The organism is Myceligenerans indicum (genome assembly GCF_016742955.1).
Lineage (GTDB): Bacteria > Actinomycetota > Actinomycetes > Actinomycetales > Cellulomonadaceae > Myceligenerans > Myceligenerans indicum.
This window is the reverse complement of sequence record NZ_JABBYC010000001.1, coordinates 115,343-230,685: the sequence shown is the minus strand read 5'-3', so window position 1 is coordinate 230,685 and position 115,343 is coordinate 115,343. Positions and strand designations below refer to the sequence as shown.

The following is a 115,343-nucleotide window of genomic DNA, read 5'->3' as shown; positions in this document are numbered from 1 at the left end:
ACGGACACGCTCTCGTCGGCGGTCATCGCGTCGCGCAGCGCGCGGTTCAGGGCCTGGGCCATCGTGAGCTTCTCGTTCATCGGGCACCTCCCGGGTCGCTCGTCCCGGTCGTGGGCGCGGCGAGCCCGGCTGCCTCGGCCCGGGCGGGTGGTGCCGTGTCGCCGGCGGGCCGGTCGCGGATCGCCTCGTCGGTGAGCATCGCCAGCTGCTCGCGAAGCTGCGGCGTGGGGGTCGCGTACACGTGCTCGAACAGTTCGGACGGGTCGTGCCGGACGTCCGTGGCCAGTTCCTCGCGCAGCCGTGCCGCCATGCGCTCGGCGTCGTCGGCGAACGCGGCCAGGTCCGCCTCGTCGATGTCCCCGCGCTCGGTGAGGAACGTGCGCAGCCGGTCGACGGGGTCCCGGCGGGACCAGGCGGCGACCTCGTCGTCCTCCCGGTAGCGGGTGGCGTCGTCGGCGTTGGTGTGGGCCTGTATGCGGTAGGTGTGCGCCTCGACGAGCCGCGGGCCACCGCCGGCACGGGCCGCGTCGACGGCGGCACCCAGCACGGCGAGCAGCGCGGCGGCGTCGTTCCCGTCGACGCGCTCGCCGGGGATGCCGTACCCGGCCCCCTTGTGCGCGAGGGACGGCGCGGCGGTCTGCCGTGACAGCGGCACGGAGATGGCGAACGTGTTGTTCTGCACCAGGAACACGACGGGTGCGTGCAGCACGGCCGCGAAGTTGAGCGCCTCGTGGAAGTCGCCCTCGCTGGTGCCGCCGTCGCCGCAGAGCGCCAGCACGACGGTGTCCTCGCCGCGCAGCCGGGCGGCGTGCGCGACGCCGACGGCGTGCGGCAGCTGGGTGGCCAGCGGCGTCGTGAGCGGCGCGACGTGGTGGGCGTGCACGTCCCAGCCGTGGTGCCACTCGCCGGACAACAGGGTCAGCGTCTCGCCGGGGTCGACCCCGCGCGCCACGACGGCGGCGGTGTCGCGGTAGGTGGGGAACAGCCAGTCGCCGTCGGACAGCACCTGCGCGGCCGCGACCTGGCACGCCTCCTGCCCGTGGGAGGACGGGTAGACGGCGAGCCGGCCCTGGCGGACCAGGGCGTACGCCTGGTCGTTGAACCGGCGGGCGGCGATCATCCCGCGGAGGGCGGCGACCAGAGCGGGTCCCGGCGGGAGCTGCCAGTACCCGGCCCCCGCGCCGTACGGCGGCGCGGGGTGCGAGACCGGGCCTGCCTGGGCGCCGGTCGCGGTCCGGGAATGGTCTGCCGGGTCGAGCGCCTGGGTCTGCGGGCCGACGCCGGCGGGTGGAACTGCTGCTTCTGGGGGGACATCGGCGGCGCGCGCGGTGGTGACCGGAGCGCCGTCGCTGTCGATCAGGGTCACCGGCTCCGTCGCCGGCAGCAGACCCTCTGGATCAGGTCTCATGGTCCGATTGTCCGGCTGAGGGCCATCTGGTTGCCATGACCGCGCTCAGGTCGAGAAGATGTGTCGTGGTGCGGGCGGATCGGAAGCCGATCGTCCAGAGGCCGTACACGCGATGAGGCGGAGGCGAGACAGGTGGCACTCGACAGCACGGACGAACGGATCCTGGACGCCCTGCGGCACGACGGGCGCATGTCGATGCGCGCGCTGGCCGAGGCCCTGCACATCTCCCGGGCCAACGCGTACGCCCGCACGCGGCGCCTGCGGAGCGAGGGGGTGATCCGCGGGTTCCACGCCGACATCGACCCGGTCGCGGCCGGGCTGGCGACGTCGGCCTACGTGACGCTCAACCTGGTGCAGACGCAGTGGCGCAACATCCGGGCGCGGCTCGAGGCGATGCCCGGGGTGGCACACTTCGCGCTGGTGGGCGGGGAGTTCGACGTCGTGATGCTGGTACGGGCACGGGACAACGCGGACCTGCGGCGCATCGTGCTCGACGAGATCCAGGGCATGGAGGGCGTGCTCAGCACGCGGACCCTGCTGGTCTTCGAGGAGACGGAGCCGCAGTACGGGGAACCGGGGACGCTGGGGTGAGACCGGGCGGTGTCAGAGGGACTGCGCCATGAAGCGCTCGAAGTCCGTGCCGGGCTCCTTCAGCGACGCCAGGAGCTGCTCGGTCTCCGGCTGGAGGTTGCACTCGAGCCGCTCGGTGATGCTGAGCAGCCGCTCGATCGCCTCCGCCTCGCCCTCGGGGTCGCTGCTCTGGTGGGCGGCGAGGATCCGCAGCCGCCACAGGCTCTCCTGAGCCGGCTCGAGACGCAGCCCGACGGCGGCCGCGTCCTCCGCCTGGCGCCACCGGCCCTCGAGCAGGGAACGCCTGGCGAGCTCGAACGCCGCGTCAACCACCTCGGCGATCAGCCGCTCGCGCAGCGGCTGCGCCCATGCGAACCGCCGCCGGTGCACGTCCTGGAACGGCAGCCCGCGCACGAGTCGCAGCGCACCGGTCAGGTTCGGCGTCGTGGCACGCCGGGGATCACGTCCTACGAGCAGGTCCCAGCTCTCCACGTCCGTGGTGACCGCCGGGCCGAAGGCCATCGCCTCGTCCTGGTGGCGCGGCAGGAAGTCCTGCCCGGACTCGTCCTGACCGAACCAGCGGCGCAGCCGGGCCGTGGCGGAGGTGCGGACCGACACCGCGGACCCGCTGACCGATCCCGGCCACATCGCGGCGTCGATCTCGTCGGGCGACGAGCCGCGGTGCAGGCCCAGGAACGCCGCGTACTCCAGGAGGCGGTCCTTGTGCCGGTCGTCGACCGGTCCTCGCGCGCCGACGACGTCCACCGGCCCGAGCAGGAGGATCCGTGGTGCGACGTGGGTCGCCTCGAACGTGGCGGCCGGGACCTCGGCCGTGGGGGTTCGCTCGACGCCGGCGACGGGCACGATCCCGTCGACGGCGGGCTCGATGCGTGGCCCCGGGGCCGCGGCTGCCGCCTCGATCTCGGCGATTCCCGGCTCCGGCCAGGCCTCGCCTGCCGGCGCCCCGGGGGCCGAGAGCGTCGCGAGCTCCAGCATCGCCTCGTACTGCGGCGCGGGCAGCCGCTGCGGAACGAGGCGCAGCCCGATCGGCGCGAGCGTCGCTGCCCGACCTCCGTCCTCGAGGTGCAGCGACCACGGTCCGACGGCGTCACCGCCGGTGACGGTGGCCAGTGCGACGTGCGGGAGGTCTGCTACCAGGGCGGCGAGGTCGGCGCGTTCGTCGTCGGACACGGGGGCGCTGAGCAGGACGATCTCCGGCGCCCACGTGTCCGGCGCCGCCCCCGTCACACGTGCCGTGTACAGATCGGCGGTGTCGTGCGCCGCGATCGCGGCATGGTCGGTCTCGACCCGCCGGGCCAGCTCGTCGATGACCCGTCCGGCCGACGGCAGGTGCCGGACACGGCCGGTGCGCATCGCCGGTTCCAGGCCGGCCGGCGTTCCGACCACCGTCACCTGGAGCTCGTCCGCCCAGATCGAGGTGGCGAGCTCCAGGGCGACGGCAGCCAGGATCTCGTCCATCGTGGTGAGGTCGCCCGTGATCCCGAGGGCGCCCAGGTGCTCCAGGTTGAGCAGGACGTGACCCAGGTCGTCGTCGTACCCGATCGTGACCAGCGACGGGTACGGAGCTGGTGCAGCGGTGCGGTCGACCGGCGGGAGCGCGACGACGTCGGCGGTCGCGAGCGTCCAGACCGTCGAGTCCCCGGCGGACGTCCAGGGCTGCGGGAGCAGCGCCGGGTGCTCCAGATACAGCTCCAGGGCGCGCGACGTCAGGCGGGCGGCTCGCAGCACGGGCAGCGGACGCCGCGCGCCCACGCAGGAGGCGGCGAGGGAACGCAGGGCCCGGTCGATCGCCTCCACGGACGGCTGGTCCGCTCCGGCATGCGTGGCCTGCTCGAACCCGCCGAGGGCACCGGTGGCCGACGGGAGCGTCTGACCGGGCCGGCGCGTGCGCTGCTGGTCCCGGCGGCGTGCGGCGAGCAGCCCGACGACGCCCGCCGCGAGCAGCGCGCCGGCGCCCGTCGCCGTCGTGACCTGCCACGGGACCTCGACCGACAGGCCGTCGGCGGAGGACGACGAGTCGACGACGCTGTCGGCGTCCTCTCGGCCCGCGGCGACCTCGCCGCCTGCCCGATCGGATGGGGACGCCGGCGTCCTGTCCGCGACGCGGTGGGCCGCGTGTTCCTGCCCGGCGGCGTGCGCTCCCGCGACACTCGTTCCGGTTCCACCGCCGACGGCCTGGTTCGCCTCGACCGCCGCGGCGACCGATGTGTCCAGCACCCGTTCCGGCGTGGAGGCCGACCTCTCGCGCGGTCCCGGAGCACGTTCGTGCCGAACCACGTCACCCGCACCCGGCACCTGAATGGTCCAGCCGGGGTGGATGAGGTCGGGGTCGGTCAGGCGGGCGCCGCCGGGCTGGTGGACGTCCTGGCTCGCCTCGTACAGCTCGGGGTACTTCGAGCCGTCGCCGAGCTCCGCCTCCGCGATTCCCCAGAGGGTGTCGCCCGGCCGGACCACGACGTCCTTGTCGGCGCGCGCTGCCGGTTGCGTCCGCCCGGCGGGCGTGCCGTTGCCCGGCGCGGTCCGGTGCGAGGCCCGGCGTCCGCGGTTCGCGTCCGACGCCGGCTCAGGCGCAGTCGACGCCGGGCCGTGCATCCCGGCGGCCCCGTCCTGGCCGACGGTCCGCCGATCGGCTGCTGCGCCCGGAGTCGTGGCCGCGCCCTGCCCGGTGCCCGACTGGTCGAGCGTCGTCGCCACCGACGACGGCGGGACGGCTCCGGGCGACGGAACGCCGGACCCCAGGGCGGCCGCGTGGCCCGCCGGCATCACGGTGAACAGCAGCATGACCGCGCCGACCAGGCCGCGGGCCAGCCCCTGCGGCATGCCGAGCCCCGGCAGGTGCGGGGCCCGCACGCCCCGCACCTGGAAGAAGAGCTCGACCACGATGGACAGCGCCAGCACGACCCACGCGACCCAGCCCACGATCTGGAGCAGACTCATCAGGAGCGTTCCGTCGTCGGGGGACGTGAGGATCCGCAACAGGTTCGCCGGGTCGAGCACCCCGTTCGTGAGCGGGTTTCCGGCGACGAACAGCAGGACGTACGGCAGCCCGACCGTCAGGCCGAGGACGACCAGCAGCGCGAGAGCACCCTGAACGCGCCGCCCGGCAGAAGCGGGGCGCCCGGTTCCCACCGGCTGGTGGTCGTCCTGCTGGTAGCGGCTCATCGGCTCCCGTCTCCTGGCCCGTGGTGCGTCTCGTACCAGTATGTCGGTTCGGTCATGGATTCGACGTCCACGTCGACCGGCACACCGGTGCCGCGACCTGGGATCGCGGGGCTCCGAGCCGTCAACCGATGCCGTCGACCGCCGCCTTGGCCCTGCTCAGCGTGCGCTGCGCGGTCGCGTCGTTCTGCTCCAGCGACCGACGAACCAGCTGGATGATGCCGCGCACCTCGTTCGCCGCGGCGTTCCACCGCTGCTCCTTGGCGCGGTACTCGTCCGAGACGCCGTCCGCCTGGTAGTCAGCCATCGCGGCTCTGACATCCGCGTCGCGCTGGTCGATCAACGCCTCCAGGCGCTGTGCGACCCGGTTGAAGTTGTCCTGCGCCTGCGCCGACGCACCCGCGTCGTAGTCGCGGCGCTCCATGTCGTTCGCACCGGCCACGGGCGAACCCCCTTATCCGATCGAAGCTTCCCGTTCGAACGCGCTCAGCGCGCTCCGCCGAACCGCGCGGCGTCGAACGACGCCGAACCCTGCGCACCGCGGATCTCGTCCGAACCCTCGGCGTCTCCCTCGGCGAATGCCCGGTCCATCCCTGCCACACCGGACAGCACCGCCGACAACGCTCCGTCCAACTCACGAGCGATGTCATCCGTGCGCAGCTTGAACTGATCGAACGCCGCACGGGCCGAGCCGTTGAACTTCCCCTCCAGCGGGGCCGCCGACTCGGCCAGCTGCCGCACGAGCATCGTCAGCTCCTGGCCCGAGTTCTCGGTCTTCTTCGTCAGGCTCGACAACGCGTCGGAGCTCATCGAGAACTTCTGTCCCACGTTTGCCCCCTTTCTGTGCTTCTCGGCCTGCTCCTACGGCAAACCCACCACGGGACACCCAATCTCGACATCCAGTGCGAGGTCAAGGAAAGTCGGGCAGATCGGTCAGCGAACTGTCCTTGCGGCGTGATCACGACGCGGCCAGCAGATCGTCCTCAACGTCGCCTCGGTCGCGGAACGCCTTCTCCAGGAGGCGCCGAGCGAACGCACGGCGAACTCATCGCTCCCGGTAGGCATCGATCGGGCTCGACATCGTCCCCGTGATGGTCAGGCTTCCCGGCATCCCTGGGAGGGAGACATCGGACAGGTCGACGACGCACGTCACCGTCGCCTCCGTCTCGGCGGGCACGCCCAGCGGAGCGGCGAACCCCGTCGTGTCGACGACGACCGAGCGTGAGGTGCACGGCACCTCCTGGTTGTCCAGGCTCGCCAGCCCGCGCGACAGGGCCGCCGCCTGCGCCGCACCCGGATCGCGTGCGATCGACGCCTCGCGGGCCGCCTGGGCGGCCGCCGCCTCGATCGCCTGTTGCGTGATCGCGACGCGCCCGCCGGCGATGATCATCGACCCCAGCATCACGAACGCGGTGACCCCGATGACCGCCTCGATCGCCGCCGAGCCTCGCTCGCCGGACTCCACCACGCGCCACCGCACCCGGCGCATCACTGTTCCGTCCCGTCGACGGCCCGGATGCTGCGCGACTCCCCGTGACCGGTCGCGGTCATCGTGTTGAGTCCGATGAGCGACAGGAACTTGGTCTGGTATGTGTCGGTGGTCTCGACGACGACGACATCGCCGCGCACCATCACCGTCCCGGTCACACCTGCCGACGCCAGATACGCCCGTGCGGCCTGAGCCGCCTGGCTCGCGTCGATCTGCGGTGCGCCACCACGGATCGCCACGCTGCCGGCCAGCTGCTGCCCGCCGGCCCGGGCCGCCTGACTGGCGACATCGTTCGCCCGCGTCTGCGTGTGCACCTGCCCGGTCAGATCGACGGCGATCCCCACACCGAGAATCATCACGAACGCACCAGTGATCAACCACGACGAGATCGAACCCAGCTCGGTCGCGGGCGGAGAAATCCGGTCTCTCGCCATGGTTGCTCCTCTCGGATCAGCAGATCGACATCACATGTACCGTTCACGGCCCGTGGCAAGGCCCTATCTGGTCAGCACCTGGAGCTCACCCACCCGGATCTGCGTCTCGCGCTCGAAGGTCATCGGAATGCTGCCCGACTGGCCCACGCCCTCCCAGGCGACCGTCCAGTACGAGCGGGCCGTCACCGTGTAGTCGCCCTGCTCGGAGAACTCGTACCCGCAGTCCGGCGAGGCACGCACACCGAACCGGTCCTCGTAGGGCGTACCCGGACCCTCACAGGTCACGACCTCACCATCGCCCATGTCCCACTCGATCCGATCCACCGTCGCCCGCGCCGTCACCGTATACCCGCCGGCACTGGCAGAAGCCTCGTTCGGACCCGTCGTCGACGAGCCCGGATCACGAGCCCACATCCACACCGGCAACCCCACGTACCCGATCTTCCCCGGCTCATCTTCAGGCACGATCCCGATCTCGATCGCCGACAAGTTCATCTGATCAACCGCACGCTCAGCCAAGCGCGCCGCGTCCACACCCGGAGTCGGGTCGACGGGAGCCCAGTACTCCTGGCGGCCTTGGCAATCTTCTTCGGGGAGCCGGTCCTGACCAGGCTGCGGCACGCAGACATAGGGCGTGCAGACGAGAATCACTCCTTCGTCAAGCCCCTCCCACACCGGATCATCCTTCGACGGCTGAGGGTCCATCCTCTCGACGTAACAGGTTCCGTTCCAGATCCCATGGATCGAATCACAGGAGATCTCTCGCCCGTCAGAAGTACAAGTACGCTCACCGCGATCGCTGGTCGGGACGCCAGCTCCACCAGCCCTGTTGCCGTCTCCCGCGCCGGGCCCAGTGACTCCGACACCCACTTCGCCGCTCGTCCCGTCATCACTCGTCTCGTCGCAGACCCCCCTGTAACAGGAACCACCCAGAGGCGACGAGGATCCCTGAGCGAAGGTGGGAGCGCCCAGCAATCCCAGGGTGAACACCACGAGAAATGCCACGCCGGTCACCCTGTTGCGAACCTCAGCACGCGACACCGGTCGCACCATCCTCACGCACGGACCACAGACCGGTCGACTGACCTTGCATGACCACAGATGCCAAGCCCTTCGCCGGAGCATCATCTGTGACGATCGAACGCCCATCGGGCTCCAGGAGATCGAAGTCCGTGTTGTCGATACAGACCTTCATACGAATCCGGTGCCCCGCGATTTCGTCATCCAATGGGTCACCGTCGTACTCGACCTCGGAGAACGAGATGATCCTCCCGTCACCAACTTGCTTGACCTTGTCGTCCGTCAGCCTCTGCCAATAGGACTGTTGCCCCGACTGGAAGTCGGCGTCTCCGAGATAGCCCCCGTCCCGCAACTCCGGGAACGGGTTCTCGCTCTTCTTGCTGTAGCGAGCCATGATCTCGAAGTACTCCGTGTACCGTTCCTGCGCCGCCGCGATCCGTTCCTGCTTCGCGGCCTCCGCCGGGTCCACCGCCGACGCCGACGCCGAGACCGACGCCTCACCGGACGCCGTCTCGCCGGGTGCCGCCGCCGGATCGCCGGACATGCAACCGCTCAGCCCGGCAGCCACCGCCGCCGCCAGCAACGCGCTGCCAACCACCGTCGTCGTCGGTCGCCGTGCGTCGTTTCGAAACCTCAATCCGATCTCCCATCAAGCTTGTACCCGGAGCGCTCGGAACGAAGCCGGCGCATGTCCCCCTGCTCAGCCACAGCGCGTGTGCGGCGAGCGAACCCGCCTCACCCCGTGATCCTCTCCACCGGCAGGCTCGCCGACTGGACGACCGTCGGGCTCCAGGCCGGAACCAGCGACACCGTGTGCGTGGTGACCGTGATCGTGACCTGGTCGGCACTACCGGCGCCCGAGACCAGCGTCCCGCTGAGCCCGACCGTCGTGTTCGCGACGTACAGCCGGGCGGCGGCCTGTCCCTCGGCCAGCGTCCCGCCCTCGGAAGCGGCGATGCGCGCGCCCTCCTCCGCGGCCGCGATGGCGATGGTCTTGCCTTGGTAGTACATCGCCCCCTGCACGAACGCGAACATCAGCGTGAACAGCGCCGGGAGGATGAACACGTACTGGATCGAGGCCGACCCGCGCTCGCTCGGTCCGGAGACCGTCATCCCGGCGGCCGTGCACCGGGAACGCCGGCTCCCGGATCCTCCGGGGCCGGCGCCTCCAGAACGGGGCCCCGACGACATCAGAAGCTCGACGGCGAGATCTTGGCCGACTCCGACTGAACGTAGCTCTTGACCGCCGCCACCACGATCGCGACGATCACGGTCACCGCGACGGCCCACAGGACCTGCTCGATCGTGACGTTTCCTCGCTCGGAGTCACCGGCCACTCGGGCCCGCACGCGATCCGCGGCCCGGAGACCGAACACGTGGAGCGTGGCGAGGACTTGGTGCATCGAAGTGCCCTTTCTATCGCAGTGTCCTACCGGACACATTATGTCGGACGAAACATCAATAGCGCCCAAAACGTCACGTGCCAGCCATCACGCGCAGCAGCGCCGGGGTGATGAGGATGACCATGAACACCACACCGAGCAGCGACATCGGCATGTTGATGCGCTCGCTCGCGGCGTTGGCCAGAGCACGCTCGCCGTTGAGCATCGCCGAGCGCAGCGCCGTGGACCGGGCGCGCAGGTTGTCGTACACCTGCGAGCCCTCTCCGCTCATGCGCATCACGTCGGCCAGGTCGCCGAGTTCAGGAAGCCCGAGCTCGTCGGACAGTTCCTGCAGCGCGTCCCAGGGCGCGACACCGCTCCACCGCGACCGCTGCAGTTCTTCGGCGATCCGCGTGTACACCCAGCTGTCGCCCACCTCGGCGGCGCTCTCCATCGCCTGCCGCGCCCCGGCGCCGCTGAGGCGTTCCAGCGCGACGAGATCGATGTAGACGCCGAGCGCCCGGGCGAACTCCGCCCGCGCCGCGCGCGCGTCACTCCGTGCGTTGATATCGGGAAACGTGAAGAAGACGGCGGCCGCCACGAGCGAGCCCGCAGCGGGGACGACGAACGGGACGGGCAGGCCGATCACGGTGAAGAAGTAGCCGAGCAACGGCGGCAGCACGAGCCCGACCAGTGCGTACAGCACCTTGGTGCCGTAGTGCTGATGCACGGGGACGCGCAGGAGCAGCAGTTCCTTCGTCGGCGTCCGTCCCAGCGCGAAGGCCGGGAAGTGCCGCATCGCCCACAGCCCCATCCCCTCGACCATCCCACTCGCCGCCGGGTTGGCGCGTATCGCGGCCCGCTCCCGCGCCGCCTCGGGCGAGTACCGCCGCACCACGTCGGCCACGTCCGGCGCGTTCGGCACGAGCCGCACCACGAGGAGCGCGATCCCCAGGCCCACGATCGCGCCGCCCACGAGGGCGATCTGCAGTCCGGTGGTCATGAGAGCTTCCCCTCCCGCACCTCGGCACCGAGGAACCGGGGCATCGGCTTGCCCTTCGACATGTTGCGCATCATCACCAGCAGCCCCACGTAGGCAGCGAGATAGGCCGTGAGCAGAATCTGCCCGAGAAGCGAGGCATACGGCGCGATGTAGTCGCCCGTGAACGTCAGCACGCCGAGCACGACGGCGGTGATGATCGTGACCCATCGCGCGGTCGCTCGCGGGCCGGCGCGCTCGGCCTCGATCTCCCGGCGCGCCCGCACGTCGTCAGACACCGATCGCGCCGTCGACTCGAGCACCGAGACCAGGCCCGCCCCGCGGCGTCGTGCGCCGAGGATGAGGCTGGCGGCGACCACGTCACCGGTGGCGTCGTCGATGTCGTCGGCGAAGGCCCGCAAGGCGTCCTCCGTGCTCCACCGCGCTCGCAGGCGTGCCACCAGGGTGGTCACCTCCGGCCGGATCTCGTCGGGCACGGACCTCAGGGTGAGCCGGATCGCCTCTTCCAGCCCCGCACCCACCGTCAGCACGCCGGACAGGTTGCGGATCCACTCCTCGAGGGCCTCCAGGCGCTTGATGGTGCTGCCCGCGTCGCCGGGGTTCAGGAGCAGCGGTAGCCCGACGCCGGCGATCGGCCCGAGCACCAGGGCGATGATCCAGCCTGTGAAGAGATAGACGACGACGCCGCCCACGAGCCCCGCAGCCGCGAAGACCCGTGTCCGGCGGTCCAGTCTCATCAGCCGCGCCACCAGGCGCGACCGGCGCCGGCGCGCGGGCGCGCCGTCGTCCACGGCCACCTTCCGCAGACCGGCGACGACGCCGACGACCCCACCCACCACCAGGGCGCCGGCCAGTGCCGGGAACAACGCGATCACAGGGCACCCGCCTCCTGCCCCTCGGCGGTGAGGAAGCCGGTGAGGTCGAAGCCCCAGTGCTCCAGCTCGCGCAGCTCGTCGGGCAGCGTGCCCGGGACGGCCGGTCCGCCGTGCGGGGCGGAACGGTACACGTGCGTGGTCGCGTACCCCTTGGCGGCCTCACCGGGCGCCACATGGACGATCTCGGAGACGTTCCGGGTCTTGCGCCAGATGCGCGGGTCCTGCCGGTCCTGGCCGGTGCGGAGGGAGATCTGGACCACCAGGTCGATGGTCTCGGACAGCTTGGTGGTCGCGAGCTCCCGGGTGACGTGGGATCCGGCCTCCATCGCGCACGTGACGAGCTTGCGCACCGCAGCCTCGCCGTTCGCGGCGTGCGTGGTGGAGATCGAGCCCGCGCCCGACTCCATCGCCTTGATCATGGCCCACACCTCGGCGCCGCGGACCTCACCGACGATCTGGCGGGACAGGTTGAACCGGAACGAGTCGTAGAGCGCCTCGTCGAGGCCGAACTCGCCGGCCTGCCGTCCGTCCGGTCCGACCTCGCCGGAACCGGGCCGCGCCTCCCAGGCGTGCACGATCTCGTGCACGTCGGGCAGCTCGTGCAGGTGCAGCTCGAACTCGGTCTCGAACGTGCCGATCGCCTCGTGCCGCGGGATCTCCGCGCACAGGGCCCGCACGAGGGTGGTCTTGCCCGCGCCCTGGGGGCCCGCCACCACGATCGACTTGCGGGCCTTGACGGCCGCGCGCAGGAAGCCCGCCTGGTTCGCGCTCAGCATGTCGCGCGCGACCAGGTCGTCCAGTGAGACGCGGCGCAGCCGGTGGCGGCGGATGACCACCGACGGCCGTGCCGTCACCCACGCCGCGGCCGCGAGCCGCGAGCCGCCGTCGAGCCGCATGTGCAGGCGCGGATGGGCGGAGGTGAAGTTGCGCGCGTTGCTCTCCGACCGCTGCGCGACGAAGGCCAGTTCCTCGAGCAGCTCCTTGTCGGACGACGCGACGGGGTCCTTCCGGATCAGTTCCCCGTCGGTCGTCTCGACCCACACGTTCTCGGCGCCGCTGATGATGATGTTCTCGACGGTCTCGTCGTCGATCAGCGGTTGCAGGCGGCCGAGCCCGAACAAGGCGTTGTACGTGGCCGTCTCCAGAGCCTCCTGCTCGTCGTAGCTCCAGGCCTTCTCACCGTCGTGCAGCAGGTCGGCGGCCGCGTCGTCGATGATCGTGCGGATGATCTTCCGCCCGGTCTCCTTGTCCGCGGCGACGTCCTTGCCGCGGTCTTCTCCGAGGCGTTCCACGAGACGCTCGGACGCCTGCGCGCGGAACATCGCCACCTGCTGCCAGTCCACGGGAGCGCCCGACGCAGTGGTCGGCGCGGACGCGGCCCCGTCCGGTCCGGCCGCCCCCAGAGCCGGCTCCGCTTGCGTCGGCGGGGGCTCGGGAAAGGCCGGGGCCAGGAACGACTCGGGTATCGAGGCCAGAGCTCGGGTGTCCGGCCCGTGGGGCACGCCGGCAGGCGCTGCCGGGCCCTGGACGGCCGCCGCCGGGCCGTGCACAGCCCGGTCGGACGGATCCGGGGCCCATGAAGCCGTGTCGTGCGGGGCAAAGGCCGGTGATGCCGGTGCCGGCGACGCGTGCAGGTGCGGTGGTATTGCCGGAGCAGCCCCGGCGGGCTCGGCAGCGGGGCTCGGCAACGACGGAGCATGCGACGTGCCGGGCCGTGGCACGTCTGCCGGCCCAGGCGCCCGGGCCGGAGGCGGAACCGATCCCGGAGGCGGCACCGAGGGCGGCATCCGGCCGGCGTCGGCGACGTGGCCGCTCTCCCGCAGGTGGTCGACGAACCGCGATGTACCGCCCGCCGGAGCGTCCGCGGGTGACGGCCGCCGCGGCTCCGACGTCCGATTCCGTGCTTCGGGGTGCTGCACGTCGGGGCGCCGCGGGGGTGCCTGCTGCGGGCTCTGCCACGGATTGCGCGGGCGGTCCGGCGGGGACTGCGCCTGCGAGGACCGCTGTGACGGCCGCTGCGGTGAGCTGCGCTCCTCGTCGGGTATCCGCCCGGCCAGGGAGTGTGCGCCGGGCCGCTCCCGATGTGCGGGCTCGTCGGGGTGACGCGCCTCCGCACCGGAATGTTGATCCGTCATCGCGTGCTCCTTCCGGCGGCCTCGAGGGCTGCCTGCGAGCGGGCGATGCTGGCCTGGATGCTCTGGACTGCCGCGCGCAAGGACTTGTTCAGGGGCGCCGTGGTGAACTTCCGCGAGCGCCCCGCCCCCTCGGCGTACACCTCGGCCGTGGTGGGATCCCAGGCCAGCGATGCCGTGACCGGCCGGCCCAGAACCTTGGTGACCTCGCCGTTGGGGTACGGCCGTTTCTCACCGATCACCAGGACACCGAGGCTGTCGAGCCCGCCGGTCCTGGAGAAGGATTCGCGCAGTGTCGGCGCCCATGAGCTGGCCGCGACGAGTGCCGGCAGGTTCGTCCGCGTCGCGAGCAGCGCCTGGTCCGCCTGCGTGACGAGCTTCATCGCGAAGCTCTCCAGGCCCAGGCGTCCGGCGTCGACTATCACGTCCTGCCCCGTGCGCTCCAGCGACTTGAACACCGTGGCCAGCGACTCCCAGAGACCGTCGAGCGCTCGCGACTGGTAGTGGTTCAGCGGGCCGGCCAGCAACCGCGCGGGCGACTCGGGGATCGGCGTCAGCATCTTCGGCAGGTCTTCGGCAAGCGTGCCCTGGCGGTGCGAGACCGCGAGGTCGACGACGGTCTGGTCGGTGGGCAGCTGCGCCCCCTTGAGGTAGCCGGCGGGGATGGCGCGCGCCCCGGTCGGGTCGGCATCGACGAGGATCACCGGGCGCGGCCAGGACAGCGCCAGGCCGAGGGCGGACGTCGTGACGCCTGGCGAGCCTCCGGCCGACATCAGCGCGATCAGCGCCATCGGTCAGTCCTCCGTTCCGGCTTCACCCTGGCCTGCGGGCCCTGCGCCCGCCGGCGCCTGGTACTCCAGAACCAGTGCCACGTGTCCGGCTGCCGCGGCGGACGCGACGCGCACCGCCTGATCCGCGGAAACCTCCACGTTGACGAGGGTGTTGCCGGTGACCGTGTCGTCCAGCAGCCCGCGGACGACACCGTCGACCGCCGTCGCGGAGCCCTCGGGGGCGCTGGTCCCCGCAGCCGGATCGTTCGCCGTCGTCACCACCCGCACCTTGTCGCCCAGTGTGATCTGGTCCGCGGGCAGGAGTCCCGCGGCCAGGCTCACGCCGACCACGGACATTCCAGGTCCGGGCACGGCCGCGTCCGAGAGCTGTCCGGGGGTGACCACGCTTCCTGCCGCGATGTCGAGCTGCGCCGCTCTTCCCACCACCTCACCGATCCTTTCGGCCGGGTAGGCCTGGATGGCCGGATCCACGCCCAGCCGGACGGGCACCAGGTCGTCCTCGGCGATGACCTCACCGCGGTACACGGTCTCCCGGACCGTGAGCACCTGGTTCGTGTTCGACGTCGCCGTCCAGGCCCAGGCGCTCGCCAGCCCGCCCACGCAGATGCAGGCCACCGAGAGAGCGATCATCGCCGGACGGCGGCGCATCTTGGGTGCCGGGACGATCTGCGGCTCAGGCGCGACTCCAGGACCTCCTGAACCGCCGCGTTCGGTGCGCGCGCCGGGAGCCGGGGCTGTTGCTGTCATCGGGGGAGATGCCTCTTTCTGGGGTCGCTGGTCCGCGGAGTGGGCACTGGTCGTCGAACCCGGTGCGTTCAGGCGCCGCCTCGCTCATGAGGCAGGGAGTGCGCGGCATGGCCCTTCGTATGCTGTCGGCGCCGGCCGTCCCCCTGGCCTCCGGGCCCAGGGAGACGCTACGACAGTTCTCCCGCAACGTCCACGATAGTAGGACTAATAGTCATTGGGATTGGTTCGTGAATTTCGAACCAGTGAGCAATGCCAGGGAAGTATCTAAGATCCTGACAAAGCGTGGCAAGATACCAACCGCACTCCGACGTCGCGGGGGCTCCGGCCGCCGGATCGACGTCTCCCACCGATCGAAGGGGCCGCGTGCCAGGGGGACTCGACGCCGTGACCTGCGGCGCATGTGGCGCGCGCCTCGGCCAGGGCGGGCACTCGTGTCCGCGCTGCGCCGCTCCACTGACCGGCTTCCGCACGGGGTCCGGCACCCTGCTCACCGGCACCGAGTCCGCCTCGCTCGGATCGCGGTCGGCCGCTCTCGCCGTCGACGCCGCCATCGTCGTGACCGCTTTCCTGACGTCGTGGTCCGCCACCGACCTTGCGGGCGCGACGGGGCTCGGACCCGTTCTGGGCTTCACCACCGCCCTCGTCACGGGAGCCTTGCTGTTGCGGTCGTTCCGGGCCTCGGGGCGCACACCCGGCGCCGTCGTCGGCAGGCTGCGGTATGTCGACGCCTTCTCCGGTACGGCACCCGGTCCCGGCCGATGGCCCGGACAGCAGCTCGATGCCGTCGACCTCACGGTCCGCGACCCGCTCGTCCCGGACGACCCCCTCACTCCTCGACCGGACGCGCCGGAACGCCACCCGGCGTCTCCTCGACCGGGCCAGGACGCTCCGCCACGTCCCGCCCAGCCTCCCCGGCCGGCCCGGTCGCCGCGGCACGACATGCGGTCGACACACCACGAGGCGGTGCCCGCCCACCCCGCGTCCAGCGCCGTCCTCATCTCGGGCGCGGCTCGCATCCATGTCTCGGGCACGGTGCTCGTCGGCCGCGACCCCGAGCCGAATCCTGGCGAACAGGTGGATGTCCTGGTCCCGTTCGGCGACTTCGACCCGTCGATCTCGACCACTCATGCCCATCTGCAGTGGGACGGCGCCATCTGCTGGGTGACCGACCGCAGCTCGACGAACGGAACGAGCGTGACCACTCACGAGGGAACCTGGCAGGTCCCTCCGGGAGCGTCGGCACCGGCGCGACCCGGTGACACCGTCCACCTGGGCAGCCGCCCGTTCACCCTGGTGGTGTCCGGATGACGGACCGACCTCGTCGAACGGTCGAGGGCGACCACCTGTCAGGGGGCCTTGACGTCGGCTCGCACCTGGAGCATCACTGATGGCACGCGACCACGACAAGCAGCTGCTCGAGTCCGTGGCAACCCGCCGCGAACGCCTGCGCGCAGCCTTCCTGCACGGAGACCTGGGTTCGCGGCGCTCGACGCCGGACAACGTGATGCGGCTTGTCGCAAGTGTCGTGCTGGGCGCGGTCGCGTGCGCGGGATGCGCCGGCTTCGCGTTCGTGACGTCACACCTGGAAGTTCGGGTCGACAGCTTGACGGGCACCTCACCCGCACCTGCCTCGCCCGCCTCCGGCCCACTCACCGGTACCACCGACGGAGTCAGCACACCATGAGGTTCACCCGACTGACCGTCGTCGGCACCCGGCGCCGCGGCGACGTCGTCCTCCCCTCCGACGAGGAGCTCGCCGTCCTCCTGCCCGGGCTTCTCGACCTCGTCGAGGAGCCACCGGCGCCCGGCGCCGTCGCGCTGCTGCGGCCCACCGGCGAGCAGCTCGACCTCGCGGTCACGCTCGACGCGCACGACGTCCCGGACGGCGAGGTGCTGCGCGTGGTGCGGGCGGCGGACGCGCCGCCACCGGCGGAGGTCGCGGACGTCACCGAGGTCGCGACGGCGGTGCGTGAGGACGTGCCGGGCCGCTGGGGCAAGCGGTCGCGGCATGCAACGGGCGCAGCGGGCATCGGCGCGCTGGTGGCGGCGGCCGGCCTGGTGACCACGCTCGACTCGCCCGGCCCGGCCCTCGCTCTGGCGCTGATCGCGTCGGCGACGGTGCTGCTGGTCGCAGCGGCGACGGGGCGGGGCCTGGTGGCGCTGGTCACGGGCGCTGCCGCGGCGGGGCTGGGGCCTGCGGTCGGTCTGATGTGCCAGGAACTGACCGGAAGCGCGTCCGGGCTTGTCGTCACGGCAGTCGTGGGATGGCTCGCGCTGGCCGCGGTCGGCGGGCGGAGCCGGGGACCGCTCACAGGTGCCCTGGTCGGGCTGGTCTTGACCTTGCCAGCGGTAGTGCTCGGGTTCGCGGGTGTGCCCGCCGACGCGGTGGCGGGCATCGTCACGCTGGTCGCGATCCTGCTGCTGGGCCTGCTGCCGTCGCTCGCGCTGAGCGCGGCGGGCGTGCACCGGCTCGACGACGACACGCTGGAGGGCCGCACCCACGAAAGGTCCGACGTCGTGCCCGCGCTCGCGACCGCCTACCAGACGATGACCTGGGCGACCGTGGCCGTCGCCACCACGATCGCGGTCACCGTCCCGGTGCTGTTGATCACGCCGGACGCCACGACGCGCACGGTGGCCGGTCTCGCGCTGCTGATCGTCGCCCTCCGGGCACGTCCCATGCCGCTGACCGCGCAGGTGGCCGCCCTGTGGGGAGCGGTGGTACTGGCGGCCGCGGTCGGCGTCGTCCTCGCCGGGCAACGGGACCCGCTGGTCGCGGCGGCCGTGCTGCTGGCGCTGGCCGTGGCGGGCTTCGTCGCCACGGCTCTGCGGCCGAACGCGCAGCAGCGGGCCCGCTGGCGCAGCGTGGGGAACACGATCGAGTTCCTCGCGGTCCTGGCACTGTTCCCCCTGCTGCTCGGCGCCCTGGGCGTGTTCGACCTCATGCTCGGGACGTTCTGATGGCCGCCGCCCTGTCCCGGCTGCTCCGTGCTCTGGGGGACGCGGTGCACGGCACCGGCACCCTGGCGATGCGCGAGGCCGCCGCCGACGACGCCGTCCGTGCGCCGGTGGGCACGAGCCGGCGGCTCACGTTCGTCGCGGCCGACGGCGGCACCGGGACGACGACGACCGCCGCCGCGTGCGCCCGCATCCTGGCCTCGCGTCGCGGCGGCCCGGTCCTGGCGCTGGACGCGGCCGGAGGGGCGTCCGGTCTCGCGGTGCGCTGCGGGGCGGGCGAACTCGTGGAGCTCGGGACACTCACCGACGACGAGCCCGCACGCACCCTGGCGGAGGCATCCGGCCGCCTGCCCCGCGCCCCGCACGGGCTGCGCGTGGCGGGCACGTCCCCATGGCGCGAGCCCGTGTCGGCCTGGACCGGTGCGGTCGGCGCGGTCGGCCGGTTCTTCGAGATCGTGGTGACCGACGCCGGCCGTCGCACCCCGGGCGAGGCCGTGCCCTTCGCCGCGGCGTCGCACGCGGTCGCCGTCGTCGCCCGCACGGACGCGGGGTCCCTCGGGTCCGCCGCCGATCTGGTTCTGCACCTGCGTGAGCAGGCACCGCGAACGCCGGTGGTGCTCGTGGCGGTCGGTGTGGGCGGCCCGCTTCCAGGAGGGGTCGCCGCGGCACCGTGGCCCATCGGTCCGCCTCACGTGGTGCCGCACGACCACGTCGCCGCGGCGTCCCTCGCGACGCCTGTCCCCCAACTGGCGGCACCCACGGTGACAGCCCTGACAGATCTCGCCGCCACACTGCTCACCTGCGCTCGTGCTCATCCCGGGAGGGCAGCATGACCCAGAGGCTCATCCACCGCCCCGCACGCACCACCCTGGTGCCGCAGCCGGAGCCGCCGCGGCCCCTCGCGCCGCCGCCCGCCGTGGGGGGCGGGCCGCGCACCGGATTCCCGCTGCAGTCGCTCCTGCCGGTTCTCGGCGCCGTCTCGTCGATGACGATGATGCTGGTGCTGCGGAACAACCCGGTCATGGTCGTGGTCGCGCTCATGGTGCTCGCCGTGGCTCTGGTCAGCGGCCTCGGCATGGCGCTGTCCCAGCGCGGCAACGCCGCCCGCCAGCGGCGTGACCAGCGAGAGCGCTACCTGGACCACCTGGAGGAGTTACGCGGGGACCTGTACGCCGCCGAGCAGGACGACCGCCGCGAGGCCCACGAGCTCGACCCGGCGCCCAGCGCGCTGCTCGACGTCGTGCGCGATCCGGCCCGACGCTGGGAGCGCCGCCGCTGGGACCCCGACTTCCTGCGGGTCCGGCTCGGCCTCGGCGACGTGCCCCGCCCGCGTCTGTCGCTCCAGGTCACCGAACAGCCCACGGAACCGCCAGACCCGATGCTGCTCGCCGAGGCACGCGGCCTTGCCGACCGGCACGCGCTGCTGCGGCACGTCCCGGTCACGATCCCGCTGGACCACGCCGGAGAGATCTCCGTCGTCGGACCCCGCCGGGACGTGCTGGGCGTGGCGCGGGCCATGATCGCGCAGATAGCCACCTGGCACGCGCCGCAGGACGCCTACTGCGGGCTCGTCGTACCACCCGAGCGGCTGGACGACTGGCAAGGCATCGACCAGCTCCCGCACCTGGTCGACGACGAACGGTTCGACGGGCCCGCGCCGGTGCGCCGGCTCGCGCCCGACCTGCCCTCGATCGTGCGGCTGCTGCGCGGCGACGTGGAGCAGCGCGTCCGACGCGCCGGAGACCGTCGACGCGCTCTGGACCAGCGCCGCGAGTCCCCTGGTCCGCGCGCGGTGGTGTTCGTCGACGACTGGGGACAGATCGCTGCCCCCGTTCCCCTCGAGTCCGGGTTCTCGCTCGCCGAGCTGGACATCACCGTGGTGCACCTGCTGTCGGACCGCCTCCACGAGCCGTCCGAGATCGGCGCACGGGTCACGGTCACGCCGCCGTCGTCCCCCGACACCGACGCCGGAGGGGCCCGGCTGACGGTCGAGCTCTTCGGCCCCTCGGCCGGGCCCCACGGGCCGAAGACCGTGACGGCCGTCTCCGACGCCCCGGCACCCGCCCTGCTGCGCGGTATCGCGCACGCGCTCGCGCCGTTGCGACTGGTCGCGTCGGCGGAGGACGGCCGGGGCGAGGCAGCCACGCGCATCACGACGATGGACGAGTTGCTGGGGATCGGCGAGGCAACCTCCTTCGACCCGCGCACGACCTGGACGCCCCGCGGGCCGCGCGACTTCCTGCGCGTCCCGATCGGGCTCGACGACTCCGGCGCCCCGATCCTCCTCGACCTCAAGGAGGCCGCCCAGCACGGCATGGGTCCCCACGGCCTGTGCGTCGGGGCGACCGGGTCGGGCAAGTCCGAGGTGCTGCGCACGCTGGTCACGGCGCTCGCCGTGGCGCACCCACCGGAGGACCTCACGTTCATCCTGGTGGACTTCAAGGGTGGCGCGGCCTTCTCCCCGTTCGCGACGATCCCGCACACCGTCGGCATCCTCGACAACCTCGCCGACGACCCCGGCCTGATCCAGCGGGCACGGGCGTCGTTCGCGGGCGAGATCCAGCGGCGGCAGCAGGTGCTGAAGGCAGCCGGGTCCCCGTCCGTCACGCACTACCGCGAGCTGCGGCGCGCGAACCCGGACCTGGAACCGTTGCCGCACCTGATGATGGTGATCGACGAGTTCGGCGAGCTGCTCACGGCAGAGCCGGACTTCGTGGACCTGCTCCTGATGATCGGGCGCATCGGCCGGTCGATCGGCGTGCACCTGCTGCTGTCCAGCCAGCGCATCGAGGCGGGCAAGCTGAAGGGCCTGGAGACCTACCTGTCCTACCGGCTGGGCCTGCGCACCTTCTCCGAGTCGGAGTCGCAGGTGGTGCTCGACACGCCCGACGCGTTCCACCTGCCGTCCGTCCCGGGCCACGGCTACCTCAAGGTCGACACCAGCGTGTACCGCAAGTTCCGCGCGGGCTACGTGTCCGGGCCTGTCACCGAACAGCTGCCCGAGCCGGACGCACCCGACGACGAGCTGTACCGGCCCCTGCGGCTCGGGCCGTTCAACGACGTGCGCAAGGCGAACGACATCGCGGCGCCGGTCTCCGCGGCCGGCGAGGAGGAGCGGCTCGACCGCCCGTCCACCGAGACGCCCCTGGTGGAGGTCGTCGGGCGGCGTCTGGCCCGCGCCGCGACGGCGGGGCGCCCGGTGTGGCTGCCGCCGCTGCCCGGACGGATCAGCCTGGGGCAGGTCCTGGGCCGCGCGGAGGTGCCGACCGCGGACGAGCTGCGCGCCGGGGCCGGGCGACGGCGACAGCTGATGATCCCGCTCGGTGTCGTCGACGACCCCGCTGCACAGCGCCAGGACGTCTGGGAACTGGACCTGACCCGGTCCGGCGGGCACGCCGCGGTCATCGGTGCCCCGCAGTCCGGACGTACCACGCTGCTGTGGTCGCTCGCCGCGGGTGTCGCGATGACGCACACCCCCACCGAGGTGGCCGTGTACGGGATGGACCTGGCCGGCGGCGGGCTCGCCCGCGTCGAGGCGTTCGCGCACGTCGGCGGTGTCGCCACCCGTGCCGACCGGAGCCGCCTGGCGCGCCTGGTGGAGGAGCTGCACGGCATGCTCGCCGAGCGGGAGCAGGTGTTCGCGCGGCACCGGATCGACAGCCTGGCGATGCTGCGCGAGCTGCACGCCGCGGGCCGGGTGCCCGAACTGCCCGTGTGCGACGTCGTCCTCCTGATCGACGGCGCCGGCCTGCTGCGCAGCGACTTCGAGGAACTGCAGGACGGCGTGGGCGAGCTCCTGCAGCGCGGCGGCGGGTTCGGCCTGCACGTGGTGTTCGCCGTCGGACGATGGAACGACCTGCGCTCACCCTGGCAGAGCCTGATCGGCACCCGCCTCGAACTCCGGCTCAACGATCCGACGGAGTCCGTCGTCGCACGAAAGCTCGTGGAGACGGTCCGGCCGCACCAGACCGGCCGCGTTCTCACCGACGCGAGCCTGTTCGCACAGGTCGCGCTACCGAAGCTGGGCGCGGTGGAGGACGTTGCCGACGACAGACCCGCGCCGCCCGGGCTCGGGGGGCTCGGTCCGGACCCGGCCGAGGAGGAGGCGGCCCGGCGTCGGGCCGCCGCCGTCGGGAGCGGACTGGACGAGCTGGCCGCGGCGTCCGCGGCGGCGTGGGACGGACCTGCGGCGCCTCGGATCCGGCAGCTGCCGCTGGAGGTGGCCCGGGCCGTGCTCCCCGACCATCTGGAGGAACCGGACCTGGTGCCGTTCGGGGTCCGCGAGGACACGATGGGGCCTGCGCTGCTGGACCTGTCGGGGACGGAGCAGCACCTGCTGGTCTTCGGCGATTCGCGGGCAGGGCGCACGACGGTGCTGCGGACGATCGCCGCCGGGCTCATTGAACGGCACCAGGACTCGGACCGGCTGTCGATCATCGCGTTCGACATGCGTGGTGGCCTCGCAGAGTCCATCCCCGAGCCGTACCTGGGCGCCCACCTGGCGAACCCCGCCACCGCGGCCGGGATCACCCCGGCAATCGTCCAGGAGCTCGATCTGCGGATGGACGAACTGTCCAACGCGCCACGCGGGCAGAAGCCGAGCTTCGCAAGACTGGCCGTCATGGTCGATGACCACGACATGATGGCCGCCGGAGGCAACGACCCGATCACGCCCCTGGTCCCGTACCTGGCCACAGCGCGGGACCTGAACCTGAGCATCGTCCTGGCGCGTCCCGTCGCGGGAGCGGCCGGCGCGATGTTCAGCCAGGTGTTGCAGAGCGTGCAGAACACCGGCGGCAGCGCACTGATCATGTCCGGGGACCCGGCCGAGGGATCCATCGTCGGGGGGATCCGCGCCGCGCCGATGCCACCCGGGCGCGGACGCTGGGTGAGGCGCGGGATGCGACCGGTCCTGGTCCAGGTGGCACATAGTGGGAGGCTCGACGTCCCGGAGGTCGGAGAGGTCCTGTGACGACGGGTTCCCTCGGGCCGGAACTTTGCGTGACAGAGGGGAATGTGATGGGCCAGAAGTTCGATGTGCCGGCCGGCTACGAACTCGCGCCGCGGGACGCTGACGGTGTGCTGAGGCGGGCCGAGGACAGGATTGGGGACTTCACCGCGCTGGCCGATGGCCTCGCCCAGCGCGGCCGGCACGACCAGGGAATCCCGAACCCGGCTGCCGCCGAGGCGATCGGGGATCGAAGGAGTAGTCCATCAATGACCGCCACCACACGACACCGAGGACCCCGACAGCGGACCGCTCTGACAGCCGCCGCCGTAGGCACCATGATGGACAGGTCAGGCACGCCCGTGGAAGTCTCCTGTCGGCAGGATCGTCAGGGCCGTCTCGTGCCCACGTGCGCGGAACACGCGGTGCGGCCTGCTCCCTGTCCACCTGGCGGCGCAGCGCCGGCATCAAGTCTTCGTTCTGGGGGTCTGATTCCATGAGTCGCAGTGGTCACGGAATGCGACCCTCGCAGCACCCGTCCCCGGCCCCCACGCCGCTCCACCTGATCGTGGCCGGCGTCGCGGGCGGCGTCGGCACGACGACGGTCGCCGCCGCCCTGGCCCGTACCCTGGCGGCGGCCATGCCGGGCCGGGTCGGCCTGCTCGACCACGACGGCGGCACCCTGTTCGCCCGCGCCGGCGTCTGGTCCGACGACCTGCGATGGGCCCGGCCCGGCACCGCCTCCGTGCATGTGCAGTGCCTCGGCTCGGCGGCGGCCGCCCTGCAACGCGTCCCACCGAGCACCCCCGGGCTGGTGGCCCTCGTCGTCGCGCCGTGGCACAAGGACGGCCTGCGGCTCGCGGCGGGCGTCGTGGCCGGAGCGGCCGCCGTCGAGCCGCTGATCCTGCTCGACGACGTCACGCGGGCCCGCGATGGTCAGGAACCCGCCGTGCGCAGCCGCCTCGGGCTGCCGTACGACCGGGCACTGGCCGCGCCGGGGGCGCTGCAGGACGACCGAGCCTCGCACACCGTCCGGACCGCTGTCGGTCGCGCGGCAGACGAGGTGCTGCGCAGGGCCGGATCTCGCGAGCCAGCCGTGCCGCACCAGGGTTAAACGCTTGGAACGCCACCCGGGATTGACGCCGCCCCAGCCGGGGCCGAACACTGCTCGGCATCCTTCTCCGTTCAGCACGAGGGAGTGCCAACTCATGTCGAAAACGTTTCCCATCTCATTCACCCGGAAGCGGGGGCGTCTCGCCCGGACCACCCGAGCCGCCTGGACCGCCGGTGCCGCCCTCCTCGTCGGCCTGACCGGCGTCGCGGCCGCCCCGGCCGCCCAGGCGGCCGACTGCTCGGCCGGATACGTCGCGCTCACGTTCGACGACGGCCCGAACGGAGGCACGTCCAGCCAGCTCGTCAACATCCTCGGCCAGTACGGCGCCACCGCCACGATGTTCCCCACCGGGCAGAACGCGCAGTCGAACCCGAGCCTCATGCAGGCCTACGCGGCGGCGGGACTCCAGATCGGCAACCACTCGTGGGACCACCCGTACCTGACCCAGCTGAGCCAGAGCCAGATCCAGCAGCAGCTCGCGAACACGTCGAGCGCCATCCAGCAGACCGCGGGCGTGACGCCGGACCTGTTCCGGCCGCCGTACGGGGACACGAACTGGACGGTGCAGCAGGTCGCATCGTCACTCGGGATGACACAGATCATCTGGGACGTCGACTCCCAGGACTACAACGGCGTCAGCTCCTCGCAGATCCGCTCCGCGGCGGCAGGCCTGACCAACGGCCAGATCATCCTCATGCACGACTGGCCGCAGAACACCGTGCAGGCGCTGCCCGGCATCCTCCAGGACCTGGCCGGCCGCGACCTGTGCACCGGCCACATCTCGCCGGCCACGGGGCGGGCCGTCGCACCGGACGGCGGTCAGCAGCCGCCCGGCGGCGGTGACGGCACCTGCACGGTCACCGTCACCCGCGCCGAGGAGTGGGGCGACCGGTTCAACACGACCTTCTCCGTGAGCGGGACGAACGCCTGGCGCGTGACGATCACGACGGGCTCGGGCCAGACGCTCCAGAACTCGTGGAATGCCACGATCAGCGGCACGTCGGGCACCTTGACCGCCACCCCGAACGGGAACGGGAATGCGTTCGGCATCACCCTCTACTCGAACGGCAACCGGACCTCGCCGACCGCGACCTGTTCCACGAGCTGACCTGCCGTCCCGGGGACACCCCCGGGATCGGCCGCCGCCGGACGACACGGCGCCGCCCTCTCGCGAGTCGCAACGCCCCGCCAGACCTCGGGCACCTCGCGACGAGGGCGGCGCCGTGACGCGAGCCGGCCCCACCTCCGATCCCCGGCGCCCCCTCCGGCCACAGGCTCGGACCGCGCCCACGGCAGGCCTGGATCCCGACAATTCGCAACGTCCGGAAAAGTAGCCCACATCGGCACAGGATTATGGCGAACAGGATTCATGGACAACCGTCCAACTCCGGTACTCTCGCCCGCAGCAGTCTGCGGAGGAGTAAAACCTTGCCGAATCAACATCACGGGTCCCAGCGACCTGAGCCGTCTGGTAGGTCGCTCACCGAGCGGCTGGCGGGAGCGCTGGCAGAACTGTCCGACGACGAGTACTACGTGCTGCGCGGCCGTGCCCTCGCCCGGCGACCGACGTCGTACGCGAACCTGGCGGGCGAGCTCGGCGTGGACCAGAACGAGGTCGCCGACCTCGAACGGCGCGCCACCACGTGCATCGCGGGCGCGTCCCACGGACCGGACCGCGACGCCCTCGCGGACGCGATGAACCAGCAGAACAGCACCGTCGCACTCGCCACGCTCCTGCCGCAGCATCCCGTGCTCACCGAGACCGTGCCGCGCACCAACCTGCCCGTGTGGGCATTCCTGGTGCAGACCCTCGGTCTCGACGGAGCGGCGAAGCGCCCGGCGCCGAACGGCGCCGCGCCGAAGGCGGTACCCCCGCGAGCGACACCGGCCAGCACCCCCGCGAAGAACGGCGGCGGCACCGGCACCACCCGCACGACGGCCGCCACCCGCACCGCGACCACGCGCGCGACGCTCCCGGCCCTCCCCCGGACCTCGGCCGTCCGGCCCGCGTGGACCGCCTGGTTCCCCTGGCTGATCACGCTCGGCCTCGCCGGCGACGGCCGCAAGACATCCTCCTGGGACTTCGAACCACAGGCGCGCGGCCGGCTGCGGCACCAGGTCAGCGCGCTGACCACGATCATCACGGAGCAGCTTCCCGCGGCCCCGGTGGGCGTCATCTTCCCGGCCATCGCACCGTCGGACACCATGACCGACCTCGACGTCCCCGGCAGCCACGCGGACCGCTTCCGCGACAAGGGCATCAGCACCTTCGCGGACCTGACCGACCGCACCATCGCCGAACTGCGCTTCCTGCCGCACTACGGCGCCAAGACGCTGAGCGCACTCGTGCAGCGAATGGTCTACCGCTCGCTCCAGCACCCGGCCCCCGCCGGATCTCCCCAGCCTCCCAGCGCGAGCCGGCTGGAACGTCCGCTGGACGAGCGGGTCGACTCCACGCTCGGATACCTCGACGAGCGCGCCCGGACGATCCTGATCGCACGCCGCTTCGCGGATCCGCGGGTCAGGCTGCCGGAACTCGCCGAGCGTTTCGAGATCTCGAACATGCACGCGCAGCAGATCGACAGCCGCTCCGCGTCGCTCGTGCGCAGCACGCTCATGAGCCCGTCACTCCAGGCCGTCATCGACGAGCATCTCCCGGCACCGGACGGCACGATGCAGATCGACGACCTCGTCGCCCGCGTCCCCGGCCTCGGCGTGACGATCCCGGCGGCCGCGAACCAGCCGGCGTGGCGGGTGCTCGACGGCCTGGGCGGCCTCTTCGAGGTCACCGACGGCGAGGCACGCCGCGCGTCCTCGAACCGCAAGCGCTCGGCCAACCCTCCTGTGCCCGGCCGCCGGACCGCCTAGGCCCGGACCTCACCGGCCCCCGGCCACCAGGGGCGTCAGCTCGAGTTCCGGACGTTCGCGCTGCAGCCCACGCATCCGCCAGATGTCGCGGAACAGGGCGAGCAGCGTCCCGTCGGCGCGCCGCGCGATCTCCGTGCCGAGAGCCGCGGAGACGGTCGGCGCGTCGTTCTCGGCCACGATCCGCGCCACCGACAGATCCAGGTGCTCCAGCACCATCGGCGCCGAGAACTCGTGCTCCATCCGGAAGGTGGCGACCTCGAACTGCAGCGGCCCGACGGCGGCCAGGATCGGCGTCGCGTCCCCGCGCGCCTCGCTGACCAGGATCTGCACCACGCCCTCCTGCTGGAGCTGCGCGATGCCCTTGCGGAACTTCTTCGACTGCCCCGGGTCCTTCACGCGAGCCAGGGCGAAGTGCTCGGGTGCGAACGCCGGCATCGGCGGGAACCGGACGGCGGGGCCGTCGGGCGCGTAGAGCGAGTCGCCGACGGCGAGCGTGCTCGCGTTCACCAGCCCGACCACGTCGCCCGGGAACGCCTCCTCGACCGTCTCCCGCTCCCGTCCGAACACCTGCAGCGCGTACTTCGTCGCGAACGGCCGGCCGGTGCGCTCGTGCGTGACGGTCATGCCGCGTTCGAACCGGCCCGAGCACACCCGCAGGAAGGCGACGTGATCGCGGTGCTTCGGGTCCATCCCGGCCTGCATCTTGAAGACGAAGCCGCTGAACGGCGCATCGACGGGGCGGGTCGGCAGGCCGTCGCCGTCCTCCGGGCCGTCCGCCGGTGAGGTCTCGCCGCCGCGGCCCGCGGCCGCAGCGGCCCCGGCACGTCGCACGTCGGGCCGGGCGGAGGGAGCCGGCGCGAGGCCGACGATCGCGTCGAGCATCTGCCGCACGCCGATGTTCGACAGGGCCGCGCCGAACAGCAGCGGCGTCGTCCGGCCGGCCAGGAACGACTCCCGGTCGACCCCGTCGAGCAGGCCGGCGCCGTCGACGGCGTCCTCGTAGTCGGCGCCGAACCGCTCCCGGGCCTCGGCGGCCGGCAGCCGCTCCTCGCGGGCCAGACCGGCTCCGCCCGGGGCACGCTCATAGGTGTGCACGGCACCCGAACCGACGTCCACCAGGCCGAGCAGCCGCCCCGCCTCACCGACGGGCCAGGTCAGCGGCGTGGGTTGGAGGTCGATGCGCTCCGACAGCTCGTCGCAGAGCTCCAGCGCCTCCAGCCCGGGCCGGTCCCACTTGTTGATCAGGGTGATGACGGGCACGCCACGGCGGCGGCACACCTCGAACAGCTTCAGTGTCTGGGGCTCCAGGCCCTTCGCGGCGTCGAGCAGCATGACGGCGGCGTCCACCGCCGTCAGGACGCGGTAGGTGTCCTCGGAGAAGTCCGCGTGGCCCGGGGTGTCCAGCAGGTTGATGACCACGTCACCGTAGGCGAGCTGGAGCGCGGCGGACGTGATGGAGATGCCTCGCTTCTGCTCCATCTCCATCCAGTCGGAGACGACACCGGCCCGGTCGCCCTTGCCGTGCACCGCGCCCGCCGACGTGATCGCGCGGGTGTGCAGCGCGAGCGCCTCGGTGAGGGTGGACTTCCCGGCGTCGGGGTGGGAGATGACGGCGATGCTGCGCCGCCGGGCTGCCTCGTGCAGCGACATGGGTCCTCCTGATCGGTGGCCGGGCCGGGCTCACTCTACGTCAGCGAGGTTCCGCGGCCGGCGCCACCGTGGTCGCGAGCGCCGCGGGTGGAGCCGGGGTGGAGCCTGGGTGGCGCGGGGAAACAGTTCCCTGTTCCGGGCCCACCAGGAGCACACTGTGACCATGCCGACACTCACCCAGCTCGCCGCGTTCACGATCGCCTCGATCGTGCTGATCGAGATCCCTGGCCCGAGCCTGCTGTTCGCCCTCGGGCGGGCCCTGACCGTGGGGCGCCGTGACGCCGTGCTGTCCGTGGTCGGCAACGCGTCCGGCGTGCTGGTCCAGGGCGTGGCCGCCGCGGTCGGGCTGGGTGCGCTCGTGGCGGCCTCGACGACGGCGTTCACGGTGTTGAAGCTGGTCGGCGCGGCCTACGTCGTCTATCTGGGCGTCCAGGCGATCCGGCATCGCGGCGACGCGCGGGCCGCGCTGGAGCGGGACGGCGCGACGCGGCGGACCAGCGGGTTCGGTGCGGTCCGCGCGGGCTTCGTGGTGGGCGTGACCAACCCGAAGACGATCGTCTTCCTCATGGCGTTCCTGCCGCAGTTCATCTCCGCCGATGCCGCCGCCGCGCCGCAGCTGCTGCTGCTCGGCGCGCTGTTCGCCGTCCTTGCCTGTGCGTCCGACGTCGTCTGGGTGCTGGCCGCGAGCCGCGCGAGGACCTGGTTCGCGCGCCGCCCGGAACGGCTCGACGGCCTGGGTGCCACGGGCGGCGTGATGATGATCGGTCTGGGCGGCTTCCTGGCCACGAGCAACAGCGCCTGACGCCCGAGCTGTTGCGGCACGGCACGGCCGCCGGGCATTCTGGGCCCGCCGCAGACGCTGCCACCGGCGCATGACGAGGAGTCCCGTGACACCCGCACTCTCCTGGTTCACCGTCCCCGCGCCGGCTCGCCGGCCGCCCGGCACCGGCGGTACGCGCCGCCCGCGGGTTCGCGGCCGCCTGGTGCCGGTCGTCGTGGCCGTGTCCGTGGCCGTGTCGCTCGCGGCCTGTACGCCGGGACCTGCGGTCTCCTCGGCCGATGCGGGCGGCGCCACCACCGCGCCTTCGCCCCCGAACCCGATCCCCGAGCTGGTTCCCGTCGAGTACGACGCCCCGCGGGAGCTGACGGGCACGGAGCGGCTGATGCTCTACCGGCCCGGCCCGTTCGCCGGCGACGCGTTCGACGAGGACGCGGTGGTCGAGACCGTCCTCGCGATGACGCCCGAGACCCCGGCCGAGTGGGAACGCGCGATCCTCGGCCAGGTCCACGGGGACTATGTCGCGGCCCTGCGGGGAACCGTCGAGTTCGAGTACGCGATCGACGGGCCGGGTGCCGGTCCCGACCAGGAGCGGGGCCCCGCCGGGCCGGTCGGCACCAACCACTTCGCGCTCCTCCTCGACGCGAGCGGTTCGATGGCCCGGCCTTCCGGCGAGGGCACGCGCATGGACGAGGCCAAGGAGGCGTTGCGGCAGTTCGTGGCGCGGCTCCCGCGGGAGGCCACCGTGTCGCTGCGCGTGTACGGCGACGCGGGGGACGCCACCGCGGAGGGCAGGCACGCGTCGTGCCGTTCCAGCAGGGTGGTCTACGACGACGAGGCGGACGAGGCCCGGTTCGCGCGAGCGCTCGACGACGTCGAACCCGGTGGCTGGACCCCCCTGGCGCGCGCGGTGCGCACGGTGGCCCACGATGTGCCCGACGACGCCACCGACGCCATCGTCTACCTCGTCACCGACGGTCTGGAGACCTGTGGCGGCGATCCCGTCGCCGCGACGCGCGCTCTCGCGGACGGTGGGGTGGAACCCGTCGTCAACGTGATCGGCTTCCAGGCGGGCAACGCGGACCAGGAGGGCCTGCGGCGCATCGCCGACGCGGGCGGCGGCGCCTACACGGCCGCGGCCGACGCCGCGGCGCTGACGCGCTACCTCGACCGGGAGTACGCCCGGATGATGGACGCCTGGGACGCCTGGAGGCGGGCCGAGCTCGAGCGGATCGACGACGCCGGCCGCGCCCACCTGGCCGAGGCGGAGCGGTACGGCGCCACCCTCATGGAGGCGGCCGAGGACGAGGGCCGGGCGGGCATGGACGTCACCCGCGAGCTCGGGGACCGCGGAGCACTGGACGACGCCACCGAGAGTGCCGTCTGGGAGTACTTCCTGGACCGGAAGAACGAGTTGTGGCGCTACGGCTACGACACGAAGGCCGCCAACTGGGGTGACGCCTACCGCGAACGGGTGCGTGACTGGGGGCAGGTGTACCGCACCGCCACGTCGAGGTGGAGCGACTACTACCGCAGGGCGTACCAGAACTGAGCGACCGCGCAGGTCATCCGGCCCCCGGGCGGGCATCTCCGGAGGCGGGTTACAGGTGCGACATGCCCGCTATGGTTGGCTTACCTCCACCAAACCCCCTCGATGCGGGTAACGTTCCGGCCTGTGGAGAGGATCGCGATCATCGGCTGCGGAGGGTCCGGCAAGACCTATCTGGCCAACCAGCTCGCCCGCGTTCTCGACCTGCCGCTCACGCACCTGGACAGCGTCTACTACGACGCCGACTGGAACCCGCTGCCGCGGGAGGAGTTCGCCCAGATCCAGCGCACCCTGGTGGGGCGGCCCCAGTGGCTGGTCGAGGGGAACTACACGGACACGCTCCTGATCCGGCTGGCCGCCGCGGACACGGTGATCTTCCTCGATCTCGACGCGGTGACCTGCCTGGCCGGCGTCCTCCAGCGCAGGCTGCGCTACCACGGGGGCCAGCACGCCGAGGACGGCGTGTACGACCGCATCAGCTGGAGCTTCGTGCGCTACATCTGGGGTTACCGCAGGACGATGCGCCCCCGGGTCCGCCGCCTGCTGGCCGAGCACGGTTCGCACGCCGACGTGATCACCGTGACCAGCCGGCGCCAGGCCGCGGCGCTGGTGGCCCAGTTCCGTGCCGTGCGGAGCTGGTCCATCCGGTAGTCCGGCGGGACCGGTCCCGGGGTCCGTCGTCGGCCGACCACGCGGCGCCCTCCGACTTGCGGCCGGTGCCCGTGAAAGCGACCGTGAGAGTGACGGTCCTCACGGGGAGGCACCATGGCGGAATCTCGGTCGGAGCGCGGACTCGATGTCGGTGTCGGTGTCGGTGTCGATGTCGGTGTCGATGTCGGTGTCGACGTCGTTGACGTGTCACGCCTCTCCCGGGTCATCTCCCTGCGCGGACCCGCGCTGGTGCACCGCGTCTTCACGGCGGCCGAGCTGCGGGACTGCCGTGGCAGCGTGCCCCGGATGGCCGCGCGGTTCGCCGCCAAGGAGGCGGCGGCCAAGGCTCTGGGCACGGGCATCGGACCGGTCGGATGGCACGACGTCGAGGTGCGCTCGGACACCCGCGGCGCGCCGGTTCTCACCCTTCGCGGAACCGCACGCGCCGTGGCGAGGACCCGCGGCCTCGGTCGGTGGGCCGTGAGCCTCTCCCACGACGCCACGCATGCCGCGGCCGTGGTGGTGGCGACCGGCATCGCTCGGACGGGGCCGACGTGAGCTACAGGACGATCCACAAGGGTCCGCGCGACTGGCGTGTTCCTCCCAACCTGGCCGTCGATGCCCTGGAACACGACGCGTTCTCCTGGGACGTCGCCCGGGCCTGGCTTGACGGCCTGCCCGGTGGACGCGGCCTGAACATCGCGCACGAGGCGGTCGACCGGCACGCGGACGGCGCGTCGGGCACGCGGACGGCGATCCGCTGGCTGGGCAAGCACGGCGAACGGGAGAACCTCACCTACGAGGACCTCCGGCGCCGCACCAACCGGATGGCGCACGTGCTCGAGGATCTCGGCATCCGGCGCGGCGACGCCGTGTTCACCCTCACCGGGCGGGTGCCCGAGCTCTACGCCACGGCCTTCGGAACCCTGAAGGCAGGGGCCGTCCTCAGCCCGCTCTTCTCCGCGTTCGGGCCCGAGCCCGTGCGGCAGCGCCTGGAGATCGGGCGCGGCCGCGTGCTCGTCACCGGCCGCGCGGCCTACGAGCGCAAGATCGCCGGGATCCGCGACCGCCTCCCCCACCTCGAGCACGTGCTCCTCACGGACGTGCCCGCGGGAGCGCCCCCGCCCGCCGGCACGCTCTCCCTCGCCTCGCTCATGGCCGACGCCGACGACACCTACGTGATCGGGCCCACCGACCCGCAGGAGCCGGCCCTGCTGCACTTCACGAGCGGCACGACAGGAACGCCCAAAGGCGCCGTGCACGTGCACGAGGCGGTCGTGATGCACCACGCGACCGGACGGTTCGCGCTCGACCTCCATCCCGGCGACATCTTCTGGTGCACGGCCGACCCCGGCTGGGTCACCGGGACCTCGTACGGCATCATCACTCCGCTGACCCACGGGATCACCAGCATCGTCGACGAGGCCGAGTTCGACGCCGACCGGTGGTACCGCATCCTGAGCGGCGAACGCGTGAGCGTGTGGTACACGGCGCCGACGGCCGTCCGGCGGCTCATGCGGCTCGGCGAGGAACCCGCGCGGGACGCCGACCTGAGCGCGCTGCGCTTCGTGGCGAGCGTGGGCGAACCGCTGAACCCCGAGGCCGTCGTGTGGGGAAGCGACGCCCTGGGCCTGCCCGTGCACGACAACTGGTGGCAGACGGAGACCGGCGGGATCATGATCGCGAACACGATCGCGGCGGACGTCAAGCCCGGCTCGATGGGCCGCCCGCTGCCGGGTGTCGAGGCCGCGGTGCTGAGCCACGGACCGGACGGGGTCGTCACGCACGACGGCGAGGTCGAGGTGCTCCCCGCCGGCCACGAGGGCGAGCTCGCCCTGCGTCCCGGCTGGCCGTCGATGTTCCGGGGCTACCTGCACGACGACGAGCGCTACCGCCGGTGCTTCGCGGGGGGCTGGTACCTGACCGGAGATCTCGTGACACGCGACGCCGACGGCTACTACTGGTTCCTCGGCCGGTCCGACGACGTCATCAAGTCCTCGGGACACCTGATCGGGCCCTTCGAGGTCGAGAGCACCCTGCTCGAGCACCCGGCCGTCGCCGAAGCGGGCGTCATCGGCAAGCCCGACCCTCTCGCGGGCGAGATCGTCAAGGCGTTCGTCGTGGTCAAGCCCAGGGTCCGGGCCGACGACGCACTCTCGCGCGAACTCATCGGATTCGGGCGGTCTCGTCTCGGTGCCGCCGTGGCCCCACGGGAGCTCGGCTTCGTCGACGACCTGCCGCACACCCGCAGCGGCAAGATCATGCGCCGGCTCCTGCGGGCCCGCGAGCTCGGGCTGGCGGTCGGCGATCTGTCCACGCTGGAGGGAGAGGAGACGACATGACATCGACCTCCCCGGTTCCCGCCGCCCCGGACCTGGCCGAGGGGCGCCGGCTCCTGCACGAGATGCTGCGGCTTCGCCGGTTCGAGGAACGGTGCGTCGAGCTGTACAGCGCGGCGCGGATCCGCGGCTTCATGCACCTGTACATCGGCGAGGAGGCGGTCGCCGTGGGCGCGATGGCCTCCCTGCGGGCCGACGACGCCGCGGTCACGACCTACCGCGAGCACGGCCACGCGCTCGCGAAGGGACTGTCCGCGCGGTCGATCATGGCCGAGATGTTCGGCCGCGTGGAGGGTTGCAGCCGCGGCCACGGCGGCTCGATGCACCTCTTCGACGCCGAGCGGCGGTTCTACGGCGGCAACGCCATCGTCGCCGGGGGGCTTCCGCTGGCCGTCGGCCTCGCGCTCGGGGACAAGCTGCGCGGCCTGGACCGGGTGACCGCGTGCTACTTCGGCGAGGGCGCCATGGCCGAAGGGGCGTTCCACGAGTCGATGAACCTCGCGGCGCTGTGGTCGCTCCCCGTCGTCTTCCTCTGCGAGAACAACCTGTACGCGATGGGAACCGCCCTGACCCGGTCGGAGTCGCAGACCGACCTCGCGCTGAAGGCGGCGGCGTACGAGGTGACGTCCTGGGCCGTCGACGGCATGGACGTCCTGGCGTGCCGGGCGGCCTCGCGACGTGCCGTCGACATCGCCCGGGCCGGCGGCGGCCCCTGCTTCGTGGAGTACCGCACCTACCGGTTCCGCGCCCACTCGATGTACGACCCCGAGCTGTACCGCAGCAAGGAGGAGGTCGAGCGGTGGAAGCAGCGCGACCCGATCGACGCCCTGGACCGCCGGCTCACGGAGGCCGGCTACCTCGCCGACGGCGAGCGCGCGCAGATGGAGACCGAGATCGCCGGCGAGATCGACGACGCGGTCGCGTACGCGGAGGAGGGCACCCAGGAACCCGTCGAGGACCTCACCCGGTACGTCCTGCGGCGGGCGTCGTCATGACCGCACCGGCACCCGGCCCCACGACGACCACGTTCCGCCAGGCCTACCGCGAGGCGCTCCGGGACGCGCTGCGCCGCGACGAACTGGCGTTCCTCATGGGCGAGGACGTGGGCATGTACGGCGGGTGCTTCGGGGTGAGCACCGGCCTGCTGGAGGAGTTCGGGCCGGAGCGTGTCCGGGACACCCCCCTGTCGGAGGCCGGGTTCGTCGGTGCCGGAATCGGCGCGGCCCTGAACGGCATGCACCCCATCGTCGAGGTGATGACGGTCAACTTCAGTCTGCTGGCCCTCGACCAGATCATGAACAACGCGGCGTCGATGCTGCACATGTCGGGCGGCCAGTTCAACGTCCCCCTCGTCATCCGCATGACCACCGGCGCGGGCCGCCAGCTCGCGGCGCAGCACTCCCACAGTCTCGAGGGCTGGTTCGGTCACATCCCCGGCATCCGCGTCCTGGCACCCGGAACGCTCGAGGACGCCCGCGGCATGCTCTGGACCGCGCTGCAGGACCCCGACCCGGTACTCATCTTCGAGAACGGCAGGCTGTACGGTACCGAGGGCGAGCTGGCGCCCGACGCCGGGCCGGTGGAGATCGACCACGCGGCCGTGCGTCGCGCGGGCACCGACCTCACCCTCATCACGTACGGCGGGTCGCTCCCCCGGGCCCTGGAGGCCGCGGAGCTCCTCCTGGCGGACGGTATCTCGGCCGAGGTCGTCGACCTGCGCACACTGCGCCCGCTCGACACGACGACGATCCTGGCCTCGGTGTCCCGGACGCATCGTGCCGTCGTCGTCGACGAGGCATGGCGCACGGGGAGCCTGTCGGCGGAGGTCTCGGCGCGCATCATGGAGGGGGCGTTCTACGAGCTGGACGCCCCCGTGGCGCGGGTGTGCGGTGCCGAGGTACCGATCCCGTACGCCCAGCACCTGGAGCAGGCCGCCCTGCCCCAGCCCGAGGACATCGCCCTCGCCGCCCGGGAGCTGGTGCAGGACCATGGCTGAGTTCCGCATGCCGTCGCTCGGGGCGGACATGGAGTCCGGCACGCTCATCGCGTGGCACGTCACCGTCGGGGACCATGTCACCAAGGGGGACATCGTCGCCGAGGTCGACACCAGCAAGTCGGTCATCGAGGTCGAGACGTTCACGACCGGCACCGTCGAGGAGCTCCTCGTCGTGGAGGGAACGCAGGTCCCGGTCGGAACCCCGATGGCGGTCATCCGGGAGGACGCCGGCGCCGGGGTGCCGGAGGCCGCCCGGACCCCACCAGCCGCACAGCCGCAGGAGGCCGCCCAGCCACCTGTGCCGGCCGAAGCTCCCGAGACGCGGCCGGCACGCCGTCCGGCGGCCTCACCACTCGCACGGCGACACGCGGCCGCTCTCGGCATCGACCTGGCGTCCGTCCCCGGCACAGGGCCCGGTCAGGCGGTCACGACCAGCGACGTCGAGCGGTACGCCGCCGCCCGGCGCGAACGGGCGGCCGAACCCCCCGCGGCCGCGCCCACCACCACGGCGCCGGAGCCGCCCGCACGGAGCCCCGCACCGGCACCAGCACCCGCACCGGCACCGGCACCGGCACCGGCAGAGCCCTCCACCGAGGGCGCGGCACCGCCACCGGCCGAACCGTCCACCGAAGCCACGGCACCACCCGAGCACGGGGCGCCCGAGCCGCTCTCGCCCGCGGAGCGTCAGGCAGCCGTACGGCGCGCGGTCGGCGCGTCGATGGCCCGCTCGAAGCGCGAGATCCCGCACTACTACCTGGGCTGCGACATCGACATGTCACGGGCGATGCGATGGCTCGAGGTGCAGAACCTCTCCGCCCCCGTGACGGAACGGATCCTCCCGGCCGCCCTGCTCCTCAAGGCCACGGCCCTCGCCCTGCACGAGACGCCGGAGCTGAACGGGTTCTGGGAGTCCGACTCCTTTCGCGCGGCCGACGCCGTGCACGTCGGGATGGCGATCGCGCTGCGCGGCGGCGGGCTGGTGGCTCCCGCCCTGCACGACGCCGACCACCGGCCGCTCGCCGACCTCATGACCGCGCTCCGGGACCTCGTCGCCCGTGCGCGCGCCGGCCGGCTGCGCTCCTCGGAGGCCTCCGCACCCACCATCACGGTCACGAGCCTCGGCGACCAGGGCGTCGACGTCGTGCACCCCGTGATCTACCCGCCGCAGGTCGCGATCGTCGGGTTCGGGCGGATCCGTCCGCGGCCCTGGGCCGCGGACGGGATGCTCGGTGTCCGGCCCGTCGTGACCGCGACACTCGCGGCCGACCACCGGGTGAGCGACGGCCACCGGGGCGCCGTCTTCCTCACCGCGCTCGAACGCCTCCTCGCCGAACCGGAGAACCTGTGATGGATGAGCACACCCTGCGCGAGACCGTACTGCGGGTGCTGGGCGAGGTGGCGCCGGAGGTGGACGTCACGCGCGTGAACCCGGCGGAGGACCTGCGCGACCAGCTCGACCTGGACTCGATGGACCTCCTGAACCTCGCCATCGGACTCTTCCAGGCGACCGGGACCGAGGTGCCGGAGCGCGACTACGGGCGCATCGTGACCGTCGACGGCTGCGTCGGCTACCTCATGGAGCGCGGCGGCCCGCCGGCCTGACGCGGCCGGCGTCGTCCCGACGGGGCCCCGGAACGCGCGGACCGTCTACCGCCGCTTGAACTTCACGATCTTCTTGTCCGGGTCGTAGTCGTAGTTCCCGGTGAAGCCCCAGTTGATCCACCCGCCGTCGCCCTTGTTCTTCACCGTCCCCTCGTCGAGTGCGATGACGTCCATGCCGTCCACGGTCGCCAGGTGCTCCCAGCCTGTGGCGGCGCGGAACGAGAAGTTCCCGAAGTCCTTGACCACGAGGATGTTCTTGTCCGGGAACGCCTTCGAGTACTCGTCCAGCAGCGAGTGCACCCGCTCGGCCCGGTCGCCCGGGACGTCCCCGTCGTAGTCGGTGCCCGGGTAGGTGCCCTCGGTGTACTTCGGCGTCTCGTTGTCGTAGTACTCCGCGCCGAGGTCATGGTCGGAGTCCGCGTTGGCCGTGGGCGGGTCCGAGAAGTCGTCCGAGTAGTAGCCCTCGGGCTGCTCGAAGTCCTTGGCCTTGCACTGCGGCGCCGGGGACATGGTCTGCTTGTTGCCCTCGACGTCGGTCACCTCGAACGAGGACTCCTTGAGCGTCTTCTCCTCGTCCACCGAGGTCCACTCCACCTTGAACAGGTTCAGTCCCTCCCAGCCCAGGCCGAAGCCTCCTCCCTCGGTGGTCTTGCTGGCGTCGTAGGTGAGCTCCCGGACGTTGGCGTGTCCCTCGGCGGCCTCGTAGAGCTCACCGCCCTCGGAGTCGTTGCCGTCGATCTCGACGTCGTCCTTGATCAGCCTGCCCTCGTCGTCACGGGGGAAGACCTCGTCGATCGTCGGGCCGAGCTGCTCACGCAGCTCCGGGTACTGGTTGAAGTCGATGATGAGCTGCCGGCTCGAGACCGTCCCCTCCTCGCCCGAGGTGCTGTAGCTGCCGCCCACGGTGAACCCGTAGGGCAGCGCCACGTCGACGTTGACGCCCGCGCTGTACAGGGTCTTCATCACCTGGTCGTCCATGGTGATGATCAGCTTCGACAGCTCGCCGTCCTTGTCCCAGGCCACCGTGGTGCTCGTGGTGCCCTTCCACTCGACGCCGACCTTGTCGGATCCCGAGGCCCCACCACTGCTGGTGGGCTTGCCGGACTTGTCCTTGGTGAACGGCGCCTTGCCGCCGAGGCTGGCGCCGATGAGGAACCCGCCGATGTCGGAGGAGGTGTAGGTGGCCGTCTGGCTGCCGTCGGACCACAGCCTCTCCTCGATCTGGACCTCGCCCTGGTACCCGCCCTCGATGCTGCCGGTCAGCTCGGCCGGTCCGGCGCTGCCCTTCATGCTGAGGCCGCCCGTGAACGTGACCTTCCTGGTGTCGCTGTCGGCCTCGGCGAGCTCGTGGTGCTCCGGCTCCTCCTTGGCCAGCTCGTCGGCGCGCTGCTGGTCGCTGTGGTCGCAGTGGATGGCCGGGATGGTGCCGGACGTCCAGCAGTAGGGCTGGTTGCCGTTCACGCTGTTGTACTTCTTGTACCAGTCGATCCACTCCTGGGCCTTGCCCATGTCCGTGAACTCGTAGGTCTTGTCCTTCGAGTAGCCCGTGATCCCGGCGATGTCGAAGCTGACCGGCGAGCCGCCGACGCCGTCGCCGCTGACACCCGCGCCGAACTCCACGCCCCGCAGGACGTGGATGCGGATCCGGCCGTCGCCCAGCCTCTCGATCAGCGTCCCGTTGCTGCCGCCCCAACGGAAGAAGAGGAACGAGATCTTGGTCTCGTCCACATGCCCCGTGGCCTCCACCACGCAGGGAATCGTGATCGAGTCGTACGTGTCCTCGACGCAGTTGGCCAGCCAGCCCGACGCCCCGGCGCGGTCCTTCTCGGTCGGAGCGTTCTTGTACTTGTCCCACTGCTCCTCGCACCCCTTGGGCACGGGCAGCTCCCTACAGCCCACCTGCACCACGGGCGGCGCGTCCGGGTCGATCTCGCCGCTGGTGGGCACGGCGTTGGCGCAGTTCTCGTCGTTCGGGTCGTCGCTGGGGCCGCCGCGACCGTCGGTGACGCAGTCGACGAAGTCCTGGATCTCGTCGGCCCGGTACACCCGGTCGTCCGCGTCGCGGTCCAGCCATCCGCCGGGCAGGTTCAGGAACAGGCAGGTGAAGGGCACCGGCTGCCACTCGCAGCCGATCTGCACCACGGACGACGTCCACTCGTCGTTGACCGCGACCTGATCGAAGGTGACGTCCTCCTCGCAGTCACCCGTCGGCGGGGAGTACCCGTCGCCGGGGCCGTCCTCACCACCGGGTCCTCCCGGCTGCCCGTCCGTGCCGCCGGCGCAGTACTCGACGCCCTCCTCCTTGAGGATCGGTGACACCGCGCAGATCAGCTGCTCACCGACGTCGGCCCCGACCGGCGTGGCCGCGGCGAGCACGATCGCGACGATCAGCAGGATCAGCCCGATCACGCCCACGTACTCGGGCAGCGCCTGGCCGGCGTCGTCGTGGAGGTTGCCACGCAGGTGCCGGCGCCCGAGGGCCGGGCGACGGCGCAAGGCGGTGTCCGGATTCGTCACCCGCTCAACCTAGAGTCCGTTCGCCCAGGTCACGACGGCCCAGCGGCTCAAATCCAGCCCGAGGTCCCGGGCCCCGGGACCCACCGGACCCCGGGGGTTCCGGTAGGCCCACGGGCCTGCCGGCGGGCTCCGGTGATGCCCCGGCCGGCGATGTCCGCTACCCGACGCGGAGCGATTCCCGCAGACCGTCGAGCAGGTCGTCGCTGTCCGCCGGCACGTTGACGTGGATCACGTAGCGCGCATCGCTGCCGGCCGGGTGGACGATGATCCGCGCGACCCGAGGGCTGTCCGGGCCGGGCGTGCCGGCGTCGCGCCCGTCGGCGGTCCCCGCAGCCGCCTTCAGCTCCTCGGTCATGTCCTCGACGGTCGCGACGCCGGCGCCCGCGACCTCGAACTCCTCGGCGCCGTCCCCCGGTGTCGACCTCGTGCCGCCCGCGGTGGCGTCGTAGTACGCGTACTCCGGAGTGACGACCTCGACGTGAACCGACCGGTGCACGTCGGGATCGCGGTCGTCGCTCCAGGTCCAGGACTCCTCGCCTGGCTCGGGCGGGTTCGGACCGTCCCCCTCGAACTCCGGCGGCAGTGCGAACGACAGGTCACGCAGGTGCTCGACGTGCCAGCCCTCCGGCACGGTGCCGACGGCGGCGGCCTCGGTGGCGGACACCATGGCAGCGCCGGGGAGCGCCTCGGGTGGCTGCGCGGACCCGCCGAGCGCGAAGGCCGTCCCCGCGATCGCGGCGACGGCGCCCGTCACCGAAACGCCCGCGACGACGGCCCGACGGACCCGCGTCCTCCGGACCGCCACGGCGGCCATCACGTGCGGGTCGGCCGGCGTGGGCGGGACCACGCCCGCACCCACGCGCCGGAGGTGGGTAGCCCAGGTGTTGTGGTTCTCGGTCATGCTTCCGTCTCCTTCTCAATCCTTCTCGAGGTGTTCCCGGAGGCGCGCGAGACCTCGTGCGCCCTGAGACTTCACGGTGCCGACGCTGATCCCCAGCTCGGCAGCGGTCTCGGTCTCGGACAGGTCGAGCAGGTAGCGCAGCACCACCACCCGACGCTGACCGCTCCCCAGCCGGCGCAGCGCGTGGACCAGCCGCTCCCGCTCGACGACGTCCACGTCGGACGGGCTCGTGCTGCCGCCCGCCATGTCCTGGATCTCCAGGACACTGTCCGGGGAGCGCAGCACCTCACGCCGCGTACGGCGCCAACCGTCGACGCGCGCCGTGAACAGCACACGCCGGGCGTAGCCGAAGGGATTCCCGTCCTTGACGCGCGACCAGTGCCGAAAGGTCCGTTCGAGCGCGATCTGCGTCAGGTCGTGCGCGCGATGGTCGTCGCCGCACATCAGATATGCGATCCGGTGCAGGGTGGCGGTGTGTTCGACGGCGAACAGCCGGAACTGTTCGACGGCCGTCACCCCGGTGCGGACCACCGTGAAGTCCGGAGGCACGTGATCGGCCTGCCGGGGCGGCTCGATGTCCTCGATCGTCGTCATACCCACTGGACGCAGCCGACGGTCCGGAGGGTTGCACGGACCTTGCAGGAGGTATCGGCATGACGCTGCCGCGAGGCGGTCACATTCCGGCACATCGGACGGCGTTCTGCGGGCTCATGGGCACGAGTAGTCGTCGAGATCCGCAGACCGCCTCAGGCGGCAGCCTTCGCCGGCAGAAACGGCGCGGCCCTCAGCGGGTGCAACGGTCCTGACGGCGACGCAGGTCCGCGCCGGAACCCCGAGCGCTACGCCTCCGGCCTCGTCAGTGCCGACGGCGGCGAGCGTCAGCTCACTCGCCGTGACCGTGATGGTCGTGCGACAGCCGCCCGCCCCTGCACCGAGAAGCTGCGCTCATGACGAAGGGCCTGACCAGCATTTCTGCTAGCCAGGCCCTTCCTTTGGTAGCGGGGGGAGGATTTGAACCTCCGACCTCTGGGTTATGAGCCCAGCGAGCTACCGAACTGCTCCACCCCGCGTCGGTGATGTGAACACTACGCGACGGCAGCGGCGAGCGCAAACCCGATCGGCCGGTCGAGACGCAGGTCACACGTGTTCGAACCGTTCCGACGTGCCAGGCTCCTGCCCATGCCCTCCTGGGACGACACTCGCGACACGATGCACCTCGCCTCCACCGACACCGAGATCCAGGCCGACGAGGCGGCCGGACAGGTCACCGCCGGCCCTGCCGGCCCGGATCCCTACCCGGCCTCAGGTCCGGGCGAAGGCCCGGGCGCAGCCCCAGGCACAGGCCCGGGCGCCGGCTCAGCCGCCCACTCGGCCGCCCACTCGGCCGCCCACTCAGCCGCCCGCTCAGCCGCGGCCGTCGCCGACGAGCTGGTCGGCCTCACCGACCAGCTCTCCGCCCTGGAGTCCCTCGCCCCCGGGCCCGACGTGAACCGCCTGTTCTCCGCCGTCGTCAGGACCGTCACCACCACACCGCCACCGGTCGCCCGGGTGGTGCGGACCCACCCGGGCGTCTCCGCACGCACCGGACGGCTCCGCGAGCTGAGCGCGCGGGGCGAGTCCGCGCTCGAGGCACACTGGTCGCGGCGCATCGCGACCGCCTCCGATCCGGGCGCCGAGCTGAGGCGGTTCCCGTACGGCGACAACTACCGGGACCTCGTCGCCATGGAGCTGCGCCTGCTGCGCCGCCACCTGGGACCTCAGGTTCCCCGCTCCGTCGTCGTGCTCGGCTGCGGCCCGCTCCCGCTCACCGCGACCGGGTACGCCCGCGGTCTCGGCACGCGGTCGGTCGCCGTCGACCACGATCCGGCCGCCGTCGCGGCCGCTCGCCGGTTCCTCGACGCCACGCGCGAGGCGGCCGGCAGCACGCGCGAGGCGGGCACGGTCGTCGTGCACGACGACGCCCACCGGGTCCCCCTGCGGGAGCACGACGTCGTCGTCCTGGCCGCGCTCGTCGGTACGACCGCGACGGCCAAGACGGCGGTGCTGCGCTCCCTCGCGGCCCGCATGAGGCCGGAAACGCTCCTGCTCGCCCGCAGCGCCCACGGGCTGCGCGCGCTGCTCTACCCGGAGATCGACCCGAGCACGATGAGCGGGTTCGAGGTCCTGGACGTGAAACACCCGGCGGGCGACGTCATCAACTCGATGATCGTCGCCCGCCGGGTGTGAGGGTCGGCCCCGCCGGTGATCCGGTGCGGGTACACCACCCGCGCGCCGGATCACCGACCGTTCACGCCTCCTACTGTCCTGCCGCGGCCTCGGCCGCGATCGCGTCCTCGATGGCCTGCTGGAGCTCGTCCTGGGCCTCGCCGTACGCGGCCCAGTCGCCGTCCTGCTGCGCCTGCCGAGCTGCCTGCATGGCGTCGGACGCACGCTGCAGCGCCTCGTCGAGGTCGCTGCCCGGCTCCGCAGGCTGCTCCGTGGAGGGTTCCTGCGTGGTGGGCTCGTCCGTGGGCTGATCGGCCGGCGTCTCGCCGTCGACCGGAGCGTCCGGTGCCTCACCCTCGGTGGACCCGCCGGCGTCGCCCGCCACGGCCCCGGAGTCGCCCCCGAACACCTGGTCGAGCGCCTCGGTCAGCGTGTCGGCGTAACCGACCTCGTCACCGAACGCCACCATCACCTTGTGCAGCAGCGGGATGCTCGTGCCCTCGGCCGACTGGATGTAGACGGGCTGCACGTACACGAGACCACCGCCGACGGGCAGTGTGAGCTGGTTGCCGAGCAGAACCGTCGAACGCCCCTGCTCCAGGATGCGCAGCTGCTCGCCCGCCACCGGGTCCGAGTTGAAGATGTTCTGCACCTGACCGGGCCCGGGCACCGTGGTGTCGCGTGGCAGCTCGAGCAGCCGCAACGTGCCGTACCCGTCGGCCTTCTCGCCCGTGGTCGACCCGGCGTCGGCGTCCGCGGCCAGGAAGCCGGTCAGCACCTGGCGGGGCGTGTTACCACCCGGGATGAACGTCGACGTCAGGGAGAACGCCGGCTCGGACTGCTCGGGCATCTGCAGCGTGAGGTAGTACGGCGGCTGCAGCGGGGCGACCGTCGCGTCCGACGTGGGGTCCTGAGGGTTGTTCCAGAAGTCGTTCCCCGAGAAGAAGTCGCTCGCGTCGGTGACGTGGTACTCGGTGAGCAGCTTGCGCTGCACCTTGAACAGGTCCTCCGGGTAGCGCACGTGGCTCATCAGCTCACCGGAGATCTCGTCCAGCGGCCGCACCGAACCGGGGAACACGTTCTCCCACGTCTTGAGCACCGGGTCGTTCGGCTCCCAGGCGTACAGGTCCACCGAGCCGTCATAGGCGTCGACCGTGGCCTTGACGGAGTTGCGGATGTAGTTCACCTCGGCCGGCAGGTTCACGGGAGTGCCGTCCTGCTGCAGGGTGAGCGTGTCCGTGGTGGCCTCCTGCATCTGGGTGAAGGCCGAGTACGGGTACTGGTTGGTCGTCGTGTAGGCGTCCACCACCCACTTCACGTGCCCGTCGATGACCGCGGGGTACACGCGGTTGTCGAGGGTGAGCCACGGCGCGACCTTGGCCACGCGCTGCTGCGGGTCCCGGTCGTACAGGATCTGCGAGCCCTCGGTGACGCGGTCCGAGAGGAGCAGCTGCTCCTCGCCGAACTTCAGCGCGTAGAGCAGCTTGTTGCCGAACGTGCCGACGCTCGGCCCGCCGTCGCCGTCGAACGTCGTCTTGACCTGGTCGCCGCCGTCGGCGTCGTCGGCCGGGTAGTCGAGCTCCCACGACTCGCGGTCGTCGCCCGACGGCTTGCCCACCACGGAGTAGGTCTCGGTCGACGGCGAGAAGTAGATGCGCGGCTCGTACTCGCCCTCGAGATCGGTGATGGCACCCTCCGACGGGATGCCGCCCTCGAAGAAGGCCGGCTGGCCACCCGGGCCTAGCTGGTTGCCGTAGGCGGCCACCACGCCGTAGCCGTGCGTGTACACGGTGTGGTCGTTCACCCAGTTGCGCTGGTCGCTGCCCAGGCCGTCCTGGTTGAGCTCCCGCACCGCGATGACGGTGTCGCGGCTCTCGCCGTCGATCTCGTACCGGTCCACGGAGAGCGAGTCGTTGAAGTTGTAGTACTGCTTGTTCTGCTGCAGCTGCCGGAACGACGGCGACACGATCTCCGGGTCGAGCAGCCGGATCGACGCCGTGGTGTCGGCGTCGGAGCGCAGGGCGCCGGCCTCGGCCTGGGTCGTCGCGTTGTACGACTGCGTCTCGACGTCCTCGATGTCGAACGCGCTGAGCGTGGCGTCGATGTTGCGCTGGATGTACGGCTGCTCCAGTTCCTGCGCGTTCGGAGTGACCTGGAAGCGCTGCACGATGGCCGGGTAGATCCCGCCGATCACGATCGCGGACACGACCATGAGCCCCACCCCGATCACCGGGAGCTGCCAGTTGCCGCGGAACGCGGCGACCAGGAACAGCACGGCGACGAGCAGGGCCACCACCGCGAGGATCCCCTTGGCGGGGATCACGGCGTGCACGTCGGCGTAGGACGCGCCGTCGAAGCGGTCCCCGGCACTGCTCAGGATCGAGTAGCGGTCCAGCCAGTAGTTCGCCGCGAAGAGCAGCATGAGCGCGGTGCCGATGACGGCGAGGTGGACCCGCGCGGCGTTCGTGGTGCGCGGGAGGTTTCCCTGCGCCGGCCCGATCCGCAGGCCGCCGTACAGGTAGTGCGTCACCACGCCGGCGATACCGGAGATGATCACCACGGCCATGAGGAAGCCGATGATGCTGCGCAGCGCCGGGAGCAGGAACACGTAGAAGGACAGGTCCAGCCCGAACTGCGGGTCGGTCTCGCCGAAGGTCTGGGAGTTCATGGCCAGCAGCACCGTCTGCCACTGGGCCGACGCGGCGATCCCGGCGAAGAACCCGACCAGCACGGGGGCGGCGTACGTCACGACCTTGCGCAGCGGCTCGATCGCCTCACGGTACTGCTCCAGCGTGGCCTGCTCGGCGCTGGGCACATACATGGGGCGCGACCGGTAGGCGACGGCGAACGACGCGAAGACGGCGCCGCCCATGACCAGGAAGCCCACGACGAAGAGCAGGCCGCGGGTGATCCACTCGGTCCAGATCACCTGGGAGAAGCCGATCTGACGGAACCACAGGATCTCGGTCCAGAACTGGGCGAGCAGCAGGAGCGCGACCACCACGACGGCGACCGCGACGATCGCCACCCCGAGCGGACTCCGTCGGCGAGCAGGGGGAGCGCCACCCTGCCGGGGACGCGGTACGGCGAAGGACACGGCGTTGTTACCTCACTGCTCTCGTCGGACTGTCATTACCTACCCAGGGGCAACGGGCGGGACGATCACAAGGTTCCCACATCTAGGACGACGCCGAGCAGGTATCGAGGCTCGCTCCCTCACCGGACCCGATCGCCTCCACCGCCTGGCGGGCGTCGGCCAGCGTGCCGATGCGGACCACGTGGAGGCCGTCGGGCACGTTGCCCACCACCTCGGGGCAGTTCGCGGCGGGCGCGAGGAACCAGGTGGCGCCGTCGCGCCGCGCCCCGTACAGCTTCTGCTCGATGCCGCCGATCGGGCCGACGAGACCCTCCGGGCTCATCGTCCCCGTACCCGCGATGACCTTTCCGTTCGCCTCGTCCTCGGGGGTGAGCTTGTCGATGATGCCGAGCGCGAACATCGTCCCCGCACTGGGACCGCCGATGTCCTCGATCTGGATCGAGACGTCGACCGGGAAGTCGTACTCGGGGTCGATGTACACCCCCATCACGGCGCGGTCGGCGCCCTCGACGCCGCCCGTGGTGATCGTCAGGTCCCGCGTGGCGCCGTCACGCCGGACGCCGAGAACGACGTCGGACCCCGGCTCTGTCTCCGCCAGGCCGTCGATGAGCTGGGCGTACGTCGTCACCGGCTGCCCCTGGAAGGACACGACGACGTCGCCCTCCTGCACGACGCCGTCCGCGCCCGTCCCGGACTCGGCTCCCGCGACGGTGAGCGTGGCCGGCACGTCCATGCCGAGCTCGGTGAGCGCGGCGGCGGTGGCCGACTCCTGCGAGCTGACCATCTCCGCCTGGCTCGCCTGCTGCTGCTCCTCGGCACTGGTCGCCTCGGGAAAGACCGACTCGACCGGCACCACCGAACGGGTGGGGTCCAGCCAGGCCTCCACGACCTGCCCGGCGGTCACGGGATATCCCGGCCCGCCCGCGACCGAGACCGTGGTGAGCCGCAGCTCCCCCGTCGACTCGTACGTCTTCGCGCCGGCGATCTCGATGAGCGGCGTGTCGCCCTGCTCCCCCAGCGTGTTCTCGGTGGGGCCGGGGGCACGTACCGCGTAGGGCGCGGGCAGCACCAGGGCAACGGCCGCCAGCACCGCGGTGAGCAACAGGGTGATGCCCAGCGTGACCGTCCGGCGCGTGACCGGTGGCGCGTCCAGCCGTTCTGCGGGGAGCTGGTCGCTCTCCTCGCCCGCGGCACCACCATCGGGGGAAGCGGTCGGTCCGGCACCGGACGCGAAGGCCCGGCCTGACGGCATGGGGTTCTCGAGATGGCTCGACGTCACCGCCTCATCATCCCTCATGTGGCTGGAGGATCCCTGCGAGCCCGCCTCGTGTGCGCGCTTGTGCGCCCAGAGCGAAGTCGGGAACCCGCGCTGTGGTCCCCGGAGTTCCTCACACGTGGATACGGTGGCCAGGAGGCTGTCCCCAGCGGCCCCAGGGAGGCCTGTGGGCATCCCGCCGAACGAACGAGGAGCGACATGACCGAGAACCCCAGCCACGGCGACCAGCCGTGGGAGGAGATGCTCCGTTCCATGCTCGGTGACGGTGCCGACGAGGTGCTCGCCGAGATGCGTGCGCGCGGTTTCGACCCGTCGACCATGTCCGGTGCCCAGGACCCCGCCGTGATGCAGTTCGCCCTGTCCCAGGTGCAGCGGATGCTGGCGGAGCCCGGCAGCGGGCCGGTCAACTCCGACGTCGCGCACGACGTCGCCCGTCAGGTCGCCGTCGCCGGCGGCGACCCGTCCCTCACCGGCGGCCAGGCCAAGGCCGCCACCGACGCGCTGTCCGTCGCCGAGCTCTGGCTCGACGCTGTCACCGACCTCCCGCCGTCCCTCGGGACGCCTCGCGCGTGGTCCCGCTCCGAATGGGTCGAGGCGACGTTGCCGGCCTGGAACCGGCTGGCGGCCCCTGTCGCGGCGTCGGTCGCGGAGGCTCTCGCCACCGTGCTCGCGGACCAGCTCCCGGAGGGCGTCGACGACGGCGTCGCCATGCCCGGCATGCCCACGGGCGCGCTGGCCGGACTCGGCATGGACCCCGCGCAGATGATGCGCCGGCTCGGCTCCGCCGTCTTCGGCATGCAGGTGGGGCAGGCCGCCGGGACGCTCTCCCGGGAGGTCTTCGGCGCCACCGACATCGGTCTTCCCCTGCTCGACGACGCGCACACCGTGCTGCTGCCGACCAACGTCGACGAGTTCGCCGAGGGCCTCGACGCCCCGCTGGACGAGGTCCGGCTCTTCCTCGCGCTCCGCGAGGCCGCCCACACCCGCCTGTTCACGCACGTCACCTGGCTGCGCGGGCATCTGCTGGGGATCGTGGAGCAGTACGCGCGCGGCATCACCATCGACCTCGACGTGCTCGAGTCCCAGGTCCGCGACATCGACATGTCCAACCCGGACGCCCTGCGCGGCGCGCTCTCCGGTGGCGTGTTCGGGCTGCAGAACACGGACGAGCAGAAGGCCGTGCTGCTCCGGCTGGAGACCACGCTCGCCCTCGTGGAGGGCTGGGTCGACGAGGTGGCGGCCGCGGCCGCGCTTCCCCACCTGCCGCACTCGATCGCGCTGCGCGAGATGATCCGACGCCGCCGTGCCGCGGGCGGCCCCGCCGAGCACACGTTCGCCACGCTCGTCGGGCTGGAGCTCCGGCCCCGCCGCTCCCGCGACGCGGCCAGGCTCTTCACGGTCCTCGCCGACGACGGCGGCCAGGCCGCCCGGGACAGCGTCTGGGACCACCCCGACCTGCTGCCCGTCACGAGCGACCTGGACGACCCGGCCGGCTACCCGGCCCGCCGCGCCTCCGCGGCCGAGGAGCACGCCGACGTCGACGCCGCCCTGCGGGAGATCCTCGGCGACCAGACCGACGAGAGCTGACGCCGGGGCGTGCCGGGCCGGCGCGGCCCGGTCGCGCTCGGCTCAGTGGTCGCGCTCGGCTCAGTCGTCGCGCTCGGCGCGGGTGAACCGGCGGCCCGAGACACTGGTCGGGGTGAGCCGGAGCCACTCCGTCTTGTCCGTCGCGGTGTAGGTCACGAGTCCGGTCCCCTCGGCGACGGTCAGTTCCGCCTCCGTCTCCAGGATCTTCACCGTGCCCTTGACCACCACGGAGTAGGCGAAGTCCGGACCCCACTGGTCGACCTCGAAGGCCACCTTCGGATTGACCACGGCTTCCACGAGCTTGCTGCCCGGCGTGGTGTTGATGTAGATCTCACGATCGGCCACCGCGAAGTTGACCGGGAAGATGTCGGCCTCCCCGGCGACCGCCGTGGCCAGGCGGCCGATCGGGATCATCGACAGCAGGTCCCAGCTCTCCTCGTCCCCGAGCGTCGTGATCGGGTCCGATGACGTCCATTGCGACATGAGATCCTCCATGATCCGGTGCGGCCCGCCGACCTGGGTGTGACGGCCTCCTGTTCTCATCGTGGCCCTCCGCCACGCGAGATGCAGCAAGTGTGAGCAGATTCATGCCACCGCTCTCCGGGCGGCCACGTGCCGCGCGGCATCCCCTCCGCCGTCGCCGTTCAGTCCTCCTCGTCCGAGGTGGGGGACCCGGCGTCGTCCTGGACGAACGACGCGCCCTCCAGGAACCCGCGGGCGCGCTCCGTCCTGGGGTACGCCTCGAGGATCTTCCAGAACGTCGGGCCGTGACCCGCGTGCAGCAGATGGGCGAGCTCGTGGAGCAGCACGTAGTCGAGCACCCAGCCCGGCATGCCCTGCACGCGCGTGGAGATCCGGATGGAGCCGTCCAGAAGCGTGCACGAACCCCAGCGCCGCCCCTGGTTCGACGCCCACCGCACGCTCGACGGCTTGGCCCGCCCCCCGAGGTACTTCAGGGACAGGGACTCGGCCCGGGCGAACAGCTCGACGTCGGACGGCTTGCGACGGCGTTCCTTGTCCTCGAGCCGGGCGAGCATCTTGGCCACCCATTCCCGCTCCTGCGCCCGCGAGAAGCGCGCCGGAATAGCGACGATGGTTCGTTCACCGTCGCGATACGCGCTCACCGTGGCGGTACGACGTCGGCTCCGGCGCACCTCCACGGACGTCGGATCGTCGTGGGCCACACCAAGACGGTAGCGGTTATCGGCGCCAAGAGGTCAAGAACACGCCCTGCGACGGAAAAGTTCTACGGCGTGTCGCGCCCCTGTGGACAGACGGCGCCTGTGCACGCCCCCTGGCACGGTGGAGCCCACCGCCTTCCGCACCACCCCGGAGAAAGCCATGGACAGCCCCAGGACGGGCCACCCGCCACAGACGCGGGCCGCGACGCCGGGCGGCACGCTCCGCCTTCGCCCCGGGACACCGGTGCTGATGCGTTCGGGAGGTTCCGTGCAGTGCGGCACCGACCCGCGCTGGGCGCTCGTGCTCGACGGGCTCACCGAGGCCGAGGCGTCGTGGCTGCGGGACCTCGCCGATCGCCGCCACGTGACGCCCGAGCAGTCCGCGGCGTGCCGGGGCGTGCGGCCCCACCGCCGGACGCTCATCCTGACGGTCCTGGCCAGGGCCGGGATGCTCCTGCCACCGCCGCCCGCGGTCCGGGGCGTGACCGCCCCTGGGGACGGCACGGCCGACGCCCGGACCCTCGGCACCCTGCGGGCCGACGGCGCGGGGCTGTCGACCCTCGCCGCCCGGGCGTCCGCGACGGTGGCGCTGGCCGGGCTCGGGCGCATCGGCGCCGCGATCGCGCTGCTGCTGGCCTCGGCGGGAGTAGGCCGTCTCGTCCTGCACGACCCTCGGCCGGTGCAGACCACCGACATCGGGTCGTGCGCACACACCGAGAGCGACGTGGGCACGCCCCGGGACGTGGCCCTCGCGGCCGTGCTGACCGCCTCACCGGCAGCGGTCGGGGTACAGGTGAACGGTGACGCCGCACCCGATGTCGCGGTGGTCGTCGAGTCCCGCGCGGCCCTGCCCGCCCGCTTCGCCCGGCTGATGAACGAAGCCGTCCCGCACCTGTCGGTGGTGGCACGTGAGGCCGATGTCGCGGTGGGGCCCCTGGTGCTGCCCGGGCGCAGCGCCTGCGTCGCCTGCCTGGACGCGGAGCGTGCCGATCAGGACCGGGACTGGCACCTGATCGCGGCGCAGCTACGGCAGGGGCCGGAGCAGCTGCATGAATCCCTGCTCACGGCCCAGGCAGCGGCGACGGCCGCCGGCCAGGTGCTCGCCCAGCTGGACGGGCACCGGCCGACGGCCGTCGGTACCTGCGTGGAGATCGCGCTCCCGGACTGCATGCCCCGCGTCCGGAAGGTCGATCCGCACCCGCGGTGCGGGTGTGTCGCCCTCGCCCCCTGACGCCGCGGTCACGCGGCCGCCGGAGCCCCCGCGCCGGCGGCGGTCTCCGACTTCCGGGGCCGGCCACGGCCACGCTTGCGCGCGACGACGGCGCCGTCGACGAAGACTTCGCCGCCCCAGACGCCCCACGGCTCACGCCGCTCGAGGGCGCCGGCGAGGCAGCCGTCACGCAGCGGGCACTCGTGGCACAGCGTCTTGGCTCGCTCCACCTCGGTGGAGTGCTCGGCGAACCAGAGCTCGGGGTCGTTGGTGCGGCACGGCAGGAGCGAGTCCATGATCCGGTTGAACTCGCGGGAGTCAACGCTGCTCGTGGCAGCGGTGACGGAATCGCCGGTCGAAGGGTTCCAGGGGCCGGATCCGCCCTGGGGGAGGGTGTCGAGGAGCGCAGTGAGGCGCACGGTTGTCTCCTGAGATCCTGTTACGTGAACGTCGTCGGTGAACGTCGGGTGATGCAGGACCCAGGTCTGGTGGCTCTCCAGCCGGCCTGGTAAGGCCGGAATCTGCCTGGAAAAGCCTCAGGCCGCGGGTCCCGTGTGGACTCCGCGGCCTGGATGCGCCGGTCTGTCTAGACCGGATGCACTCCTGGAACGGAGTCGGGGGCGAGGGTGGCGTTCGGGAAGCTTCCGCCTTCGCCGCGGAGACGCGGCGTGTGGACAGAGATATCCGCGCGCGCAGAGATGGGCCGGTTCGCGTATGCAGGCACACCTGTGCCACACAGCGACTCCGTCCACACCTGGATCTGCTTCATGATCTCCATCAGACTTTTCCCACCTCCTCGCGCACTCGGGGCTCGGCCTCTCGGCTCCGCCCGCTCTCTTTCAAGGACACGTGCACACTATGCCGCGCGCCGCACGGACTCCAACTTTTTTTCCAACTTTTTTTGCTGACAGTTTTTGGAGATCCGTCAATGCCTGATGAAAACGCTGTCCAGCCCGTCTTTCCAGCGTTATCAGGCCCTGGGCGCACTGCTCACGATCGACAGGATCGTCGGCCCGTAGCGGTCGATCTTCCCTGGACCGACTCCGTTGATCCGCGCCAGCTCGGCCACCGACCCGGGGCGCGCCTCGGCGATCTCGGCGAGGCTCGCGTCGGTGAGGATCGTGTAGGCGGGCTTGTCCGCGTCCTGCGCCACCTCCAGGCGCCATTCGCGCAGCGCCTCGAAGAGGGCGACGTCTCCCTCCGCCGTCAGCAGGGCACGCGCCCTGCTCCGGCCGCCGCGCGCCCGGCGCGAACCGCGCGGCTCGCCGTCCGGCCAGATGCCGTCGAGGAAGCGGGTGCGCTTCCGGGTGGCCCGTCCGCCAGGGTTACGGCTGCGCGCGAACGAGACGTCCAGCCGTTCCCGTGCCCGCGTGATCCCCACGTACAGCAGGCGCCGCTCCTCGTGGACGGCCTCGTCCGTCTCCGCCAGCGAGATCGGCATCAGCCCTTCGCTCATCCCGGCGAGGAACACCGCATCCCACTCCAGCCCCTTGGCCGCGTGCAGCGACGCCAGCGTCACACCCTCGACGGTGGGCGCGTGCTGCGCCTTGGCCCGCTCCGACAGCTCGTCCACGAGTGTCGCGATCGTCGCGGGTGCATCGTCCCCGCCCCGGGCCGCGGCCAGCTCGTCGGCGAGCGCCACGAGAGCCTGCATCGAGTCCCAGCGCTCCCGTGCCGCACCGCGGGCCGAAGGCGGCTCGGCGGCCCAGCCGGCTGCGGCGAGAACGTCCCGGACCTGTTCGGGCATGGTCAGGTCCGGATCGGCGGAACGGGCCGCTCCACGCAGCAGGACGATGGCGTCACGGACCTCCTTGCGCTGGAAGAAGCGTTCCCCGCCGCGGACCAGATAGCCGACCCCCGCTTCGGCGAAGGCGGCCTCGAACGCCTCCGACTGTGCGTTCGTGCGGTACAGGACGGCGATCTCGCTGGCCGGAACGCCGGACTCGATGAGCTGGGCGGCACGGGCCGCGACCGCGGCCGCCTCGGCCTCGTCGTCGTCATGGGTGCTGAACGTGACGGGCGGGCCGGGCTCGCGCTGGGCGACCAGCTCCAGCGCCTGCGCGGCGCCCCGGCCGGCCCGGCGCAGGAGCTCGTTGGCAAGCCCCACGACCTGCGGGGTCGAGCGGTAGTCACGGACGAGGCGGATCTCGGCGGCGTCCCGGAAGCGCCGCCGGAAGTCCAGCAGGAAGCGCGGAGTGGCACCGGTGAAGGAGTAGATCGTCTGCGAGGGGTCACCGACGACGCACAGCTCCTCGCGCCCGCCGAGCCACTGGTCCAGCAGGAACTGCTGCAGGGGTGAGACGTCCTGGTACTCGTCGACGACGAAGTGGCGGTACTGGCCACGGACCTCGTCGGCGACCGCCTTGTGGCTGTTCAGCATGTCGGCGAGCATGAGCAGGACGTCCTCGAAGTCGATGGCGTCCCGCTCGGTCTTCACCTCTTCGTACATGGTGACCAGGCGCGCGATCGTCTGGCGGTCGTAGCCCGCGGGCGCGTCACGACCACGGGCGGCGGCGACCCGCTCGTAGTCCTCGGCGGTGATGAGACTCACCTTGGCCCACTCGACCTCCGAGGAGAGATCGCGCACGGCGACCCGGTCGACCGACAGCCCGAGCCGCCGTGCGGACTCCGCGACGAACTGCGCCTTGTGCTCGACCAGACGGGGTGGCGCTCCCCCGACGACCCGCGGCCAGAAGTACGCCAGCTGGCGCAGAGCGGCGGCGTGAAAGGTACGCGCCTGCACGCCCTGCACCCCGAGGCCGCGCAGACGGGTACGCATCTCCCCCGCCGCCCGCGCGGTGAAGGTGACGGCCAGCACGCCGTTCGGCCGGTACGCACCGGTGGCCACGCCATAGGCGATGCGGTGTGTGATGGCACGCGTCTTGCCCGTGCCCGCTCCGGCGAGCACGCACACCGGCCCGCGCAGCGCGAGAGCCACCTCGCGCTGCTCGGGGTCGAGCGCGTCGAGGATCGAGTCCGGATGAATCGGGCCGTTCGGGGAGTTGGAGAGAGTAGGCGCGTGCGTCACCATGACACGAGATTCTGTCAGGAGACCCTGACAGCGACAGCACCGACATCGGTGACAGCACCGACGCTCCCGTCGTCGTACACCATGAAGGAGACGAAAAGATGACCGAGACCACCACGCCGGTTCCCGCCGAAGGGACCGTCCTCATGTACTCGACCACGTGGTGCGGGTACTGCCGGCGGCTGCGAACGCAGCTCGACTCGGAGGGCATCGGCTACGAGGTGATCGACATCGAGGAGCGTCCCGAGACCGCGTCGTTCGTCGAGCAGGTCAACGGCGGAAACCGCACCGTGCCGACGGTGGTCTACCCGAACGGCGCGGCGGCAACGAACCCGTCGCTGGCGGACGTCAAGCTGGCACTCGCCAACTGACGGCACGGCGGCCGGGTGGCCGGGATACGAACGGACCCGGCCACCCGGCCGTCGTCGTTCCCGATGGTTCTCCGGGCTGCTCCGGGGGCCCGCCCCGTCCTGGAACGGGCCCGGCCCCGGAGCCGGTCGTTCGCAGGATCGACCCGGCACAGGAGCGGCAGGCAGAGGAGCGGCAGGCACAGAGGCGGCAGGCCCAGGAGCGGCCGGCGCGGGAGCGGCTCAGTCCTCGATCCGGCCGCCGTACCAGTCCTCGATGAGGGAGCGGGCGATCGAGACGCGCCCGGACAGGTGGAGGGTGCCGTCCGCACGGGCCGCCGACAGCTCGGCACGGGTGAACCAGCGCAGCTCACTCACCTCGTCGCCGTCGGGCCGCAGCTCGGTGGTCCGGGCACGGGCGTGGAACCCGAGCATCAGGGAGGCGGGCATCGGCCACGGCTGGCTCGCCCGGTACTCGACCTCGCCGACGACCACCCCGGCCTCCTCCATCGCCTCTCTCGCCACCGCCTGCTCGGCGCTCTCGCCGGGCTCCACGAACCCGGCCAGGACCGACATGCGGCCGGGCGGCCAGGCCGTACCGCGGCCGAGGAGCAGCCGGTCGTCGTCGTCGACGATGGACATGATCACCGCCGGGTCCGTCCGGGGGTAGTGGTCCAGGTTCTCCTGGACGCACCGGCGGATCCAGCCGGCCTCCGCAGGCTCGGTCGGCTTTCCGCAGCGCGGGCAGTGGGCGGCACGGTCGTGCCAGTTCGCGAGTGCGACGGCTTCCACGGCCAGGCCGGTGGTCAGGACGTCGCCGGAGTCGGCGAGATCGCGCGGGGTGATCCAGGCGAGATCACCGGGCAGCTCGGCCTCGTCGGGTGGCACGGCACGCGCGAGGTACGAGACGTCGCCGGCCTCGCCGAGGAAGTAGTGCTCGGTGCCGCCCGCGCCGTCCGCCGCCCTGCCCCCTTCCGGCCCTCCGACGACGACGGCGGCCTCCTGGGCGGAGAGCAGCGCCGGGGTGCGCCCGGTCGCGGCCACCCGTCCGGCGTTCACCAGGAGCACCCGGGTCGCGGGGCGGGCGAGCAGCTCGTCGAGGAGGCCTGGCTTGGTGCGCCGATGAGCGGCACGGTCGTGCGCGGCGTGCGCGAACGGGAGTTCCAACATGGACCGACCGTATCCGGCGGCGGCCGGCTCACACGGTCGACAGGTCCCTGACGGGCACGCCGATCTCCTGCGGCCGGCGGCCCCGGACGGCGCGACGGCCTCCGGCCGGGTCCGTCTCGACCGCAGGCTGCTCCCCGACCTCGGACGCCGCACGGCGCGGATCGCACACGGCGGCGCCCCGGCGCAATACCGTAGGGGCGTGCCACGTACTCCCCTCGCGCTCGCCGCCCTGTCCACGGCGGCCGTACCCGGTCTGGAGGCCGCGTCGGTCCGGACCGACACCATGCCCGGCGACTACGACTCCGCCATCGTGACCAGCCAGGACAACCAGGAGTGGGTGGTCCGTGCTCCCCGGAGCATCGTCGCGGGCGCCGCGCTCGAGGCGGAGATGGAGCTGCTCGAGTCGCTGAAGCTGTACGTCGACACGGGTGTGCTGCCGTTCGTCGTACCGCAGATCGCCGGGTACGCGCTGCTGCCCGAGGGCGGGCGCGCGGTGGTGCACCGGCGGATCGTCGGCGAGTGGCTCGACGTCGAGACCCTCGCCCCGGGCCCCGGGCTCGCCGCGGACCTGGGCCGGGCGATCGGCGCGATCCACGAGCTGCCCGCGTCCGTGGTGGAGGGCTGCGGGCTGCCGAGCTACGCCGCTGCCGAGTACCGCGACCGCCGCATGTCGGAGGTGGACGAGGCGGCGAAGACCGGGTTCATCCCCCCGAACCTGCTGCAGCGCTGGGAGGCCGCGCTCGAGGACGTGTCGCTGTGGAAGTTCCAGCCCGTGGTGGTGCACGGCGACCTGGCCGCCGACCAGATGCTGGTGGACCGGGGGCGCGTCGTGGCGATCTCCGGCTGGTCCGAGGCCAAGGTCGCCGACCCTGCCGACGATCTCGCCTGGCTGCTCGTGGCCGCACCCGTCGAGGCCGCGGACTCCATCATGGAGGCCTACCAGCTGCGCCGCACGGAACTCAGCGATCCACGGCTGCAGGACCGGGCGCTGCTGGTGGGCGAGCTGGCACTGGCGCGCTGGCTGCTGCACGGCGTCCGGCACCGGCTCCCCGAGGTGGTCGAGGACGCCACCACCATGCTCCGCGACCTCGACGAAGCAACCCGCGAAGAGGGGTAGCAGGCATCTGACCTGCACGAACTTGGAATCCGGGGGCAACGGGACGGCCTCGTGCAGCGTCCAAGACGGTATGAGACACACACCGAGGAAGTTTCCGTCCGTCATCCTGACCGCCGGCCTCGCGGCCGGTCTGACCGTGGGGGTCGCGGCGTCCGCCGCCGCCCGGCCGGCGGCGCCCGCCTGTGCCGCCACGAGCACCGTGACCGTGCCGAGCCAGGCGTACGGTGGCCCGCCCACCTGCGAGCCCACCACCGATCCGATCGACCTCGGCGAGCCCACGCCGGGGGCCACCGACGACTGGCAGACCACCGAGACCAACGGCGTCGGTTACGCGGTCCCGGCCGACTGGACCGGACACGCCATCGAGGGCGACGGAGGCAGCGGGCACGAGTGGGAGTCCCCCGACATCGCGGTGTCCGACGAGTTCGGCGACCTGCACTGGCGGATCCTCGTCCAGTCGCCCTTCGTGTCCCAGGTGATGCCGGTCCCGGACGAGCTGAACGACATCGGCTTCCACGCCTCGTACATCGAGGTCGAGGGCGCCTCGGAGGCGGTGCTCGTCGCCTCGCAGGGCGGGCACTGGGCCGATTCGTCGGTCGAGGCCATCGACTTCGAGGTCTACGTCCAGTCCGGGAGCACCGGCGTCGTCACCCGCTTCATGGGTGAGCTCCCGGGTGGCGCGGAGGGGCAGTTCCTCCTGGACAACTTCGTCCCGACGATCCAGCCCTGACCCGTTCCTGACGGGCCTGCCCCGCGCAGGCCGCGCGGCCCGGCACGTGCCACCAGGCGGAGCACGACGGCCGGGCCGCGCGAGCGCCTCCCCTGGCGCATCAGCTCCCGCGGATCAGCTCCTCCAGTTCCGGCTCGGTGAGCAGGCGCTCCGGGCGGACGGTCGTGTCGGAGCCCAGGTAGCAGAACGCGGCGCTCACCCGCTCCAGGGGCAGCCCCGTCCATCGGGACCACGCCAGCCGGTACACGGCGAGCTGTACCTCACGCGCCGCGCGCGCCTCCCGGTCCTGAGGCTCGCGCCCGGTCTTCCAGTCGACGACGACGACGCTCCCCGGCACCCCGTCGGGATCGGGGAAGACCGCATCCATGCGGCAGCGCAGCATGACCCCGGCCACCGGCGTCTCGACGTCCGCCTCCACCGCGATCGGCGTGCGCGAGGCCCACTCCGAGCGCAGGAACGTCTCCCGGAGCTTCGCCAGGTCGGTGTCGGCGGACAGGTCGTCACCCTCGGCGCCGGGCAGGTCGTCGACGTCGAGCAGGGAGGCCGACCGGTAGAACTGCTCCACCCACGCGTGCAGCTGGGTGCCGCGCCGCGCGTGCACGGTGGGCTGCGTCGGGACAGGGCGCCGGAGCTGAAGGGTGAAGTCGTCCCGGTCGGCGGCAAGGCGCACCAGGCCCGATGCGGAGACGTGCGCGGGGAACTCCACGAGGCCCCGGTCACGCTCCGCACGCTCGCTCAGCAGCATCGCCGCCAGTTCGACCAGGTCGTTCCCGGCGACGTCGCGCAGGACGCCGGCGGGGGCGGTCAGCGGGTCCGACGGCCGTTCCTGCGTGTCCGACGACGCCTCGGCGGCCAGGGCGTCCGCCTCCTGGTCGACCAGCGCCGCCGTGGCGCGAAGCACCTCCCGCACGGACGGTGCCGGTGCCGTGGCCGTCCGCCCGCCCGGCTGCGCGATCCCCGGCCGCGCGTGCTCGTCCGGCTCCGGCGCCGCGTCGGGCGCCCCGTCCGGCACGCCGCTCCCGCGCGGGGCGACTCCGGCACCAGGGCCGGCATGGCCGTCCCCGCCCGGCCACACGGCCGTCTCGACGACCAGGTCGCGCGGGTTCTCCGCATCGGGGTCCGGGGGCGCGACCCAGCTCTCCGTGGTCACGAGACCGGCGGTGGCCAGCTCCTCCAGGAACACCGACACGGTGCGCGGCCGGGTCGCCGTGCCCCACCAGGAGCCGGTGAGCAGCAGGTCGCGGCGCGCCCGCGTGAAGGCCACGTAGGCGAGCCGTCGCTCCTCCGCCAGCCGGTGGGCGCCGCAGTCCTCCCTGAACTCCTCCCGCAGCGCCACCAGCTCCTTCGTGTCCGACGCCGCCTCCCACCGGAACGCGGGCAGGTCCTCGGCGTCGCCGCGCAGGTGGTAGGGAAGCTCCCCGAGCCCGCTCAGCCAGCCGCTCGATTTCTCGCCCGACCGCGAGCCGCGGTCCCATGCCGGGAAGACACCCCCGACCAGGCCGGGCACGGCCACGACGTCCCACTCCAGGCCCTTGGCCGCGTGCGCCGTGATGATCTGGACCGCGTCCGGATCGGGCTCGCGCACCGGCATGTCGAGACCGTTCTCCCGGGTGCTCGCCACACCCAGCCAGGCGAGGAACGCGCCCAGGGTGGCCACGTCCGCCGACTGCGCGAACGACGCGGCGACGTCACGGAACGCGTCGAGGTGCTCCCGCCCGCGGTCGCTCACCGCACCGGCCGCACCGGCGCCGGCGAGCGCCGCGGCGGTGACCGCCTCCACGTCCAGGCCCAGCGCCCGCTCGGCCTGGACCACGAGTTCCGGCAGCGAGAGATACGTCAGGCCTCGCATTCCCCGCAGCACCTGGGCGAGCGCCGTCAGCCGCGCGTGTCCCGCCGGGGTGAGGACGCGCCCGTCCCGGGACGCCTGCCCGGGCTCGGGAAGGGCGTCGAGGGCGTCGACGATGGAACGATGGTCGACGACGTCCCCCTCGACGACGGTGACGTCGTCGGGCCCGGGGCCGTCGGCGGGCTCACCGGCCGGATCCTCCTGCGGCTCCCCGTCCTGGACAGGCGTGCCGGTCCGGCGCGGGTCGTCCTCTCGGGCGATGTCCGCCGCCCACGATCCCAGGGCGAGCAGGTCGGCGGCGCCGAGGTGGACGCGTGGTCCGGTGAGGAGACGCAGGAGCGAGTCGCCGCGCGACGGGTCGTGGGCGGCCTCCAGCAGCGCGACGACGTCGACCACCTCCGGGGTGGTGAGGAGTCCGCCGAGCCCCACGACCTCGACGGGCAGCCCCGCGGAGCGCAGCGCGACCTCGACCGCGGTGAACTGCGAGCGTGCGCGGCACAGCACGGCCGCGGTGACGCGCCCGCCCGGCGCGCTGCCGGGGCGCCAGCGGGCGGCCACCCACTCGGCGACGGCGGCGGCCTCCTCCTCGGCGGTCGCGGCGACGTGCGCGTCCACTCGGCCGTGGCCGGCGCCGGGCCTCAGGTCGAGGGGTGGCACGTGCACTCCGGAACCGGAGCCGCGGGCCGCGCGCAACGGTGCGGCCGCGACGTTCGCCGCGGCGAGCACCGCGGCGTCGTTCCGCCACGAGGTGGAGAGGTAGTGCACGGGTGCGACGACGCCGTCGTCCCGGCGGAACCGTTCGGGGAAGCGGGCGAGTCCGGAGGCCGAGGCGCCGCGCCAGCCGTAGATGGACTGGTGGGGGTCTCCGACGGCGATCACGGGGTGCCCGTCGCCGAACAGTCCCGCCAGCAGTTCGACCTGGGCGTAGGAGGTGTCCTGGTACTCGTCGAGCAGCACGACGGCGAACCGGGAGCGTTCCGCCTGGCCGACGGCGGGAACGGAGCGGGCGAGCTCGGCTGCGAACGCGACCTGGTCCCCGAAGTCGAGGGTCTCCGCGACCCGCTTGCGACGTCGGTACTCCACCACCAGGTCGACGAGGCGGGCGCGCTCGGCCACCGAGCCGATGAGCTGCTCGACGTCCTTGGCGCGCTTGCGCTGTCTCTCGCCGAGCGGGATCGAGTCCAGGTGGTCGGCCATGGCGTCGAGGCGGGCGCGGGCACCGGCCGGGTCGAGCAGGTGCTCGCCCAGCGCGCCCGACAGCGTGACAACGGCCGCCGTCACGGTGCTGACCGCCTTGTCCGTTCCCAGGTCCTCCGCCCAGGACTCCACGACCTGCGACGCGAGCTGCCACTGCTCGGCCTCTCCGAGCAGGCGTGCGCTGGGCTCGACGCCCAGCCGCAGGCCGTGGTCGCCCACGAGCCCGGCCGCGTAGGCGTTGTAGGTGGCGATGGTGGGACGTTCGATCGCCAGGTCGCCTGCGCCCGGAAGAGCCTCGCCCGACTCCTCGCCGAGCGCGCGGGCGAGCTGGGCCAGACGGGTGCGGACCCGCTGGGAGAGCTCACCGGCGGCCTTGCGGGTGAAGGTCAGGCCGAGCACCTCCTCGGGTGAGACCAGCCGGTTGGCGATGAGCCACACGACCCGTGCCGCCATCGTCTCCGTCTTGCCCGATCCGGCGCCCGCGACCACCAGGGCAGGCTCCAGCGGCGCCTCGATCACGGCGGTCTGCTCGTCGGTGGGCTCGGGCCGGCCGAGCAGCCGTGCGATGGCGCGGGCGGTCAGCCGCGGACGGCCGGCCTCCGACAGCGCCCGGTCCTGGGTCCGGCGCAGGTGACCGGCCGCGTCGTCGCCACGCGTCAGGTAGGGGTCGTCGTCGATGGCGAAGTCGTCACCGAACAGGGCGTCCTGGCTCACTCGACCACCTTGCGCCCTTCGGGCTGCAACGGGCAGGAGCGACGCACCGAGCACATGTCGCACAGCTTGTTGCGCTGTGCCGCGAAGCTGTCCGACGCCATCGTGTCCGCCGCCTGCTCGACCACGTCGCGCGCCCACGACTCGCCGTCCGGTCCGGGTGCGAGCGCGGGCTGGTCGCGGACCGTCGCGCCGGTGGTCGGCGTGCCGACGTACACCAGGCTCGCGCCCTTGCTGACCGTGCCGCCGGGCAGGTCGAGCGCGTCCTGCTCCACGGCGAGCTGGTAGGCCCCGAGCTGGGAGTTCTCCGCAGACTCCGCCTTCGACTGCGCCGACTTGCCGGTCTTCAGGTCCGCGACGCGGACCCCGCCGTCGCCGGCGTCCTCGACCCGGTCGATCTGGCCGCGCAGCCGCGCCCGTCCCACGCGCAGGTCGAAGTCGGCCTCCACGAGCAGCGGCTCGCCGGAGCCTGCCAGGTAGGCGGCCAGGCGCTCGACCATCTGCTCGGCACGCCCCCGCAGCTGCCGGGACGGCCAGCCCTCGGGCAGGGCGAGCTCGGGCCAGCGCCGGTCGAGCTCGGCCTTCAGCTCGTGCAGGGAACCCTGCGGCATGTCCTGCGCGATGGAGTGCAGCAGGGTGCCGAGGCTCTGGTGGGTCGCGTCCGGCGCCGTGCCTCCGGCCGCCTCGAACACCCAGCGCAGGGCGCACGTCGTGACCGTCTCCACCTTCGACGGGGAGACCGTCACCGTCTGGCGCGGCCCCCACAGCGGCGCGTCGCTGGACGCTCCGGCCACGCCGTACCAGGTGGTCGGGTCGGCCTCCGCGATTCCGGCCGCCGCCAGGTCGGCCAGCAGCCGGGCCGCCGCGCGTGCGGACGGGTCGTGCCCGGAGGGTTCCTGTCCCTCCGGCGCCCCACCGGGTATCGCCGCGGGCCGCTGCTCCTCCGACGCCGCACGCGGCTGCGCGCCGTCACGGGGTCTCGCGCCGCCCGCAGTGACCGCCCGCACCAGCTCCGCGCGCGCCGCGGCGACGACCCCACGCAGGTCGAGCGGCGGGCCGACGACGGTGCGGCGCGGATCGGGACCGTCGCCGTCGTCGTCGCGCGGGGAGATGAGGTCGCAGAAGACACTCGGTGCGTCCTCGGTGTCCTCGACAGCGGTCACGAGCAGCCGGCGCCGGGCACGGGACGTCGCGACGGCGAACGCGCGCAGCTCGTCCGCGAGAACCTGGCGGCGCGCCTCCGCCCCATGCACCCGGGCGTCGTCCGCACGCCCGGCGTACAGCTCGACCAGCGCCTGCGAACCGAGCAGGGAGTCGCGCAGCCGCAGATCGGGCCAGACCCCGTCCTGGACGCCGGCCACCACCACGACGTCCCACTCGCGCCCGGCCGCTCCGGCCGGGGTGAGTGCCTCGACGGCACCCGCGCCGGAACCGGACGCCGCCAGCGAGTCCGCCGGGAGGTCCTGCGACTCCAGGTAGTCCACGAACGCCGACACCGGCGCCCCCGGCATGCGGTCCACGAACGTCTCCGCGGCGCGGAACAGCGCGAGCACGGCGTCGAGGTCCCGGTCGGCGCGCAGCGCTCCGGGCCCGCCTCCCAGGGCGTACTTGCGCCAGCGCTCCGCGAGGCCGGTGGCGGCCCAGACCGCCCACAGCACCGTCTGGGCCGTCGCGCCGGGCTCGGCCGCGGCGGTTCGGCCCGCCGCGAGCACGGTGGCCACCTGGACGGGCGCACGACGCACCGGCTCGGGGAGCAGACCGGCCCGGGCCGGGTCCCCCAGCACCTCGACCAGGAGCGCGTCCGAGGTGCGGCCGCCGCCGTCCGCCAGTTCTTCCGACCGCAGCGCGCGGCGCAGGCGGCGCAGCGCGACGGCGTCGAGCCCGCCGACCGGCGAGGTGAGCAGGAGGGCCGCCGTATCGGCATCGAGCGCACCGGACGCCTCGCCGTCGATCTCCGAGGCGATGAGTGCCTCCAGACTGCCGCGAGGCGCACCGGCGGCCACACGGGCGGCCGCGAGCAGGGGCGCCACCGCCGGCTCGTCCCGCAGCGGCAGGTCCGAACCGAGGAGCGCCACGGGGACCGAGGCCGACGCCAGCTCCCGGCGCAGCGCGCCCAGCCGCGTGCCGCTGCGCGCGATCACCGCCATGCGTTCCCACTGAGTGCCGAACAGGAGATGCTCGGCCCGCAGCTCGCGGGCGATCCACGCGGCCTCCTGCGCCGGGCCCGGCAGGATGGCCACACGCACCGCCGCGGACTCGGCCTCCCGCACCGCCGCGGACTCGGCCTCCCGGGCGTCGTCGTCCCGTTCGTCCCGCGGCCGGGAGGCCGCACGACGGTGCAGCGCGCTCGCCAGGACCGGAACCCTGCCCGTCACGGCACGCGTGACCTCGCGGAGCGCCGCATCCTGGCGCCACGCCGTGCCGAGCACGACCGTCGCCGCGTCGAACGCCCCCACCGGTCCCGGGCTCCCGGCGGCGCGCCCCACCAGCCCGGGCGCCGCGCCGCGGAAGCCCTGCACCGCGCTGTCCGGATCGCCCAGGAGCACGAGCCGGGCGCCGTCGTCGTGCAGCACGTGCAGGAAGCGGGCGGTGGCGGCGGTCGCCTCCTGGTAGTCGTCCACCACGATTAGGTCCCACGTGGGACGGGGCAGTCCGGGCAGGTCCTGCTCCCAGGACCGCAGCGCGTGCGTCGCCTCGTCGACGACCACGGCGGGGTCGTACCGCGCGCCGGCGTCGGGCGTCCCCGACCGCAGCGTCATGACGTCGAGATACTCCTCGTAGAGCTTGGCGGCCATCACCCACTCCGGCCGGTCGTGCGCCCGGCCCAGACGGTGCAGCTCCACGGGGCCGAGCCCGCGTTCCGCGGCGCGCATCAGCAGGTCACGCAGCTCCTGACGCAGGCCGCGCAGCGACAGGGAATCGGCCGGGAGGCCGGGCGGGAGCTCGAGTCCCGTGCCCTGTCCGACGGCATGCCCGGCGAGCAGCTCGGCCAGGATCAGATCCTGCTCCGGGCCCGAGACCAGGGTGGGCAGCGGTGCGTCGAGCGCGAGTTCCCGGGTACGCAGGATCGAGAACGCCGCGGATGCCACGGTACGCACCATGGGTGCCCCGACCGTCCGGCCCGCCCGCGCGGCGACATCGTCTCGCATCCTCGCCGCGGACCGTCGCGACGCCGCCAGGACCAGTACCCTCTCCGGCGCCGTGCCGGCCCGCAACGCCTCGACGGCCACCTGCGCGGCGACCGTCGTCTTCCCCGTTCCCGGGGCGCCCGCCACCAACGTGACCGGCCGCGACGACGCTGCCCCGACGGCCTCGGACTGGGTGTCGTCCAGCGCACGGGCGTCCCTGCCACGCGGGCCCTGCCCGGGTGGCACCAGCCGGAGTCTCGGGAATGCTGTCGTCACGCGCAGCATCCCATCACGAGACACTGACACCGCGCTGTCCACGCAGGCCGTCCGGCGTGTGCCGCCCGGAAGCCGCCGCCGGCAGGGAGACGTACCGCGGCGCGGACAGGGCGCGGGCAGCGCGAGGAGACCGCCCGTCGGGGGAAGGTCCGGTCAGCCCCTGCCCGGCGCCGGCCACGGCTCCGGGCGGCAGCCCTGTGTCGACAAGGTCTGCTGCACCATGACCGTGGCCTTCTTCCCCTTGCCGGCGCACTGGTCGTGCGGATGCCCGATGACGTGCCCCACCTCGTGGTTCACGAGATACTGCCGGTATCGCACGTCGCTGTTCCAGGCATCGGAACCGTGTGCCCAGCGCCCGAAGTTCAGCACGACCGAGCCGACCACCCCGCACGAGAGCGTCCCACCGGTGTCCAGCGGGCTGCACAGCTCGTCCGTGGTCCGCGGGCCGGCCAGCACGATGCGGAAGTCGTAGTCGTCGGCGTCCGTCCGCGCGAACGTCACGCCGTCCACCGACGACCAGCCGCGGTCGTCGTTCAGCGTCGTCATCACCGCATGGGCGAACACCGCTCGGTCGACGGGAAGCCCCTTCTCCACGACGACCCGCACCGTGAACACCCTGCCGTCACCCGGGGCGTCTTCCTTCCCTTTCACTGTGCGAAGCTTCCCGGAGGTGTTCCTCGGCACCTCGACGTCGTCGAACAGCCCGGAGCCCTCGTCCGGCGTGGGGCTCGGCGCGGGGGCCCGCCGGGCCGCCCGCTCGGGTGTCGGGGCGCCGAGCGCCCCCGTGCCCGAACCGTCGTCCGGCCGGCCGTCGTGCACCGCTCCGGACGACGGGGCCGCCGCGGCCTCGGCCGCCGCGCCTCCCCTGCCCGGCGCCTCGTCCGGCCCCGTGACGCGTTCCAGGATGCCCCGGACGGCGACCACCGACTCGTCCGGGCTCTGGTACGCCATGACGGCGGCACCGGCGCCCACACCCACCGCCAGCACGAGCACGAGTGCCACGACCGAACGCCCGGGGCGGGGAGTCTTCTGCACGAGCAACATCGTGCCACGAGGTCACGAACAGGTCACGTACGGTGCGGGCGTGACCGCGCGCGGCGACGCGCCGCGCATCGGCCCTCGGCGAAACCGCGCGGTCCGCGGCGCCCACCGTGGTTAGGATCGCGACGAGCCGGGATCCCCCGGCGACCCGCCGCCCGTCCGGGCACGTGAAGGAGTGAACGTGGAAGTCACCATCGGTGTGCAGCACCTGCCGCGCGAGGTCGTCGTCGAGACCGAGGAGGCTGCCGACGCGGTCGCGACCGCTGTGAGGAAGGCGCTGCCCGACGGCGTCCTGGAGCTCACCGACGCGCGCGGCCGCCGCGTCGTCGTCCCCGCCCGGCACATCGGCTACGTCGAGATCGGCACCGAGGAACAGCGGAAGGTCGGGTTCGGCTCGCTCTGACGCGCCGAGGGACGCGCAGACCTGCCGGGGAGCGCGCGATGCACCAAAGGGCGCGGCGGACGGGGGCCGGGAAGCGCGGCACCCGCCCGCGGCGGACCACGGGGAAGGTCGCACAGCCCCGACGTGACGAAGGACCCACCCGGGCGGGGGCGGCCGGCGAACGCGTGCTCGCCCCCCACCGCCGGGCGGTGCTCCGGATCCGGTCAGGCCAGGCCCGTGACCAGTCCGGCGGCCGCCGGCCGTCCGGCCCGACCGCACCAGGGCCGCACGGCGCCGCGTGCGGACGGCTTCGCGGAACGGCGCCGCCGGGCCCCGGCCACGCGGCCCGCGATAACGACGCGGAAACCTCGACCGCGTACCATGAGCCACGTAATCGGTTGCCCGGTCGTCCTGTTCACGACTTCCGACTCCGCGCTCCGGCCGTCCGGCCGCCCCGCGGTACGCGTAGCCCGCGGCGCCACGACGGCGCCCGGCCCGCGACGAATATTCACGATCGGCTGCCACACGAACGGCGCGTGCCGATCGCCCGCAGGGGGCCAGCTGCCGCGCCGATGATGAGATGAAGGCGCCAGTGACCACCACAGACAGCCCGGCCGCGAACACGGCCGAGACCGTTTCCGATTCCCCCGACCTCAGCACGCCCTCCGCGATCCAGGCACAGGACGTCACCTTCGCGGACTTCGGCGTCCGCGAGGAGATCGTCGACGCCCTGCGTGACTCGGGCATCACCCACCCGTTCCCCATCCAGGCGATGACGCTGCCGGTCGCGATGAGCGCCCACGACATCATCGGCCAGGCCAAGACCGGTACCGGCAAGACGCTGGGCTTCGGCGTTCCGCTGCTGCACCGCATCGTCGCCCCGGGCGAGGAGGGCTACGACCAGCTCGTCGCCCCCGGCAAGCCGCAGGCCGTCGTGGTCGTGCCGACCCGTGAGCTCGCCGTGCAGGTCGCGAACGACCTGACCACGGCCTCGGCGAAGCGCTCGGTGCGCATCGTGCAGGTGTACGGCGGGCGCGCCTACGAGCCGCAGATCGAGGCGCTGAGGAAGGGCGTGGACGTCGTGGTCGGCACGCCCGGCCGCATGATCGACCTGATGAACCAGGGCCACCTGACGCTGCTGCGCGCCGGCACGGTGGTGCTGGACGAGGCCGACGAGATGCTGGACCTCGGGTTCCTGCCCGATGTCGAGAAGATCCTCGCCCGCACCCCCGCCCAGCGGCACACGATGCTGTTCAGCGCCACGATGCCGGGTGCCGTGGTGAGCATGGCCCGCCGGTACATGAAGCAGCCCACGCACATCCGTGCGGCCGACCCGGACGAGGGCGCCACCGTCAAGAACATCGCGCAGGTCGTGTACCGGGCGCACGCACTGGACAAGGTGGAGGTCCTGGCGCGGCTGCTGCAGGCCACCGGCCGCGGACGCACCATCGTGTTCGCCCGCACCAAGCGCACCGCGGCCAAGGTGGCCGACGAGCTGCGCGACCGCGGGTTCGCCGCCGGCGCGATCCACGGCGACCTCGGCCAGGGCGCCCGCGAGCAGGCGCTGCGCGCCTTCCGCAACGAGAAGATCGACGTGCTCGTCGCCACCGACGTCGCAGCCCGCGGCATCGACGTCGACGACGTCACCCACGTGGTCAACTACCAGTGCCCGGAGGACGAGCGCACCTACCTGCACCGCACCGGCCGTACCGGCCGCGCAGGGAACAAGGGCACGGCCGTCACGTTCGTGGACTGGGACGACATCCCCCGGTGGAAGCTGATCGACAAGGCCCTCGAGCTCGGCATCCCCGATCCCGTCGAGACCTACTCCACGTCCCCGCACCTGTACTCGGACCTCAGCATCCCCGAGGGCACGAAGGGGCGCCTGCCCCAGGAGAAGCGCGTGCTCGAGGGCCTCGAGGGCGAGCGGCTCGAGGACCTCGGCGAGACCGGGAAGCGTGCCGGTTCGGGCGGCCACAGCCGTGGCGGCCGAGGCGGTGCCCCCGCCGGCGGCGGCCGGGGCCGGAGCGGTCGCCCCGGCAACGGTTCGAGCGGTCGTGCACGCAGCGGTGCCGCGCCGGAGGGCCGGAACGGCGCGCCCGCTGACGGCACGCGCGCCGCGGACCACGCGGCTGCCGGTACAGCGGCTGCCGGTACAGGGGATGCCGACGGCACGGCCGGCCGTCGTCGTACCCGGAACCGTCGCCGCACGCGCGGCGGCCGGCCGGCCACTCCGCCGCAGGAGAGCTGACGACCTCATCCGGAACGCGGCCGGGGTGCCGGCCGCGTTCCGTCGCGTCCGGAGCGTGACCGTGCGAGACCGGAGAGGAATACGATCCGTCCCATGCATGCCTCGTTCGTCGCTCCGCTCTGGCAATGGGAAGCCAGGACCGAGTCCTGGTGGTTCGTCTCCGTCCCGGCCGACGTGTCGGACGAGCTGGCCGACCTCCCGGTCCCCCCGCGCGGCTTCGGGTCGATCCGGGTCCGGGTCACCGTGGGGTCGACCACCTGGCAGACGTCGGTCTTCCCGTCCGACCGGGAGCGCGGCTATGTCCTGCCGATGAAGAAGGCGGTCCGCACCAAGGAGTCGCTGACGCCCCGGGAACCGGTCGCGGTCACGCTGGAGACCGTGGACCTCTGACGGCATTCAGCGCCCGGCCAGACTCAGCGCCCGGCCCGCCACCGGGGACCGCCCCTGCGGTCGCCCGCCGTCGAGACACGGCTGCCCGACGACGCCGGAGGCCTACGGCCGCGTCAGTGCCCGAGCAGCAGCTCCGGGTCGGTCACGAACTGCGTCACCGCCGTGGCGATCATCTGCACCGCGATCGCGGCCAGCAGGACACCGGCGATCCGCGTGACCAGGGTGACGCCGTCGTCCCGCAGGACACGCTGGATGATGTTCGCGAACCGCATCGACAGCCACACGCACACGTGTACCGCCACGACGGCAGCACCGATGACCGCCCAGGACGCGAGGGTGGCATGCTCCTCGACGAACACCATCACCGCCACGATCGTGCCCGGCCCCGCCAGCAGCGGGGTACCGAGCGGCACCATGGCGACATTGGTGTTCGCGGACGCCGACGGCTCCTCGGCCTTGCCCGTCAGCAGCTCCATCGCCACGAACAGCAGCAGCAGGCCACCGGACGCGCGCAGCGCGGGCAGCGAGATGCCCATGTACGCGAGCACGTACTTGCCGAACACCGCGAAGATGACGACCACCAGGAACGACACGAGGATCGCCTGACGCGCCGCCCGGTTGCGGCGCTTGTGGTCCATGCTGCTGGTCAGGCCCAGGAACACCGGCACCGTTCCCGGCGGGTCCATGATGACGAACAGCGTCACGAAGACCGTCGCGAACAGCGCGAGCAGCTCGTTCATGCCTGCTCCCCCGCACCGCTCCCCGAGGTGGCCCCGCCGCCGCGCGACGATGCCTCGGTGGCGTCCGCCACGCCACCGCCCGGGCTGTCCGGCCACAGGACAGGAAGCGCACCCTGCGTCTCGATCTCGGCCAGCGCCTCCGGCGAGGTCGTGTTCTCCCCGATCCGGTTCGTCTTCCCCCGGCCGTGGTAGTCGCTCGAACCGGTCACGAGCAGTCCGAGCTCCTCCGCCAGGGCCGACAGCCGCTGACGCGTGCGCTCCTCGTGGTCGCGGTGCGCCACCTCCAGCCCGGCGAGCCCCGCGGCGGCCAGCTCGGCGATCGTCTCGTCGGGAACGATCCGCCCGCGCCCGTCCGCCCCCGGATGAGCGAACACGGGAACTCCCCCGGCCTCGCGCACCAGCCGCACCACCTCAGCGGCGTCCGGGGCGTAGTGGGGTGCGTAGTACCGGCTTCCCGTGCGGAGCATCGTGGCGAACGCCTCGTCGCGGTCGGCCACGACGCCGGCGGCGACCAGCGCGTCGGCGAGGTGGGGCCGCCCGATGGTGGTGCCGGGCTCGGTCTGCGCCAGGACGTCCTCCCAGGTGATCGGGTAGTCCTCGGCAAGCAGTCCCGCCATCCGCTCCGCCCGCGTCGCGCGGGAGGTGCGAGTCCTGTCGAGTTCGGCCCGCAGCCCGGCGTGACCGGGATCGTGCAGGTAGGCGAGCACATGCACGCCCACGGGGCGGCCGCCGACGAGCGCGTGCGCCGAGATCTCCATGCCGCGCACGAGGGCGATGCCCCCGAGGTCCGCCGCGGCGGCTGCCTCGGCCCAGCCGGCGGTGGTGTCATGGTCGGTCAGCGCGACGACGGTGAGACCCGCGGCAGCAGCGACCTTCATCACCTGCGCCGGGGTATCGGTACCGTCCGACGCCGTGGAGTGGGTGTGGAGGTCGATCACGGACCGAGTCTAGAGTTACCGGGCCTCGCGCGGTTCCGCCGTGGGCGTGACGTCCGGCACGCCCCGGCCGCCCGCGCGGTGGGCGTGACGTCCGGCGCGCACCCGGTCTTCACAACGACTGCGCCCGCAGGACGCCCACCGGACAGATCGCTGCCGCACCATGGTTGTCATGGATCTCGATCCCGCACCGGCGCCTGCGCAGGCGCCCGTTCCACCCGCCGTGGTCTTCGTGCACGGCATGCGCACGTCGTCGGCGATCTGGCGGGAGCAGCTGACTCACGTACACCGCCTCGGCCACGACGCGACCGCCGTCGACCTCCCCGCGCACGGCGCCCTGCACGGCGAGAGGTTCACGATGCCGCGCGCCTTCGAGGTGATCGACGACGCCGTCGCGGCCTTCGGTCCGGACCGCCCGGTCGCCGTCGTCGGCCTCAGCCTCGGCGGCTACACCACGCTCGCGTGGGCGGCGCGGCGGACCCCGCACACCAGCCGCCTCGCGGGCGTGATCGCCGTGGGCTGCACCTCCGACCCGAAGGGCAAGCCGGTCGCGCTGTACCGCGACCTCGCGCAGGGCTTCGTGAACACCGTCGGCGGCGCCCGCACGGCCATGTCCAGGATGTCCGACATCCTCCGTGCCACCTCCCCACTCGGGCGCTCCGCGCAGCTCGTGGCGCCCGCGCCCGGCGGCGCCGATCTTCGGAAGGTCGCCGTCGCGCCCGGTCAGAGCGCCGAGATCCACCGGCCGGGCTGGCGCGTGGTGACCGACGCGCTGACGCACCTGGCGGGGCGGTCGTCCCTGGCCGACCTGCGCCGCGTCGACGCCCCCGTGTGGCTCGTCAACGGTGCGCGGGACGCCATGCGGCTCGAGGAGCGGCGGCACCTGCGGGCAGCCCAGGACGCGGCACTCGTCGTCGTCCCGGGCGCCGGCCACGACGTGAACACCGACGACCCGACGTCGTTCAACCAGGTCCTGACCCGCGCCCTGGCGGCGTTCTCCGCGCCGCGAACCGTCTGAGGGGGCGACGGCCGGGTCCGGAAGGCCTGGTCGGGCGCCGCACGCCGGCCCTGGCCGGGCGGGCCCGGTGGCGGGCAGGTTCCGGGGGCATGCACCCGGGTGCGAGACTGATCGCATGAGCGAGAACACCACCTCGTCCGATCAGTCCATCGAGGAGCGGGGATCCAACCGCTCGCAGCGCCCGGTGTCCCAGGCATTCAAGGACTTCGTGATGTCGCAGTGGGCGCCGCGCGGCGACCTGGGCGTCACGCCGTCCCGCGCCGTGCCGTTCACCGCCGACCGCCGTGCGGCACTCTCCGGCCGGCTGCCCGGTGCGCGGCTGGTGATCCCGGCCGGCCCGCTGCGCACCCGGTCCAACGACACCGACTACCGGTTCCGCCCGCATTCCGCGTTCGCCCACCTCACCGGCCTCGGGACGGACCAGGAGCCGGACGCGGTGCTGGTGCTGCACCCGGTCGAGGAGGGAACCGGCGACCCGGGTGCCGACGGGACGCCGTCGAACCACCACGCCGTGCTCTACGTGCGCCCGCTGGCGCCCCGCGACAACGAGGAGTTCTTCGCGGACGCCCGCTACGGCGAGTTCTGGGTGGGCGCCCGGCCGTCCCTGGCCGACGTCGAGACGCTGACGGGCATCGAGGCCCGGCACGTCGACGAGCTGAAGGACGCCCTGGCCAAGGACGTCGGCGGGAACGGCGTCGTGCTGCTGGTCGTGACCGGCGCGGACGAGGAGGTCGAGACGCTGGTCGAGGCCATCCGCGCCGAGGCCGGCGTGGACCTGGCCGAGCGCGCGGAGGCCGAGACCGCGGACGCGCAGGCTTCCGGGTCCACGGCCGCGCTGGACGAGGCCACGCTGGTCGGCACCGCGCTGGACGGCACCGTGCTGGACGGCACCGTGCTGGACGACGCCGTGCTGGACGACGCCGTGCTGGACGACGCCGTGCTGGTCGAGGCGACCTCTGAGATCCGGCTGCTCAAGGACGACCTGGAGGTCGAGGAGCTGCGCGAGGCGGTCGCGCGCACGATCGAGGGCTTCGAGGCCGTGGTGCGCGAGCTGCCGCGGGCCGTGGCGCACCGGCGCGGAGAGCGGGTCATCGAGACGACCTTCGACGCGAACGCCCGCCTGGAAGGCAACGCGGTGGGCTACGAGACGATCGCGGCCGCCGGCGACCACGCGACGACCCTCCACTGGATCCGCAACGACGGTGAGGTGCGCGAGGGCGACATGGTCCTGCTCGACGGCGGCGTCGAGGTGGACTCCCTGTACACCGCGGACGTGACCCGAACGCTCCCCGTGACGGGCGAGTACACGGACGTGCAGCGGCGCATCTACCAGGCCGTGCTGGACGCGGCCGACGCCGCGTTCGCGGTCGCGAAGCCGGGCGCGAGGTTCCGGGACGTGCACGCGGCAGCCATGGAGGTCATCGCCGCTCGGCTGGAGGAGTGGGGCCTGCTGCCCGACGGCGTGACCGCCGCGGAGTCGCTCGACGAGGACGGACAGCAGCACCGGCGCTGGATGGTCCACGGCACCAGCCACCACCTGGGGCTGGACGTGCACGACTGTGCGCAGGCCCGCCGGGAGATGTACCTGGACGGCGTGCTGACACCCGGGATGGTGTTCACGATCGAGCCGGGCCTCTACTTCAAGGCCGACGACCTCGCCGTGCCCGAGGAGTACCGCGGCATCGGCGTCCGCATCGAGGACGACGTGCTGATCACCGCCGACGGCCACGAGAACCTGTCCGCGGGTCTCCCCCGCGAGCCGGAGGCCGTGGAGGCCTGGATGGCGTCACTGCGCGGCTGAGCACGGGCCTGCGGGGCTGGGTGGCCAGCCTGCGCGGCTGAGCACGGGCCTGCGCGGCTGGGTGGCCATCACGGGCCGTGTGGTCGGTCGTTTGGCGTGTGGTCGGTCAATCACTTGACCGACCACACGCCAAACGACCGACCACACGCAGCCCCGACGACGGAGGAAGTTCTCACCAGGCCGGCGGGAGGAGCGGGTCCGGGCGGGCACCGCGCCTGACGTCCGGCGGCAGGAGAGGCAGCACCCGGTTGGCGATGTCGTCAGGATCATGCCGGTCGTGCTTCGTGACCCGCACCAGCCGCACCCCGGTCTCGATGATGGCGTCACCGCGGCGCTTCTCCCGCATGAGTTCCTGCGCTCCCGAGTGGTCCGGCGCGAGGACCGCGTCGCGATACTTCACCAAGCCGTCGAACTCGACGACGACGCGCCATTCCGGCCAGCCCATGTCGCACCGGTAGGAGCCCAGCCGGGTGGGCACGACGACCTGCGTCGCCGGGGTCGGGAGTCCCGCCCTGACGAGCACATATCTCACCCATGACTCCCAGTGGGATTCCGCACCTGGATCGGCGATCTCGATCACGCGACGTGCTGCTCGCGTCCCGCGACGGTCCGGGCGCGCCTCCAGGTCGTCCAGCAGGTCCTCGCGAGCGACGCCGTCGGCGAGCGCGCTGTCCACGATGACCAGCGCCTCGACGGGGCGCATGGTCAGCGCGCAGTCGACCGCGGTACGCACCTTGGACGTCACGGGTATCCCCTGGTGTTCCGCGTGCTGGTCCGCGGGGAGGTTCCGGTGGTGGACGACATCCGACGCGGCGTGACCAGATGCCCGGTACCGCTGATAGAGATGCGTCAGGTCGGGCAGGTCCCAGACGCGCCAGCCCCAGAGGACGGCCGCGCTGACGTGACTGACGAAGTGATCGGCACGTGTGCGGCGATGAACCGCCACGATCTGCGCCAGAGCGGCAGCCTCGTCCCGGCGCGGCGCAGGACGCCGTTGCGCCTCCGGTTGCGGCACCTCGACGTAGGCTCCTCGGCGCACACGCTCGATCGCCCCCGCACGCAAGGCCTTGGCGATACGGTTGCGATCGTTGTGTCTCGTCTCGATGATCTGCGGTAGCGGCAGCGCGTTGGTCGTCACCCACCGCAGGCTGGCACCTCGATACGAAGACGTCTGGCCGCTCCCGCCTCTCCTGTGCACGAACCCGTTCTTCCACAGGAGTGCGTCGCGATCGGTCCCACGTCTGTGGTCGGTCGTTTGGCGCGTGGTCGGTCAATCACTTGACCGACCACACGCCAAACGACCGACCACAGATCGGTGGACCCCCACGAGATCAGTGGCCGTCAGGAGATCAGTGGACCGTCAGGAGATCAGTGGACCGCCACGAGGGCGGTGGACCGCTGCGCAAGCGGCGGGAGGCTATGAGTTCTGCGGGTCGTCGCTTCCCAGGCGTTCGTCTGGCTCCGGGCGCTTCTCGTCGTCCTCCGGGCGCATGGCACCGTAGCGGGGCTTGCCCTCCGGGGTGACGAAGCGAGGATCGGGCTTCCGCGGCGCCGGAGGCGTCTCGGCCGGCGCCTGCTCGCCGGTGGGTGTGCCCGCCATCGCGCCCGCACCGGCGTCGGACACTCCCGAGGCAGCCGAGCCCTGAGCCGCCGCGCCGAACCCCGAGCGTCCCGCCCCCGGAACCGGGCTCCCCGACGGCCGCCCCACGCCGCTCGGGGACTCCAGCAGCATCGCCCTCGCGTCCGAGGCGTGGTCGTGCGCGCACAGGATCGCGTACGTCGCCGCCACGATCTGGGACGACGACGTGAAGTCACGCCGACCACCGGTGAACGCGTAGGACAGCACGCTGAACAGCAGCCCGAACCCGGCACCGAGCCCGATGCCCACGAACAGCACCCCGCCACCGCCGTTGCCGGCGAACAGCGTGAGCAGCAGGCCCACGAACAGACCGAACCAGGCGCCGGACAGCACACCCGCGAGCGCGACGCGGCCGTAGGTGAGACGTCCGGTGACACGCTCGACCATGCGCAGGTCGGTGCCGACGATGGTGACGTTCTCGACGGGGAACTTGTGGTCGGACAGGTAGTCGACGGCCTGCTGCGCCTGGAGGTAGGTCGGGTATGCGGCGACCTCGTCTCCGGCGGGCAGGGTGGGGACCTTGGGGATCGCGCCCGGGCGGGACATGCTCATACGTTCAGTCTCCCCTACTCGAATGTCTGCCGCGACAACGCCGGGAACCCCGCCAGGGTTCCCGGCCCTCGACGCCCGCCCCACGTCACGAGCCACCCGGTGCCGCGCCACCGGGCTCGACGCCACCACGGTCCCGGCGTCACGACCGTCCCGAGGCCACGTCAGTCCCGGCGTCACGACGGTCCCGAGGCCACGACGGTCCCGGCGTCACGACGGTCCCGAGGCCACGACGGTCCCGGCGTCACGACAAGCTTGCCCGCGGCCCTACCCGTAGCCTGACGGACATGAGCACCGACACGGTCTTCGTGGCCCGCCTGGCCGGTACGGCGGTCTTCGACCCGATCGGGGACCAGGTGGGGCGGGTGCGTGACGTGGTGGTGCTGATGCGGACCAACCGGCCGCCGCGTGCGACGGGTCTGGTCGTGGAGGTTCCGGGGCGGCGGCGCGTGTTCCTTCCGCTGACACGCGTCACGAGCATCGGCCCCGGTCAGGTGATCAGCACGGGCCTGGTGAACATGCGCCGGTTCGAGCAGCGGACCATGGAGTCGCTGGTGCTGGGTGAGCTGTTGGACCGTCGCGTGCGGTTCACGGACGGGTCGGGGGAGGCCACGGTCGAGGATGTCGCGATCACGCGGCAGCGCACGGGCAACTGGCTGGTGGACCAGTTGTTCGTACGACGGCGGCCCGAGCGGGTGGCGCCGTTGTCGCTGCGCCGCAGGGGATCGACGCTGACGGTTCCGGTCCACGCCGTGACGGGCCTGGCACGGACCGACGTCGACCAGGGGGCCGCCCGGCTGCTGGAGGCGTACGAGAACATGCGTGCCGCCGACCTCGCCGATGCCCTCCACGAGCTCGGTGCCGCCCGGCGTGTCGAGGTGGCCCGCGCGCTGAACGACGAGCGTCTGGCCGACGTCCTGGAGGAGATGCCGGAGGACGACCAGGTCGCGATCCTCACGGAGCTCGACACGGATCGTGCGGCGGACGTGCTGGAGGCCATGGAGCCCGACGACGCGGCGGATCTCCTCAACGAACTGCCGGACACGCAGGCCGACGATCTGCTCGCCCTCATGGCGCCCGAGGAGGCGGCGGACGTACGCCGGCTCCTGGAGTACGGCGAGGACACGGCCGGTGGTCTGATGACGACGGAGCCGGTCGTCCTGGGGGCGGACGACACGATCGCGATGGCGCTGGCGCAGCTCCGGCGCAAGGAGCTGCCTCCGGCCCTGGCCGCGATGGTGTTCGTGGTGCGTCCGCCGATGGAGACTCCGACGGGCCGGTTCCTCGGCGTGGGGCACTTCCAGCGGTTGCTGCGCGAGCCGCCGCACGCGTCGGTGGCGTCGGTGCTGGACTCGGACTCGCACTGGTGGCTGACCCCGGACGCACCGGTGGGGCGGGTGACGCGCCTGATGGCCGCCTACGACTTCCTCGCCCTGCCCGTGCTGGACCCGGAGCGCCGGCTCCTGGGCGTGGTGACGGTGGACGACGTGCTCGACCACATCCTCCCCGACGACTGGCGCGAGTCCCACGACGAAGATGTCGTCCCGGAGCCTGCCAGGCCGGCACGGCCGGATCCGCGGGGCCTCCGCACGCGGCAGAGCCGGGGCGGCGCGCGACGCGACATGCACGGACACGACGGGCGGGACCACGGCACGCAGGACCAGAGCGGGCAGGACCAGGACGGGAGGGAGCCCCGTGGCTGATCGTCTCGACCGGCCGAAGGCCGCCGGGTTCCGCCGCCCTCGTCTCGACCCGGACCTCGTGGGCAAGGGCGCGGAGACGTTCGCGCGGTTCATGGGAACGGGCCAGTTCCTCATGTGGATGACGCTGTTCGTGATCCTCTGGGTCACGCTCAACGTGCTCGCGCTCTGGAGCCTGCGGTGGGACCCCTACCCGTTCATCCTGCTCAACCTGTTCTTCTCGGTCCAGGCGTCCTATGCGGCTCCACTGATCCTGCTCGCGCAGAACCGCCAGGACGACCGCGACCGCGTCCTCGCCGAACAGGACCGCAGGCGGGGCGAGCGCGCCCTGGCGGACACGGAGTACCTGGCACGCGAGATGGCATCCCTGCGCATGCTCCTGAGCGAGGTCGCCACCCGTGACTACGTCCGCTCGGAGCTGCGCGGCCTGCTGGAGGAGTTGGAGGCGCGACAAGGCCGGAACGGCGACGCCGAACCGGAGCACCCGGCCCGCTGAGGCCGGCACTCGTCCGGCGATCGGCCTCCCGCTGCCCCGGCCCGGAGCCCCCTCTTCCTGCCGTTGACCTTCCCGCCGTTGACCTTCCCGCCGTTGACCTTCCCGCCGTTGACCTTCCCGCCGTTGATCTTCCTGCCGTGGACCTTCCCGCCGTTGATCTTCCTGCCGTGGACCGTCAACAGGTGTCGCCGACTCCCGGATTTCACCCCGTGTTCCGGACCGGACGGCACAGAGCTCCTCTATGCTCGCCGCGTGGATCAGAACGGCAACGCCCAGTACGGACAGCTCTCACCTCAGCCCGCGTTCACCCCGAACGCCACCCTGCGCTTCACCGTGCAGGGGAACGTCATGACCTCCAACATGGTGCCGCCCCTGCTCACGATCGACGGGCACAAGGCTCCGTCGAGGATGAGCGGGAGCGTGGACATCCCGATCGAGTCGGGTCGACACCATCTGGAGGCGTCGTCGCAGTGGCTGCGGCGGTACGGGCAGGCCGCGTTCGACCTCGACATCGCGCCCGGCCAGGCGATCGAGGTGTTCTACGCTCCGCCGCTCCACCAGTTCACGAGCGGCGCGATGGGACTGAGCCCGCAGAAGCGCAAGGGTGCCGGGCTGACGTGGGGCATCCTCGGGGGCCTCGGCCTCGTCGTCGTCCTCCTGGTCGCGGCCGCGTTCGTCGCGTGACGCGGGCCGGCCACCGCGGCGCACCACCCGACAGCGGCGCACCGCCCGACACGCACGGCGGGGGCGACGGCCCGTACGAGCGACGTCAGGCCGCCAGGATCGGGACCACCTCGTCCACCGTGTCGACCAGGTACAGCCGGGCCGCCATGTCGCGCTCCGACGCCAGGCTGCCCAGCAGGTCCCAGGCCGGCAGCTCCCGGGTCCAGAAGTCGTTGCCGACCAGCACCATCGGCGCCACCGACGAGGCATCGGCGTAGTAGTTCTCACAGGCGTCCTGGAAGACCTCCTGCACCGTGCCGGCGGCGCCGGGCAGGAACACGATGCCGCCGTCGGCGTACTCCAGCAGCACCGCCTCCCGGATCGCGTTGCTGAAGTACTTCGCGATGCGCGTGGCGAAGGGGTTCGGCGGCTCGTGGCCGTAGTGCCAGGTGGGGATGCCGAAACTGTCGGCCCCGACGGGCCAGGTGTCGAGCACGTCGAGCGCGGCGCCGACCCAGTCGCGGACCGACGGCGTGAACGACGGCACCCGGGCGAGCATCGCGAGCGCCTTGTCGAGCTCAGCCGCCGCGTGCGGTGCCAGGTAGGCGCCCAGGTTGGCCGCTTCCATGGCGCCGGGCCCGCCCCCGGTGGCGACCGTGAGCCCGGCACGCGCGAGCTCGTGTGCCAGCCGGGCGGCGTCCCCGTACGGGCCGGAACCCCGGGTCAGGGAGTGCCCGCCCATGATCCCGACGACGCGGCGGCCGGCGCGCTCCGCGGCGAGGGCATCGTCGATCGCGTGGTCGTGCAAGGCCTGCGCGAGGGTCAGGTCACGCGACCGTGGCTGCCTGGACCACGCGTAGGCGCAGGCGTCCAGTGTGGTCTCGTAGCCGTTCTCGATCCCCGCGTACAGTTCCCGCGCGCTGTACAGAGCCGGCCGATAGGAGTCGACGGGGCTACCCGGGACCTGCGGGAACACCAGGGCCCCGCGCTCGCGGACCGATTCCTCGTCCGGCCGGTTCAGCACGCAGCCGAGGAACAGCGCGCCGGCGACGTCGAGCGCGCGGATGGCGTCGCTCTGGCCCGTCAGGTCCAGTGACTGCAGGTGCCAGCCGTACATCGACCGAGCTCCGGCGGCGACGCGGGCTCTGAAGTCGTCGAGCGACTCGACGTCGATCGTCTGACCGTGGTGCGGACGCATGGCCGGAACGCTACCCCGCCTCGTGTCCAGCTCGGCAGCGGCCAGGGTGCGCGCGGCCGGCCAGGGTGCGCGCGGCCGGCCAGGGTGCGCGCGGCCGGTCAGGGCTCCATGTCGTCGTGCAGCACGACGCGGGACAGCTCGTAGCCGCCGCCCGGAAGGCGCCAGTAGTGCATCCTGCGGGCCGACGGCGTGTTGACCTGTAACGACACACGCCAGCACGCGGCGCCGTCGTCCCGCACCCGCTGCGGGTCATCACCGCCCAGCCCGGAGCGGAGCGGGTGCACCTGCAGCCCGTTCATCTCCGGCGCCCGGCCCGTGACCACGTGCACGACGGTGCGCAGTACCTTGTCCCGCGAGATGCCCTCGACCGTCTCCAGCGACTCCAGGAACCGCGATCCGAGCACGTACTCCTCCACCGGCCAGCGCTCCTTCTCCCCCGCCGGGACGATCTGGGCCCACGTCTGGGTGACCTCGAACCGGAACTGCTCGGCGGGGTCCGTGAAGTACCGCTCCGTGGTGACCTCGACGTCCCGCCCGAGCTCGCGCCGGTAGGCCGCCGACTTCGCCTTCTCCGCCCGCAGCTGCGCCCGCGACCGTTCGAGCTGATGGTCCCGACGATCCACCTGGTCGCGGAGGTCGGCCACGTACTGGCGCAGTTCGTCGAGCTCCACCTCCACCCGCCGTTTCTCGACCTTGACCACGATCAGGCTCTTCTCCAACCGCGTGACCTGGGCCTTCTGCGCGTCGAGCGCCAGGCTGAGGTCACGGACCGCCGTCTTGCTGGCCGACGGCGCCGGCCCTCCGGCACCCCGCGCCGGAGCCGGCCTGCTGTCCCCGGCGGGGGCCGGGAGGGGGACCGCCGCGTCGCCAGCGATCCGCGCCGCGATGTCCCCGGGTGTGGGCCGCCGCCTGATCTCACCGTGCCTCAGGGCCTCCGCCGCGCCGCCGCGGGAGGTGGTGGTCCCCTCCTCGGACTCGCCGGCGGGGCGGTCGGCGACGGACGGGTGGGCGCCTCGGCCGTTCGCGACCTCCGCCGGGGTGGGAATGCGGATGGGCCCGCTGCCCGTCTCCGGTTCCTGGAGCGACGGGTCCGGAGGGGCGAGCCAGGGCGGCCCGCCGTCCAGCAGCGACAGGGCGGGCAGGGGCTCGTCGGACTCGTCGACGTCGTCGAGCCGGAGTGTGACGCCGTCGCCGGGGGCCTGCGTGACGCGCGCGAGCACCACCTCACCGGGTGTGAAGAGGTCGTCCAGCGTGTCGAGCGCATTGCCCGTCACCCGTTCACGCGGCACCCTGACCTGGACGGCGGGCGCGACGGCGATCGTCACGGATGCCTCGGCGACGGCCTCCACCCGGCCGACAACAACTTTGCCGACACGATAGAGATTCTTGACCATGTGGCGCTGCGCGTCGTCGTCCGGCAGCATGCCGCGCGTGTCGAGCGTGCCGCGCTCGGCGTCGTACCGCCCCCGCACCTTCATCCCGCGCCGGAAGATGCTCTGCAGCGCCACCCCGGGAAGGGTGAGCTCCTCCGCGACGGAGGCCTGGCCGCCGTCGTCCAGCTCGATCAGGGCGCGGGAGCCGAGGACGCCCTGCACGGTCCCGCGAGCCTCCGCGGCACCTCCACCGGCGCCGCCCGGGCCGGCAGGGGCCGCTCCGGCGAGCCCGGCACGCACCGCCGCCGACAGGGCGTCGCCCACGAGGCGCTCGCGCACCTTCGGCCCGTCGGCCAGGGAGTAGGCGAAGTGCAGCGGGGACCGTCGCAGGTCGTGGATCCAGTCGAGCCCGGTGGGATAGACGCGGGACGCGCCGCCGTAGACCTGCGTGTACTCGGGCATGCCACGGGAGAAGGCCCACGAGACGTCGCCCGTCGGGATGACGACGACCTCGGCGAGTCCCGCGACGTCGTCGATCACCCGCTGCGGGTCGACGTACGGTGTGGTGCGGCCGGCCGGCGTGGAGATGACCACCACGGGCCAGGCCCGGTTCGGAACCTGGAGGAAGCGGGCCAATTCGCGCGCTTCGTCCTCGCTGGTGATCTTGTGCAGGCCGGTGGGTACAGAGATGTTCACCGCCCCGTTCGCCATGCCACACCTCCCTGTCCGCGTTACTTCACCCTATCGGTCCTTACTGAGTATTTGCCTTGCCCACGCCAGACCCGCAAGGTGTCATGCGAATATCCCGTGCGGACCACTCGGTGGTACGGCCTCTACGATCGAGGGGTGACCACGACCAGTTCCGCCGGCATCGAGAGCCGCGTCCGCGAAGCCCTCACCCGCGTCCTCGACCCTGAGATCCGCAGGCCCCTCACGGAGCTGGACATGGTGCGTTCGGTGGCCGTGACACCGGGCACCACGCCCGCGGACGCCACGGGGGTGCACGTCACCGTCGGCATCGACCTCACCGTCGCCGGCTGTCCCATGAAGTCCACGCTGGTCAAGGACGTCACCGCCGCCGCGAGCGCCGTCGACGGCGTCGCCGCGGTGGAGGTCGACCTGGGGGTGATGACGCCCGACCAGCGCGCCGCGCTGCGTACGAGGCTTCGCGGGGGCACGGGCGAGCCGGTCATCCCGTTCGCCCAGCCGGGCTCGCTGACGAAGGTGTATGCGGTCGCATCGGGCAAGGGCGGGGTGGGCAAGTCGTCGGTGACGGCGAACCTGGCCGTGTCGATGGCGGCGGACGGGCTGAACGTCGGCGTGATCGACGCGGACATCTACGGGTTCTCGATCCCGCGGATGCTGGGCGTCGACCGGCAGCCGACGCGGGTGGACAACATGTTGCTGCCTCCGGTGGCGCATGGCGTGAAGGTCGTGTCGATCGGCATGTTCGTGCCGGACGGGCAGCCGGTGGTGTGGCGGGGGCCGATGCTGCACCGGGCCCTGGAGCAGTTCCTGGCGGACGTGTACTGGGGCGACCTGGACGTGCTGCTGCTGGACCTGCCGCCGGGGACGGGCGACATCGCGATCTCCGTGGCGCAACTGCTGCCGCGTTCGGAGGTGCTGGTGGTGACGACGCCGCAGGCGGCCGCGGCGGAGGTCGCGGAGCGCGCCGGCTCGGTGGCGACGCAGACGTCGCAGGGCGTGGTCGGCGTGGTGGAGAACATGTCGTGGCTCACCCAGCCCGACGGGTCGCGCCTGCACCTGTTCGGCGAGGGCGGGGGCACACAGGTCTCGGCACGGCTCGGTGAGGTCCTGGGGACCGACGTGCCACTGCTGGGGCAGATCCCGTTGGATGTCGCGGTCCGGGAGGGCGGGGACTCCGGGACACCGGTGACGCTGTCGGACCCGGAGTCACCGGGCGCCGTCGTGCTGCGTGAGGTTGCGCGGGGCCTTGCCGCGCGCAAGCGGGGGCTGGCCGGAATGCAGCTCGGCGTCACCCCTGCGTAACCTCACGCAGGGCCGGCCGCCCTCTACACTGGCGCACCGTTCCCGATTCCCGACCTCAGAGGATTCATGAGTACCGCCGACGGCACTGCCGTGTCCACCGACCGCTCGCCCCGGATCGCTCCGGCCGGAACCCGTCCCAAGGTGGTGAACCGGACCGTCTTCGTCGGGTCGGCGGCGATCATCCTCGCGGTGGCCTTGTCCGCGATCATCGCGCCCGTCCGAGCGGAGGAGACGATAGGCGTCGCCGTCGGATGGATCTCCGACGGGTTCGGCTGGTACTACTTCCTGGTCGCGGCGGTGTTCCTGGTCTTCGTGATCCTGGTCGGGGTGTCCCGGATGGGGAGGGTCCGCCTGGGCCCGGAGCAGTCCAAGCCGCAGTTCAACCTCTTCACCTGGGCGGCGATGCTGTTCGCCGCGGGCATCGGCACCGACCTGATGTTCTACTCCGTGGCCGAGCCCGCCTCGCAGTACTACTTCCCGCCCGCAGGTCAGGGTGAGAGCGTCGAGGCCGCCCGGCAGGCCGTGGTGTGGACGCTGTTCCACTACGGGATCATCGGCTGGGCCATGTACGCGCTGATGGGCATGGCGCTGGCGTACTTCGCCTACCGGCGCAACATGCCGCTGAGCATCCGCTCGGTCCTGCACCCGCTGTTCGGCGACCGCGTGTGGGGCAAACTGGGCGACGCGGTCGACATCGCGGCGGTGATCGGCACGATCTTCGGCCTGGCGACGACGCTCGGCATCGGCGTCGAGATGCTCAACCGGGGCCTGTTCGAGCTGTGGGGCGTCCCCGAGGGCACGGGGGCGCAGCTGGGGCTGCTCGTGCTGGCCGTCGTGATCGCCACGCTGTCCGTGGTCTCCGGCGTGGCCCGCGGTCTGCGCCGTCTGTCCGAGCTCAACGTGGTGCTGGCGATCGTGCTGATCGTGTGGGTCCTGGTCGCCGGCAAGACGCCGTTCCTGCTCAACGGCTTGGTGATGAACCTCGGCGACTACGTCTCGCGCCTGCCCGGCATGACGCTGGACACCTACGCGTTCGAGGCCCCGACCGAGTGGATGGGCTGGTGGACGCTGTTCTTCTGGGCCTGGTGGGTCGCCTGGGCCCCGTTCGTGGGCCTGTTCCTCGCCCGGATCTCGCGCGGTCGCACCATCCGTCAGTTCGTCGTCGGCACCCTGACCATCCCGTTCGCGTTCGTGCTGCTGTGGGTGTCGGTGTTCGGCAACAGCGCCCTCGACCTCATGCGGAACGGCGGCGCCGCCGGCGCGGCGTTCGGCGAGAACGCCGTCAACGATCCCGCCAGCGGCATCTACGCCCTGCTGGAGCAGTTCCCGGCCGCGCCGCTCACCATCGGCATCGCCGTGCTCACGGGCCTGCTGTTCTACGTCACGTCGGCCGACTCCGGTGCGCTCGTGCTGTCCAACTTCACCTCCCGCCTGCACCGGGCGGGCGACGACGGCCCGGCGTGGCTGCGCGTCTTCTGGGCCGCGGCGACCGGCCTGCTCACCATGGGCATGCTTCTGGCGGGCGGCATCACGACCCTGCAGTCGGGCACGATCATCATGGGCCTGCCGTTCTCGTTCGTCATGGTCGCCGTGATGCTCGGGCTGTACAAGGTGCTGCGCACCGAGGGCCACAAGACCGACACGCTGCGCACGTCGCTGCCCGCGAGCCTGTCGGACCGCACGCACTCCGACGGCGTCGCCGGCCACTCGTGGAAGCTCCGGCTCCAGCGGATGCTGAGCTTCCCCTCGCCGGCGCAGTCGCGGCGGTTCGTGGAGTACGTGTGCCGTCCGGCGCTGACCGAGGTGGTGGCCGAGCTCACGAAGCAGGACGCCACGGCGTCGGTCGCCGAGTCCGGCCAGGTGGCGGGCGTCCCGTGTCTCACGCTGACCGTGGAGCACGGCGACGACGAGCCGTTCACCTACCGGCTGTTCCCCGTCGAGGCGCCCACCCCGGTGTTCGCCTCGGGCCGCCCGGTCGGCGAGGACTACTACGTGCGCATCGAGGTGCACCTCACCGAGGGCACGCAGGGGTACGACGTCACGGGCTACACCACCGAGCAGCTCATCGCCGACGTGCTCGACCAGTACGAGCGGCATCTCATCTACCTGCAGTCCGTCCGGCAGGCCTCGGGCGACGGCGCCACCGAGCCCGTCCTCGTCCCGGCTCGCCAGGACGGTCACGGCACCGGCCCCCTGCCCGGCGACTCCTGAGAGGCACCACCATGAGCGCATCCTCCCTCTTCGTCGACGGCGAGTGGCGGGCCGCGGCCGACGGCGCCACCCGCGAGATCGTCTGCCCCGCGGACGGCTCCGCGGCCGGCACGGTCTCCGAGGCGTCCGCGGCCGACACCGAGCGCGCGATCGCCGCCGCCCGGCGCGCGTTCGACACCGGCCCATGGCGCGCCACCACCGCACCCGAGCGCGGTGACCTGCTGTTGCGGGTCGCGGAGGCGCTCACGGCCCGCAAGGCGCAGTTCGCCCGTGCGGAGTCGCGGGACACCGGCAAGCGGATGGTCGAGTCCGAGATCGACATGGACGACTGCATCGCCTGCTTCCGCTACTTCGGCAAGCTCGCGGGCCTGGACGCGGGCCGGGTGGTCGACGCCGGCAGTCAGGACGTGGTCAGCCGCATCCAGTACGAGCCGGTGGGCGTCTGCGGGCTCATCTCTCCGTGGAACTACCCGCTGCTGCAGGCCGTGTGGAAGGTCGCGCCGGCACTGGCCGCGGGCAACACGTTCGTGCTCAAGCCCAGCGAGCTCACCCCGCACACGGCGATGCTGCTCATGAAGGTGCTGTCCGACGCCGGCGTCCCGGCCGGGGTGGCCAACCTCGTCACGGGCGCCGGCCCGACGGCGGGCGGTCCGCTGAGCACCCACCCGGACGTCGACCTGGTCTCGTTCACCGGCGGCCTCGTCACCGGGCGGCTCATCGCCGCGAACGCGGCGGCCACGGTGAAGAAGGTGGCGCTGGAACTGGGCGGGAAGAACCCGAACGTCGTGTTCGCCGACGTCGCGGCCACGGACGAGAGCTTCGACGCGGCCGTCGACAACGCGCTCAACGCCGCCTTCGTGCACTCCGGCCAGGTCTGCTCGGCGGGCGCACGCCTGGTGGTCGAGGAGTCGGTCCACGACCGCTTCGTCGACGAGCTCGTACGCCGGGCCGAACGGATCCGGCTCGGCGGCCCCGACGACCCGGAGGCGGAGACCGGCCCGCTGATCTCCGCCGCCCACCGTGACAAGGTCACCGCCTACGTCGAGCAGGCGGTGGCCGACGGCGCCGTGCTGCGCTGCGGCGGCAGGTGGGGCGAGGGCGCGCTGGAGCAGGGCTTCTACTACCTGCCCACGGTGCTCGACGGCGTGGCCCGCGGCTCGGCCGCCGTCGTCGACGAGGCCTTCGGGCCGGTGGTCACCGTCGAGACGTTCCGCACCGAGGACGAGGCCGTCGAGATCGCGAACGACACCCACTACGGCCTGGCCGGGGCCGTCTGGACCTCGGACGCGGGCAGGGCCCAGCGGGTCGCGAACCGGCTGCGGCACGGCACGGTCTGGATCAACGACTACCACCCCTATCTCCCGCAGGCGGAGTGGGGCGGGTTCAAGCAGTCGGGCTTCGGCCGCGAGCTCGGACCCGCCGGCCTGGCCGAGTACCAGGAGGCCAAGCACGTCTACCAGAACCTGCGCCCGGCGGTGACCGGCTGGTTCACCCGGCGCTGACGAGCCGGACGACAGCACCCGGCGGCGCGGGCCCCGCGCCGGCAGTTCCACCAGCACCATCAGGACGGGAGAACGCATGTCCCAGGAGTTCGACTACGTCGTGATCGGCGGCGGTTCCGCCGGGGCGGCCGTCGCGGCCCGCCTGTCGGAGGACCCCGACGTCACGGTCGCCCTGCTCGAAGCCGGCCCCTCGGACGTGGACGACGACGCGATCCTGCGCCTGGACCGCTGGATGCACCTGCTGGAGTCCGGATACGACTGGGACTACCTGATCGAGCCGCAGTCCCACGGCAACTCCTTCATGCGTCAGGCACGCGCCCGCGTGCTGGGCGGCTGCTCGTCGCACAACTCCTGCATCGCGTTCCATCCTCCCGCGGAGGACCTCGACCGGTGGGCCGAGCTCGGCGCGACCGGGTGGGAGGCGGCGGAGTCGCTGCCGTTCGTGCGCAAGCTGGAGAACAACGACCAGCCGGGCGCGCACCACGGCCACGACGGGCCGGTGCGGCTGCGCCAGGTGCCGCCCGCGGACCCGTGCGGCGTCGCCCTCCTGGACGCGTGCGAGCAGGCCGGCATCCCGCGTGTCCGGTTCAACGACGGCACGACCGTCGTGACGGGCGCGAACTTCTTCCAGATCAACGCCCGCGAGGACGGCGTGCGCTCGTCGTCGTCGGTCTCCTACCTGCATCCCGTGCTGGACCGGCCGAACCTGACGATCCTCACGGAGCACTGGGCCAGGCGGATCACGTTCGCGCGCGAGGACGACACGTCCGTCCCGCGCGCCACGGGCGTCGACGTGCAGGCCCCGGACCTGATCCACACCACCCACATCACCGCGCGCCGCGAGGTGGTGCTGTCGGCCGGTGCCATCGACTCGCCGAAGCTGCTCATGCTGTCCGGCATCGGCCCGGCCGCCCACCTGCGCGAGGTCGGCGTCGAGGTCCTGGTGGACGCCCCCGGCGTCGGCTCCCACATGCAGGACCACCCGGAGGGCGTGATCTCCTGGGAGGCGAGGAAGCCGATGGTCACCGAGTCCACCCAGTGGTGGGAGATCGGGATCTTCGCGCGCACCGCGGAGGCGGAGCAGCGGGGCGACGCGGTGCCGGACCTGATGATGCACTACGGCTCGGTCCCGTTCGACATGCACACGGTGCGCCAGGGCTACCCGACCGCGGAGAACGTGTTCTGCCTCACGCCGAACGTGACGCACGCACGCTCGCGCGGCACGGTCCGCCTGCGGTCCCGCGACTTCCGCGACAAGCCGAAGGTGGACCCGCGCTACTTCACCGACGAGAGCGACATGCGGACCATGGTCGAGGGCATCAAGCTCGCGCGGGCGATCGTCGCCCGGCCCGCGATGGCGCCGTGGGCCGGACGCGAGCTGTTCCCCGGCCCGGAGGTGCGGACCGACGAGGAGATCGCCGACTACCTCTCCCGCACCCACAACACGGTCTACCACCCCACGGGCTCGGTCCGGATGGGCGCCCGGGACGACCACTCCTCGCCGCTCGACCCGCGGCTGCGCGTCAAGGGCGTCACCGGGCTCCGCGTCGCCGACGCCTCCGTGATGCCGGAGATCACGACCGTCAACCCGAACATCACCGTGATGATGATCGGCGAACGCTGCGCGGACTTCATCCAGCGAGACAGGTCCTGACGACACGCCGCCGGGAAATAGGATCGGGTCCATGTCTTCCACGCCGCAGTGGCTCGAGTCCTGGACGCCCGCCGGGGGCGCCCGACGTGTCCGCACCCTGTTCTCCCAGGCCTTCGACGGCGACACGCCCGACGGCGTCTGGTTCGCCCCCGGCCGCGTCAACCTGATCGGCGAGCACACCGACTACAACGCGGGACTCTGCCTGCCCACGGCGCTGCCCCACCGCACGTACGTCGCGCTGCGGGCGCGGGAGGACGGCGTGGTCCGCCTGGTCTCGGCGCAGACGCCCCACGAGCCGTGGGAGGCGAAGCTGTCCGACGTCGAGCCCGGATCGGTCAGCGGCTGGGGATCCTACGTCGCGGGCGTGGCCTGGGCGCTCGCCGCGGCCGGGCACGAGGTGCGCGGCTTCGACGCCGCCGTCGACTCCTGCGTGCCGTTCGGGGCCGGGCTCAGCTCGTCGGCATCGCTGGAGGCCGCCTTCGCCGTCGCGGTGGACGACGTGGACGAGCTCGGGCTGGCGGCCACCGACGCCGGCCGTGCCGACCTGGTCGACGCCTGCCGTCGTGCCGAGAACGAGATCGCCGGGGCGCCCACCGGGGGGCTCGACCAGTCCGCATCCCTGCGCTGCGCGGAGGGACAGGCCCTGCTGCTGGACTTCCGCCCGGGGCTCTCGGCCGTCGAGTCGGGCCGTCCGGTGCCGTTCGATCCGTCCACGGCCGGGCTGGAACTGCTGGTGATCGACACCCGCGCCCCGCACGCGCTGGTCGACGGCCAGTACGGCGCCCGCCGCGCGTCCTGCGAGCAGGCCGTCGACCTGCTGGGGCTGGAGAACCTGCGGGAGATCACCCCGGACGGGCTGGAGGCCGCGCTGGCCGAGCTCGCGCCGCACGACGCCGACGGGATCCTGACGCGCCGCGTCCGTCACGTCGTGACCGAGACCGAACGCACGGCCCGGTTCGTGGACCTCGTCTCCCGTGGCCTGGTGGCGGAGGTGGGCCCGCTCATGACGGCCTCGCACGCCTCGCTCCGGGACGACTACGAGGTCTCCTGCCGTGAGCTCGACCTGGTGGTCGACACGGCGATGGCGGCGGGCGCCGTCGGCGCACGCATGACCGGGGGTGGCTTCGGTGGGTCGGCCATCGCGCTGGTCCCGCGGGACGACGTCGAACGCGTGGCCAACGCTGTGAGCAGAGCCTTCGCGGACGCCGGCCTGCCCTCCCCCGCATTCCTGGCGGCTCCTCCCTCCGCCGGCGCGGGCTCCGTCTAGCAGGAGCCCGCCGGCGCGGGCTCCGGAGGCGCGGCGGACGCGGAACGCGGGATTTCGGCGTTCGCCGGGAGTTCCGATACTTTGTGGGCCACGCGGTGTCGCGGGGGCACGGCGAGTGCACCTCGGTGCACGACACGAGGGGACGAGACCGTGCCATGGAGCGCACCAGTCGTAGCGGACGAGCGCCGGCGCCGGGCCGGCAGAGCGATCCTGGCGGCCTTCGCCGCCCTGTTCGCTGCTCTGGCCCTGGCCGGGTGCGGTATCGGTGAATCCGGATCACGCGAGGGGTTCACCGCGGGAGCGGACTTCTCGTACATGGCCGAGGTCGCCGACGCCTCGGACGGCACGACACACTTCGGCCTGATCCACGGCACCGTCTCCTCCGACGGCCAGGTCACCGGGGAACGCCGGATCGTGAACGTCCATGACGGCTCGGCGAACGACGACACGACCGAGTTCACCGGGCAGGCGAACGAGGACGGCACGGCGACCTTTCACGAGCTCGGCCCCGACGGCGGCGACGTGACCGCGACGCTCGAGGAGAGCGAGTCGATCATGACGACCGACGTGGAGCCCGGAGTCGCGGCGACCACGTGGCACCGTGCGTCGCTGCAGGCGTTCAACACCGCGATCCGCGGCGGGATCCAGGGCTAGAACTCGTAGACGGCGACGACGGCCGCGTGGTCGCTCCAGCGCTCGGCGTACGACGGCGCCCTGTCGACCTCGACCTTCCGGCAGGCAGGCACGAGGGCCGGGTTGGCGTACTGGTAGTCGATGCGCCAGCCGGCGTCGTTGTCGAACGCCTTGCCGCGCCACGACCACCAGGTGTACGGGCCGGGGCCGTCCCCGCCGTGCGCACGGCCCAGGTCGGTCCAGCCGAGCTCGGCCCAGCGATCGAGGTGTGCCCGTTCCGCGGGCAGGAACCCCGCGCTGCCGAGGTTCCCCTTCCAGTTCTTGATGTCCGCGTTCGTGTGCGCGATGTTGATGTCACCGGCGACGACGGCCGGGACCTCCGCGGCGGCGAGCTCGGCCAGCCGCGCCGTGGTTCGCTCCAGGTAGGAGTACTTCGCCGCCATCGTCGCCTCCTGACCGGGCTTGGTGGACCCGGAGTGCTGGTAGGTGGAGACGGCGGTGAGGGTCCCGGCGGCCGGCACCACGATGTCGGCCTCGATCCAGCGGCCCGTGTGCACGTCGTCCTCCTCGCCGGAGGCCAGCTCGGGCAGGCCGCGCCGGACGTCGGCGATCGGGTGCCGTGACGCGACCAGCACCCCCGCCCTGCCCTTGATCCGGCTGCCGAGGTTCGCCACGTGCCAGCCGTCGAGATACTCCTCGACGACCGTCTCGGGGGCCCGGACCTCCTGCAGGAGCAGGACGTCCGGCCGGCGGGCGGCGATCCAGGTGTCCATCCCCCGGCGGAAGGCGGCGCGGATCCCGTTGACGTTGGCGGTGGCGACGGTCAGCTCAGGCACGCGGGCAACTCTACGTCGCCGGGTCTCTGAGGTACCTCAGAGGCACCCACGCGGCTTCCGGGCGTCCCGTCTGAGGTGTCCGGCCGCACAGAACTGCCCGGCCGGCCGATCCACGGCCCGGGGCCTCACGACGAATCTCTTCCGTATCGCACCGGACGGGCAACAGGGCCCACCGGAACGGACGACCGGAGGAAGTCATGTCGTTGTGGGGATCCGCGATCGACGCGGAAGTGCTCTACCGCCAGGAACTGCTGCGCCAGGCGTGGGGCAGCCGGACGAAGAAGGAACGGCCGAGTCGCCGGGGGCGGCGCGGCGTACGCGCGGCGGCCGGGGCCCGGGCGACGCAGATCCGCCGCGGCCTGGAGGGGATGCGTCCCGAACCGGCACGCGACGGCCGGCTCGCATGACGGGCACGCCGGGCACCCGGAGTTCGGGCGGGGCGGACGGCGCGTCGCCGTCCGCCCCTGGTCCGGCCGGCGGCGGGCAGGCCGGCGGCGATGTCAGTGATCGGTGGCACGATGTCCAGGTGCGGCGTTCCACCACCATCCCCTTGATCTCTCGGCAGCAGCAGGTCGACTCGCTCCTGCGCGCGACCGAGCGTGCCGCGAGCGGGCAGCCCGGTCTCGTGCTCGTCGGCGGCGACGCCGGAGTGGGCAAGACCCGGCTGATCAGCCATCTCGCGCAGGCGGCGAAGCAGGTGGGCGCGAGTCCCGTCGTCGTCCACTGCGTGGATCTGGGGCAGGTGGGCATCCCCTACCTGCCGTTCACGGACGCCCTGACCCAGCTCCAGGCCGGGGCCGCGGGGCCGGAGGCCGCCGCACGGGTCGCGGGCCTCGTCACCGAGCGTCCCGCGCTGTGGCGCCTGCTGGAGCCCGGCGGCGGCGGCAGCGCAGAGCACGACGAGCGCCTGCAGCTCTTCGAGGGCATCGCACGCAGCCTCGGCGAGGCCGGCGAGCCGGGAAGGCCCGTCCTGCTCATCGTGGAGGACGTGCACTGGGCCGATTCCTCGACGCGCGACGTACTGCGGTTCCTCGCGGTGCGGGCGCGCTCGGAGAACCTGCTCGTGGTGGCCACCTACCGTTCGGACGACGTCGACCGGCGTCACCCGTTGCGCCCGCTGCTCGCCGAGCTGTCCCGGCTGGACCACGTGGAGCGGATCGATCTGGAGCCGTTCGACGAGAGCGAGCTGCGCGAGTTCACGACCGCCCTGGCCGGAGGGCCCCTCAGCGCGGGGGAGTTCGCGGGCGTCCTCGACCGTTCGGAGGGCAACGCCTTCTTCGCCGAGGAACTGCTCGACGCCGGGCCGGAGCCGGGGGCGCTGCCCTGGACGCTCACCGAGGTGCTGCGGACGCGGCTCGAGAAGCTGGACCCGCAGGTGCAGCAGGTGGTCCGCCTCGCCTCGGTGGCGGGCCGCCGCGTGCGCGAGGATCTGCTGCGCGCCGCGGCCGCGGAGAGGGATCCCGCGGCCGGGATCGACGCCGCCCTGCGAGAGGCGGTGGTTCAGCAGGTCCTGGTGGTGTCCGGCGGGAACCTCGAGTTCCGCCACGCGCTGCTGGCCGAGGTCCTGTACGCCGACCTGCTCCCCGGTGAGCGGTCCGAGATGCACCGCGCCTTTCTCGCCGCACTCGCCCGGAAGGGGCCGGACGGCACCCCCCTGGGCGGCGCCGCCGAACGGGCGCACCACGCCTTCGAGGCCCACGATCTGCCGGCGGCCCTCCTCGCGTCGCACGAGGCGGCCCTGGCGGCACGCGGGCTGCTGGCCCCGGAGGAGGAGCTGCGGCACCGTGAGCAGGTGCTCGCGGTCTGGGAGTCGGTTCCGGAGGCCGAGACGCTGGTCGGCATGGACCGGGCCGACGTCGCGGTCGCGGCGGGTGAGGCCGCGGCCAAGGCGGGACACCCGGGCCGCGCCGTCCGTCTCACCCGCCGTGCCGTCGATGAGCTGGCCGGCGATCGGGCACGCCGCGCCGCGCTGCAACACGTTCTCGTGCGACGCCAGCTCGACCTGCCGGACTGGGGCGAGCATCCGGAGGACAGCGCCACCGAGCTGCGCTCGGCGCTGGACGTCCTCCCGGACGCCAGCGCCGACAGGGTGTGGAGCGACGCCCTGCTGGCGCGGATCGCGATGGAGATGGACCTCGACGACGAGGCCCGGGAACAGGCGGAACGCGCCGCGGAGGGTGCGCGGGCCCTGGGTGAGCACGGCGCCCTCGCAGAGGCCCTCGCAACGCTGGCGATACTCGACGTCGGCGACGCCGACAAGGCGGCCCGGCTCCTCGACGATGCCTGTACGGCGGCCGTCCGGGCCGGGGACATCCTCACGGAGATGCGCTGCCTCTACAACGTGGCGGCCAACCGCTTCTACGCGGGCCACCTGGACGACGCCGAACAGAAGGTGGGCCACGGCCTGGCGCGCGCCGAGGAACTGGGCCTGACCTGGAGCTTCTATGCGGTGAGCCTGCGCATCCTGCACGAGATCATGCTGTATTTCCGCGGCGATCTCACGCCGCGGCCCGTCTCGGACGTGCCGCCGACGTCCGTGCAGGTCCTCGACGCCGTCGGGATGTACGCCGCGGTGGCGCGCGGGGACGCAGACGTGCTCGCACGGGGCCAGGCGCTCCTCGCGCACTGGCGCGAGGACGGGATGATCGCGCTCATCGGCGGTGGCTGCCTCGTCGACGCGCTGACCTGGGCGGGCCGGTACGACGAGGCGCTCTCGCTCGCCGAGCGCGTCACCGAACACCTGGTGGGGGTGTGGAACGAGCTGTTCCTCGGCGGGATCTGGCTGTCCGGGCTCGCGATCGCGGCTCTGGCCGACGCGGCGGACGCGGACCGGTCCTCCGGCCGGGCCGGCGGCAACGGCGCCGCGGCACGGGAGCAGGCCGCGGCGGACCGGCTGGAACGCGGGGACGGCCTGCTCGACCTCGCCCGGACCACCGCGCAACGGGGCCGTCCACGCGGCGGTGTGCTCGGACCGGAGGGAAGTGCCTGGCTCCAGCGCGCCGCGGCGGAGAACGCCCGGCTGCACGCGGTGATCGGTGACGCCCGGCCGCGGACGGACACCGCGGACGCCCCCGACGGGGTCCCGGCACCGGAAGCCCTGTGGCGTGCCGCCGCGGACGCATGGCAGGAGACCGTCAAGGCCTTCGACTTCGGGTACCGCTACGAGGTGGCGCGCTCCCGCTACCGCTGGGCCGAGGCCCTGCTCGGAGCCGGTGAGAGGGAGGCTGCCCGGACCGCGGCCGCGCAGGCGCTGGCCGAGGCGAGCGACATGGGCGCCGTTCCGCTGGTCGAGGCGGTCCGGGCGCTCGGCAAGCGTGCCAGGCTGGACCTTCCCGGGGTCCGCCGTGCGACGGCGTCGACCCTCACGGTACGGGAGGAGGAGGTCCTCACCCTGGTGGCACAGGGCCTGTCGAACCGGCAGATCGGCGAGCGCCTGTACATCTCGACCAAGACGGTGAGCGTGCACGTGTCGAACGTCATGGCGAAGCTCGGAGCGTCGGGGCGGGCGGAGGCCGTGAGCCTCGCCCACCGCCGCGGCCTGCTGGAGGTCTGAGCCCCCGGCCCGCCGGTGGGACGGTCAGGACGACGCCGGCGCGGAGGCTTCCTCGCCGGCGTAGGCGGCCTGGAGGGCGGCGACGTCGATCTTGCCCATCTGCAGCATCGCGTTCATGGCCCGCCGGTTGGCCTCGGTCGAGTAGTCACCGCAGAGTTCGGCAAGCTGCCGCGGCACCACCTGCCACGAGACACCGAACCGGTCCTTGCACCAGCCGCACGGGCCGGGCTCGCCGCCGTCGCGGGTCAGGACGTCCCAGAGGTGGTCCACCTCCTCCTGCGTGTCCACCTCGACGAAGATCGAGAACGCCTCGGTCAGGTGGAACTCCGGGCCGGCGTTCAGCCCGGTGAACCGCTGGCCGCCCACGGTGAACTCGACGATCATCGGCTTGCCGGGCTCGGCTCCGGGGACTCCCTCCGGCGCGGCCAGGACCCGTTCGACACGGCTGCCGGGAATGTGCTCGGCGTAGTACTCCGCCGCCTCGTGGGCCTTGTCGTTGCCGAACCACAGGTGGGAACGCACGGTGGTCATGGTCTTCTCCTTCAGCGGTGGGACCTCCGGGTGAGGATCCGTCACAGGGTCCGACGACGTGGCAGGGTGCGACTCATCGGCCGGAGGCCGAGAAGATGGATCAGGCACCTCTCAGGAGCGGTGCCCCGGACTGAACTCCTCCTGCCCGAGCACGGCCAGCAGGCGGATCTTCTCCTCGGCCTCACTGCTCGGCGCCGCGGTCAGCACCAGCAGCGCCTGCGCCTGGTCCTCGGTGAAGAGCGCCTGGCAGTCGACCTCGATCCTGCCGACCGCAGGGTGGACGAGGACCTTGTGGTCCTCGAAGCGCCGGGCGACCTCGTGCCGCTCCCACAGGTCACGGAACTCGTCCGACTCCGCCAGGAGGATCCCCACCAGCTCTCCCGCCCGTGACGTGTCCCCGGACGCCCCGTGGGCGGCGCGCAGGGACGAGACCAGGCTGCGCGCCTGGCGGTCGTGGTCCTCGGGCGGGTACACGCCGCGGGACGTGGGATCGGTGAACCACCGGTACACGTCGTTGCGGGACCAGCCGCGTGCCGCCGACCGGTCCCCGAAGATCGCCGTCGCGAGGCGGTTGGCGACCAGTACCTCGCCGAGCGAGTTCACGATCAGGGCCGGAGTGTCCTCCAGCCGGTCCAGCACGCGCAGCAGTGCGGGTGCCACATGCGTGTCGGCGGGGTTGCGGCGGGGCACGTTGTGCCCGGCGAGGCGATACAGGTGGTCGCGCTCGTCCGTGCTCAGTCGCAGCGCCCGGCCGAGAGCCGCGAGCATCTGCTCGGACGGCTGCGGTCCGCGCTGCTGCTCCAGCCGCACGTAGTAGTCGACGGACATCCCTGTCAGAGCGGCAACCTCCTCGCGGCGCAGGCCGGGGGTACGGCGCCGCGGGCCCGGCACCAGGCCCACGTCGGACGGGCGGAGCGCCTCACGCCGGCGGCGGAGGAAGTCGGCCAGGGCGGGTCGGTTCATTTCCTCATGGTGCGCCGTCGGCGTCACGGTAGCCAGGGACCGCCGGTCCCCCGATCGCCAGGTCTCTCCCGTCCGGGTTCCGGCGGGCACACGGTGGGGGCATGAACATCACAGGCAGCACCATCTTCATCCCCGGCGCGACGTCCGGTATCGGGCTCGCGCTGGCCCGGCGCCTCCAGGCGGCCGGCAGCACCGTGGTCGTCGGTGGCCGGCGCGTCGAGGTCCTGGACCGGCTGGCGGCCGAGCACGGCTTCGGCACGGTCCGCATCGACGTCTCCGACCCGGACTCGATCACCGCGGCGGCGGCCGACGTCGTGGCCCGCTACCCCGACCTGGACGTGCTGGTCGCCATGGCGGGGATCATGCGGGTCGAGGACTGGACCACCCCTGGCTTCCTCGCGGACGCCGAGGAGGTGGTGACGACCAACGTCCTGGGCCCGATCCGGCTGATCGCCGCGTTCGTCGAGCACCTGCGGACCCGGCCGGGTGCCACCGTCATGACCGTCTCGTCGGGCCTGGCGCACGTACCTCTGCGGCCCACGCCCTCGTACAACGCGTCCAAGGCGGCGATCCACCTCCTGAGCGAGTCGATCCGGCTGCAGCTCGAACCCCAGGGCGTGCGGGTCGTGGAGCTGGTCCCGCCGTCCGTTCGCACGGCGCTGCTGCCCGGTCAGGAGACCTCCGGGCTCGCGATGCCGCTCGACGAGTTCGCCGACGAGGTCATGAGCCTCCTCGCGCGGGAGCCGGACGCGCACGAGATCCTGGTCGAGCGCGTCGGCTTCCTCCGCCACGCCGCTACCCGCGGCGTGTACGACCAGGTGGTCGCCACGCTCAACACCGCGGATCCGCACGCCGCCGAGCCCGACGGCTCCTGACCGCCCGCCGGGCGTGGCGCCGCCTCTCACCCGACCGTGCGCAGGAGGTCCAGTTCCTCGGCGCGGGTCAGGCCCGTGACGGTCGCGTCAGGCGTGGACCGGAGCCAGGTCAGGGTGTCCCGGGCGGTCTCGCTCACGGGCCGTGTCCGCAGACCGGCGTCGTACGACGCCGTGACGTCGTGGGCGAGCAGGCCGGCCCAGTCCGGGTCGTCGATCCACAGGGGCAGGGACCGGTCGCCGGACCAGGGAGCGACCCCGTGCGCCGTGAGCGTCTCGGTCCCGACCCGCACGAGGTCGGGTGACGCCTCCACGCCGGCGGCCACCTGCGAGAGGACCTCGGACCGCGGCACGGGCCGGCCGATGGCGTCGAGGACGCCGGTGCTGCCCGTCTCGGCGCCGTCGACGATCCAGCGGGCCAGGTCGCGTACGTCGATGAGCTGGACGAGCGCATCGACGGGCTCGGGGACCAGGACCGGACCGCCGTCGGCGGCGGCCTCGGCGAAGCGGGCGGGCCAGTAGGTGAAGCGGCCGCTCGGGTCACCGGGCCCCGCGATGAGGCCGGGCCGGAGGACCAGCGACGCCGGGACTCCGGCACGCACGGCGTTCTCGCAGGCCACCTTCATCGCTCCGTAGACCTCCGGACCCGAGGCAGGGTCCTCGTCCGTCTCGATCGCCTCGTGCAGCGGCAGGGTCGCCGGTGTGCCGCCCGGGGTGGTGACGTCGGAGTACACGTTGATCGTGGAGACGAACGTCCAGTGCGCGTCCCCGAACGCGGCAACCGCTCGGCGCACGTGGGACGGGGTCCGCGACACGTCGACCACGGCGTCGGGGGCCTGCCGGGTCAGTTCGACGGGCACGGGATCGTTCCGGTCCCAGCGCACCAGCGACGCGCCGTGGGGCGGGGAGCCGCTGACGCCACGCGCCGCGCACAGGACGTCATGGCCGCGTGCCACGGCCTCGACGGCGACGGCGCGGGACAGGAAGACGGTTCCACCCAGAACAAGGATCTTCATGGGAGGGAGTCCATCAGGCGCCGACGGGCGCGGCCACCTCTTCTGCTGCCCGCAGAAGGAGTCCGGGCCCCGTCCACGGTGCACGTCGCGGCCCTCACGACGGCGCCGGGCGCTGCTAGGATTTCCCCGTCGTGACTGGCGCCATCCGGCCGGACCCGAGCGGGCACGGTGGGACGAGGTGGAGCAACCACCGGGGAGCGACGTACTGTGCCGACGACGGGTCGTTCGCCTGGGCCCGGGGTCACCTCGCCAGAAGGTGCGCACCCCGCCGGGCTCCCGGTCGCGGTGAGGCGGACCCGACGCGAGACCGTCGATGTCAGTGTCAGATCCGACATCTCCTCGGGTTCCGCACCGGGTGAGTGCCTCGTTCCTCGGCTCTCACCCCGCGCTCACCCGTCGTCGATGTCAGTCCAGCCAGATTCGAGGAGACGCAATGAGCGCTCAGACTCCCGACCTTCCCGCCGACGTGATGAACGCGCCGCTCGCACAGGTGGACCCCGAGATCGCCGCCGTGCTCGACGGCGAGCTCGCCCGCCAGCGCGACACGCTCGAGATGATCGCGTCGGAGAACTTCGTCCCCACCGCCGTGCTCGAGGCGCAGGGTTCGGTCCTGACCAACAAGTACGCCGAGGGCTACCCCGGCAAGCGCTACTACGGCGGCTGCGAGCAGGTGGACATCGCCGAGAACCTGGCCAAGGACCGCGCCCAGGCACTGTTCGGCGCCGAGCACGTCAACGTCCAGCCGCACTCGGGCGCGCAGGCCAACGCTGCGGTGCTGCACGCGCTGATCCGCCCGGGTGACAAGATCCTGGGCCTGGAGCTGGCGCACGGCGGTCACCTCACGCACGGCATGAAGATCAACTTCTCCGGCCGCCTGTACGACGTCGCCGGGTACGGCGTCGACCCCACCACCCACCGCATCGACATGGACGCGGTGCGCAAGGCGGCCCTGGAGCACCAGCCGGACGTCATCATCGCCGGCTGGTCCGCCTACCCGCGCCAGCTCGACTTCGCCGCGTTCCGCGAGATCGCGGACGAGGTCGGCGCCAAGCTGTGGGTCGACATGGCGCACTTCGCCGGCCTCGTCGCCGCCGGGCTGCACCCCTCGCCGGTGCCGTACGCCGACGTGACGTCCTCGACGGTGCACAAGACCATCGGCGGCCCGCGCTCCGGCTTCATCCTGACGCGCGAGGAGTACGCGAAGAAGATCGACTCGGCGGTGTTCCCGGGCCAGCAGGGCGGCCCGCTCATGCATGTCGTCGCGGCCAAGGCCGTCGCCTTCAAGATCGCCGCGTCCGAGGGCTTCAAGGAGCGCCAGGAGCGCACCGTGCGCGGCGCGCGGATCATCGCCGACCGCCTCACGCAGTCCGACGTGACCGACGCCGGCGTGTCCGTCCTGACAGGCGGCACCGACGTCCACCTGGCCCTGGTGGACCTGCGCAACTCCCAGCTGGACGGCCAGCAGGCCGAGGATCTCCTGCACGACGCGGGGATCACCGTGAACCGCAACGCCGTGCCGTTCGACCCGCGCCCGCCGCGCGTCACCTCCGGCCTGCGGATCGGCACGCCCGCGCTGGCCACGCGCGGGTTCGGCGACACCGAGTTCACCGAGGTGGCGGACATCATCGCCACGGCGCTGAAGGACGGGGCGACGGCCGACGTGGACGCGCTGGCAGCCCGGGTCGCGAGGCTCACGGCGGACTTCCCGCTCTACCCGAACCTCTGACCTCGACGACCGACCGACATCCCGTGGCCGGGGTTCGCCGGAACCCGGCGGGCCCCGGCCACATCGCTTCCTGGAGAACAGATGAACGCACAGATTCTCGACGGCAAGGCGACCGCCGCCACCATCAAGGCGGAACTGTCCGAGCGGGTGGCCGCGCTGGCCGCCCAAGGCGTGACCCCGGGGCTGGGGACGCTGCTCGTGGGCGACGACCCTGGTTCGCGGTGGTACGTGAACGGCAAGCACAAGGACTGCGCGGAGGTGGGCATCGCGTCGATCCGCGAGGACCTGCCGGCCGAGGCCACGCAGGAGGACATCGAGGCGGCGGTCCGACGGCTGAACGAGGACCCGGCCTGCACCGGGTACATCGTGCAGCTCCCCCTGCCGAAGGGCATCGACACCAACCGGATCCTGGAACTCATCGATCCTGACAAGGACGCCGACGGCCTGCACCCCACCAACCTGGGGCGTCTCGTGCTGCGGGTCAACGAGGAGATCACCTCGCCGCTGCCCTGCACGCCGCGCGGGATCATCGACCTGATGCTGCGGCACGACATCGACCTGAAGGGCAAGGAGGTCGTGGTGCTGGGCCGCGGGGTGACCGTGGGCCGGCCGATCGGGCTGCTGCTCACGCGGCGCTCGGTGAACGCCACCGTGACGCTGACCCACACGGGAACCCGGGACCTCGAGGGTCTGGTGCGTCGGGCCGACGTCGTCGTCGCGGCGGCGGGCGTCAAGGACATCGTGACGGCCGACATGGTCAAGGACGGCGCCGTGCTGATCGACGTCGGCGTCTCGCGTGAGACCGACCCGGCCACGGGGAAGTCGAAGGTGGTGGGCGACGTCTCGGCCGGGGCCCGTGAGAAGGCGTCGTGGTACTCCCCCAACCCGGGCGGGGTCGGGCCGATGACCCGCGCGATGCTGCTCGCGAACGTCGTCGAGATGGCGGAGCGCTCGGCCGGCTGAACCGGCCGAGCGGACGCGAGGCGCCCCGGGCGACGACAGGTGTCGTCGCCCGGGGCGCCTCGGCCGTTGCCGACGGTCAGCCCTGGGCCGGCACCAGCCCCAGGATCTCGACCTCACCCGCGGTCGTGTAGCCGCCGTCGAACTGGTCCAGGATCACGCGGACGGCGTCGGTGCGGATCGTCTCGCCGAGCACCACCTCGGTGACCGGGTGCCCGTCGACGTCACCGTCCACCGCGACCTCCGGCCCGGCCGGGACCCACACCCCGGAGCCGTCACGCACCTCGACCCGGACGGTCTCGGCCCAGCTCCGGTTGCCGCCGTCGCGCCAGAAGTGCACCACGGCGCCGGTCACGTCCCGGTCCTTGCCGAGCTCGAACGTCAGCGTGTCGCTCGGGTTCTTGGTCCCCGAGCGCCAGTTGGACCACGCCTTCTCCTCGAAGACGCCGTTGCGCAGCCCGGCCTCGGAGTAGCCCGGCTCGGTGTACGTCGAGGAGACGGTGACGCCGTCGGCCGTGGCCAGGTTGCCGGTCTCCGGCTCGGTGACCGTGACCTCGGCCGTGGCCGCGATCGTCGCACCGTCGGGCAGCGTCGCCTCGCCGTCGACCACCACGGTCCCGACGACGTCGTACGGGCCACCAGGGCCCCAGGTCACAGGCAGCTCCACGCGGATGCCCGTCGCCCCGACCCCGGTCACGGTGCCGGGCAGCTCCGGCTCGCCGCCCGCGTAGGTGCGGGCCGTCGCCGGCTCCGTCGTGTCGATCGTGTCCACCAGCACCTCGGCCACGGCCGGAACGCGCGATCCGTCCGGCCCGACGGCGGTCCCGGCAACCTCCACGGTGCCGGTCTCGTCCCAGGCCGATGGGTCGACGTCGTCCCAGGTCACAGGCAGCTCGCCGCGCTCGCCGTCGCGGAACACCCCCGTCACGGACTCCGGCAGCTCCGGCGCCAGGCCCGGCACGGTGAACAGGTCGACGGGGACGGTGCCGGACGGCGTCTCGTCGAACACGGTCCAGCGCTGGTTGCTCCCCGCGGTCGGCGTGTACAGCCCCACCTTCGCGCCGTCGGACCGGGCATCGCCCCAGACGTCCGGCAGCAGCCCGGTGGCCACGTTGACCAGTGTGTACGACCCGTCGCCGGTGGTGGAGAGCATCCAGCTCGCCGCCGCGTCGGGCGCCGGGCGCCTGCCCGTGCCAGGGCCGTCCGTCCCGGCCGACGGCGCCTCGGTGACCAGGTCACCGTCCCGCACCGCGAGCCGCTCCCCCGTCGCCACGTTCACGACGTCGTACCAGGCGCGGTGCGACTCGACCGGACGGTGGCCCACGCCGCGGCCGTACGCGTCCCGCACGCGCTCCAGGGTCCACAGCTGGTCCCGGTCGGAGCCGGCCGTGTCGCGGATCACGAGCCCGCCGTCGTCCCCCGGGGCCAGCGCCAGCCCGGAGGCGGCACCGACGAACCGGTACGCGTGCCCGTCCTGGGCGAGCGCGGCGTCACGGGCCACCCCGGACACACCATCGACCAGGAAGGTCGTCACCGACTCACCCGGAACCTCCAGCGTCGCCGAGGTCCCGGACACCGCGACCGGTTCGCCGGCCACGAGGGCACCGGCGGCCGAGGTGACCACGGGGGTCACGGTCGCGCCGGAGGAGATGTCGCGGAACCCCGACAGGTCGATCGTCACCGCCCGTGCGTCCTGGCGCGGGTTGACGTGCACCAGCGTCACGCCCGTGCCGTCGCCCCGGACCGCCGCGGTCGAGTCGGTGTCGTTCGTGGCCACCAGGTGGTCGCCCGGGGTGATGTAGTGCGTGAAGTTGCGGATCGTGTCGAACTTGGAGTTCAGCCGGATGGGGCAGGTCTCCAGGGTGTCGTCGGCGTCGCAGGAGAACGGGACCTGGATGGAGCCCCAGTTCCCGCCGCCGGCGATCTGGGCGTCGTAGTCCTCGATCGGCTGCCACAGCACCCAGGCCGTGGGCTCCAGCTCCCGCAGATCGTCGGTGATGCGGTCGGCGATACCGAGCCCGGGCGCCATCGTCTCGTAGTCCGACGGCGGGCCCCAGTTGCCCTCGACCTCGCTCATCCACAGCGGCTTGGCAGCGCCCTTGGCCACGTCCCGCGCCCCGGTGCGCTGCCCGGTGCCGTACGTGTGCACGTTGAGCTGCGCGACGCTGTCGCGCGCAGCGTCGGACCAGCCCCTCCAGTCGCTGAGGAACTTGCCCGGGTTGGTCTCGTCCGGCGCCGAGATCTTCGCGTCGGTGCTGGTCCCCGGCTTGGCAAGCTCTGCGGCGAGCGCCTCGACGGCCTCCGCCTGACGCTCCGGCCCGGCGTGCGCACCTTCCTGGCGTCCGCCCACGGGCTGGCCGTCGGCGCCGAGCGTGGTGGACCAGTAGTTGGTGTTCGGCTCGTTGAGGGGGTTGACCGTGTCGAACTCGATGCCGTGCGCTTCCTCGACGTGCTCCATGACGCGCACGAGGTAGGTCGCGAAGTCGTCGAGCGTGTCCTGGCGGAGCTGCTCGTCGTTTCCGTCGAATCCGCCGGACACGTAGCCGCTGACGGTCTGGAACCAGGGCGGCGAGTTGCTGAACGCCTCCCAGCGGGTGACGTTCCCCTTGATGGCGTCGACCCACCAGCGCTGGTTGGCGTCGGCGTCCCAGTTCCAGTCGTCGGGGTTGTCGGGGTCCCACCAGTCGCGGTCGTCGACGCCGATGCCCTCGGGGGCCTGCCACCAGCCGGGCATGGTGGCACCGGTCTTCATGTAGTCGTCGCGCACCCCGGGGGCGTTGCCGCCGCCGATGTTGTACCGCGCGATGTTGAGGTTCAGTCCGTCGTGGCCGTAGGTGAGGTCGACCAGGCGGTCGCGGATCTCGTCGGGGTAGTCGCCGGTCGCGTTCGCGGACCAGACCAGGGACGAGCCCCAGCCCTCCCACTCGCCGCCGGCGTAGGAGGGATCGGGCCGGACGGTGACGGTCTCGACGGCGTCCGCCGACGGCGGTGCGGGCTCCGCGACGGCGAGCCCTCCCGCCGTGGCGGCCGTCAGCGCGATCGCTGCCGGGATGGCGAGCCAGGGGCGGCTCGCGCGTGAGGTGAGCATCTCCGGGTTCCTTTCCGCATCGTTGCGGTTCGAGGTGATGGACGACGACGAGGCGTCGACGTCCCGTGGGGATTGCGTCTCGACGGGGCTCACGTCCCGGGTGCGGAACGCGGGCCGGTGGTGGGGTCGGCCCGTGCGGGCACGACGGCGCGGTCCCTGACCGGGGCCACGAGGTGGGTGCCGCTCAGGTCGTGGTGTCGGCGGCGGTCGTGGTGTCGGCGGCGGGGCTCGTCGGGGCGCGCAGCGCGAAGCGTGCCGCGCCCCAGGCGGCGTAGAGCAGCGGCGCCGCGGCGAAGCCGAGACCGGCCGCGGGCCGTGCGACGACCACCGATGCCAGCAGGACCAGCAGCGCGGCGATGCCCGCGCTCAGGTACCAGCGTCGCGCGCCGAGGAAGAGCCCGGCGCGCAGCAGGTCCCGCAACCGGGCGGTGTGCTGCTCCGGCAGGAGGGTCAGCGTGAGGAAGGCGGTCACGACCGTCCCGGCGGTGAGCGTCGCCAGCACCGGGATCACGACGGCGCCGACCGTGCGCCCCCAGAAGAACACGATGTCCACGACGAGCACGCCGACGGCGCCGGTGGCCAGCGCACCGACGGCCAGGCCCCGGCGCAGGTGCCGGCGCCACGCCCGGGCGAACGTGCGCACGGGCGTCGCCGGAGAGTCCCCGCTGAACTCGCCGAACACCGCGAAGGCCGCGGCCAGCGCCGGCCCCGCCAGCGGCGCGGCCACCACCAGGGGCAGCCAGGTCGCGGAGAGGTCGGTCGTGACCAGCAGGAGCACGGCCGGCAGGCAGGCGACCACGAGCAGCACGTTGGTCACCAGTCCGGTGTAGATCGTGCCGAAGACCAGCTCGTAGGTCTCCGGTGCGATGAGCCGGCGCCGGGGCGCGCCGGCCGTGCGGCCCGCCCCGTGCGTCGTCGTCACGCCTGACATCGTCATCCGGCACTCACCCCTTGACGCCCGTGGTCGCGATGCCCTGCACGAAGTACCGCTGGCCGAGCAGGAACACGAGGGCGATCGGCAGCACCGAGAGCACGGAGCCGGCCATGATCAGCGCGTGCTCGGCGTTGTAGTCGCCGACGAAGCGCTGCAGTCCGAGCTGGATCGTCCACAGCTCACGGTCGCGCAGGTAGATCAGCGGCCCGAGGTAGTCGTTCCAGGTCGTGACGAAGGTGATGATCGTCAGCGAGGTCAGGGCGGGCACGGACAGCGGCAGCATGATGCGCCACCAGATGCCGTACTCGGACAGCCCGTCGATGCGGGCCGCCTCGCACAGCGAGTCGGGGATCGACTCGTAGTACTGCTTCATGAGGAAGACCCCGAAGGCGCCGAACGCCTGGAGCAGCATGATCGAGTACAGCGTGTTGGCCAGGCCCCAGCTGGAGATCATCTGGAACTGGGGGATCATGTACGACGCCCACGGCACGGCGATCGTGCCGATGTACAGCAGGAAGAGCGCGTCGCGTCCCGGGAACCGCGTCTTGGCGAAGCCGTAGGCGGCGAAGCTGCCTGTCGTCACCTGGAGGAAGGTCACCGCGACCGACACCGTCATGGTGTTGCGGAGCCAGGTGAACATGTCGCCCTTGATCCAGATGTCGAGGTAGTTGCGCCACCGGAAGGGGTCCGGGATCCACTCGATGGGGGCGGTGAAGACCTGGTTGTTCGTCTTCAGCGAGGAGATGACCATCCAGGCGAAGGGCAGCAGGATGCCCGCTGCCGCGGCGGTCATCGCCACGTAGAGCAGGATGCGGCCGGTGTTCCGGAGCGCGGTCGGACGGGTGGTCATCACGCATCCCTCCGCTTGTTGTAGAGGAACTGCACCACGGTCACGGCGATGCAGATGAGGAAGAGGACGACGGCCACGGACGAGGCGTACCCGAGCTCGAACTGCTCGAAGCCCTTCTGCCAGATGTACTGGCTGAGCACCAGGGTGGACTGGCCGGGCCCGCCTTCCGTCATGACGAGGATGAGGTCGAAGACCTTGAAGCTCTCGATGGTCACCATGACCGTCACGAAGAACATCGTGGGCCGCAGGCAGGGCAGCGTGACGTTCCAGAACCGCTGCCACACGCCGGCTCCGTCGATCCGGGCCGCCTCGTGCAGCTCGGCCGGGACCGTCTGGAGGCCCGCCAGGAACAGCAGCATGTAGTAGCCCATGTAGCGCCACGTGCCCACGATGATGACCGCGGGCATGGCCCAGTCCTTGGAGACCGTCCAGCCGGGCAGTTCTCCGCCCACGAAGGTGCCGATGAACTGGTTGATCGGCCCGTACTCCGGGCTGAACAGCATGTTCCACACCACGGCGATCGCCACGATCGACGTGATGTACGGGAAGAACGCCACCGTCCGGAAGAACGCCGCGCCGCGCAGCTTCTGGTTCAGCAACAGCGCGAGGCCCAGGGACGCCGCGATGGTCAGCGGGATGTGGAACGCGGCGTAGTAGAAGGTGTTGCCGAGCGCGACGTGGAAGCTCTTGTCACCGATGAGGCGCGAGTAGTTCTCCAGGCCCACCCAGTCGGCGTTGCCGAAGATGTTCCAGCTCGTCATCGAGTAGTAGAAGAGCAGGAACACCGGGATGAGGGTGAGCACCGCGAACCCGGCGAAGTTCGGCAGGACGAACGTCCAGCCGACCAGCGCGTTGCGCAGCTTGAGCGACGCCCTGGGCCTCCGCCGCGGCGGCTGGACGGGGTGCGGCAGCCCGAGGGCTCCCGAGTCGTGGTCGTCGACGACGGATGTCGCCATGAGTCGTTCTCCTCGTCGAGGGACTGGCAGGTCGTGCCCGCCGCGCGACGGCGCGGAGCCGTCGCGCGGCGGGCGGTGTCGGTCGGGCGTCAGCCGACCTCGTTGGCGACGCGCTCCTGCGCGTCCGCGATCGCGTCGTCCACCGGGTCGGACTCCGACATGACCGCCGAGTGGAGGTCACCGAGGATCGTCTGGATCGCCGCCGTGTTCGGGCCCACGGGGTTCTCCGGCAGGGTCTCGTGCGTCGTGTAGGCGAACCGCGACAGGTCGTCCTGCGGAACACCGTCGAGCCCGAAGACCGTGTCGGCCACGGTGTCGTCGATCAGGGCGGGCGTGATGCCGATCTCGGCGAGCGCGGCGGCGCCGTCCGGACCGGCCGCGAACTTCAGGAAGTCCTTGGCGGCGGCCACCTTCGACTCGTCGATCCCGGCGTTGATGCCCATGGTGGTGGGGTCACCGAACGTGACCGGGGTGTTGTCCATCCCGGTGGTGGACTCGTCGGCCTGCGGGGCGGGGGCGAGACCCCACTCGAAGGTGTCGGCGTCGCCGGAGGCCTGCTCCGCCACGAGCGTCCCGATGTACCAGGAGCCCATGGTCACCATGGCGGCCTTCTGGGTGCCGAACTGCGACTGGTAGGCGAGCTCGTTGGTGGTGACGGTGGCGTAGCTGGGCTGCGAGCCGTCGTCCTGCATCGCGAGCTGCCGCTCGTAGTACGGCGCGAGGTAGCTGAAGTCGCCGCCGTCCAGCGAGGCGCCGGACTGGGCCAGGGCGAAGCCCTGGACGGTGGACTGCCAGCCGTGCAGGTAGGCGCCGTAGACGTCCTTCTTGTCGATGCCGTCGGTCAGCGTCGCGGCGGCGTCGGCGTAGTCGTCCCACGTCCAGGAGCCGTCCGGGTAGTCCACGCCGGCCTCGTCGAACAGGGCCTTGTTGTAGTACAGGAGCCACGAGTCCTGGCGGTACGGCACGGCGTAGGTCTTGCCGTCGACCGCCATCGACGAGAGCCCGCCGGTGGCCGGGTCGAGCTCGCCGGCGACATCGGAGATGTCGAGCAGCGTGCCGCCCTCTTCGAACGTGACGTAGTTCTTCAGGTTCTTGACGATGAAGACGTCCGGCGCGGTGCCGGCGGCCAGGTCTGCCGTCAGCGCCGTGTCGTAGTCGTTGCCCGCGGGGTATTCCTTGAGCTCCACCGTGACGTCCGGGTTCTGCTCGTGGTAGGCGTCGGCCAGCGTCTGGAACTCCGGTGTCGAGGCGAAATCCCAGCCTGCGAGGCTGATGCTGACGCCACCGTCCGCCTGCTCGGCGTCCGAGGATCCGGAGGAGGAGTCACCTCCGCCGCAGCCGGTCAGGGCGAGCGCCGCCACGGCGGCGGTGCCCACGGAGGTCATGATCTTGCGGTTCATTGCGTACTCTCCTTCGAGTAGAGATCATCCTCGCATCGCGAGGACGACGGTTCTCACGTCGCGTCAGCTCGTGGTTCTTGCGGTGACGGAAGGTCGACGACGGTCCTCGCGCCGTCGGACCAGTGCACGACGACGTCGTTGCCCACGCCGTCGAGAAACTCGATCCGGGGTACTCCTGTGGACCCGGTGGCGGCCTCCGGACCCGCCGCACCGGAGAGCTCGACCGCCGCGGCGAGCCACGTACCGACGGGGACCGGGGCATCCGACCCCACGTACCCGAACGGCACCGCGGACCGCGGACCGAGCGGCGTCGCGTCCGACGGTTCCCGGACCTCGGGCCGCAGGACGTCGGTCAGGGGGACGAGCCGGGAGCGCATCCCGCCCGCCGTCACCGCACCGGGACCGCCGAGCGTGACCTCGTCCCCGCTCACCGCCCAGCCGCTGATCTCCAGCGACCGGGCCACCGGCGCGCCGTCGGGGGCGGCCTCGAGCGCGTCGACGCGCACGAACCGCACCTCCCACGCGCCGCGCACCGCCGAGACGGTGGTGATCGTGCCGGCCGGGGCGGCCGTGCCGGGCCGGCCCGACCCGTGGTCGGGAGCGTCGGGGTCGGCGTCGAGCCAGTGGGCCTGTGCGACGGAGGCGAGCACGGCGGCGGACTCCGCCACCATGCCGGCTCGCAGCGTCCGGAACCCGGTGCGGTGGGTGGCGCGCCCCGTCGCGTCGAGCAGCACCACCGACTGGTCCGCCGGGCACGTCCAGGCGTGGGGGTCGAGCAGCGGGGACGTCGCGGTCGAGTACCCGAACCGCGCGTAGAGCGGCGAGTCGCCCGTCCCGTCGCCCTCCCGGGCGTGGTCCGTGCCGTGGTTGACCACCCGCACCACGCCGTCGGCGGCGGTGGACGACACCGCCCAGCCGGGGGCGGTCATCACCGTGAGCGCGTCGTGCTCCTCGACGGGAAGCGGCTCGGACGGTGCCGTCCACGCCGGGTGGTCGGCCGGGAGTGCGAGGCCGAGGAGTCCCTTGGCGGCCCAGTAGGGGGATCCCGTGCCGCTGTAGCTCTGGGCGATCTGACGCCACTCGTCGTACCAGCCGAGGGTGAGCAGTCCGTCGGGACCGGGCACGCCGTGGTCGACGAAGTGGCCCACCATGCGGGTGGCGGCCTGGCGCAGCAGGCCGGGCGACGTGCTCGGCACGCCCGCGATCGCGCCGGCCCAGAACGGCCCGGCGGCCGCGAACCGGTAGGTGAGCGACCGGCCCTGGATGAGCGGGCTGCCGTCCGCGCCGATGAGCCGGGCCGCGTCGCGCAGGTACCGGTCCAGGTGTGCGACGTCCCGGTCCCGGCGGGTGACCGGCGTGGTCCCGGAGCCCGCGCCGGACACGGGTTCGCCCGCCTCCACGGCGCCGGACATCCGGGCCCAGAGCACGGGATACAGGTGCAGCGCCCAGCCCGCGTAGTGGTCGTAGGACCGCTCGTCGCCGTCCGAGAACCACCCGTCCGCCCGCAGGAACGAGTCGTGTGCCGCCAGGTCGGCCGCGATGTCGTCCGAGGAGCACGGCCCACCCACCGACCGGAGGAACGTCTCCACGACGATCCGGAACCACACCCAGTTGCAGTGGGGGTAGGTGTCGTCCCCGACCACGGCGCTCAGGTAGTCGACCACCTGCTCGCGCACCACGGGTGCGAGGCGGTCCCAGATCCACGGCCGTGTCATGTCCAGGATCACGGCGATCGAGGCGGCCTCGACCTTCGCCTGAGGGTGCTCGACGGGCGTCACCCAGCGCTCCGGATGGTCCGGGTCGGTGCCGGTGGCCAGCCCGGCGGCGTAGCGCTCGGCCAGGTTGAGCGGATCCGCACCACCTTCCCCGGCGAGCCGGAACCCGGCGGCCAGGAGCGTCCGGGCGTATCCCTCGAGCCCGTCGACCGCCCTCCCGTAGCCCCCGGACTCGCCCGGCAGCGTGATCAGGCTGCCCGACGGCGACGCGTGGCGCAGCGCGGAGGTCAGCAGCCCGTCAGCGTAGGCCCCGAGCTCGGCCCGGGTCATCCCGTCGCGGCCGTGGCGGGGACTCGTCGGCGCGCTCATGCGCTCGTCTCCAGGCTCTCGCGGGTGACGGGTGAGAGCGGATCCTCACCGCGCGCGTACCGCTCCAGCTCGTCCAGTGCCGAGGAGGTCATCCTGCGCGTCTCGGTGCCCAGGGATCCCGCGATGTGCGGAGTGACCATGACGTTCGGCAGGTCGTAGAGGGCGGAGTCCGCGGGCAGCGGCTCCGGGTCCGTCACGTCCAGGATCGCGAAGAGCCGCATCGCCTCGCACTCGGCCTCGAGCGCCGCCGTGTCCACGACCATGCCGCGGGCCGTGTTGATCAGCGTGGCGCCGTCGGGCATCAGCGCGAGCTCGCGCGCCCCGATCAGGTGGCGGGTGCTCGGCAGGGCCGGGGCGTGCAGTGACGTGATGTCGCTCGCTGCGAGGACCTCGTCGAGGCCGGTGAGCCGCGCGCCCGCCGCCTTGACCTCGTCGCGGTCGGCGTACGGGTCGGAGACCAGCACCTCGCGCGTCTCCAGCGCGGCCAGCCGCTCCACGACGCGGCGCCCGGTGCGCGAGAACCCGACGATCCCGATGGTCCGGTCCCGGTTGGACAGGTCACCGAGGCCGTCGACGGACCAGTCGTCCCGCGCCGTCCGGGCACGTGCGGCGAAGAAGGGCGCGCGCTTGCCGGCCATGACGATCGCGGCGAACGTGAACTCGGCGACCGGCACGGCGTTGGCGTCGACCGCGTTCGTGACCAGCAGGTCCCGCTCCCAGACGCCCTCGGTGACCACCGGCTTGACGGTTCCCGCGCAGTGGATCACGGCGCGCAGCCCGGGGGCGGCGTCGAGCACGTCCGCGGTCAGCTCGGGGGCACCCCAGGACGTGAGGAGTACCTCCACGTCCGCCAGCCGCTCACGCGCCGCCGGCTGGTCCAGGCTCGCCACCTGCAGGGGCTCACCGAGTCCGGCCAGCTCCGAGAGCCGGGCGTGCTCGGCGGGGCCGAACTGGGTGCGGTACGTGGCGTCGGACATGGCCAGCAGCACCTCGGGTCGGTTCACCTGGACGCCCTCCATCGCTATCTCCGTTGATCGCTGATCGCTGATCGCCGTTCGGTCAGCTTCGATCATTGATGATCGATGACGGACAGTAAAGCGCACGCCAGGCCGGATGTGCAAGTGCGCAACGACACAGTAGGATGACAGAAATGATCACTTCCGATCATCGCTCGGTCGCCGACGACCTGCCGCCCGGGCGACCCGACCACAACGAAGGAGGTCAGGCGATGACCACCGAGCCCGCAGCGCTCCTGCCGGCCGAACGGCGCGCTCGCCTCGTGCAACGGCTGCACGACGACGGATGGGCGCGCGTCGCCGATCTGGCCGCTGCTCTCGGCGTCACGCCGGTGACCGTGCGGCGCGACATCGCCCAGCTCGCCGACGAGGGCGTGCTGGAGCGCGTGCACGGCGGGGCGCGGCTCGTGCCCGGGACCGAGCGTCGCGACGCCCCGGACACCGGCGGCACCGCCGCGCACGCGGTCGCACCGGACCGCTCGCTCGCCCGCCGGCCGTCGCGCCCGGCCTCTTCAGGGACTGTGCCGGACCCGGCCGACACGGCCGGGACCAGGACGCTGACCGTCGGCATGGTCGTTCCAAGCCTCGACTACTACTACCCCGAGGTAATCCGCGGAGCCCGGGTCGCGGCGGCGGGCGCGGACATCCGGATCATCCTCCGCAACGGCTCGTACGACGCCGCCGAGATCCGCCGCCAGGTCACCGCACTGGCAGCGTCCACGGACGGGCTGCTGGTGAGCCCGCCCGTGGACGCCCCGGAGGTGACCGAATGGCTCACCACGCTCGGTGTCCCGGTGGTGCTCGTGGAACGCCGCGGCCAGGCGGGACCGTTTCGCGAGCCCCTCGAGTCGGCGGTGACCGACCACGCCCTGGGTGCGGCCATGGGCGTACGGCATCTCGCGGCCGAGGGACACACCCGCATCGGGCTCGTGACCTCCCGGACCAGCCCCACCAGCCGCGGTGTGCGCACCGGCTGGCGCGAGGCGATCACCGAACTCGGGTTCGGCGACGGCTGCCTCGATCTGGACACCGTGGCGCACCAGGACGCAGGCTGGCACGACGACGCCGAGCGGGTCCTGGACGCCTGCGCCGGCTCGGGGACCACGGCACTGCTGGTCCATGCCGACCGGGAAGCGATCAGCCTCGTGGAACGCGCCCGCGACCGCTCCCTGCGCGTCCCGCAGGATCTTGCCGTCATCGCGTACGACGACGAGGTGGCGGGGCTGGCCGATCCGCCCATCACCGGTATCCGCCCGCCCAAGGCCGCCCTCGGCGCCGCGGCACTCGACCTCCTTGCCCGCCGCATCGCCGATCCAGGGCGCCCCGTGCACCGGATACAACTCGGCCCTCAGCTCATCGTGCGGGCGTCCAGTGCCATGGGCGGGCACGGGGGTTGAGACGGCATCGTTCCGCGCAGCTCGGGCGGGGTCACCTATGACCAGCAACGATGCGAGAAGTCTCGGCACTTCATCACATCGCGCCCATCCCAGCTACAACTCCGACGCCAGGCCTCGCCTGTTGGGGTGCCGACGTCACGTGGTCACCTTGAGCAGGATCGTCGCGGCCCGGTCCGCAATCCGCGATTGCAGTTTTTCCCCGGACCTGCCCGACGCATGACCGTGGTCCGGCATGGTGCCCGTGAGGGATTCGCCGATGGTCTCGGCCTCGTCGCCGAACTCGTCTATGTGCACGTCGTTGGCTCCTCGGGTGCGGCGAACAGGACGGCACGCTCACGCTCGCCCTCGGACCTGACCGGGCCCATCGTCCGGTACAACTGTCCAGCTTCCGGAGCCTGGTAGTGCGCCCCTGTGCCGACCCAGGCGTGATGGGCATCATCCGCCGCCCGGACCACGACCACCGCCGTCTGGCGGCAGAACACCACCTGATCCTCAAGCCGCTCGACGTCCAGGTCCTGCGACCGACAAGGGAACACCGACGCGTCGATCAGGCCGTCGGCGTCGGCGAACTCGCTCCTGCCGCTCACCGACGCAGCACCTGTACCTCACCGATCCGTACCTCAGCGGGTGCTGTGGCTGCGACCTCGTGCTCGAACTCGCCGAAGGTGGCGTCCGCGGCAGTCCACTCGATCCGCCACACCGCGGTCAGCGAGACCTGCTTGTCCCCCTGGCTGGTGTAACCGTCGTGCCCGCAGTCCGGGGACGCACGGAACCCGAACCCCTCCTGGAACGGCGTGCCCGGCGGGGCGCACTCAGTGCCGATCCCGTCCCCCCAGTCCCAGACGAGCCTGTCCACCTCGGCCACGACAGAAACAGTGAACGGACCCTCGCCCGCCTCGGCCGTCAGCGGACCGAGCGTGGACGGCCCCGGATTCGCGGTCCACCCCCACACGAACACCCCGACCGTCCCGACCGCACCCGTGGTCTTCTCATGGGGAACGATCCCGATCTGCGGCGGCTCGATACCAAGTTGCCCGACCGCCTGACGGGCCAGCTCCACCGGATCCGGCGCATTGGCACCACCCGGGGGCTCCGCCGCCCAGTACCGCCACCGCAAACCACGGTTCTCCGGGTCATAGGTGCAGTTCAGCGCGATGCCGATCGGATTCCGATCCGCGTCACGGTGACCATCCCAGAAAGACTCGTAGGGCGGCGGCTGCGGGTTCGTGATCTCCGCGAAGAAGCACGCGACACCCCCATTGACCTCCGTATCCGGCGTCACGGTCTCGCCGTCCTCGTCCGCCTCCTCACCGATCTCGTCCTCCTCCGACCACTCGTTGCAGTCGCCGGTCCTCGGGTCCAGGTCGAGACAGACAGGGTCAGCGGACGCCGGAGACGCCGCGACGAGAAACGAGACCACCAGGAAAGGGGCCATCAGCAGCGAAAGTCGTGCTGCCCGTCTCATCAGCAGGTCTCCTCCGTGAGGTACTCGACGGTACCGACGTGCCACTCCCCGTCGGAGTCGGCCACGGTGCCGACGGTGACTCGAGACACACCACGTTCGTTGCGATCCTGCGTCACTGTCGACTCACCGTTCTCGTCCACGATGTCCAGGCCACTCACGTCGTAGCAGACACGGAACACCACGCGATCCCATGCTTCGTAAGAAATCTCCACCTCGTCAACGTCTACCGAGATCAACTCGGTACTACCCACCTGATGCACGCCCCGCTCCTTCTTGGCCTCGAACAACCTGACCGTGTCCGCGAGCGCTGTGCCCTCTGCCACCTTCCTGAACTCCTCCCGACGGAACGTGTCAGGATTCTGAGAAGCAGCATCTTCGATCTGGTAGAACTCGTAAACCATCGGCTCGGCGGCCTCCACGGCCAAGTCTTCCGGCGATTTCGACTCCGGCGACGGCGACGGCGATGGCTCAGGGGCCGCAGCGGACGTGGACACGTCGGTGGCCATCGACGCAGCATCCGCCGGCTCATCACCCACGGTGCACCCGGCCAGTGCGAGGACGAGCACGGCCGAAGCTCCCACTGAAGCAGCAGCGAGCATCGCGCGGTTCTTGCGGACCATCTGTCTGGAGTCCCTCTCGGAGCAGGTGTGCGTTCTACGATCGGCCCGCATCTCTATCCCGCGAAGCCAGGTAGATGGTATTCAGCCACACATTACGGATGCAACGGTCACGTTTTGGGCATGTCGCCGGGCAGCCTGTGGTAGCGGGATGGATTCGGCCGGACCAGTTCCCACCGCTCCCGCACCGCTGCCGTGAGCCCGCTGCTCGAACCGACGGGAAGCGGGCCGGGATCCACCTGCTGGATCCCGGCCCGCAACGTTCCTACGAGTGACCGCCCAGGCGCCGCCGCGGCCTCTGAGCTTTCCCTAGTTGCGCACCCACTGCTGGTTGTGCTGACCGTTGCAGCTGTAGGTGATGATCTGCGCGCCCGAGCCCGTGGAGCCCCCGCTGACGTCGAGGCACTCGCCGGTGTTCCGGGCGCGGATCGTCAGGTAGCCGCCCGACGACTGGCTCGACCACTCCTGGTCGGTCCCGCCGTCGCAGACCTCCTGGGTGATGGTCGAGGCGTTCTCCTGCAGGCACATGCTCGAGTGCTGCGTCACCATCGTGACGTAGCCGCCGCCGGCGTCGCGGAACCAGAACTTCTGGTTGCCCTGGCCGTTGCAGGTGTAGGTCTT

The 115,343-nt window shown here is 72.3% G+C and carries 97 protein-coding genes, 1 tRNA gene and 1 riboswitch (2 of these 99 running past the window's edge); of the genes, 45 read left to right on the top strand and 53 right to left on the bottom strand.

What is annotated here, in order from left to right:
* Positions 1 to 80 carry the 5' end (the start) of an alpha-ketoacid dehydrogenase subunit beta gene (locus tag HGK34_RS00930; RefSeq protein WP_201844678.1) on the bottom strand. Its footprint begins 904 nt before the window's first position, so 80 of the gene's 984 nt are visible here — the first part of the coding sequence; the start codon lies at positions 78 to 80; the stop codon falls past the left edge of the window.
* A complete protein-coding gene (locus tag HGK34_RS00925) occupies positions 77 to 1,408 on the bottom strand; it encodes a thiamine pyrophosphate-dependent enzyme (RefSeq protein WP_201844677.1) in 1,332 nt (443 codons plus the stop codon). Before HGK34_RS00925 ends, HGK34_RS00930 begins: the two co-directional genes overlap by 4 nt.
* A 132-nt stretch (positions 1,409 to 1,540) precedes the next feature.
* Between HGK34_RS00925 and HGK34_RS00920 the strand changes: the two genes are divergently transcribed.
* The gene (locus HGK34_RS00920; protein ID WP_307815618.1) at positions 1,541 to 1,999 is read left to right on the top strand and encodes an Lrp/AsnC family transcriptional regulator; all 459 of its coding nucleotides are present in this window, start codon (positions 1,541 to 1,543) and stop codon (positions 1,997 to 1,999) included.
* A gap of 12 nt (positions 2,000 to 2,011) precedes the next feature.
* Here the strand turns inward: HGK34_RS00920 and HGK34_RS00915 are convergent, their stop codons facing one another.
* The 6 genes from HGK34_RS00915 to HGK34_RS00890 form a co-directional block, all read right to left on the bottom strand.
* Complete coding sequence (locus tag HGK34_RS00915) at positions 2,012 to 5,161, bottom strand: BTAD domain-containing putative transcriptional regulator (protein ID WP_201844676.1); 3,150 nt, start codon at positions 5,159 to 5,161, stop codon at positions 2,012 to 2,014.
* Positions 5,162 to 5,282: 121 nt separating this feature from the next.
* Entirely contained in the window at positions 5,283 to 5,600 is a 318-nt protein-coding gene (locus tag HGK34_RS00910; RefSeq protein WP_307815617.1) for a pore-forming ESAT-6 family protein, read from the bottom strand.
* 44 nt (positions 5,601 to 5,644) lie between these two features.
* Entirely contained in the window at positions 5,645 to 5,986 is a 342-nt protein-coding gene (locus HGK34_RS00905; protein ID WP_307815616.1) for a hypothetical protein, read from the bottom strand.
* Positions 5,987 to 6,203: 217 nt separating this feature from the next.
* Complete coding sequence (locus tag HGK34_RS00900) at positions 6,204 to 6,647, bottom strand: TadE/TadG family type IV pilus assembly protein (protein ID WP_201844675.1); 444 nt, start codon at positions 6,645 to 6,647, stop codon at positions 6,204 to 6,206.
* Positions 6,647 to 7,081, bottom strand: a complete 435-nt coding sequence (locus HGK34_RS00895; RefSeq protein WP_207193110.1) for a pilus assembly protein TadG-related protein — start codon at positions 7,079 to 7,081, stop codon at positions 6,647 to 6,649. The genes HGK34_RS00900 and HGK34_RS00895 overlap by 1 nt, the downstream gene beginning before the upstream one ends.
* Before the next feature lie 63 nt (positions 7,082 to 7,144).
* On the bottom strand, positions 7,145 to 7,384 hold the full coding sequence (locus HGK34_RS00890; RefSeq protein WP_201844674.1) for a hypothetical protein: 240 nt from the start codon (positions 7,382 to 7,384) through the stop codon (positions 7,145 to 7,147).
* Here HGK34_RS00890 and HGK34_RS00885 point away from each other — a divergent pair.
* Positions 7,383 to 7,580: a hypothetical protein gene (locus HGK34_RS00885; RefSeq protein ID WP_201844673.1), complete on the top strand. Its 198-nt coding sequence runs from the start codon at positions 7,383 to 7,385 to the stop codon at positions 7,578 to 7,580. The genes HGK34_RS00890 and HGK34_RS00885 overlap by 2 nt on opposite strands.
* A gap of 528 nt (positions 7,581 to 8,108) precedes the next feature.
* On the opposite strand, the gene HGK34_RS00880 is transcribed toward HGK34_RS00885, so the two are convergent.
* From HGK34_RS00880 to HGK34_RS00845, 8 genes are all read right to left on the bottom strand, one after another.
* Positions 8,109 to 8,699 (bottom strand): hypothetical protein, encoded by a 591-nt coding sequence (locus tag HGK34_RS00880; protein ID WP_201844672.1) that lies wholly within the window; start codon positions 8,697 to 8,699, stop codon positions 8,109 to 8,111.
* 137 nt (positions 8,700 to 8,836) lie between these two features.
* Positions 8,837 to 9,214 (bottom strand): TadE/TadG family type IV pilus assembly protein, encoded by a 378-nt coding sequence (locus HGK34_RS00875; RefSeq protein ID WP_201844671.1) that lies wholly within the window; start codon positions 9,212 to 9,214, stop codon positions 8,837 to 8,839.
* A gap of 77 nt (positions 9,215 to 9,291) precedes the next feature.
* Complete coding sequence (locus HGK34_RS00870; protein WP_201844670.1) at positions 9,292 to 9,504, bottom strand: hypothetical protein; 213 nt, start codon at positions 9,502 to 9,504, stop codon at positions 9,292 to 9,294.
* A 73-nt stretch (positions 9,505 to 9,577) separates the two neighbouring features.
* Complete coding sequence (locus HGK34_RS00865) at positions 9,578 to 10,486, bottom strand: type II secretion system F family protein (RefSeq protein ID WP_201844669.1); 909 nt, start codon at positions 10,484 to 10,486, stop codon at positions 9,578 to 9,580.
* Positions 10,483 to 11,358, bottom strand: a complete 876-nt coding sequence (locus tag HGK34_RS00860) for a type II secretion system F family protein (protein WP_201844668.1) — start codon at positions 11,356 to 11,358, stop codon at positions 10,483 to 10,485. Before HGK34_RS00860 ends, HGK34_RS00865 begins: the two co-directional genes overlap by 4 nt.
* The gene (locus tag HGK34_RS00855; RefSeq protein WP_307815614.1) at positions 11,355 to 12,701 is read right to left on the bottom strand and encodes a TadA family conjugal transfer-associated ATPase; all 1,347 of its coding nucleotides are present in this window, start codon (positions 12,699 to 12,701) and stop codon (positions 11,355 to 11,357) included. Before HGK34_RS00855 ends, HGK34_RS00860 begins: the two co-directional genes overlap by 4 nt.
* 788 nt (positions 12,702 to 13,489) lie before the next feature.
* Complete coding sequence (locus HGK34_RS00850; RefSeq protein WP_201844667.1) at positions 13,490 to 14,281, bottom strand: P-loop NTPase family protein; 792 nt, start codon at positions 14,279 to 14,281, stop codon at positions 13,490 to 13,492.
* A 3-nt stretch (positions 14,282 to 14,284) separates the two neighbouring features.
* Positions 14,285 to 14,911, bottom strand: a complete 627-nt coding sequence (locus HGK34_RS00845; RefSeq protein ID WP_201844666.1) for an SAF domain-containing protein — start codon at positions 14,909 to 14,911, stop codon at positions 14,285 to 14,287.
* A gap of 480 nt (positions 14,912 to 15,391) precedes the next feature.
* Between HGK34_RS00845 and HGK34_RS23395 the strand changes: the two genes are divergently transcribed.
* From HGK34_RS23395 to HGK34_RS00810, 8 genes are all read left to right on the top strand, one after another.
* Positions 15,392 to 16,336: an FHA domain-containing protein gene (locus HGK34_RS23395; RefSeq protein WP_201844665.1), complete on the top strand. Its 945-nt coding sequence runs from the start codon at positions 15,392 to 15,394 to the stop codon at positions 16,334 to 16,336.
* 79 nt (positions 16,337 to 16,415) lie between these two features.
* The gene (locus HGK34_RS00835) at positions 16,416 to 16,712 is read left to right on the top strand and encodes a hypothetical protein (RefSeq protein WP_201844664.1); all 297 of its coding nucleotides are present in this window, start codon (positions 16,416 to 16,418) and stop codon (positions 16,710 to 16,712) included.
* Entirely contained in the window at positions 16,709 to 17,989 is a 1,281-nt protein-coding gene (locus HGK34_RS00830; RefSeq protein ID WP_201844663.1) for an EsaB/YukD family protein, read from the top strand. The genes HGK34_RS00835 and HGK34_RS00830 overlap by 4 nt, the downstream gene beginning before the upstream one ends.
* A complete protein-coding gene (locus tag HGK34_RS00825; RefSeq protein WP_201844662.1) occupies positions 17,989 to 18,819 on the top strand; it encodes a hypothetical protein in 831 nt (276 codons plus the stop codon). The genes HGK34_RS00830 and HGK34_RS00825 overlap by 1 nt, the downstream gene beginning before the upstream one ends.
* Complete coding sequence (gene eccCa / locus HGK34_RS00820) at positions 18,816 to 22,958, top strand: type VII secretion protein EccCa (protein ID WP_201844661.1); 4,143 nt, start codon at positions 18,816 to 18,818, stop codon at positions 22,956 to 22,958. Before HGK34_RS00825 ends, eccCa begins: the two co-directional genes overlap by 4 nt.
* 493 nt (positions 22,959 to 23,451) lie before the next feature.
* Positions 23,452 to 24,048, top strand: a complete 597-nt coding sequence (locus tag HGK34_RS22400) for a hypothetical protein (protein WP_244666255.1) — start codon at positions 23,452 to 23,454, stop codon at positions 24,046 to 24,048.
* Positions 24,049 to 24,142: 94 nt separating this feature from the next.
* Positions 24,143 to 25,156, top strand: a complete 1,014-nt coding sequence (locus HGK34_RS00815; RefSeq protein WP_244666254.1) for a polysaccharide deacetylase family protein — start codon at positions 24,143 to 24,145, stop codon at positions 25,154 to 25,156.
* Positions 25,157 to 25,476: 320 nt separating this feature from the next.
* Positions 25,477 to 26,916, top strand: a complete 1,440-nt coding sequence (locus tag HGK34_RS00810) for a hypothetical protein (RefSeq protein ID WP_201844659.1) — start codon at positions 25,477 to 25,479, stop codon at positions 26,914 to 26,916.
* 9 nt (positions 26,917 to 26,925) lie between these two features.
* Here HGK34_RS00810 and HGK34_RS00805 read toward each other — a convergent pair whose 3' ends face one another.
* Positions 26,926 to 28,566, bottom strand: coding sequence for a peptide chain release factor 3 (locus tag HGK34_RS00805; protein WP_201844658.1), 1,641 nt, complete (start codon positions 28,564 to 28,566; stop codon positions 26,926 to 26,928).
* A gap of 163 nt (positions 28,567 to 28,729) precedes the next feature.
* Here HGK34_RS00805 and HGK34_RS00800 point away from each other — a divergent pair, with 163 nt between their 5' ends.
* The 9 genes from HGK34_RS00800 to HGK34_RS00760 all read left to right on the top strand — a co-directional run bounded on the left by HGK34_RS00800 (position 28,730) and on the right by HGK34_RS00760 (position 37,481).
* Positions 28,730 to 29,368 carry a LysE family translocator gene (locus tag HGK34_RS00800; protein WP_201844657.1) on the top strand — a complete coding sequence of 213 codons (639 nt, stop codon included), beginning with the start codon at positions 28,730 to 28,732 and terminating at the stop codon, positions 29,366 to 29,368.
* Positions 29,369 to 29,453: 85 nt separating this feature from the next.
* Positions 29,454 to 30,896, top strand: a complete 1,443-nt coding sequence (locus HGK34_RS22395; RefSeq protein ID WP_201844656.1) for a vWA domain-containing protein — start codon at positions 29,454 to 29,456, stop codon at positions 30,894 to 30,896.
* Between the two features lie 123 nt (positions 30,897 to 31,019).
* Positions 31,020 to 31,544: a P-loop NTPase family protein gene (locus HGK34_RS00790; RefSeq protein WP_201844655.1), complete on the top strand. Its 525-nt coding sequence runs from the start codon at positions 31,020 to 31,022 to the stop codon at positions 31,542 to 31,544.
* A gap of 114 nt (positions 31,545 to 31,658) precedes the next feature.
* On the top strand, positions 31,659 to 32,102 hold the full coding sequence (locus tag HGK34_RS00785; protein ID WP_201844654.1) for a holo-ACP synthase: 444 nt from the start codon (positions 31,659 to 31,661) through the stop codon (positions 32,100 to 32,102).
* Positions 32,099 to 33,886 (top strand): acetate--CoA ligase, encoded by a 1,788-nt coding sequence (gene acsA / locus HGK34_RS00780; protein WP_201844653.1) that lies wholly within the window; start codon positions 32,099 to 32,101, stop codon positions 33,884 to 33,886. Before HGK34_RS00785 ends, acsA begins: the two co-directional genes overlap by 4 nt.
* Positions 33,883 to 34,878 carry a pyruvate dehydrogenase (acetyl-transferring) E1 component subunit alpha gene (gene pdhA / locus HGK34_RS00775; protein WP_201844652.1) on the top strand — a complete coding sequence of 332 codons (996 nt, stop codon included), beginning with the start codon at positions 33,883 to 33,885 and terminating at the stop codon, positions 34,876 to 34,878. The genes acsA and pdhA overlap by 4 nt, the downstream gene beginning before the upstream one ends.
* Positions 34,875 to 35,879 carry an alpha-ketoacid dehydrogenase subunit beta gene (locus HGK34_RS00770; protein WP_201844651.1) on the top strand — a complete coding sequence of 335 codons (1,005 nt, stop codon included), beginning with the start codon at positions 34,875 to 34,877 and terminating at the stop codon, positions 35,877 to 35,879. Before pdhA ends, HGK34_RS00770 begins: the two co-directional genes overlap by 4 nt.
* Positions 35,872 to 37,227, top strand: coding sequence for a dihydrolipoamide acetyltransferase family protein (locus HGK34_RS00765; protein ID WP_201844650.1), 1,356 nt, complete (start codon positions 35,872 to 35,874; stop codon positions 37,225 to 37,227). The genes HGK34_RS00770 and HGK34_RS00765 overlap by 8 nt, the downstream gene beginning before the upstream one ends.
* Entirely contained in the window at positions 37,227 to 37,481 is a 255-nt protein-coding gene (locus tag HGK34_RS00760) for an acyl carrier protein (RefSeq protein WP_201844649.1), read from the top strand. The genes HGK34_RS00765 and HGK34_RS00760 overlap by 1 nt, the downstream gene beginning before the upstream one ends.
* Positions 37,482 to 37,526: 45 nt before the next feature.
* Here the strand turns inward: HGK34_RS00760 and HGK34_RS00755 are convergent, their stop codons facing one another.
* The 4 genes from HGK34_RS00755 to HGK34_RS00740 form a co-directional block, all read right to left on the bottom strand.
* Entirely contained in the window at positions 37,527 to 39,998 is a 2,472-nt protein-coding gene (locus HGK34_RS00755; protein WP_307815609.1) for a hypothetical protein, read from the bottom strand.
* A gap of 157 nt (positions 39,999 to 40,155) precedes the next feature.
* A complete protein-coding gene (locus tag HGK34_RS00750; protein ID WP_201844648.1) occupies positions 40,156 to 40,899 on the bottom strand; it encodes a hypothetical protein in 744 nt (247 codons plus the stop codon).
* 15 nt (positions 40,900 to 40,914) lie between these two features.
* Positions 40,915 to 41,493, bottom strand: a complete 579-nt coding sequence (locus HGK34_RS00745; protein WP_201844647.1) for a SigE family RNA polymerase sigma factor — start codon at positions 41,491 to 41,493, stop codon at positions 40,915 to 40,917.
* A 399-nt stretch (positions 41,494 to 41,892) separates the two neighbouring features.
* A tRNA-Met gene (locus HGK34_RS00740) sits at positions 41,893 to 41,969 on the bottom strand.
* Positions 41,970 to 42,078: 109 nt separating this feature from the next.
* On the opposite strand from HGK34_RS00740, the gene HGK34_RS00735 reads away from it, so the two are divergent.
* Positions 42,079 to 43,125 carry a nicotianamine synthase family protein gene (locus HGK34_RS00735; protein ID WP_201844646.1) on the top strand — a complete coding sequence of 349 codons (1,047 nt, stop codon included), beginning with the start codon at positions 42,079 to 42,081 and terminating at the stop codon, positions 43,123 to 43,125.
* Between the two features lie 70 nt (positions 43,126 to 43,195).
* On the opposite strand, the gene HGK34_RS00730 is transcribed toward HGK34_RS00735, so the two are convergent.
* Positions 43,196 to 46,201, bottom strand: a complete 3,006-nt coding sequence (locus HGK34_RS00730; RefSeq protein ID WP_201844645.1) for a UPF0182 family membrane protein — start codon at positions 46,199 to 46,201, stop codon at positions 43,196 to 43,198.
* 82 nt (positions 46,202 to 46,283) lie between these two features.
* Positions 46,284 to 47,498, bottom strand: a complete 1,215-nt coding sequence (locus HGK34_RS00725) for a YlbL family protein (RefSeq protein ID WP_244666253.1) — start codon at positions 47,496 to 47,498, stop codon at positions 46,284 to 46,286.
* Positions 47,499 to 47,675: 177 nt separating this feature from the next.
* Between HGK34_RS00725 and HGK34_RS00720 the strand changes: the two genes are divergently transcribed.
* Positions 47,676 to 49,064 (top strand): zinc-dependent metalloprotease, encoded by a 1,389-nt coding sequence (locus HGK34_RS00720; RefSeq protein ID WP_201844644.1) that lies wholly within the window; start codon positions 47,676 to 47,678, stop codon positions 49,062 to 49,064.
* A 60-nt stretch (positions 49,065 to 49,124) separates the two neighbouring features.
* Here HGK34_RS00720 and HGK34_RS00715 read toward each other — a convergent pair whose 3' ends face one another.
* Together HGK34_RS00715 and HGK34_RS00710 are read right to left on the bottom strand one after the other, a co-directional pair.
* Positions 49,125 to 49,607 carry a pyridoxamine 5'-phosphate oxidase family protein gene (locus HGK34_RS00715; protein ID WP_244666252.1) on the bottom strand — a complete coding sequence of 161 codons (483 nt, stop codon included), beginning with the start codon at positions 49,605 to 49,607 and terminating at the stop codon, positions 49,125 to 49,127.
* Between the two features lie 101 nt (positions 49,608 to 49,708).
* Positions 49,709 to 50,248, bottom strand: a complete 540-nt coding sequence (locus tag HGK34_RS00710) for a YgjP-like metallopeptidase domain-containing protein (protein ID WP_201844643.1) — start codon at positions 50,246 to 50,248, stop codon at positions 49,709 to 49,711.
* A gap of 157 nt (positions 50,249 to 50,405) precedes the next feature.
* Here HGK34_RS00710 and HGK34_RS00705 point away from each other — a divergent pair, with 157 nt between their 5' ends.
* Positions 50,406 to 51,476 carry a ThiF family adenylyltransferase gene (locus HGK34_RS00705; RefSeq protein ID WP_201844642.1) on the top strand — a complete coding sequence of 357 codons (1,071 nt, stop codon included), beginning with the start codon at positions 50,406 to 50,408 and terminating at the stop codon, positions 51,474 to 51,476.
* Positions 51,477 to 51,484: 8 nt separating this feature from the next.
* Here HGK34_RS00705 and HGK34_RS00700 read toward each other — a convergent pair whose 3' ends face one another.
* Both HGK34_RS00700 and HGK34_RS00695 read right to left on the bottom strand, forming a co-directional pair.
* Positions 51,485 to 51,874, bottom strand: a complete 390-nt coding sequence (locus tag HGK34_RS00700) for a WhiB family transcriptional regulator (protein ID WP_307815606.1) — start codon at positions 51,872 to 51,874, stop codon at positions 51,485 to 51,487.
* A gap of 551 nt (positions 51,875 to 52,425) precedes the next feature.
* Positions 52,426 to 54,486 (bottom strand): ATP-dependent DNA helicase UvrD2, encoded by a 2,061-nt coding sequence (locus tag HGK34_RS00695; RefSeq protein WP_201844641.1) that lies wholly within the window; start codon positions 54,484 to 54,486, stop codon positions 52,426 to 52,428.
* A 98-nt stretch (positions 54,487 to 54,584) separates the two neighbouring features.
* Here HGK34_RS00695 and HGK34_RS00690 point away from each other — a divergent pair, with 98 nt between their 5' ends.
* A complete protein-coding gene (locus tag HGK34_RS00690) occupies positions 54,585 to 54,854 on the top strand; it encodes a mycoredoxin (protein WP_201844640.1) in 270 nt (89 codons plus the stop codon).
* Positions 54,855 to 55,073: 219 nt separating this feature from the next.
* Here the strand turns inward: HGK34_RS00690 and nudC are convergent, their stop codons facing one another.
* The gene (gene nudC, locus HGK34_RS00685; RefSeq protein WP_201844639.1) at positions 55,074 to 56,000 is read right to left on the bottom strand and encodes an NAD(+) diphosphatase; all 927 of its coding nucleotides are present in this window, start codon (positions 55,998 to 56,000) and stop codon (positions 55,074 to 55,076) included.
* Positions 56,001 to 56,199: 199 nt separating this feature from the next.
* Here nudC and HGK34_RS00680 point away from each other — a divergent pair, with 199 nt between their 5' ends.
* Together HGK34_RS00680 and HGK34_RS00675 are read left to right on the top strand one after the other, a co-directional pair.
* On the top strand, positions 56,200 to 57,117 hold the full coding sequence (locus HGK34_RS00680; RefSeq protein WP_201844638.1) for a phosphotransferase: 918 nt from the start codon (positions 56,200 to 56,202) through the stop codon (positions 57,115 to 57,117).
* A gap of 70 nt (positions 57,118 to 57,187) precedes the next feature.
* On the top strand, positions 57,188 to 57,847 hold the full coding sequence (locus HGK34_RS00675; protein ID WP_201844637.1) for a hypothetical protein: 660 nt from the start codon (positions 57,188 to 57,190) through the stop codon (positions 57,845 to 57,847).
* Between the two features lie 100 nt (positions 57,848 to 57,947).
* Here the strand turns inward: HGK34_RS00675 and HGK34_RS00670 are convergent, their stop codons facing one another.
* From HGK34_RS00670 to HGK34_RS00660, 3 genes are all read right to left on the bottom strand, one after another.
* Positions 57,948 to 61,604 (bottom strand): UvrD-helicase domain-containing protein, encoded by a 3,657-nt coding sequence (locus tag HGK34_RS00670; protein WP_372433058.1) that lies wholly within the window; start codon positions 61,602 to 61,604, stop codon positions 57,948 to 57,950.
* A complete protein-coding gene (locus tag HGK34_RS00665) occupies positions 61,601 to 65,005 on the bottom strand; it encodes a PD-(D/E)XK nuclease family protein (protein ID WP_307815604.1) in 3,405 nt (1,134 codons plus the stop codon). The genes HGK34_RS00670 and HGK34_RS00665 overlap by 4 nt, the downstream gene beginning before the upstream one ends.
* A gap of 153 nt (positions 65,006 to 65,158) precedes the next feature.
* Positions 65,159 to 66,040 carry a DUF3152 domain-containing protein gene (locus HGK34_RS00660; protein ID WP_201844635.1) on the bottom strand — a complete coding sequence of 294 codons (882 nt, stop codon included), beginning with the start codon at positions 66,038 to 66,040 and terminating at the stop codon, positions 65,159 to 65,161.
* Positions 66,041 to 66,227: 187 nt separating this feature from the next.
* On the opposite strand from HGK34_RS00660, the gene HGK34_RS00655 reads away from it, so the two are divergent.
* The 3 genes from HGK34_RS00655 to HGK34_RS00645 all read left to right on the top strand — a co-directional run bounded on the left by HGK34_RS00655 (position 66,228) and on the right by HGK34_RS00645 (position 69,069).
* Complete coding sequence (locus HGK34_RS00655) at positions 66,228 to 66,449, top strand: DUF3107 domain-containing protein (protein WP_201844634.1); 222 nt, start codon at positions 66,228 to 66,230, stop codon at positions 66,447 to 66,449.
* A 559-nt stretch (positions 66,450 to 67,008) separates the two neighbouring features.
* The gene (locus HGK34_RS00650) at positions 67,009 to 68,679 is read left to right on the top strand and encodes a DEAD/DEAH box helicase (protein ID WP_201844633.1); all 1,671 of its coding nucleotides are present in this window, start codon (positions 67,009 to 67,011) and stop codon (positions 68,677 to 68,679) included.
* A 93-nt stretch (positions 68,680 to 68,772) separates the two neighbouring features.
* On the top strand, positions 68,773 to 69,069 hold the full coding sequence (locus HGK34_RS00645) for a DUF1905 domain-containing protein (protein ID WP_201844632.1): 297 nt from the start codon (positions 68,773 to 68,775) through the stop codon (positions 69,067 to 69,069).
* Positions 69,070 to 69,182: 113 nt separating this feature from the next.
* On the opposite strand, the gene HGK34_RS00640 is transcribed toward HGK34_RS00645, so the two are convergent.
* Together HGK34_RS00640 and HGK34_RS00635 are read right to left on the bottom strand one after the other, a co-directional pair.
* The gene (locus tag HGK34_RS00640; RefSeq protein WP_201844631.1) at positions 69,183 to 69,809 is read right to left on the bottom strand and encodes a MarC family protein; all 627 of its coding nucleotides are present in this window, start codon (positions 69,807 to 69,809) and stop codon (positions 69,183 to 69,185) included.
* Positions 69,806 to 70,747 (bottom strand): PHP domain-containing protein, encoded by a 942-nt coding sequence (locus tag HGK34_RS00635; RefSeq protein ID WP_201844630.1) that lies wholly within the window; start codon positions 70,745 to 70,747, stop codon positions 69,806 to 69,808. The genes HGK34_RS00640 and HGK34_RS00635 overlap by 4 nt, the downstream gene beginning before the upstream one ends.
* A gap of 169 nt (positions 70,748 to 70,916) precedes the next feature.
* Here HGK34_RS00635 and HGK34_RS00630 point away from each other — a divergent pair, with 169 nt between their 5' ends.
* Both HGK34_RS00630 and HGK34_RS00625 read left to right on the top strand, forming a co-directional pair.
* Positions 70,917 to 71,762: an alpha/beta fold hydrolase gene (locus HGK34_RS00630; RefSeq protein WP_201844629.1), complete on the top strand. Its 846-nt coding sequence runs from the start codon at positions 70,917 to 70,919 to the stop codon at positions 71,760 to 71,762.
* 115 nt (positions 71,763 to 71,877) lie between these two features.
* On the top strand, positions 71,878 to 73,563 hold the full coding sequence (locus tag HGK34_RS00625) for an aminopeptidase P family protein (RefSeq protein WP_201844628.1): 1,686 nt from the start codon (positions 71,878 to 71,880) through the stop codon (positions 73,561 to 73,563).
* A gap of 172 nt (positions 73,564 to 73,735) precedes the next feature.
* Here the strand turns inward: HGK34_RS00625 and HGK34_RS00620 are convergent, their stop codons facing one another.
* Positions 73,736 to 74,701: a type IV toxin-antitoxin system AbiEi family antitoxin gene (locus HGK34_RS00620; protein ID WP_201844627.1), complete on the bottom strand. Its 966-nt coding sequence runs from the start codon at positions 74,699 to 74,701 to the stop codon at positions 73,736 to 73,738.
* Between the two features lie 279 nt (positions 74,702 to 74,980).
* The gene (locus tag HGK34_RS00615; protein ID WP_244666251.1) at positions 74,981 to 75,754 is read right to left on the bottom strand and encodes a YflT domain-containing protein; all 774 of its coding nucleotides are present in this window, start codon (positions 75,752 to 75,754) and stop codon (positions 74,981 to 74,983) included.
* A 284-nt stretch (positions 75,755 to 76,038) separates the two neighbouring features.
* On the opposite strand from HGK34_RS00615, the gene HGK34_RS00610 reads away from it, so the two are divergent.
* From HGK34_RS00610 to HGK34_RS00600, 3 genes are all read left to right on the top strand, one after another.
* Positions 76,039 to 77,454 (top strand): magnesium transporter MgtE N-terminal domain-containing protein, encoded by a 1,416-nt coding sequence (locus HGK34_RS00610; RefSeq protein ID WP_201844626.1) that lies wholly within the window; start codon positions 76,039 to 76,041, stop codon positions 77,452 to 77,454.
* The gene (locus HGK34_RS00605; protein WP_201844959.1) at positions 77,447 to 77,947 is read left to right on the top strand and encodes a DUF1003 domain-containing protein; all 501 of its coding nucleotides are present in this window, start codon (positions 77,447 to 77,449) and stop codon (positions 77,945 to 77,947) included. Before HGK34_RS00610 ends, HGK34_RS00605 begins: the two co-directional genes overlap by 8 nt.
* A 252-nt stretch (positions 77,948 to 78,199) precedes the next feature.
* The gene (locus HGK34_RS00600; protein WP_201844625.1) at positions 78,200 to 78,631 is read left to right on the top strand and encodes a hypothetical protein; all 432 of its coding nucleotides are present in this window, start codon (positions 78,200 to 78,202) and stop codon (positions 78,629 to 78,631) included.
* Between the two features lie 85 nt (positions 78,632 to 78,716).
* Here HGK34_RS00600 and HGK34_RS00595 read toward each other — a convergent pair whose 3' ends face one another.
* Together HGK34_RS00595 and HGK34_RS00590 are read right to left on the bottom strand one after the other, a co-directional pair.
* On the bottom strand, positions 78,717 to 79,808 hold the full coding sequence (locus HGK34_RS00595) for an LOG family protein (RefSeq protein ID WP_201844624.1): 1,092 nt from the start codon (positions 79,806 to 79,808) through the stop codon (positions 78,717 to 78,719).
* Between the two features lie 98 nt (positions 79,809 to 79,906).
* Positions 79,907 to 81,892: a hypothetical protein gene (locus HGK34_RS00590; protein ID WP_201844623.1), complete on the bottom strand. Its 1,986-nt coding sequence runs from the start codon at positions 81,890 to 81,892 to the stop codon at positions 79,907 to 79,909.
* A gap of 135 nt (positions 81,893 to 82,027) precedes the next feature.
* Between HGK34_RS00590 and HGK34_RS00585 the strand changes: the two genes are divergently transcribed.
* The 6 genes from HGK34_RS00585 (at position 82,028) to HGK34_RS00560 (ending at position 90,479) form a co-directional block, all read left to right on the top strand.
* A complete protein-coding gene (locus tag HGK34_RS00585; protein WP_201844622.1) occupies positions 82,028 to 83,191 on the top strand; it encodes an Mrp/NBP35 family ATP-binding protein in 1,164 nt (387 codons plus the stop codon).
* A gap of 66 nt (positions 83,192 to 83,257) precedes the next feature.
* Positions 83,258 to 85,402: a choline BCCT transporter BetT gene (gene betT / locus HGK34_RS00580; protein ID WP_201844621.1), complete on the top strand. Its 2,145-nt coding sequence runs from the start codon at positions 83,258 to 83,260 to the stop codon at positions 85,400 to 85,402.
* An 11-nt stretch (positions 85,403 to 85,413) separates the two neighbouring features.
* Entirely contained in the window at positions 85,414 to 86,904 is a 1,491-nt protein-coding gene (locus HGK34_RS00575; RefSeq protein ID WP_201844620.1) for an aldehyde dehydrogenase family protein, read from the top strand.
* A 76-nt stretch (positions 86,905 to 86,980) separates the two neighbouring features.
* Positions 86,981 to 88,558 carry a GMC family oxidoreductase gene (locus tag HGK34_RS00570; RefSeq protein WP_201844619.1) on the top strand — a complete coding sequence of 526 codons (1,578 nt, stop codon included), beginning with the start codon at positions 86,981 to 86,983 and terminating at the stop codon, positions 88,556 to 88,558.
* Between the two features lie 31 nt (positions 88,559 to 88,589).
* Entirely contained in the window at positions 88,590 to 89,825 is a 1,236-nt protein-coding gene (gene galK, locus HGK34_RS00565) for a galactokinase (RefSeq protein WP_201844618.1), read from the top strand.
* A 150-nt stretch (positions 89,826 to 89,975) separates the two neighbouring features.
* Positions 89,976 to 90,479 carry a hypothetical protein gene (locus HGK34_RS00560; protein WP_201844617.1) on the top strand — a complete coding sequence of 168 codons (504 nt, stop codon included), beginning with the start codon at positions 89,976 to 89,978 and terminating at the stop codon, positions 90,477 to 90,479.
* Here the strand turns inward: HGK34_RS00560 and HGK34_RS00555 are convergent.
* The gene (locus HGK34_RS00555) at positions 90,476 to 91,231 is read right to left on the bottom strand and encodes an exodeoxyribonuclease III (protein WP_244666286.1); all 756 of its coding nucleotides are present in this window, start codon (positions 91,229 to 91,231) and stop codon (positions 90,476 to 90,478) included. The two genes, HGK34_RS00560 and HGK34_RS00555, sit on opposite strands and share 4 nt — an antisense overlap.
* A 260-nt stretch (positions 91,232 to 91,491) precedes the next feature.
* Between HGK34_RS00555 and HGK34_RS00550 the strand changes: the two genes are divergently transcribed.
* Both HGK34_RS00550 and HGK34_RS23110 read left to right on the top strand, forming a co-directional pair.
* Entirely contained in the window at positions 91,492 to 91,701 is a 210-nt protein-coding gene (locus HGK34_RS00550; RefSeq protein WP_201844615.1) for a hypothetical protein, read from the top strand.
* Between the two features lie 119 nt (positions 91,702 to 91,820).
* Positions 91,821 to 94,847, top strand: a complete 3,027-nt coding sequence (locus tag HGK34_RS23110) for a helix-turn-helix transcriptional regulator (RefSeq protein WP_307815599.1) — start codon at positions 91,821 to 91,823, stop codon at positions 94,845 to 94,847.
* A gap of 24 nt (positions 94,848 to 94,871) precedes the next feature.
* Here HGK34_RS23110 and HGK34_RS00540 read toward each other — a convergent pair whose 3' ends face one another.
* On the bottom strand, positions 94,872 to 95,378 hold the full coding sequence (locus HGK34_RS00540; RefSeq protein ID WP_201844613.1) for a VOC family protein: 507 nt from the start codon (positions 95,376 to 95,378) through the stop codon (positions 94,872 to 94,874).
* 111 nt (positions 95,379 to 95,489) lie between these two features.
* Positions 95,490 to 96,341, bottom strand: coding sequence for a helix-turn-helix transcriptional regulator (locus HGK34_RS00535; RefSeq protein WP_201844612.1), 852 nt, complete (start codon positions 96,339 to 96,341; stop codon positions 95,490 to 95,492).
* 101 nt (positions 96,342 to 96,442) lie between these two features.
* On the opposite strand from HGK34_RS00535, the gene HGK34_RS00530 reads away from it, so the two are divergent.
* Positions 96,443 to 97,216, top strand: a complete 774-nt coding sequence (locus HGK34_RS00530; RefSeq protein WP_201844611.1) for an SDR family oxidoreductase — start codon at positions 96,443 to 96,445, stop codon at positions 97,214 to 97,216.
* Between the two features lie 26 nt (positions 97,217 to 97,242).
* On the opposite strand, the gene HGK34_RS00525 is transcribed toward HGK34_RS00530, so the two are convergent.
* Positions 97,243 to 98,229 (bottom strand): NAD-dependent epimerase/dehydratase family protein, encoded by a 987-nt coding sequence (locus HGK34_RS00525; protein ID WP_201844610.1) that lies wholly within the window; start codon positions 98,227 to 98,229, stop codon positions 97,243 to 97,245.
* Between the two features lie 121 nt (positions 98,230 to 98,350).
* A riboswitch (ZMP/ZTP riboswitch) is annotated at positions 98,351 to 98,471 on the top strand.
* A gap of 191 nt (positions 98,472 to 98,662) precedes the next feature.
* Between HGK34_RS00525 and glyA the strand changes: the two genes are divergently transcribed.
* Both glyA and HGK34_RS00515 read left to right on the top strand, forming a co-directional pair.
* A complete protein-coding gene (gene glyA / locus HGK34_RS00520) occupies positions 98,663 to 99,955 on the top strand; it encodes a serine hydroxymethyltransferase (RefSeq protein ID WP_280517822.1) in 1,293 nt (430 codons plus the stop codon).
* 81 nt (positions 99,956 to 100,036) lie between these two features.
* A complete protein-coding gene (locus HGK34_RS00515) occupies positions 100,037 to 100,918 on the top strand; it encodes a bifunctional methylenetetrahydrofolate dehydrogenase/methenyltetrahydrofolate cyclohydrolase (RefSeq protein WP_201844609.1) in 882 nt (293 codons plus the stop codon).
* A 76-nt stretch (positions 100,919 to 100,994) separates the two neighbouring features.
* On the opposite strand, the gene HGK34_RS00510 is transcribed toward HGK34_RS00515, so the two are convergent.
* From HGK34_RS00510 to HGK34_RS00480, 7 genes are all read right to left on the bottom strand, one after another.
* Positions 100,995 to 104,003 (bottom strand): RICIN domain-containing protein, encoded by a 3,009-nt coding sequence (locus HGK34_RS00510; RefSeq protein ID WP_201844608.1) that lies wholly within the window; start codon positions 104,001 to 104,003, stop codon positions 100,995 to 100,997.
* A 184-nt stretch (positions 104,004 to 104,187) separates the two neighbouring features.
* Complete coding sequence (locus tag HGK34_RS00505) at positions 104,188 to 104,925, bottom strand: DUF624 domain-containing protein (protein WP_201844607.1); 738 nt, start codon at positions 104,923 to 104,925, stop codon at positions 104,188 to 104,190.
* 22 nt (positions 104,926 to 104,947) lie between these two features.
* A complete protein-coding gene (locus HGK34_RS00500) occupies positions 104,948 to 105,787 on the bottom strand; it encodes a carbohydrate ABC transporter permease (RefSeq protein ID WP_201844606.1) in 840 nt (279 codons plus the stop codon).
* Complete coding sequence (locus HGK34_RS00495; RefSeq protein ID WP_201844605.1) at positions 105,787 to 106,743, bottom strand: carbohydrate ABC transporter permease; 957 nt, start codon at positions 106,741 to 106,743, stop codon at positions 105,787 to 105,789. The genes HGK34_RS00500 and HGK34_RS00495 overlap by 1 nt, the downstream gene beginning before the upstream one ends.
* Positions 106,744 to 106,832: 89 nt before the next feature.
* The gene (locus HGK34_RS00490; RefSeq protein ID WP_201844604.1) at positions 106,833 to 108,143 is read right to left on the bottom strand and encodes an ABC transporter substrate-binding protein; all 1,311 of its coding nucleotides are present in this window, start codon (positions 108,141 to 108,143) and stop codon (positions 106,833 to 106,835) included.
* A 53-nt stretch (positions 108,144 to 108,196) separates the two neighbouring features.
* Complete coding sequence (locus HGK34_RS00485; RefSeq protein WP_201844603.1) at positions 108,197 to 110,227, bottom strand: DUF2264 domain-containing protein; 2,031 nt, start codon at positions 110,225 to 110,227, stop codon at positions 108,197 to 108,199.
* A complete protein-coding gene (locus HGK34_RS00480) occupies positions 110,224 to 111,231 on the bottom strand; it encodes a hydroxyacid dehydrogenase (protein WP_307815597.1) in 1,008 nt (335 codons plus the stop codon). Before HGK34_RS00480 ends, HGK34_RS00485 begins: the two co-directional genes overlap by 4 nt.
* A 224-nt stretch (positions 111,232 to 111,455) precedes the next feature.
* On the opposite strand from HGK34_RS00480, the gene HGK34_RS00475 reads away from it, so the two are divergent.
* A complete protein-coding gene (locus HGK34_RS00475; RefSeq protein ID WP_201844602.1) occupies positions 111,456 to 112,640 on the top strand; it encodes a substrate-binding domain-containing protein in 1,185 nt (394 codons plus the stop codon).
* 135 nt (positions 112,641 to 112,775) lie between these two features.
* Here the strand turns inward: HGK34_RS00475 and HGK34_RS00470 are convergent, their stop codons facing one another.
* The 5 genes from HGK34_RS00470 to HGK34_RS00450 all read right to left on the bottom strand — a co-directional run.
* Positions 112,776 to 112,934: a hypothetical protein gene (locus HGK34_RS00470; protein WP_201844601.1), complete on the bottom strand. Its 159-nt coding sequence runs from the start codon at positions 112,932 to 112,934 to the stop codon at positions 112,776 to 112,778.
* Entirely contained in the window at positions 112,925 to 113,227 is a 303-nt protein-coding gene (locus HGK34_RS00465) for a hypothetical protein (RefSeq protein ID WP_201844600.1), read from the bottom strand. Before HGK34_RS00465 ends, HGK34_RS00470 begins: the two co-directional genes overlap by 10 nt.
* On the bottom strand, positions 113,224 to 114,105 hold the full coding sequence (locus tag HGK34_RS00460; RefSeq protein WP_201844599.1) for a hypothetical protein: 882 nt from the start codon (positions 114,103 to 114,105) through the stop codon (positions 113,224 to 113,226). Before HGK34_RS00460 ends, HGK34_RS00465 begins: the two co-directional genes overlap by 4 nt.
* Positions 114,105 to 114,725, bottom strand: a complete 621-nt coding sequence (locus tag HGK34_RS00455) for a hypothetical protein (protein WP_201844598.1) — start codon at positions 114,723 to 114,725, stop codon at positions 114,105 to 114,107. The genes HGK34_RS00460 and HGK34_RS00455 overlap by 1 nt, the downstream gene beginning before the upstream one ends.
* Positions 114,726 to 115,031: 306 nt before the next feature.
* Positions 115,032 to 115,343 carry the end of an RICIN domain-containing protein gene (locus HGK34_RS00450; RefSeq protein ID WP_201844597.1) on the bottom strand. It continues 1,101 nt past the right edge of the window, so 312 of the gene's 1,413 nt are visible here — the last part of the coding sequence; its start codon lies beyond the right edge, outside the window; it ends in the stop codon at positions 115,032 to 115,034.

Coding starts and splice junctions, on each gene's coding strand:
- HGK34_RS00595 (WP_201844624.1), bottom strand. CDS start 79,808: ATGCGTCCGCACCACGGTCAGACGATCGACGTCGAGTCGCTCGACGAC.
- HGK34_RS00750 (WP_201844648.1), bottom strand. CDS start 40,899: ATGACCGAGAACCACAACACCTGGGCTACCCACCTCCGGCGCGTGGGT.
- HGK34_RS00590 (WP_201844623.1), bottom strand. CDS start 81,892: ATGGCGAACGGGGCGGTGAACATCTCTGTACCCACCGGCCTGCACAAG.
- HGK34_RS00550 (WP_201844615.1), top strand. CDS start 91,492: ATGTCGTTGTGGGGATCCGCGATCGACGCGGAAGTGCTCTACCGCCAG.
- nudC (WP_201844639.1), bottom strand. CDS start 56,000: ATGTTGGAACTCCCGTTCGCGCACGCCGCGCACGACCGTGCCGCTCAT.
- HGK34_RS00870 (WP_201844670.1), bottom strand. CDS start 9,504: ATGCACCAAGTCCTCGCCACGCTCCACGTGTTCGGTCTCCGGGCCGCG.
- HGK34_RS00815 (WP_244666254.1), top strand. CDS start 24,143: ATGTCGAAAACGTTTCCCATCTCATTCACCCGGAAGCGGGGGCGTCTC.
- HGK34_RS00490 (WP_201844604.1), bottom strand. CDS start 108,143: ATGAACCGCAAGATCATGACCTCCGTGGGCACCGCCGCCGTGGCGGCG.
- HGK34_RS00675 (WP_201844637.1), top strand. CDS start 57,188: ATGAGACACACACCGAGGAAGTTTCCGTCCGTCATCCTGACCGCCGGC.
- HGK34_RS00805 (WP_201844658.1), bottom strand. CDS start 28,566: ATGTCGCTGCACGAGGCAGCCCGGCGGCGCAGCATCGCCGTCATCTCC.
- HGK34_RS00615 (WP_244666251.1), bottom strand. CDS start 75,754: ATGAGCATGTCCCGCCCGGGCGCGATCCCCAAGGTCCCCACCCTGCCC.
- HGK34_RS00625 (WP_201844628.1), top strand. CDS start 71,878: ATGAGCGAGAACACCACCTCGTCCGATCAGTCCATCGAGGAGCGGGGA.
- HGK34_RS00735 (WP_201844646.1), top strand. CDS start 42,079: ATGCCCTCCTGGGACGACACTCGCGACACGATGCACCTCGCCTCCACC.
- HGK34_RS00475 (WP_201844602.1), top strand. CDS start 111,456: ATGACCACCGAGCCCGCAGCGCTCCTGCCGGCCGAACGGCGCGCTCGC.
- HGK34_RS00760 (WP_201844649.1), top strand. CDS start 37,227: ATGGATGAGCACACCCTGCGCGAGACCGTACTGCGGGTGCTGGGCGAG.
- HGK34_RS00915 (WP_201844676.1), bottom strand. CDS start 5,161: ATGAGCCGCTACCAGCAGGACGACCACCAGCCGGTGGGAACCGGGCGC.
- HGK34_RS00460 (WP_201844599.1), bottom strand. CDS start 114,105: ATGAGACGGGCAGCACGACTTTCGCTGCTGATGGCCCCTTTCCTGGTG.
- HGK34_RS00630 (WP_201844629.1), top strand. CDS start 70,917: ATGGATCTCGATCCCGCACCGGCGCCTGCGCAGGCGCCCGTTCCACCC.
- HGK34_RS00485 (WP_201844603.1), bottom strand. CDS start 110,227: ATGAGCGCGCCGACGAGTCCCCGCCACGGCCGCGACGGGATGACCCGG.
- HGK34_RS00645 (WP_201844632.1), top strand. CDS start 68,773: ATGCATGCCTCGTTCGTCGCTCCGCTCTGGCAATGGGAAGCCAGGACC.
- HGK34_RS00850 (WP_201844667.1), bottom strand. CDS start 14,281: ATGGCGCTGATCGCGCTGATGTCGGCCGGAGGCTCGCCAGGCGTCACG.
- HGK34_RS22400 (WP_244666255.1), top strand. CDS start 23,452: ATGCGACCCTCGCAGCACCCGTCCCCGGCCCCCACGCCGCTCCACCTG.
- HGK34_RS00715 (WP_244666252.1), bottom strand. CDS start 49,607: ATGAGAACAGGAGGCCGTCACACCCAGGTCGGCGGGCCGCACCGGATC.
- HGK34_RS00745 (WP_201844647.1), bottom strand. CDS start 41,493: ATGACGACGATCGAGGACATCGAGCCGCCCCGGCAGGCCGATCACGTG.
- HGK34_RS00515 (WP_201844609.1), top strand. CDS start 100,037: ATGAACGCACAGATTCTCGACGGCAAGGCGACCGCCGCCACCATCAAG.
- HGK34_RS00690 (WP_201844640.1), top strand. CDS start 54,585: ATGACCGAGACCACCACGCCGGTTCCCGCCGAAGGGACCGTCCTCATG.
- HGK34_RS00875 (WP_201844671.1), bottom strand. CDS start 9,214: ATGACGGTCTCCGGACCGAGCGAGCGCGGGTCGGCCTCGATCCAGTAC.
- HGK34_RS00785 (WP_201844654.1), top strand. CDS start 31,659: ATGGCGGAATCTCGGTCGGAGCGCGGACTCGATGTCGGTGTCGGTGTC.
- HGK34_RS00570 (WP_201844619.1), top strand. CDS start 86,981: ATGTCCCAGGAGTTCGACTACGTCGTGATCGGCGGCGGTTCCGCCGGG.
- HGK34_RS00770 (WP_201844651.1), top strand. CDS start 34,875: ATGACCGCACCGGCACCCGGCCCCACGACGACCACGTTCCGCCAGGCC.
- pdhA (WP_201844652.1), top strand. CDS start 33,883: ATGACATCGACCTCCCCGGTTCCCGCCGCCCCGGACCTGGCCGAGGGG.
- HGK34_RS00765 (WP_201844650.1), top strand. CDS start 35,872: ATGGCTGAGTTCCGCATGCCGTCGCTCGGGGCGGACATGGAGTCCGGC.
- eccCa (WP_201844661.1), top strand. CDS start 18,816: ATGACCCAGAGGCTCATCCACCGCCCCGCACGCACCACCCTGGTGCCG.
- HGK34_RS00525 (WP_201844610.1), bottom strand. CDS start 98,229: ATGAAGATCCTTGTTCTGGGTGGAACCGTCTTCCTGTCCCGCGCCGTC.
- HGK34_RS00610 (WP_201844626.1), top strand. CDS start 76,039: ATGAGCACCGACACGGTCTTCGTGGCCCGCCTGGCCGGTACGGCGGTC.
- HGK34_RS00650 (WP_201844633.1), top strand. CDS start 67,009: ATGAAGGCGCCAGTGACCACCACAGACAGCCCGGCCGCGAACACGGCC.
- HGK34_RS00865 (WP_201844669.1), bottom strand. CDS start 10,486: ATGACCACCGGACTGCAGATCGCCCTCGTGGGCGGCGCGATCGTGGGC.
- HGK34_RS00835 (WP_201844664.1), top strand. CDS start 16,416: ATGGCACGCGACCACGACAAGCAGCTGCTCGAGTCCGTGGCAACCCGC.
- HGK34_RS00895 (WP_207193110.1), bottom strand. CDS start 7,081: ATGGCGAGAGACCGGATTTCTCCGCCCGCGACCGAGCTGGGTTCGATC.
- HGK34_RS00555 (WP_244666286.1), bottom strand. CDS start 91,231: ATGGACACCTGGATCGCCGCCCGCCGGCCGGACGTCCTGCTCCTGCAG.
- HGK34_RS00720 (WP_201844644.1), top strand. CDS start 47,676: ATGACCGAGAACCCCAGCCACGGCGACCAGCCGTGGGAGGAGATGCTC.
- HGK34_RS00495 (WP_201844605.1), bottom strand. CDS start 106,743: ATGGCGACATCCGTCGTCGACGACCACGACTCGGGAGCCCTCGGGCTG.
- HGK34_RS00695 (WP_201844641.1), bottom strand. CDS start 54,486: ATGGTGACGCACGCGCCTACTCTCTCCAACTCCCCGAACGGCCCGATT.
- HGK34_RS00830 (WP_201844663.1), top strand. CDS start 16,709: ATGAGGTTCACCCGACTGACCGTCGTCGGCACCCGGCGCCGCGGCGAC.
- HGK34_RS00890 (WP_201844674.1), bottom strand. CDS start 7,384: ATGGGCGATGGTGAGGTCGTGACCTGTGAGGGTCCGGGTACGCCCTAC.
- HGK34_RS00725 (WP_244666253.1), bottom strand. CDS start 47,498: ATGAGGGATGATGAGGCGGTGACGTCGAGCCATCTCGAGAACCCCATG.
- HGK34_RS00510 (WP_201844608.1), bottom strand. CDS start 104,003: ATGCTCACCTCACGCGCGAGCCGCCCCTGGCTCGCCATCCCGGCAGCG.
- HGK34_RS00540 (WP_201844613.1), bottom strand. CDS start 95,378: ATGACCACCGTGCGTTCCCACCTGTGGTTCGGCAACGACAAGGCCCAC.
- HGK34_RS00925 (WP_201844677.1), bottom strand. CDS start 1,408: ATGAGACCTGATCCAGAGGGTCTGCTGCCGGCGACGGAGCCGGTGACC.
- HGK34_RS00800 (WP_201844657.1), top strand. CDS start 28,730: ATGCCGACACTCACCCAGCTCGCCGCGTTCACGATCGCCTCGATCGTG.
- HGK34_RS00455 (WP_201844598.1), bottom strand. CDS start 114,725: ATGGTCCGCAAGAACCGCGCGATGCTCGCTGCTGCTTCAGTGGGAGCT.
- HGK34_RS00885 (WP_201844673.1), top strand. CDS start 7,383: ATGTCCCACTCGATCCGATCCACCGTCGCCCGCGCCGTCACCGTATAC.
- HGK34_RS00500 (WP_201844606.1), bottom strand. CDS start 105,787: ATGACCACCCGTCCGACCGCGCTCCGGAACACCGGCCGCATCCTGCTC.
- HGK34_RS00900 (WP_201844675.1), bottom strand. CDS start 6,647: ATGCGCCGGGTGCGGTGGCGCGTGGTGGAGTCCGGCGAGCGAGGCTCG.
- glyA (WP_280517822.1), top strand. CDS start 98,663: ATGAGCGCTCAGACTCCCGACCTTCCCGCCGACGTGATGAACGCGCCG.
- betT (WP_201844621.1), top strand. CDS start 83,258: ATGAGTACCGCCGACGGCACTGCCGTGTCCACCGACCGCTCGCCCCGG.
- galK (WP_201844618.1), top strand. CDS start 88,590: ATGTCTTCCACGCCGCAGTGGCTCGAGTCCTGGACGCCCGCCGGGGGC.
- HGK34_RS00530 (WP_201844611.1), top strand. CDS start 96,443: ATGAACATCACAGGCAGCACCATCTTCATCCCCGGCGCGACGTCCGGT.
- HGK34_RS00535 (WP_201844612.1), bottom strand. CDS start 96,341: ATGAACCGACCCGCCCTGGCCGACTTCCTCCGCCGCCGGCGTGAGGCG.
- HGK34_RS00640 (WP_201844631.1), bottom strand. CDS start 69,809: ATGAACGAGCTGCTCGCGCTGTTCGCGACGGTCTTCGTGACGCTGTTC.
- HGK34_RS00705 (WP_201844642.1), top strand. CDS start 50,406: ATGGACAGCCCCAGGACGGGCCACCCGCCACAGACGCGGGCCGCGACG.
- HGK34_RS00575 (WP_201844620.1), top strand. CDS start 85,414: ATGAGCGCATCCTCCCTCTTCGTCGACGGCGAGTGGCGGGCCGCGGCC.
- HGK34_RS00825 (WP_201844662.1), top strand. CDS start 17,989: ATGGCCGCCGCCCTGTCCCGGCTGCTCCGTGCTCTGGGGGACGCGGTG.
- HGK34_RS00845 (WP_201844666.1), bottom strand. CDS start 14,911: ATGATCGCTCTCTCGGTGGCCTGCATCTGCGTGGGCGGGCTGGCGAGC.